This is a genomic window from Pseudomonas saponiphila (assembly GCF_900105185.1).
Classification (GTDB): Bacteria; Pseudomonadota; Gammaproteobacteria; order Pseudomonadales; family Pseudomonadaceae; genus Aquipseudomonas; species Aquipseudomonas saponiphila.
In genome coordinates this window covers 1268776-1379841 of sequence record NZ_FNTJ01000001.1, presented here as the reverse complement: position 1 = coordinate 1379841, position 111066 = coordinate 1268776, and the positions used below count along the sequence as shown (strand labels likewise).

Below are 111066 nucleotides of genomic sequence, written 5' to 3'. Positions count from 1 at the left end.
AGACGCTCCTGAGCCTGGCTCGACATTTCCACAGTGGCCAGCCGCTCGGCTTGCAAGGACAGGGCCGTCATCGGCGAACGCAACTCATGGGCTGCGTCGGCAACAAAACGTCGCTGCACGTCCATGGAGCGAGTCACCCGCGCCAGCAGTCGATTGATCGCCAGCACAAACGGGCGGACCTCCGTCGGCAAATGCCCTTCATCGATCGGATGCAGTTCCTGCTCGCCTCGCTGATCAATCTCCGCGGCCAAGACCTCGATCGGACGAAACAACGTGCGCACCAGATTGGCCAGCACCAGCAACAGCACGGGGAACAGAAACAAGAACGGAAGCAGGCTGCGCGCGGCACTCTCGCGTGCCTCTTTGTCCCGGGCGCCCATTTCCTGAGCCACGGCGATGCGCTGCCCCTGCGCGGTGGTCTTGACCAGTACCCGGAACGGCTCGTCCCCCACCGTCTGCGTCGACCAGCCATCGGCGAGCGTGGTCGGCAAGGGCAAAGGCGAGCTGTTGTCATCATCCCCGGCCGCCCTGGCGCCATCGGCCAGGTACTGTATGACCACTCTGGACTCCTCGTTGTCGCCTTCGATCGGCTGTTCATGCTCGGAGTAACTCAGGGTCATCTGCTGGCGCTCGAACAAGGCCGCAACCTGGCGCAGGGTGTTGTCCTGCATTTCCCGAGCCTCGTCGAATGCCGTAACAAAGGCGAAGACCGCCGCCAGCAGGGCAACGATCAGGATCGCCGTCGACAACACAATGGACAGGCGGAGCTGGACCGACTCGCTCAGACGTTTTTTGAAACCATCCATCCCATACCCCTGACGTTCTTGATCACCTGGCTTCCCAGCTTGCGGCGCAAGGCGTGGATCAGAAACTCCACCGCGTTGCTTTCCACTTCGTCCCCCCAACCATAGATGCGGTCCTCGAGTTCACTGCGCGAGAGAATCGCTCCGGGCCGGATCAACAGCGCCTGCAACAGGGCAAACTCCCGGTTCGACAGCTGCACATCAGCCTGCTGCGCGGTACTCGCCTGCTTCGAGACAGGGTCCAGCGACACCACGCCATTGCTCAACAGCGGCGCCGCACTTCCGCCCTTGCGGCGCATGACCGCACGCATGCGCGCCAACAGCTCGGCCATGGCAAAGGGCTTGGATAGGTAGTCATCCGCACCGCCGTCGAGGCCGCGCAAACGCTCATCCAGGCTGTCGCGGGCAGTGATGATCAGCAGCGGCACCGGGTTACCACCGCGTCGCAGGGTGTCGAGCACTTGCAGCCCGTCCTTGCCCGGCAATCCCAGATCCAGCAGCACCTGGTCATAATGCTGGGTGTCCAGAGCGGCGAGAGCGCTGCCCCCATTGCGCACCCAATCGACGGCATGGCCCGCGTCCTTGAGGGCCCCGACAATGGCCTCGCCGATCATGACATCGTCTTCCACCAGCAAGATCCGCATAGCACCTCCACAATGAATGAAGCGCGGCATCCCCCGGAGGGATACCGCGCCCAGCGTGCATCACCTTGGTCGGCAATCACGCGGCCTGTTACACACAGCGGCGCCCCGACCTCGCGGCAGATGGCCTCATTGCTTGCCCTGCAACGAGTTGAACGTCTTGAGCAGCTCATCCATGGCCAGTTTGCAGTCGGCCTGCCGTGGACTGCCGGCACGCAACGCGTCGAGTGCGCGATCGATCGCCTTGTCCAGCACGTGCCAGTCAGCGGCGGCACGGGGTTTCAATCCCGCTTCGGCGCTATCCCAGGAGAGCTCCAGATCCTTGATCCGGCTCTTGGCTGCGCTCAGATCGTTCTTGTCCACCAAGGTCGCCACCTCGGCACTGATGCCTTGGAATGCCGACAGATCCCCCAGCTTCGATACCGTGCCCTGGCCGGCCACAACCTGAGCTGACGCTGAGGACTTTTGTTCATCACCGGTCTTGGAGCATCCGGCGGCGCTCCCCAGCAGGACGATAGCGGAGAGGATCACGAGCTTACGAGTAGCAGAATGGAAAAGAGCCATCATTGATTCCTTGATTGAAAATGAGCGAATCACTCGGTAACACGCTGGCGATCAGCCACGCCGATCTGCGCAACAGTCACCAGCAGGAAAATCACGCAAAGGAAGATTCCGCTGGTCCAGGTCGCCCCCAGACCAAGGCCGCCGTATGTCTTGGCCTGAGTCAGAAGGTCGCCCAAGGAGGCGCCGAAAGGGCGCGTAAGGATGTAGGCGATCCAGAATGTCAGTACCGCATTGCCCCCCAATCGCCAGGCGGCAAAGGTCACGCCAATCAGTGCGGCAAAGATCACCACCCCCAGGGTGAACCCCAATCCCAGCGCCTCGGTGGCCAGATCACCGGCGGCGGTCCCCAGGGCAAAGGTGCACAGCACCGTCGCCCAGTAGAACAATTCGCGCCGAGGAGTCACGATCTGCCGGATCGAAAGACTGCGCTCAACGCCGTACCAGACAGCCAGGTTGGTCGCCAACAACAGTGCGAACAACGCCGTGCTGAGATACAGACTGACGCCCAACTGGTCGGTCAGCACATCGGTGACCTGGGTCCCGACAATGCTCACCAGCACCACGCTCAACCAGTAGACCCACGGCGTGTAGGCCCGGGTACGCAACTGCGTGAACAATGCCAGCGCCAGTAACAGCGCCATGCCGATGCTGGTCACCCCCTGCCCCAGGCCGGCATCGACAGCCAGATAATCGGCACAGGTTTCCCCGACCGTGGTGGACATGATCTTGATCACCCAGAAGGACAGCGTCACTTCGGGCACCTTGTTCAGCCAATTGGCCTGGATCAATGGCTTCATCTAGCACCTCTTCCTAACTGCGCCTGAATTGGCGCGGGACAGAGGTTACGAAGAAAAACTTAGCTGAAACTGAGCGGGCGTTGACGCGTCGGCCATGCCTCGGGAAATGCCCATCCGCCGTCCTTCCCAAGCATTTCGCGGGCTGTAGCAAAGCCAATGCTTGCACGGCTCGGTGGGCGCTCAGTGCATAGAGAGTTTTTTTTTACAATTAATAGCATTTTGAACTTTCTACGCTAACGTCAGATAACGAAACAGTTATCTGGGATCAGCAAGGAAAGGCCTATTTCAGAGTGCTCTGACGAATGATTCGTGGCGCCCGACTGTCCCGGCTGACCCTCCCAGCCAATCAAGGAAGCAGTAAATGAACAGTGATTGCTTGCAGATGCTCAGGCGAGTGACATGGACACTCATTTTCGCGGCTTTACCCACAGGAGTGACCCTGGCGGCAGCGAACAATTGTGCTGGGCTGGAACCACTACCGGCAGTGCTTGAAGTCAGCGAGGGCATGCAGACAGCCATACGCTCTCCCGTGGCCATCACCCGGCTGGCAGTGGGTGATCCGAAAATCGTCGACGTACACCTCAACGGCAATGATTCCTACTTGCTGACCGGCATTGCGCCCGGCGCCACCAGCTTGATGGTCTGGAGCGCCTGTTCCAGTTCGCCACGGCAAAGTATGGTCTTCGTCCAGGGCAAAGCCGCCCAGTCGCTGCTGGGCTCGCAGCTCCCCCCCTCTGAAAGCCCCTTGCTGCCCAGCCAGGTGCAGACCGACATCCGCTTTGTCGAAGTCAGCCGAACCAAGCTGAAAGAAGCCAGCACCTCGATCTTCGGCAAGAGCGGCAACTTTCTGTTTGGCTCGCCCGGATCGGTTCCCGGCGTCACAGTGACGCCCGGGCAGGTCGGCAACCTGGCACCCAATATCCCGCTGAATAATGGCAGCTTCAATATCGGCATTGGCGGCGGCAATGTGCTGGGGGTTATCAACGCACTTGAGGGCAGCGGCTTCGCCTATACCCTGGCTCGCCCCAGCCTTGTGGCCCTGAGCGGGCAGAGTGCGAGTTTCCTGGCCGGTGGCGAGGTGCCGATCCCGGTGCCAAGTTCGGGCAGCAACAACATTTCCATCGAATACAAGGAGTTCGGTATCCGCCTGACCCTGACCCCCACGGTCATCGGCAGCAACCGCATCGCCCTGAAAGTGGCGCCGGAAGTCAGCGAACTCGATTACAACAACGGCGTGATCATCTCCAGCACCCGAGTACCGGCACTGATCGTGCGGCGAACCGACACCAGCATTTCCCTGGCTGACGGCGAGAGTTTCGTGATCAGCGGCCTGATCAGCACCAACAACAGCTCCAACGTGCGCAAGCTGCCGGGCCTGGGCAACATTCCCATCATCGGCGCGTTCTTTCGCAACTCCACGATCAATCGTGAAGAGAAGGAACTGCTGATGGTGGTTACCCCCCATCTGGTGCAACCACTGGCCGCCAATGCCCAGTTGCCTTCACTACCGGGCGAGCCGTTGCGCAACTACGATCCGAACTGGTTCCGCATGTACTTCCTGGAAGACGGCGACTTTGATCGGCGCAGTGGACTATCACAATGAACCAGCACCTTGCCTCCTCCCAGGTGATGAAGTTGAGCAGTCCGGGGCTTGGCAGGCCGTGCCTGGAAGTCATGACCCGAGCATCGAGCGCTTTTCGGGAGCGGAAAATGAAAACCATGATAGTGGCGATAGGGCTGGCGATGCTCAGTGGCTGCGCCTCATCTGGAGGCGCATCCTGGTCGTCGCTGAGCGCTCCGCCAGAATGCGCCAAGATCAACTCCGACCAGGAATTGTCACTCAGCCTGGCAGACGAAATGATCAACAGCGGCAAACTGCATGCTGGCCTGGCCAACCTGCAACGCCTGCCCGATGACCTTCCGGCAGTGCGCCTGCGCAAGGCCAAGATCTACCGCCTGCTGGGACAACGCGAAGCCGAGCCACTGTACCGCAGCCTGCTCAGTGGTTGCCTGGCGGCAGAAGGCGAACATGGCCTGGGACAACTGGCTGCGGGGCGCGGCGATAACGAACAGGCGCTGGTGTACCTGCAACGCGCAGCCCGGCTTTCTCCCACTGACGAGAAGATCCGCAACGACCTGGGCGTGGTCTACCTCAATCAGCGACGCCTGAAAGAAGCCCGTTTCGAGTTCATCACCGCCATGGAGCTCAAGCAGTCGGATCAATTGGCGGCCCTGAATCTGGTGACCTTGCTGATCTATCAAGGGAACTGGAAACAAGCCTCGGAAGTGGTCAGCCGTGTCGGCCTGAGTCCGGGGCAAGTCACCGAAGCCAAGGCCCGCGCAGAAAAACTCAGGACCACGGCGCCCAATGATCGGGTAGCGACCGCCGGTGATCCGGCGCGACCCGAAGCCCCCCCCTCGACAACGCAGAGGTAGTGATGAAACACAACATGCTCAGTTGCCTGGGCCTCTTGCTGCTTCCCCTCGCGGCTCAGGCCATTCAACCCGGTCCATCCTCCCCACAGCAGCACATAACCGAAACCTGGTTGCAATTGCAGAACCGCAATCAGGTGGCGTCGAACACCCCGCAACCGGCGACCCCCGGTGAACGGGAGTTGAGCCTGCAACGCTGGATGGAGAGCTACAAACACGCGATCCCCGAGTACTACAAGGAATACTCGGGCAAGGGGAAATAAACCGTTACTGTCAGCGACCCGCCTCAAGCTCGGCGGCCATCGTTCGAGCCGACCTCCTGCACCTGCCCCATCCGCTGATGGAGCAGGCTGGCAGGCATCTACCGCGCCTCGCGTCCTTCATAACTTCCCGAAGACCTTGAATACGCCAATGATTGCCGGACCTATGGCCACCAGGAAAAAGCTCGGCCACAGGCAGAAAATCAGTGGAAAGATCAACTTGGTCCCGACTTTTGCAGCCTTTTCCTCCGCCAGCTGAGTACGCCGGTCGCGAAACTCCTCGGCATAGATCCGCAAGGTAGTCCCCACGCTCGTACCAAAGCGGATGCTCTGCGCCAGCAGGCTCACCAGGCCCCGAATGTCCTCCAGCCCGGTCCGATCCGCCAGGCGCTTGAGGGCTTCGGTGCTGGGAATACCGGCACGGATTTCAGAGTTGACCAGCGCCAGCTCCAGGGCCAGATCCGGTTGGCTGACGGCCATTTCCTCGGACACCCGCTCGATGGCCTGGGGCAAGGCCAGGCCGGACTCGACACAGACCACCATCAAATCAAGCGCATCCGGAAAGGCCACCAGCAAGCGGGTCGTGCGCGCCTGCCGCCGCGCACTGACATAGATCGCCGGAGCCAACCAGCCGATACCGGCCGCCAGAACCAGCAGGAAGATCCCCAGGAGCAGCGACAGCTTCGGAATCAGCGGCAGCACCAGGACCACCAGGCCCAGCATGAGCAACGGCGACAGCAAGCGCAGGGCCCAGTACATCTGCACCGCCGCAGGCGAGCGATACCCGGCGTGTATCAGCAGGGTCCGGGTCGCGGAGACCTGGTCCTGCTCTTGCGCTACAAAACGCTGGCCGACCTGTTCAAGCATCAACTGCAGGTTGCTCGGTGCCTCCCGGGTCACCGCGCCATGGCCACGCTTGATCAGCAACAGGCGACGCTGCACCGGGTCTTGCAGCCCCATCACCAGCAGCACCAGGGTCGCCACCGCGAACACCACGCTCAAGCCGATGGCCGCGGAGAACAGCAGGCGCGCGAGTGCTTCGTTGCCCACCACGCGATTGATCAGACTCAATAGATAATCCATGACCTCACCCCCTGCGAACGCCGATGTTCAAACCTGAATCCGGATGATTTTGCGTATCCAGAAAATGCCGATCAGCATCGCGATGAACGCCCCGATGACCAGCTTCTGGCCCAGCGGCTCCTGGAACAGCAAAGGTAGATAAGTCGGGCTCGAGAAGACGATCGCCGCCGCCAGTACGAAGGGCATCGACACCAGTATCCAGCCCGACATGCGCCCTTCGGCCGAGAGCGTCCGGACCTTGCGCTGAAAGCGAAAGCGCCCGCGGATCAGGCTGCTCAGGCGCTCCAGCACTTCCGTCAGATTGCCCCCCGTTTCACGGTGGATCAGCACAGTGGTCACCAGCATCATCACCGTCATGCTCGGCATGCGCTCCAGCAGGCCAAGCATCGCCCGGCGCACGTCATTGCCGTAGTTGATGTCGGAAAACGTCAGGCCGAATTCATGCGCGACCGGGCCCTTGTGCTCATCGGCGACCAGTTGCAGGGTTTCATTGAACGGGTGTCCGGCGCGCAGCGCCCGGCACACGGCATCCAGTGCATCCGGCAAGCCTTCTTCGAATTCGGCAAAACGCTTGCTGCGGTCGCGGGAGATCTTCAGCACCGGCAACCAGAACACCGCCATCGCCACCGGCAGCGCCACCCACCAGATTTGCAGAAGCACCCACAACAGCAAACCCACGGCACTCCCCAGCACCACACCGAGCAACAGCACCCGATAGGCACGGTACTCGTGACCGGACTGCTCGATCATCTGTGCCAGGCTTTCCATCACGGGCAATTGCTCCAGGCGAGCCTCCAGCGGTGACAGGCGACGCAAGTATTTCTGCCGCAGTATCGACTGCATGTTCGGCAGGTTGCTCGCGCGCTCCAGCAGATTGAGCCGGCCGCGAATACGCTTGCGCACCTTGCTCGCCTCACCGAACACCGGTATGACCAAGCCCTGGCTGAGAAGAAACATGGCGGTAAACACCATGCCGAGAAACGCTAGGATAAATTCGCTGGGGATCTGACTCATGGCTGGTCCTCCATCCATTCCGGCCGGAACAGGCTCAGCGGCAATTCAATGCCACGCTTGGCCAGCACGTTGCGAAACGCCGGCACCATTCCGGTGGGACGGAACTCGCCGACAACCTCGCCCTTCTCACCGATGCCACTGCGCACAAAGCTGAAGATCTCGGTCATGGTGATGATTTCACCCTCCATGCCGTTGATCTCCTGCACGCTGACCAGGCGCCGCGTACCGTCTTCCTGGCGCTCCAACTGGATCACCACACCTATGGCCGAGGCGATCTGCTGGCGCATGGCCTTGATCGGGAACGTCGCCCCCGTCATCGAAACCATGTTCTCGATCCGCCCCAGGGCATCACGCGCGGTGTTGGCGTGAATGGTGGTCAGCGACCCATCGTGTCCGGTGTTCATCGCGGTCAACATGTCCAGCGCTTCGGCACCCCGTACCTCACCGATCACGATGCGGTCCGGGCGCATCCGCAGGCTGTTGCGCACCAGTTCCCGCTGGCTCACCTCACCACGGCCCTCAATGTTCGATGGGCGGGTTTCCAGGCGCACCACATGGGGTTGCTGCAACTGCAGCTCGGCCGAGTCCTCGATGGTGACAATCCGCTCGTTATGCGGGATGAAGCTGGACAACACATTGAGCATGGTGGTCTTGCCACTGCCGGTCCCGCCGGAAATCAGCACATTGAGCCGACCACGGACGATGGCCTTGAGCATCAGCGCGATGGCCGGCGTCAGGGTGCCCATCTGCACCAGGCTCTCGGTATTGAGCAGGTCCACGGCAAAGCGGCGGATGGACATGCTCGGCCCGTCGATGGCCAGCGGCGGAATGATCGCGTTGACCCGCGAACCGTCCTTCAGGCGCGCGTCCACCAGGGGCGAAGACTCATCAATGCGCCGCCCCAGGCTGGAAACGATGCGATCGATGATGTTCAGCAGATGATGATCGTCACGAAAGTGCACATCGGTCCTCTGCAACTTGCCGAAGCGCTCCACGTACACCGAGGCATGGCCGTTGACCAGGATGTCGGACACCGTATGGTCGGCCAGCAGCGGCTCCAATGGCCCAAGCCCCAGCACCTCATCGGTGATCTGCTTGATGATCAGCTGACGGCTGCTGGCACTGACCGGCGCCGAGTGCTCGTCGAGCAGCCGCAGGCTGAGCTCGCGGATCTGCCGCCCGGCGTCGGCCGGTTCCAGCGTATCCAGCAAGGACAGGTCCATGACCTTGAGCAACTGCTGGTAGATCTTCTCCCGCCACTCGGTCTCCATCGAACTGAGTTTGGTCCGGGTCTCGTAGAGCACATCGGGCACGCTGGCTTCCCAGGCCATGAGCACGCTGACACAGTCCTCACTGCTGATGGCTGCGGCTGGCCCATCTGCCGGGGCTGGCTTGCTGGATTGCTGACGCAGGCGATTTCGAAAGTCGCTGAGCATGGCTTACCCTCCGAACAGACGGCTGAAAGTACGTTTGAGCAGACCCTGCTCCTCGGCCTGGATACCGATCAGGCGCTGACTCAAGTCGCGCAGGGCCGCGGTGATGCCGGCACGCGGCGCGTGCAGCTCCAGCGGCACGCCGGTGTTCTGGCTCTCGCCCACCACCGCATAGTCGTTGGGCAGTTTGTGCAGATCGGTGCAGCGCAATGCCTCGCCAATGTCCTTGAGGCTGACGGCCGAGGACTTGTCGTAGCGATTGACCACCACCTGCAGACGGTTGTTCTGCACCCCCAGGTCGTCGCGCAGAATGCGCAGCAGGTGGGTGCCGTCCTTCAGGTGGCTGAGACTCTGCTGCAGCACGATGAAGACGTGATCGGCATGCTCCAGGGTGATGCCGGTGAGATGGTCGATCTGCCTCGGCAGATCCACCACCACCCAGTCATAGGTGCTGCGCGCCAGGCGCAACAAGCCTTCGAGCTGTTCAATGCGGATGTCCTGAGCCAGGAACAGTTCCCCGGTACGCCCCCCCAGCACATGCAGGGTGGGGCTGAAATGGCTGCAATAGCCGCGCAAGGCAATACCATCCAGGCTCTCGACCTGTTGCAGCACCTCCACATGACTGTGGGTCGGCATGACATCAAAACAGTGGGTCACGCTGCCAAACTGCAGGTCCAGGTCCAGCAGCAGGGTTCGGCCACCCCGCTCGCTGAGCTGATGGGCCAGATTGCAGGCCAGCATGGAAGCGCCCGATCCGCCCTTGGCATTCATCACCGCAATCAACTTGCCCCCTGCCCCCTGTTCCGCATGGGCCTCCATCACCATGCGGCCCAGCGCCGCCTGCAACTCCTCGGCGGCGACCGGCTCCGGCAGAAAGTCACGGGCACCGGCCTGCATCGCCAGGCGCATGCCTTCACGCTCGTCCAGCGGGCCACAGACCAGAAGTGGCGGACGCTCCTTCACCGGATGCTGCAACAGCGCCGCCAGCTCCTCGCGCCACAGGTGGCTGACCCTCAACAACAGGAAGTCCGGCATCTGCTCCAACCCATACAACGGATCGGTATGACCATTGCTCACCAGGCGCGTACTGACCTGCAGGCCGGGCAGCTTCGAGCTCAGGGCTTTCAGATGACTCAAGGCCGACGCATCTCGCCCACTGATCAGCAGGCGCATGCCGGATCTGTCAGCCGCGGGGGTGGCGGGGGCTGCTCGGGTACTTAGCATGGTGTGATCTCCGGATTGACCGTCGCATCAGGCTGTCGACCCAGGCTTTCGCGCGGCACGGTGGACTTGAACATCGGCAAAATGAACGCCCCGCCAAACCCGGGGATCAGCAGGTTGAAACTGAAATTCGACACCTCCAGCCGGACATAGCGGATGGCGATAAAACCGGTGCTGCTGGTGAGGTCGTTGGGGTTGGCGACCACCGCGCCGTTTGCATCCAGGTAGACCAGTTTCAGATTGGCGCTGGTGAGGCTGGCGATCAGGCTGCTGGCGCCGGTATTGGTCGCCGAGTTGAACATCGCCCGCCGCAGAATGACCGGGTCCTTGATATCGCACACCGCCGCCAGGCGAGCGCCGCGGCGTACCGTTTCATTAAGGGTGTTGACGGTGAAATACAGCCGGCCGACCTCCAGGGCGCCGAACAGCAGGGTGAACAGCACCAGGCTGGCGATGGCAAATTCGACGATATACACCCCACGCATGTGCCGGACGTTCATCACAAGGCCCTCATCACGATAGTCGAGGTCAACGCCAGGCCCAGCGGCACGCTGCTGCCATAGAGAGCAGGCAGCGCGCTGCCGATCACCGGCACGAAGGTGTAGTTGATGCTGACCTGGACATGGTCGGTCCCGACCGTGCTGACCTGCACATTGCCGGTCGTCAGGCCGGAAACCACGGGGGGGTAGCCATTGGGATTGGCGGGGACGCCGTAAACCGCAACATTCTGGGTCTGGGAGATCAGCGAAGAACTCAGGCTGACCGTGCCAAGGGTGCCGTTCCAGGCCTGGGCGGCGGCAAAGCGCCCGGCGTCACGGCTGGCCTGCATCAGGCTGTTGTACTGGAACAACATGCGCCCGAATTCACCGAAGGTCAGCATCAGCAACGCCAGCAGCGGCAGGGTAATTGCCAGCTCCACCATCGCCATGCCGCTCTGGGCGGTCGGCAGTCTGTATCCACTGCGTCTCATCACTCCCTCCTACGAGTCGGTACTCGGCGTCTGGTTGTTGTCGATGTAGGTCTTGTACAACTGGATGATCTGCGGCCCGGAAGTGTTCGCCGGGTTGGGGCCCGGCACGTTGTCGCCTTCGCATTGACTGACGAACTGACCGAAGATCTGCGGATTTCGGAGCACCGTGACCGGCCGTTTCGGTTGATCGTGACCGGTCATTTCGCTAACGCGTGACCGCTCATTTCGGTAGCAACGTGACCGATTTTCCGCCTGTTCCGAAACAGGTGGTCACGGCTTACCGAAATCGCCGGTCACGACTTAGCGAAAGCCTTCCCCTTCGTTGCGCATGACCTGATGCGCCGCCATCCTCGACCGATTTCGGGAGAGGAAGATGGCGGCGCCGCGAGTAGCCATGCGAAACATCAAAGAATGTCTGCGCCTCAAGTTTGAGGCCGGCTTGTCCCACGAGAAGATTGCCCGTGCCTTGCAGCTGTCCAAGGGCGTGGTTAGCAAGTACATCGCGGCGGCGCGGGTGGCCGGGCTGGACTGGCCGGCGCTGGTGGCCATGGACGAGGCCGCGCTGGCGGCCGCCTTGTTTGCACCGACGTCGACGAACAAGCCGCGCGGTGAGCGAGTGCTGCCCGATGTGCTGAGCATCCACCGCGAGTTGCGACGCAAGGGCGTGACCTTGCAGCTGCTGTGGGAGGAATATCTCGCCGCGCATGCGGGCCAGCCGACCTACCGCTACACCCAGTTCGTCGAGCACTACCGGCGCTACGCCCAGACGCTCAAACGTTCGATGCGTCAGCTGCACCGTGCGGGCGAGAAGCTATTCATCGACTATGCCGGGCCGACGCTGCCGGTGGTCGACCCGGCCACCGGCGAAGTGCGCCGGGCGCACATCTTCGTCGCCGCCCTGGGCGCCTCGAATTACACCTATGCCTGCGCGACGCCAGGCGAAACCCAGGTGGACTGGCTGACCTCGCTGGGCCAGGCTCTGACCTACTTTGGCGGCGTGCCGGAAATGGTTGTGCCGGACAATCCGCGCGCCCTGGTCGCCCAGCCGGATCGCTACGAGCCGGGCCTGAACCGGGCCACGCTGGAGTGCGCGCGTCATTACCAGACGGTGATCCTGCCGGCACGGCCACGCAAGCCTCAGGACAAGGCCAAGGCCGAGGTGGCGGTGCAGGTGGTCGAGCGCTGGATCATGGCGCGGCTGCGCCATCGGCAGTTCTTCAGCCTGCATGCGCTTAACCAGGCCATCGCCGAGCTGCTGGAGGATCTGAATCGGCGCCCGTTCAAGCGGCTCGATGGCTGCCGGCGCGACTGGTTCGAGCGCCTGGATCGCCCGGCCTTGCGAGCGCTGCCGGTGCATCCCTACGAGGTCGCCACCTTCAAGCGCTGCAAGGTCAGCATCGACTACCACATCGAGGTCAATGGCAGCTTCTACAGCGTGCCCTCCGCCCTGGCCCGGCAGAACGTGGACGTGCGACTGACGGCACACACCCTGGAAGTGCTGCATGGCAACCGGCGGGTGGCCAGCCACCTGCTGCTGGGGCGACGCGGCGCTTACAGTACCCAGCGCGAGCACATGCCCGCGGCGCACCAGGCGCATCGCGAATGGACGCCACAACGCCTGCTCGACTGGGGCGCGCGGATCGGCCCCTACACGCGCCAACTGATCGATCACCAACTGACCCACAAGCCGCACCCGGAGATGGGCTACCGCGCCTGCCTCGGCCTGCTCTCGCTGGCCCGGCGCTATGGCAATGCACGCCTGGAAGCCGCTGCCGAACGTGCCGTACACCTGCGCGCCTTCACCGGGCGCAGCGTGCGCAACCTGCTCCAGCAAGGCCTGGATCAACAGCCGCTGCCCCAGCGTGCCGCCGAAACGACCTTACCCGGCGACCACGAGAACGTCCGTGGCGCCGACTACTACCAACCCCCGCAACAGGAGCTGTTCGATGATGCCGCAACACACCCTGAATCAACTGCACCAGCTACGCCTGGACGGCATGGCCCGCGCCCTGGAAGAGCAATGGACGCTGCCGGCCAGCCACAGCCTGAGCTTCGATGAACGCCTCGGCCTACTGCTCGACCGCGAACTGGCCTGGCGTGACAACCAGCGCCTGGTACGGCTGCGCAAGAAGGCCAAGCTCAAGTACGCCAACGCCTGCCTGGAAGATCTCGACCGCCGCACCGGACGCGCCCTGGACGAGCGTCTGATCGCCACCCTGGCCAGTGGCGACTGGATCCGCCAGCAGCACAACCTGCTGCTGACCGGCCCGACCGGTGCCGGCAAAACCTGGCTGGCCTGCGCCCTGGGCAACCAGGCCTGCCGCCAGGGCTATAGCACCCTGTACCTGCGCACCCCGCGCCTGCTGGAACAACTGCGCATCGCTCATGGCGACGGCAGCTTCGGCCGTACCCTGCAACAGCTGGCAAAGGTCGACGTCCTGGTGCTGGACGACTGGGCGCTAGCCCCGCTGGAGGAAGGAGCCCGGCATGACCTGCTGGAGGTGATCGACGACCGCGCTGGCAGCCGCTCCACCATCCTGACGAGCCAACTGCCCATCGAGCACTGGCACGGCTGGATCAACGACCCGACCCTGGCCGATGCCATCCTCGACCGCCTGGTGCACAACGCCTACCGACTGACGATGAAAGGCGAGTCGCTGCGCCGAAAAAAAGCCGAGGAACAAGCCGCATCGTGACCGATGCGATTACAATCCAGAACCCGCGCAACCGGGGTGGAAGCACCGGTCACGTATTAGCGAAACGCTCGGTCACGTTCACCGAAATCCGCAAAGATCTGCGCCGAATTGCCCTGTTGCGCCTCGGGCTGCAGCACGAAGTAGCAACCGAAACCGAGCACCGGAATTGACGAGGCGCCGTCGTTCTTGCCCGAGCAGTCGCCGATCACGATCTTCAGGATCCGCCGCTCGAACACGCCGTTGCTCTGGCAACCACCGCCGGTGCCGGCGACACAGCCTGCCGAGGCCTGAACCCAGTTGTTGTAGCCATACAAGGCACCACTGGGCGTGGACAGATTGCCGTTGCTCGAAGTGACCGCTTGCCCGTTGTACTGGATCTGCGCCGGAGAGCCGGTGTAAGTCAGCGACTTGGCGTTGACGGTAGTCACCAGGTCCGGTGGATAATCCGACGCGCTGAGGCCACCGCTGTACTGGTTGAAGCGGGTATTGAGCCCCTGGGCAGATGGCCCCACGGTGTTGCCCGGCTTGGTCAGGACAGTGGAACCCACGCTGTTGCACTGATTGATTCCACCCGCCAGCGCCTGCCTGACCGTATTGCCGCCAGAACCGAAGTCCAGCAGTTGAAAATTCCCCGGGCCGATTGCCGAGTTGTTGTTGGCCGCGGTTTTCAATACCTGCAGATCGCCGAACTTGTAGCCCCAGAACATGCCGGTGGCCGGGTTGTTCTTGCTGGGGTCGCCGCACACCAGCAACGGCGTCAGGTCGCACGGGCTGGTTGGGCTCGGGCCCGCAGTAGCCACGGCCGCCACCGACTTGTTGCCGCCATTGCCCAAGGCCTGGAACACGCCCCAGAAAAAGCTGCTCAAGGGATAGTTGGCTACCGTGACCCGGACATAGGTGGCATTGGCCGGCCCGGGGAAAGAGAAAGGTCCATACACGCTGGAGGCCAGTTCGACCTTGGCGAACCCCGAGGCGTTACCGCCAATGGCCTTGGCCAGCTCCTGGTTGCCGGAAGCATTGGCATTGAGGGTCAAGGTGGCCAACGCGGCGGTCTGGGTCAGGCTTGCGGCACCAGTCACGCCCGGCACCATGCTCAGGGTCTTGGCGCCACTCAATGCCGCCGCGTCCACGGCATTTTGCAGCCGTGTCTTGTTCAGCAGCATATGGCTGCCATCCAGGGCCAGGGCGCCCATCAACAGGAGCGAGGCCATGGCGATCACCACCAGGATGATCATCGCCCCGCGCTGACGGGACGGAAACGCGGTGAGCGGCGGCCGTATACACGATTTCATCTTCAAGCCCTCCCCTTCTCGCTCTGTCCCTGTCCAGCCCGAACCGCCTACAGAGCCTTGATGACATTGACCTCGACACCGCGGATTACCGTGATCCCAGCAGCCTCAGGAGCCGCGCGGCGGTGCACGAGCGGCTTGCTCACTACGGGTGCCGGCGCTTCCTGAACCATGGCCACCGGCTCGACGGGCAGAGGCCGCTTGTTGTTATCCAGCGGATTGCGCAGGGCCAGTTGCAGCTTGCCTGCCGTCATGCCCTTGACCAGCACTTCTGCCTGAACCGGCGTCATCTCCAGGGTCACTGCACGCACGACCACCGGCTGGGTCTTGTCGGTACTGGCGGTCTGGTCCACGGCCAGTACCCGCAGGTCCTCGAGGATGGTCTTGGATTCGGCATTGCCATCGTTGCCAGTCTGGCGAGTGGCCAGGACATCGACCCGATTGCCCGGGAGCAGGAACCCGCCGACGCCGACCACATCGTCCACCCGGACCGATATCGCACGTTTGTCCGGCTCGATCAGCGATGCCAGGGTGCTGCCCCCCAGGTGCTCGGCCAGGCGCGCAGCGCGCAGGATGTCGCCGCGCAGCATGGAGAATGTGGCGATCTTGCCCACCACCTTGTCGGTGGAGTCAAAGGCATCGTCCGGAACCGCATCCTTGGGCATGCGCACCACGCCCACCTGCTGGGCTTCTACCATCTGCCCGAAGGCAATCTCGACAGTGGCCACCACCACGTTGCGCTGGTTGTCGTCGGGACCGACATTGAGCCGTGCATTGAGCCAGTTGTTGGCCATCCATGCCGCGCCCAAGCCCAGGATCAGGGACAAGGCAATGAGGGTGAATGTGCGAGAGCTCATAGGAGTGTCTCCTTATCCAAGAAAGTCGAGCTGGACGAAGTAGTTGCGCCACGCCCACTCCAGCTCCCGGGTCGACAGCGGGCCAGAACCGCCCAGATAGCGCTGACGGTCGAGTGCCATGTTCAACAGATCGCGAGGGTGGCAAGGCACCAAAGGCATGTTTTCTGCGCCATAGAGTTCCTGAAGCACGTAGGCAAGCACCTGGGGGTCGTATGGCACGCCCAGCCGCTCGGTCTCTTGAATCCAGATGCGCCGGTACTCTTCGGGCTTCAGATAACCGAACTGCAGCTTGTAGCCGATGCGCCGCAGAAACGCTTCGTCCGCCAGCTCCAGGGGATTGATGTTGGTGGAGAACACCAGGATCAGGTCGAAGGGCAATTCACAATGCCGCCCACCGCCAAGATTGAGAAAGTCGCGTTTCTCTTCCATGGGCACGATCCAGCGGTTCAACAATTCTGCCGGGGCCATGCGCTGGCGCCCCATGTCGTCAATGATGAACAAGCCGTTGCTGGCCTTGAGCTGCAAGGGCGCCTGGTACTGGCGGGTGAAGGGGTCATAGCGAACGTCCAGCTGCTCCATGGTCAACTCGCCGCCCGTGATGATCAGCGGGCGCTCACAGTGCAACAGCCGGCGGTCGATCCCCTCATTGAGCAACAGGTTGTTCTGCTGTTGATCGTCATCCAGGCGCCGATGCACCTGGGGATCGAAGATCTCGATCACCGCCTCATTGATCGCAATGGCGTGCGGTACCCAGATGGATTCGGAAAACAGCCGGATCAGTCGGCTGCTGACATAGGTCTTGCCGGTGCCCGCGGGCCCGTAAATCATGATGGCGCGCCCGGAGTTCAGGGCAACACCCAGTTGGTCGAGCATGTCCTGAGCCAGCACCATCGCGCCGAAGGAGCGATGCATGTCATGGGCGCTGATCCGGCCATGGTGAATGGTCTGGACCTTGAGCAGGGAGCGATAGGCACTCACCGGAAACGGTGCGGCGCCAATGTAGCCGCTGCGCGCCAGGGCATCGCGAGCGGCAGCACGACCACGCTCCGTCAACCCGTAGCGCAATGTCTGGCCAGGAGCCTGGCCGAGTATCTCGACACGGCGGTCCTTGCGCAGGAAGGTAAGCACCTCTTCCAGTACAGCTCCGGTCAGCGCCAGGCGTTCCACCAGTCGCGACATGTCCAGAACACCAGCGTCGTAAAGATGTTTGCACACCAGATCGCCGAGAAAGTTGTCCGCCAGTCCGGTTTCAAGAATCGTGCATGGCTGTGGGGCCAGCCGCTGCACCGCTTCTCGTTCAGAGGAGGACACACGGCTATTACTCATGGCGTACATAGTGCTCTCCTGAACTAGTGACTGAATGGCAACCAGAAGATGCTGATCAACGTGCCGAGCAACACTGCAATCGAGTAAGGAAATGGCTTGCCTGCCACTTCATCGGCTGCAGGCGCGAAGTAAGCCCTGGCTCTGAGCATCAGCCAGTAACGCCCCACGGTCTGTTGGGCCTGACCACGTACCAGCACTATCAACACGCCACACAAGCCACCGGCAATCAGGCTGAGGAACGCAGCCCACAAGGCACCATGCGGAGTCAGAAAAGTGCCGACCATGGCCATCAGCTTGACGTCTCCGGCAGCCATCCCCCCAAAGACATACATCGGGAGAAACACCGCGAAGCCGATCAACATGCCCAGCAATCCGTTTCCCAACCCGGTTAAACCTGCGGTGTAAGCCTGGCCAACCAGCCCCAGGCATACTCCAAGCAAGATCAGCACGTTGGGAATGCGGTGGCGGCGCAGATCGCCCACCACCGCCACACTCAACAGCCCCAGCAGCACCACCACAGTAATAAAGGGCTCCTTGTCCATGACCGCGATCCTCTGTGGAGTTGGCGCGGCTAGCAGGTCTTGCCTTGGACGGCACAGCCCAGGCTGGTGATGGCTGTTTTCACGTTGGTGCCCAAAGTGATGAACGCGGCGACAGCCCCCAGGGTTATCAACCCGCCGGCCACTGCATATTCCACGATGGTCAGGCCGTCTTCGTCTTTGATGAACTTCAGCACCGAGGTCTTGATCGATTGCAGTTTCATTTTGTTTGCCTCACTCAAGTGATTGACTTCAAGAGCAGTACTTTTCGCACTACCTGGGACAAACCTTAGTCAGGAGGAGATTGAGGGGGTTAGGAGTTTTTTGCTGATCGCTAGGACTTTATTGCAACTAAAACCGAAACAACTAAACCCAGCGCCAACTGCCTGATCAGCCAGTAAAAGTTTGAGTAGGGAACAATTCACAAACAACATGACCACGCATTCTCAGTCATTGAGAAATTGATCCTGATACAACCCTGCCGAGCGAAAACAGCGCTCGCCCCACGGTCACCGAATGGCGCATGGTCCAGAACGAACTAAGCTGGGTTTTGTATATCAGGATTAGATCTTCAGGCAGGCAGCACAGCAGCGATACTGCTGGACAGGGAAGAAAAACTGCGGGCCGGGTCTGACTCGAACAGCGCTTGCCCAGCGCTTTACGGTCACTCGGGATCGAGCAGGATCACAGCCAGGAGCCAGCCATACCGCCTATGCATACTGATCCCTACTACATGCTGGACCTCAGCCTGACGGAGAACGCTCCACGGCGTCCTGCCCCGCTACGCTGGTGGCACAGACGCAATGAACCGCTCCAGTACAGGACTGAGACCCCAGCGCAAGCACTTGGATCAACAGGTCTTGCCCTGTACTGCGCATCCCAGACTGGTAATGGCGGTACTGACGTTGCCGCCCAGGGTTACAAACGCAGCAACGGCCCCAAGGGTTATCAGCCCGCCAGCCACTGCATATTCCACAATGGTCAAGCCATCTTCATCCTTGATGAATGCCGCAACCGAGGTTTTGATCGATTTCAGATTCATCTTGCCACCTCATTTAAGGACTGTACTTCAAGCGGTTAGATGATCCACCGCTTGAAGGAATGCTAGTCAGGGGCAACCGGCAGGGTTAGGAGTTTATTGTCGATAGCTAGGACTTTTTTGCGCTGGTGAATAAGAACAAATATTCCCATGCACCCACCCGGCACAGAATCGAAAGGCTAAGGAGCAACTATGAACACATCTGATCTTCAATACACCGAGACTCGTCTCAGTCATCGTCAAGTGGTGAAAAAGCACTATCCCCGCAGATAGAGGCCGCGTAATAGCTGAAAGGAACAAGGCAATGAAACCAGAGGCGATCAAGAAACCATGCCTGCTATGGTTTGATCTCACTCGCAACCGATCTGCTGAAGAGCTGATCGGGCATTTTCGTTCTGCCTGTGACTGTCACCTGGCCAAGGGAGCCAACGTTTCCGCAATAGATACGCTGCCAATGCCAGACATGATCTGCATGCACTATGACCGCCCCGACATGCCGGGCCTCAACCTGCTGCTGGAGATCAAACGCAGGGTTCCCTCCGTTCCCATCGCCATGTTCACCGTGCAGCACTCAGAGGAGCTTGCCATCTGGGCGATGCGCTCGAGGGTCTGGGAGTACATGGTGTTGCCCCTTACCGGCCCGGAGACCGAGCGTTTCATGCACGCCCTGAGGCAGCTCTGCGAGCTGCGTCGTCACTCTGGCACTAGCAACAAGACGTTGCTGGTCGAGCATGGACCGTCCTTGCCGGACAGCATCCGCTTGACCGCAGAACACCAGAAACATCAGGCCCTGAGCAACGTGCTGCTGTACATCGACCAACACTTTCGCGACAGCGTCGATCAAAAGGAACTGGCCAAGCGCTGCGGCATGACGACATTCCGCTTCAGCCGCCTGTTCAAGGAAGTGAATGGCCTGGGCTTCATGGACTACATACTGAGCAAGCGCATGGATTGCGCCAAGGAGCTCCTGGACAACAGCCAGATGCCCGTCACCAGCAACGGCTATGAGGTCGGTTTCAAGGACCCTTCCTACTTCGCCCGGGCCTTCAAGCAGTTCACCGGTTGCACCCCCAGCGAATACCGCCAGGCACGCCGTACAACGCCCCCACAGGACGAGCCGCAAAACGAGCAACTGTCCCAGGTCATCGATAGCCTTCCAGAGCGCATCGAGCTTTGATACCTTCACGCCCGGGTTTATTGCAGGCAAAAAAAAACCCGGAAATCCTCACTTTCGTGGGCCTTCCAGATTTTCTAAACCGCCAGAATATGGTGGGTCGTGTGGGATTCGAACCTACGACCAATTGGTTAAAAGCCAACTGCTCTACCAACTGAGCTAACGACCCGCTGTGTGGTGGCGCGTATAATACTGATTTCTAACGGGAATTCAACACCCTAAATGAAAAAAATCAAAAATAAGCCGTTGGATCGCTGACACCGGCCGCGTCGAACCCTTCTGCACGCAGGCGGCAGCTGTCGCATTTGCCACATGCACGGCCATGGTCATCCGCCTGATAGCAGGAAACCGTCAGGCCATAATCGACTCCCAACCCCATACCGGCCTTGATGATTTCAGCCTTGCTGAGGTTCTGCAGGGGCGCCTGGATCCGGAAACCCTGCCCTTCGACGCCGGCCTTGGTGGCCAGGTTGGCCATACGCTCGAAGGCTTCGACGAACTCGGGGCGGCAATCTGGATAACCGGAGTAATCCACCGCATTGACGCCGATGAAGATATCCCGCGCTTGCAGCACTTCCGCCCAGCCCAGGGCCAGGGACAGAAACACGGTGTTGCGTGCCGGCACATACGTCACCGGAATTCCCTCACCGGGCGCTTCCGGCACATCGATGGAGCTGTCGGTCAGGGCCGATCCGCCAATGCCATTGAGATTCAGGCCGATCACCTTGTGCTCCACTACGCCCAGGTCCCGCGCCACGCGCTCGGCAGCGTGCAATTCAGCCCGATGGCGCTGGCCATAATCGAAGCTCATGGTGTAGCAGCGGTAGCCTTCGGCGCGGGCCATGGCCACTACGGTGGCCGAGTCCAGTCCACCGGAGAGCAGGATCACTGCACGTTTCTCGGTCGAAGATTGGTTCTGTGCTTGCTCAGTCATTTCAGCGCCCCGGCTCATCATTCCAAAGGTATTTATGCAGCTGCAGTTGCAGTCGCACCGGCAGGTTGTCAGCCACGATCCAGTCGGCCAGATCCCGTGCGCTGAGATCATGGTGGCTGGGCGAGAACAATACTTCGCCGGCACGCCGCTCAAGGCCGTACTGGATCAGTTTGGACACCGCCCAGTCGTAGTCCTCACGGGAACAGATGACAAACTTGACCTGGTCGTTGACCGTCAGCAGCTCGATGTTCTCGTAGCGATTGCGATGCGCTTCCTTGGAACCCGGGGTCTTGAGGTCAAGGACCCGGCTAACGCGCCGATCCACCTCGGAAATATCCAGCGCGCCACTGGTCTCCAGCGAGACTTCATAGCCGGCATCGCACAACTGCTTGAGCAAGGGAATGGCATTAGGTTGCGCCAACGGCTCGCCGCCGGTGACACAGACATAACGCGGACGGAAACCGGCAACCTGCTCCAGCAGGCTGTCGAGGGTACGCTGGGTGCCGCCGCTGAAAGCGTAGGCGCTGTCGCAGTATTGGCAACGCAACGGACATCCGGTCAGGCGCACGAAAACCGTGGGCAGCCCGGCAGTCCGAGTTTCCCCCTGCAACGAGTAGAAAACTTCGGTGATTCTCAATGTGTCTTGCATAGTCGCCACGGGCGTAACAGCTAAACAGGCTGTCCGCCTCCGTCAGGCACTTCAAGGAACCCCGCCATCGCGCAGATCCCAGGAAGCGTGTTTCAAAAAAAGGGGGTGAATTCTAACGAAAAAACCCGCGACAAGCGCGGGTTTCTTGTAACGGTCGCCAACGCGCTTACATGCGTTGCAGGTCCCGTTGCGCCAACTGAGCGGCGGAAGTGCCCGGATACTGGGCCACCACCTGCTGCAGAATGCCTTTGACCCGATCGGTATGGCCCAGGCGACGCTCTACGTCAGCCAGCTTGTACAACGAATCAGGCACCTTGGCGTGCTTGGGATACAGCTGGGAAACCTTGGCGAACGCCTGACCAGCGCCTTGCAAATCGCCCTTGGCCAGGTTCACTTCTCCCAACCAGTACTGGGCATTGCCGGCGTACTGGCTGTTGGGGTACTTGCGCAGGAATGCCGAGAAAGCCTGGCTGGCCTTGTCGAAGTCCTTAGCCTTGATCAGGTCGAAGGCAGCATCGTAATAGAGCTTTTCCTTGGCCGGATCACCTGGTTCGCTGCTGGCCGCTGGTGCTGGAGCAGCAGCTCCGGCTGTGGCACCGGCGGCACTGCTATCGCCACCGGCTGAAGAATTCTCAGGAGACGCGGCAGGTGCAACACCGCTTCCTATGCGCCGATCAAGATCCTGGTAACGCTCCAGGCTCTCTTGCTTCATGCGCGCTACATCGTTTTGCAGAACTTCGATCACACCCTGTTGCCGTGCGATCTGCTCCTGCATTTGCTGCAGTTGCTGGAACAGCTCGCCCTGTGCCGAGACAGGGGTCGAAACCCCTCCCCCGGCATAGGCGCCGTTCGTGCCATAACCCGCTGGCGGATAGCTGCTCCCGCTATTGTTATAGCCGGAGTTGTTATCGACCACAGGAACCGCAGACCACGCCGCTAGCGGCGTGAGACTGAGAGCCAAAATAGTTACAGCACGACGGCACGTTCGCATGACGAATTACTTACGCAGTTCGACGCGACGGTTTTGAGCCCAGGACTGCTCGTCGTGGCCAGTGGCAACTGGACGCTCTTTACCGTAGGAAACCAGCTCCAGCTGAGCAGGGGAAACGCCCTGCAGAACCAGGTAGCGCTGAACGGCTTTCGCACGACGCTCGCCCAGTGCCATGTTGTACTCACGAGTACCACGTTCGTCGGTGTTGCCTTCCAGAACAACGCGAGCGCCGTTTGCTTTCAGGTCTTTGGCGTGAACGTCCAGAGCGCGCATGGCTTCTGGCTTCAGGTCCGAGCTGTCGTATTCGAAGTAGAAGGTGGTGATTGCGCGCAGAGCAGCTTCTTCGCTCAGGGAGCCATCAACAGCACCAGTGTTAGCGCCGTAACCAGCGTTTGGATCAACAGCGCCTTCGCCGGCGTTGTCGCCACCTTTGGAGGAGCAACCTACAGCTACGGCCATGGCCAGAGCCAGCGCAGCAAACTTACCAAACTTCAACATTTCCATCGTGAAACTCCTAATGAACCCCAGTGTGTTAAGTGAAACTTTGTAGCGCCGCGTCAGTTCAGGTAAGGGGACCAGGACGGTTCTCTGACTTCGCCTTGAGCGGTAGGAAGCGGGAGCCTCACACGTCCATTAATGGACACGAGCATCAAGACTCCCCGGCCCTGCTGGCGGGTGGCGTAGATTACCATGGTGCCGTTGGGCGCAACAGTAGCTGACTCATCTAGGTTGGTGTCTGTAAGGATTTTTACGCTACCGCGCTGCAAATCCTGAGCCGCCACCCGGAAGTTGGTGAAACCATCCTGGCGGTGAATCATTACCAGGGTCTTTTCGTCAGCAGAAAGTTTTGGGTTGGCGTTGTAGTTACCAATAAAGGTCACACGCTCGGCGCCACCACCATTGATGTTGCTTTTATAGACCTGCGGCTTGCCGCCACGGTCGGAAGTGAAATAGATGGTGGAACCATCCTTGCCCCAGAACGGCTCGGTATTGATGCCCGGGCCACTGGTAACGCGGCTGATCTGGCGGGACGCCATGTTCATCACATAGATATCCGGGTTGCCATCCTTGGACAGCACGAATGCCAGGCGGGTGCCATCCGGCGACCAGGCAGGAGCACCGTTCAGGCCTTCGAAGTTGGTGATCTGCTCACGACGACCAGTGTCGATGTGTTGCACGAAGATCCGCGGACGCTTCTGTTCGAACGACACATAGGCAATGCGCTTGCCATCGGGTGCAAAGCGCGGCGACAGGATCGGCTCACGGGACTGCAACAGGGTAACCGCCCGAGCACCGTCGTAGTCCGAACGCTGCAGGGTGTAACGGGTGTTGTTCACCGAGAAGCGCTCAGCCGTCACGTACAGCAGGCGAGTCGAGAAAGCGCCCTTGATGCCGGTGAGCTTTTCAAAGGACTGGTCGGAAATGTAGTGCGACATATCCCGCAGTTGATCAACACTGCCCGACACGCTGCCGGTCAGCACTTGCTGCTCGGTAGCGACGTTGAACAGCGCGTATTGCACCTGCAGGCGCCCGCCCGCCGGAACAATGCTGCCGACCATCACGTACTGGGCGCCCAGGGCTTTCCAGTCGCGGAAAATGACTTCACTGGCCTGGGTCGGCAGGCTGATCATGTTCTGCTTGGGGATAGGTGCGTAGTACCCCGAGTTGCGCAGGTCGTCACCGATGATCTGCGCCATGTCGTCCGGCAGCACGCTGCCGCCTTGCCAACCGAATGGCACTACGGCGATGGGAGTTGCCCGGTCACTGCCACTGGTAACCAGAATGTTTTTTTCATCCGCTGCCGCTATCCCTGCCATACAGCAAATAACGACAAGCATTCCTCGAAGAAGGTTTCTCACAAGGCTAGATCCTCAGGTGTGAATGTCATCTTGAATGAACGATAGGGAGCAAAATCCTTCGGACTCAACCCCTGCATTTCTGTCAAACGCCCAATGTTCTTGACTGCCGCTACCGCCGAGGCATCGAACGGACCATCACCACTGGACTTGATCACGCTGACCGTGGTCACCGTGCCATCAGGCAACATGCCGATCCGCAGTTCCACTGTCATACCCTTGCGCGCCGAAGGAGGACGAGCCCAGCCTTCCGCTGCACGGATACGAATCAGGTCATCGAAACTGCCCGCGACACTGTCACCGACCTCATCCGACTTGGTCGCTTCACGCTCCGGCTTGTCGGACAACAAGTCCGCCAGGGCCTGAGCCTTCTTCTCTTCGGCAGATTTACGCGCTGCTTCCTGGGCCTTCTTCTTCGCGGCATCGGCAGCAGCTTTCTTCTTCGCGTCTTCGGCGATCTTTTTCTTCGCCTCTTCAGCTTCAGCTTTCTTCTTCGCGTCTTCCGCGGCTTTCTTCTTCGCGTCTTCGACGATCTTTTTCTTGGCTTCTTCAGCGGCCTTTTTCTTGGCCTCTTCTTCAGCGGCTTTCTTGGCTTCTTCTTCGGCTTTCTTCTTGGCTACATCAGCCAATTGCTTCTCTTCAGCCTTCTTGGCTTCCGCAGCTTTCTTGGCCTCATCAGCCTTCTTCGCCTCGTCAGCTTTCTTGGCCTCATCGGCCTTTTTCGCTTCCGCGGCCTTTTGAGCAGCCTCTTCTTTCTTTTGTTCCGCAGCCTTGATCTCTTCCTGCTCGACCTTCTTCTGCTCCAGTTGCTCGGCCTCGGTCTGACGCGCGGCGGATTTCTTCGCCTCACCCGCAATCTTGTGATTGGTCTGGGTGGTCGCCGGACTCTTGGATTTCAACTGATACAGGGTCGCCTGGACGATCGGCTTGGCCGGGGGCAATTCCGGGGTCATGGCGAAGCTGACAAACAGCATGCCAAACACCAGCACGTGCAGGGCAATCGCCCAGACACTAGGCCAGAAGTAGCTTTCCGAGGCGGACGGCTCTCGCTGTTGGTGCATCAGGGCGCCTCGGTAATCAAGCCAACGTTACCGACTCCGGCTTTCTGCAGGCCGCCCATGGCACCCATCACGGCGCCGTAGTCGACGGATTTATCACCGCGAATGAACACCTGGGTGTGTTTGCCGCCTTCGTTGCCGGCACGGATGATCTTGGTCACCGCGTCGGTCATCTGCGGCAAGGTCATCGCCTTGTCCTGTTGCTTTTCGGTGTCGACTTCACTGCCAAGGTTCCAGTAGTAGGTCTTGTCAGCCTTGATCGAAATGGTCAGTACCTGGGTGTTGTTGTCCTGGGGCAAGGCTTCGCTGGAAACCTTGGGCAGGTCAACTTTAACGCCCTGGTTGAGCATCGGTGCGGTCACCATGAAGATAACCAGCAGTACCAACATCACGTCGATGTAGGGCACCACGTTCATCTCGGCAACCGGCTTGCGTTTGTGGCGAACTCGGGCCATTGGGTCTACCTGCTCACTCTTCGCTGGTGTGCACTTTACGGTGCAGGATCGCCTGGAACTCGTCGGCGAAGGTGTAGTAACGGCTGATCAGCGTCTCGCCACGGGCGGAGAAACGGTTGTAGGCGATCACCGCCGGAATGGCCGCGAACAGGCCGATGGCCGTGGCGATCAGGGCTTCGGCGATACCCGGGGCAACGGTGGCCAGGGTCGCTTGCTGGGCCTGGGCCAAGCCGCGGAAGGAGTTCATGATCCCCCACACGGTACCGAACAGACCGATGTACGGGCTGACCGAACCGACGGTGGCAAGGAACGGCAGGCTCTGCTCGAGCTTCTCTTCCTCACGGGAGATAGCAACGCGCATGGCGCGGGCTACGCCTTCCATGACCGCTTCAGGGTCGACACCCGGTTGCTGGCGCAGACGGGAGAACTCCTTGAAGCCGGCACGGAAGATCTGCTCGACCCCGGAATCCGGGTCCGGGTTGCTGCCTGCCTGACGGTAGAGTTTGGACAGGTCGATGCCGGACCAGAAGCGCTCTTCGAAGCTCTCCAGGGCACGTCGACCGGCGCGCAGCAGGTTGCTGCGCTGAAAGATCATGATCCATGAAGTCACCGATGCGGCAACCAGGGTCAGCATTACCAACTGCACTACAACGCTGGCATTGCTGACCAGGCTCCACATGGAGGAATGGTCGACGACGTTAGCTTCCACGCTTTATCTCCTGCTCTGAGTGTGTACCCGCGCTGCTCTCGTCGACAAAGGCCGTACGCAGAGCGTCTGGAATGGCGCGGGGTTTGAAAGTGTCGGCGCGCACACAGGCCACCAGGAACTGCCCCTCACAGAGCAGCGCATTATCCGCGGCTCGCCTGACCTGCTGAGTGAAGCGCAGGCTGGCCCGGTTCAATTCGGTGACATGGGCACTGACCAGAAGCTCGTCGTCCAGTCGCGCCGGCGCGTGATAACGCGCTTCGCTGGAATGCACGACGAATAACAGGTTCTCCCCTGCCAGCTGCGATTGGGCAAAGCCCAGGTGTCGTAGCCGCTCGGTTCGAGCCCGCTCCATAAACTTAAGGTAATTAACGTAATACACGATGCCGCCGGCATCGGTGTCCTCGTAATAAACGCGACAACGATGTGCGAACGGCTCAAGCCCGTTTTGCGCGCGCATACTCTAGTGCTTACTCCTCAGGTTGCCAATCCGGCCAGGCAACTGTTTTTTCATTCTTGAACGACTTTTCATGCAGTTTGGGCAATGCCAGTCCCTAGGACAGCACAAACCCCGAATAAATCGACAAGCAGCGGGTGATTAATCGTCCACAGCATCGAGGAATTCGTCTACCACAGGCATGTCCCCCAATCGTGACGGAATGTTTAGACCGAAGTGCAGATACGCATGCCGGGTCACTACCCGCCCACGGGGAGTGCGCATGATGTAGCCCTGCTGGATCAGGTACGGCTCCAGCACGTCCTCAATGGTGTGACGCTCTTCGCTGATCGCCGCCGCCAGGCTGTCGACCCCCACCGGACCACCGTCGAACTTCTCGATCATGGTCAGCAACAGACGCCGGTCCTGGTGATCAAAGCCACGTTCGTCGACATCCAGCAGGTTCAGCGCCAAGTCGGCGATCGGCTTGGTGATATGCCCCTTGGCCCGGACTTCGGCGAAATCCCGCACTCGGCGCAACAGGCGGTTGGCGATCCGCGGGGTGCCTCGGGCACGCCGAGCCACTTCGAAGGCGCCTTCCGGATCCAGCGGCAAACCGAGGATCCCGGCGGAACGGCTGACAATGGTCGCCAGGTCCGCCGTGCTGTAGAACTCCAGGCGCTGGACGATGCCGAAGCGGTCGCGCAACGGGTTGGTCAGCATGCCCGCGCGCGTGGTGGCGCCCACCAGGGTGAACGGCGGCAGGTCCAGCTTGATTGAGCGCGCCGCGGGCCCCTCGCCGATCATGATGTCGAGCTGGAAGTCCTCCATGGCCGGGTACAGCACTTCCTCGACGATCGGCGACAGCCGGTGAATCTCGTCGATGAACAGCACGTCATGCGGCTCAAGGTTGGTCAGCAGCGCAGCCAGGTCGCCAGGGCGCTCCAGCACCGGGCCGGAAGTGCTCTTGATCGAGACGCCCATTTCCTCGGCGATGATGTTGGCCAGGGTGGTCTTGCCCAACCCCGGAGGACCAAAGATCAAGGTGTGATCCAGGGACTCGTTGCGCCCACGGGCAGCTTGGATGAACAGCTCCATCTGCTCGCGCACGCTGGGCTGGCCGATGTAGTCGGCCAGGCTGACCGGACGAATCGCCCGGTCCTGGATTTCCTCGCGCTCACGGGGCCCCGTGGCGGCGATCAGACGGTCAGCTTCAATCACTTAAATCATTCCCTTCAGGGCTCGGCGGATCATGTCTTCGCTGCTCAAGCCTTTGTCTTTGATCGCGGATACTGCCTTGCTGGCTTCCTGCGGCTTGTAGCCCAGGGAGATCAGCGCGCTGACCGCATCCGACTCGGCGCTGGCCACCGGCACCGGGGCATCCGGCTGGTTCGGCACCAGGGCGAACATGCTCGGTACGGCTTCCCAGGCCTTGAAGCGATCCTTGAGTTCCACCAGCAGGCGCTCGGCGGTCTTCTTGCCAACCCCCGGCACCTTGGTCAGGGCCGAGGTGTCCTGGGCCTGCACGCAACGCACCAGCTCATCCACCTCAAGGCTGGACATCAGCGCCAGAGCCAACTTGGGACCCACACCATTGAGACGGATCAACTCGCGAAAAAAGTCTCGCTCGCGCTTGCCGGCGAAGCCGTAGAGTAACTGCGCGTCCTCGCGGACGACCAAATGGGTGTGCAAGGTCAGGGGTTCGCCGACCGACGGCAGGCGATACAGGGTGGTCATGGGCACTTCGACTTCGTAGCCCAACCCGTTTACATCGAGAATCAGGTGCGGCGGCTGTTTCTCAGCCAGGGTGCCGCGCAAGCGTCCAATCACGTTTCAGATCCTTAGGCGATGGCCAGCTCGCAGCTGGCGACTCGTTGAGCGAACGCCGGCGCCGACTACCCAGGCGCACAGTGCTCCACTCCTAAAATGACTGCGCTGATGCTATCAGAGACGCAGGCGCCCGCCACGACTGCGTGCCGTTCCCAGACCATGGGGCAACAGGCTGGAGCGGGTGTGGGCATGACAGATGGCGATGGCCAGGGCATCCGAGGCATCGATCTGCGGCTTGGTGGTGAGTTTGAGCAAGTGCATGACCATCATTTGCACCTGGTCCTTGTTGGCACCGCCGGTCCCGGCCACGGCTTGCTTGACCTGAGTCGCCGTATACTCGGCGATCTCCAGGCCTTCCTCGGCCCCAGCGACAATCGCCGCCCCCCGGGCCTGGCCGAGCTTCAGCGCCGAATCGGCATTGCGGGCCATGAACACCTTCTCGATGCCCATGGTCACCGGACCGTAGGTCTGAATCACCTCACGCACACCGCGATAGACAATCTGCAAGCGCTCGGGCAACTCGCCGGCTCCGGTGCGAATACAGCCGGAGGCCACGTACACGCAGCCACGCCCGGTGTCTCGAACCACGCCATAACCGGTAATGCGTGAGCCGGGGTCGATGCCAAGAATAAGAGTCATAAAGCCTGCTGCTTGAGTAGGGAGACCGGCCGACCAGGACCGGAAACGCAAAAAGGCAGAAGCCGGAAGCGCCCTGCCGCACATTTATCGCGACGTGGCACGTCCGGCTTCAAGGGTAGTGCAAACGGATCAGCCGAGCTGCTCGGCTACCGACTCCGGAATATCCGCGTTGGAGTAGACGTTCTGCACATCATCCAGGTCTTCCAGCATGTCGATCAGCTTGAGGACCTTCTCCGCCCCCTCCAGATCCAGCTCGGCACTGGTGGTGGGCAGCATGACGATCTCTGCGTCCGCAGCGGTGAAGCCAGCCGCCTCCAGGGCATTACGCACACCATAGAAACCAGCGAACGAGGTGAACACGTCGATGGAACCGTCTTCGTTGCTCACCACATCGTCGGCATCGGCCTCCATCGCCGCTTCGATCAGCGCATCTTCGTCGACACCTTCGGCGAAAGTGATCTGGCCCTTGCGTTCAAACAGATAGGCCACCGAGCCGTCGGTGCCCAGGTTGCCACCGCACTTGCTGAAGGCATGACGAACCGCAGCCGCGGTGCGATTGCGGTTGTCGGTCATGCATTCGACCATCACCGCCACGCCATTGGGGCCGTAGCCTTCATAGGTCAGCTCGACCACGTCGTCGCTGCCGGCCGCGCCGGTGCCACGAGCGATGGCACGATCAATGATGTCGCGGCTCATGTTGGCGCCCAGGGCCTTGTCCAGGGCCAGGCGCAGACGTGGGTTGGAACCCGGCTCGCCACCGCCCTGACGGGCCGCAACGGTCAGTTCACGAATCCACTTGGTGAAGATCTTGCCTCTCTTGGCATCCTGACGCTCTTTGCGGTGCTTGATGTTCGCCCACTTGGAATGACCTGCCATAACTTGCTCCAAATTCTCTTTGAAACATTGCCCGCGCCACGTGGCGGGCGGGGCAACAAAACTCGACCCATAGAAAAAGCGCACCCGAAGGTGCGCCTTGTCGGGCCGGCTTATTCAGCCTTGGGCTGTTCGCGCAGGCGGATGTGCAGCTCGCGCAGAGCCTTGGCATCCACCAGACCCGGTGCCTGAGTCATGACGCAGGCCGCGCTCTGGGTTTTCGGGAAAGCGATCACTTCACGGATCGACTGGGCGCCGGTCATCAGCATCACCAGACGGTCCAGACCGAAGGCCAGGCCACCGTGCGGTGGTGCGCCGTACTTGAGGGCGTCCAGCAGGAAGCCGAACTTCTCTTCCTGTTCCGCTTCGCTGATGCCCAGCAGGCGGAATACCGCTTGCTGCATTTCCTTGCGGTGGATACGGATCGAACCGCCACCCAGCTCGGTGCCGTTCAGGACCATGTCGTAGGCGCGCGACAGAGCGCTAGCCGGGTTGGCCTCCAGCTCTTCAGGCGAGCATTTGGGCGCGGTGAACGGGTGGTGCAAGGCGGTGAAGCTGCCGTCGTCGTTCTCTTCGAACATCGGGAAGTCGACCACCCACATCGGAGCCCATTCGCAGGTCAGCAGGTTCAGGTCGTGACCGAGCTTGATCCGCAGCGCGCCCAGGGCCTCGCTGACGATCTTGGCCTTGTCGGCACCGAAGAACACGATGTCGCCGTCGACCGCACCCACGCGATCGAGGATCACGTTCAGGTTGGCTTCCGGGATGTTCTTGACGATCGGCGATTGCAGGCCTTCAACGCCCTTGGCGCGCTCGTTGACCTTGATGTAAGCCAGGCCCTTGGCGCCGTAGATGCCGACGAACTTGGTGTAATCGTCGATCTGCTTGCGCGGCATGCTCGCCCCGCCTGGAACGCGCAAGGCGGCGATACGGCATTTCGGATCGTTGGCCGGGCCGCTGAACACCTTGAATTCCACTTCTTTGAGCTGGTCGGCAACGTCCACCAGTTCCAGTGGGTTGCGCAGATCCGGCTTGTCGGAACCGTAGCGACGCATGGCTTCTTCGAAAGTCATGTGCGGGAATTCGCCGAATTCCAGATCCAGCACTTCCTTGAACAGGTTGCGGATCATGCCTTCGGTCAGGCCCATGATGTCTTTTTCGTCGAGGAAGCTGGTTTCGATGTCGATCTGAGTGAACTCAGGCTGACGGTCGGCACGCAGGTCTTCGTCACGGAAACACTTGGCGATCTGGTAGTAGCGATCGAAGCCGGCCACCATCAGCAGCTGCTTGAACAGCTGTGGCGACTGCGGCAAGGCGAAGAAGCTGCCGGCGTGGGTACGGCTTGGCACCAGATAGTCGCGAGCGCCTTCCGGGGTGGCGCGAGTGAGGATCGGGGTTTCCACGTCGAGGAAACCATTTTCGTCCAGGTAGCGGCGGATGCTGGTGGTCATGCGCGAACGCAGGCGCAGCTTTTCGGCCATTTCCGGACGGCGCAGATCGATGAAGCGATAGCGCAGACGGGTTTCTTCACCCACGTCGGAGTATTCGTTGAGCGGGAACGGCGGGGTTTCCGCTTCGTTCAGCACTTCCAGCTCGTAGCCCAGGACTTCGATCATGCCCGAAGCCATGTTGGCGTTGCCGGCACCGGCCGGGCGCAGGCGTACCTTACCGGTGATCTTGACTACGTATTCGCTGCGCACGCGGTCGGCGGCGGCGAAGGTTTCAGCGCGGTCCGGATCGAACACCACCTGGGCCAGACCTTCACGATCACGGATATCGAGGAAGATCACCCCGCCGTGGTCACGACGACGGTGGACCCATCCGCAAAGGGTTACTTCCTGACCTTCCAGGCTTTCGTTCAGTTGGCCGCAATAATGGCTGCGCATCATGGTAGTGGTTTCACTTCTCGTAATTCGAAATTCGATGGAGGCCTTGCGCACCATGAGGTGCCGGATAGTGCAAGAACTCGCGCGTGTCGTTCAACTTAGTCAGCTTTGTCGCCACCGGCCAGGTTCTTCTTGGAGCCGGTCTTGAAGTCGGTTTCATACCAGCCGGTGCCGCTTAGGCGAAATCCGGGCATGGACAGCATCTTTTTCAGTTCAGGTGCCTGGCAGGCAGGGCAGTCGACCAGCGGCGCAGCACTGATCTTTTGAATGGCTTCCAACTGATGACCACAGGAAGCGCACTGGTAATCGTACATGGGCATGGGGGCGTCTCGGCAATCCAGATTACTGCTTGAACTACAGCCAGAGCCCACGCCAAAGCCCGGGCTATCTAGCAAAGAGCGGGATTATATCCATTAAATCGGCCCTGTGCAGCCGTATGACCATATAGATGCCGGAGCTTGTCAAAAGGCGCGAATGGCGTCCGAGACGCCATCGGCCATGAGCGGCTTAACGATTTTCCAGCAGGGAACGCAGCATCCACGCGGTTTTCTCATGCACCTGCATGCGCTGGGTCAGCAGATCCGCCGTTGGCTCGTCGCTGACCTTGTCCAGCAACGGGAAGATGCCACGGGCGGTGCGGGTAACCGCTTCCTGGCCGGCTACCAACTGTTTGATCATTTCCTCTGCGGCCGGCACCCCTTCCTCTTCCTTGATCGAGGACAGTCGCGCATAGATGGAGTAGGCGCCTGGAGCCGGGAAGCCGAGGGCACGAATACGTTCGGCGATCAGGTCTACCGCAAGGGCCAGCTCGTTGTACTGCTCCTCGAACATCAGGTGCAGGGTGCGAAATTGCGGGCCGGTGACATTCCAATGGAAGTTATGGGTTTTCAGGTACAACACGTAGGTGTCCGAAAGCAGACGGGAAAGGCCGTCGACGATGGATTTACGATCTTCTTCGCTGATACCGATATCAATTGTCATGTTTCTCTCCGTTAACGGGATGGACTCACCCAATCATCTGCCGGACCACTCTAGCAAGAGAGCCGTGCTCCTGCCGCCGGGGATCGTCAATCAGCCTGCGGTGGATTGTCCCGCGGCCAGATTCGGGATGCGCCATGCCGAGTTGAGTCAGGTAAGACCGCCGGGAACAACCGACGTTCCAGGGAAAGCCCGCTGCCATATGTCTAGATCGGGCGTTTGCCCGATTGTCCAAATCCAGCCTGGAGCGCCCCACATCTACCCGCGCGAGCCGGACGGTGGCGCTGATTTGAGAAGGCCAGGGCTTTGCTGTTAAATAGAGCCCGTGTCGCTGTTGCCTATTTCTTCGGTCAGCGCGCATAGGCTGACACCGCGTACGTAACCACCGCCTCACCTATTTATTCAGAAGCGAACCGTGCGTGATCAGCTCTTCCTTGTGCTTCCTTCTTAACGTGAGTTAATCAAAATGTTGAAAATCGTCCACCTGCTGACAGGCATTGCAGCTTTGCTGCTGTCTTTGATTCCGAGTCTTAGATCTGACGCGGTTCCCTACCTGCAACAACCCGATGCTATCTATCTGGCCCTGTTCGGCCTGCTCAACCTGATCCTCGCTCCAGTTATCCCCCACTGGAACAAAGGTTCGCGCCATCACCTGCAAAACCTGGTCAGCGCCCTGCTGGTACTGGTTGTCGTCCTGCAAACCCTCACCTTGCTGGCGCCGATGCCGGTGATCGGTGGTCAACCGGCTGTCCTGGTGAGCTTGCTGACCGCACTGGTCGCCGTGGCTCTGCACCTGGGCATCAGCTTTTACAAGTCCTCGCCCGCTGCCTCCGCAGCTCCCAGCTACGACATGAGCAACCGCGATACCGGCACCGTGAAGTGGTTCAACACCTCCAAGGGTTTCGGTTTCATTTCCCGCGACTCCGGCGATGACATCTTCGTGCACTTTCGCGCCATCCGCGGAGAAGGTCACCGCGTATTGGTGGAAGGCCAGCGCGTGGAGTTCTCGGTCATGAACCGCGACAAAGGCCTGCAAGCCGAGGACGTGATCGCTGCGCTGCCACGCCGCTGATCGACACCATAAAAAAACCGCGCTCTGGCGCGGTTTTTTTGTGCAGCAAGAATGCCGCCCCTCCTTTAATAGTGCGGAGGTGGAGCCTCTTCCTCGAAAGACTCGAACTGCCCGACCATTTCTTCCTGACGCTTGAGCAAGGCACTCATCTGCAGTTGCAGGCGCTCCAGCACCTTCTGTTGCGATACCAGCTCATCGCTCAAGGCTTGAATGGTGTCATCCTGAAACGCCAGACGGCTTTCCAGATCAGTAATACGCGCTTCCAGACTCATGGCTCAAACCTCCAGAAAATGGAATTCATCGGTCAGCACCACCCGCAGCCGATTGCGAATCGCCGCGACTTCCTGCGCGGTGTAAGGCTTGGCGGGGTGCTTGCCCCAGACTGGCGCCGGCCAAGCGGCGTCATCCCGCTTACGCACGATCACATGCATGTGCAACTGACTGACCACGTTACCCAAGGTCGCCACATTCAGCTTATCGGCATCGAAGGAGTCCTTGAGCACTTCGGCCAATGCCGTGGTTTCCCGCCATAGCTGCAGTTGGTCGGTGACATCCAGTTGAAACAACTCGCTGATATCTTCACGACGGGGCACAAGGATGAACCAGGGATAGTTCGCGTCGTTGGACAGCAGCAACCGACAGAGGGGGAAATCCCCGATGGGCAATGTGTCTTGTTGCAGCCGTGAATCTAAAGTGAACACTGCATTTACTCCCGCTCAGCTCATTTCAGCCTGGCTCACAGCATCAGTGACACTGACCAGGCGACAGACGCGCAGCATACCTGCGAATGTCCCGGGCTTCATGAGCAAAGCGCTCCCCCCGGACATCGCCCGTTAATCAGCCGGCAAGGAGCCAGCCTCAATGCAGCCCAGATGCCCCGCGACAGTACATTTCTTGATGCCTTGCACCATTTATGCACAAGGCATCACCACCGCCCAGAATATGACTCGTTACACCATCATCGTCGCCGACCATAACCGCACATGACTGTATGAACCCTGCACAGCATTACAAAAGTTTTGCACCGAAATCGCACAGACGGTCTACGCTAAATTCCTCAAGCATCCGCCGTCTACTCACCTTGCAGTGTGAACCGGTAACATTTTGGCGCGCTGTGCGACTTATTGCACAGTGCTGCACCAGGACGGACTTGGCGTCAAGCCAAACAAAAAGACGCTTTGCATGGCGGTTTTATGCGGTTTTTACAGGTCGGCACGCCGCCCGGAAGAAAAAAGGCCAGACAACTTTGGTTTGTGCACGCTTGTTGCATTAGCCCCCGACATCGTCTGCGATGGAGTACCGGAAGTGGCTCGTCACAGACTCATAATAATAGTGGCAAGGCTGCCCGGCGGTGCTTTTTAGAGTGTGTACGTCGGGAGCTGAATTGCTCGTGATGTTCCTTCGAAGAACACGACCTAAGTTGTTGGTTCGGATACAGACTGGCTGCAAAATTGCGACACTGACCGAGCAAATTGCGACAGGGTCGTAAAGAAGCTGAAAGGATAGATAGGCAAGTATCGCCAACATTGTCAGCGTGATATAAGTTTGCGCCGACACAAAAAGAAAGAGCCGCCCAGATAAAAAAACAGGTGGGACGGCAGTACTCTTCTAAAAACCAAAGGAGCAAATCACGATGCGCGTGATGAAGTGGAGCATGATCGCCCTGGCTGTATCAGCAGGCACCTCGCAGTTCGCAATCGCGTCCTCCCAGGACGACGCAAAGGGCTTTATCGAAGATAGCACCCTGACCGCGAAAACCCGTCTCGAGTACATGAACCGTGACTTCAAGAACGGTGCAGGTAACCACAAGCAAGCAGACGGCACCTTCAAAAGCGGCTATCGCCAAGACACCGGCCTGAGTGAACTGCTGCAGTACAGTTCTGGCTTCACTCAAGGCACCGTAGGTGTAGGCGTTGACGCTTTCGCCATGGGCGTGGTCAAGCTGGACGGTGGTGCCGGTCGTTCCGGTAACGGCCTGGCAGCCAACAACAGCCTGGGCGAGCCTGAAAAAGACTCTTCCGCTGTAGGTGGCGCGGTCAAGTTCCGCATCTCCGATACCGTCCTGAAGTACGGCAACCAGATGGTTGCCAGCCCGGTATTCTCCACCGACGACAGCCGTCTGCTGCCTGAAGTCGCCACCGGTACCTTGATCACCAGCAACGAGATCAAAGGCCTGGAGCTGAATGCAGGTCACTTCACCGCACTGCGCTCGCAGACCGGTCAGTACAACGACAGCATCAACGGTCGTAACGGCGACACCGGCCTGAAAAACCCAGGCCTGACCTCTGCCGACTTCGCAGGTGCGACCTACAAGTTCACCGACAACTTCGTCGGCGGCGTGGCAGCGTCCAAGGTTGATGACTACTTCAAGAAGCAGTACATCATGCGGATTTCGGTGAACGTGACCGAGCGTTTCGCTAATACGTGACCGGTGCTTCCACCCCGGTTGCGCGGGTTCTGGATTGTAATCGCATCGGTCACGATGCGGCTTGTTCCTCGGCTTTTTTTCGGCGCAGCGACTCGCCTTTCATCGTCAGTCGGTAGGCGTTGTGCACCAGGCGGTCGAGGATGGCATCGGCCAGGGTCGGGTCGTTGATCCAGCCGTGCCAGTGCTCGATGGGCAGTTGGCTCGTCAGGATGGTGGAGCGGCTGCCAGCGCGGTCGTCGATCACCTCCAGCAGGTCATGCCGGGCTCCTTCCTCCAGCGGGGCTAGCGCCCAGTCGTCCAGCACCAGGACGTCGACCTTTGCCAGCTGTTGCAGGGTACGGCCGAAGCTGCCGTCGCCATGAGCGATGCGCAGTTGTTCCAGCAGGCGCGGGGTGCGCAGGTACAGGGTGCTATAGCCCTGGCGGCAGGCCTGGTTGCCCAGGGCGCAGGCCAGCCAGGTTTTGCCGGCACCGGTCGGGCCGGTCAGCAGCAGGTTGTGCTGCTGGCGGATCCAGTCGCCACTGGCCAGGGTGGCGATCAGACGCTCGTCCAGGGCGCGTCCGGTGCGGCGGTCGAGATCTTCCAGGCAGGCGTTGGCGTACTTGAGCTTGGCCTTCTTGCGCAGCCGTACCAGGCGCTGGTTGTCACGCCAGGCCAGTTCGCGGTCGAGCAGTAGGCCGAGGCGTTCATCGAAGCTCAGGCTGTGGCTGGCCGGCAGCGTCCATTGCTCTTCCAGGGCGCGGGCCATGCCGTCCAGGCGTAGCTGGTGCAGTTGATTCAGGGTGTGTTGCGGCATCATCGAACAGCTCCTGTTGCGGGGGTTGGTAGTAGTCGGCGCCACGGACGTTCTCGTGGTCGCCGGGTAAGGTCGTTTCGGCGGCACGCTGGGGCAGCGGCTGTTGATCCAGGCCTTGCTGGAGCAGGTTGCGCACGCTGCGCCCGGTGAAGGCGCGCAGGTGTACGGCACGTTCGGCAGCGGCTTCCAGGCGTGCATTGCCATAGCGCCGGGCCAGCGAGAGCAGGCCGAGGCAGGCGCGGTAGCCCATCTCCGGGTGCGGCTTGTGGGTCAGTTGGTGATCGATCAGTTGGCGCGTGTAGGGGCCGATCCGCGCGCCCCAGTCGAGCAGGCGTTGTGGCGTCCATTCGCGATGCGCCTGGTGCGCCGCGGGCATGTGCTCGCGCTGGGTACTGTAAGCGCCGCGTCGCCCCAGCAGCAGGTGGCTGGCCACCCGCCGGTTGCCATGCAGCACTTCCAGGGTGTGTGCCGTCAGTCGCACGTCCACGTTCTGCCGGGCCAGGGCGGAGGGCACGCTGTAGAAGCTGCCATTGACCTCGATGTGGTAGTCGATGCTGACCTTGCAGCGCTTGAAGGTGGCGACCTCGTAGGGATGCACCGGCAGCGCTCGCAAGGCCGGGCGATCCAGGCGCTCGAACCAGTCGCGCCGGCAGCCATCGAGCCGCTTGAACGGGCGCCGATTCAGATCCTCCAGCAGCTCGGCGATGGCCTGGTTAAGCGCATGCAGGCTGAAGAACTGCCGATGGCGCAGCCGCGCCATGATCCAGCGCTCGACCACCTGCACCGCCACCTCGGCCTTGGCCTTGTCCTGAGGCTTGCGTGGCCGTGCCGGCAGGATCACCGTCTGGTAATGACGCGCGCACTCCAGCGTGGCCCGGTTCAGGCCCGGCTCGTAGCGATCCGGCTGGGCGACCAGGGCGCGCGGATTGTCCGGCACAACCATTTCCGGCACGCCGCCAAAGTAGGTCAGAGCCTGGCCCAGCGAGGTCAGCCAGTCCACCTGGGTTTCGCCTGGCGTCGCGCAGGCATAGGTGTAATTCGAGGCGCCCAGGGCGGCGACGAAGATGTGCGCCCGGCGCACTTCGCCGGTGGCCGGGTCGACCACCGGCAGCGTCGGCCCGGCATAGTCGATGAATAGCTTCTCGCCCGCACGGTGCAGCTGACGCATCGAACGTTTGAGCGTCTGGGCGTAGCGCCGGTAGTGCTCGACGAACTGGGTGTAGCGGTAGGTCGGCTGGCCCGCATGCGCGGCGAGATATTCCTCCCACAGCAGCTGCAAGGTCACGCCCTTGCGTCGCAACTCGCGGTGGATGCTCAGCACATCGGGCAGCACTCGCTCACCGCGCGGCTTGTTCGTCGACGTCGGTGCAAACAAGGCGGCCGCCAGCGCGGCCTCGTCCATGGCCACCAGCGCCGGCCAGTCCAGCCCGGCCACCCGCGCCGCCGCGATGTACTTGCTAACCACGCCCTTGGACAGCTGCAAGGCACGGGCAATCTTCTCGTGGGACAAGCCGGCCTCAAACTTGAGGCGCAGACATTCTTTGATGTTTCGCATGGCTACTCGCGGCGCCGCCATCTTCCTCTCCCGAAATCGGTCGAGGATGGCGGCGCATCAGGTCATGCGCAACGAAGGGGAAGGCTTTCGCTAAGTCGTGACCGGCGATTTCGGTAAGCCGTGACCACCTGTTTCGGAACAGGCGGAAAATCGGTCACGTTGCTACCGAAATGAGCGGTCACGCGTTAGCGAAATGACCGGTCACGATCAACCGAAACGGCCGGTCACGGTGCTCCGAAATCCGCAACATCAACCTGAACTACACCTTCCCGATCGCCGATAGCCAGTCCCTGAACCTGGACTTCAACGGCTATCGCACCGAAGACGACGGCAAGAAGCTGTACGGCAAGCTGGACAACAAACTGTGGAGCCTGGCAGCTGCTTACAGCATCGGCCCGAACAAGTTCACCATTGCTCACCAGCGCTCCACCGGCGACACCAACTACCTGTACGGTGTGGACGGCAACGGCACCATCTTCGTCGCCAACTCCATCCAGATCTCCGACTTCATCGGTGAAGACGAGCGTTCCTGGCAGGCTCGCTACGACCTGAACATGGCGACCCTCGGCGTCCCTGGCCTGAGCTTCATGGCCCGTTACGTGAAGGGTGACAACATCACCACTTCGTCGAACACCGAAGGCAAGGAAAACGAGTTCAACTTCGAAACCAAATACGTGATGCAAGAAGGTCCAGCCAAGGACCTGTCGTTCCGCCTGCGTAGCGCCGTGTACCGTGCCAACGGTGCGTACAACAAGGACTACACTGCAGACAACAACGACGTTCGTATCATCGTAGAGTACCCACTGAGCATCTTGTAATTTCAATGCCCAGTTGATTGCGCCAACGCGCAACTCAAATAAAAGCCGCCGCCCTGGATCAGGTCGGCGGCTTTTTTGTGCGTGGCAACAATAACTCGTAGATGCAAAACTTAAATAGCAAGCTAACTAAAGAAGTTGCTTGTACTCGTTATGCCCCCGCTTTCGAATGGAACTTGATAGTTGCCAAGGAACCCTGAAAACAAACAAGGGGCTTAAAGCCCCTTGTCTTGACCAGCATTAGTTGACCGAATGGCCAAGTATTGAAAGCACCTTATGACACAGCCGCTTCCTGAACCACACGAATCACGCGCTGCGGAAAGGGAATATCGATTCCCGCCGCCTTCAAGCGATCGCGCGACAGTTCGTTGAACCGGAACATCACGTCCCAGTAATCCGCCGTCTTGACCCAAACCCGCAGAGACAAGGTGATAGCGCTGTCACCCAGGGTGGACACTACTGCCACCGGCGCAGGATCGGCCAGCACGCGCTCGTCTTTCGCCAGCTCCAGCAACACTTCACGAGCCTTCTGCAGGTCGGCGTCGTAGTCCACACCTACGTCGAACACCACCTTGCGAGTGGGTTGACGGTTGTAGTTGGTAATGATGCCGTTGGACAGGTTGCCGTTGGGCACGATCACCGTCTTGTTGTCACCGGTACGCAACACCGTGTGAAAGATCTGAATGCTGTCCACGCTACCGCTGATGCCCTGGGCTTCAATGAAGTCGCCAATACGAAATGGGCGGAACAGCAGGATCAGCACCCCGCCGGCGAAGTTCGCCAGGCTGCCTTGCAAGGCCAGGCCGATGGCCAGACCGGCAGCACCGATCGCGGCGACGAAAGAGGTGGTTTCGACACCAATCATCGAGGCCACGCTGACGATCAGCAGCACTTTGAGAATGATGTTGGCCAGGCTACTGATAAAGCCTTGCAACGCCAGGTCGGCATTACGCAACGCGAGTAATTGACCCACTTTGTGCGTCAACTTGTTGATCAGCCACCAGCCGATGGCCAGGGTGACCACTGCCAGCAGCACCCGGCTACCGTATTCCATGATCATCGGGATCCAGGCTTGGGAAGCCCGGACCAGGTTGTCTACTTCAGCGTTCAAATCCATCTATCTCTCCAGATTCCCCAAGGCGTTGGCATGCATGACTGACCGGCAGAACGACCGGCTCCGCTGGAGCGCAATCGTTTCTGCCATTGCTCCGGCCTCGGACGCCAAAAAGCTCTAGAGGTTCCGGAGACTGAGGGTCAGTCGCGGAAGTTGTTGAACTGCAGCGGCATGCCGAATTCTTTGGCACGCAGGGCGGCGATGGCCTCTTGCAGGTCATCACGCTTCTTGCCAGTGACCCGTACCTGCTCGCCCTGAATGGCGGCCTGCACTTTCAACTTGGCATCCTTGATATGGGCGACGATTTTCTTCGCCAACTCCTTATCGATACCTTCCTTGAGCACTGCTTCCTGCTTCATCACCTTGCCCGAGGCATAGGCGTCCTTGACCTCCAGGCACTGCACGTCGATCTTGCGCTTGACCAGGGCCAGCTTGAGAATTTCGATCATCGCTTCCAGCTGGAATTCAGCTTCCGCGGTCAGGTTGACGGTCAGTTCCTTGTCCTTGAACTCGAAGCTGCCCTTGCCCTTGAGGTCATAGCGGCGATCCAGTTCCTTGACGGCGTTTTCCACCGCGTTGGTGACTTCGTGCTTGTCCAGTTCGGATACCACGTCAAACGACGGCATGTAATCTCTCCAAATAAAAAGGGGCGCTGTTCAAAACATCGAACACGCCCGGCTTGCGGTTAAAATCCGCGCTCATTATAACGGGTCTTTCCCCTCCTTCACCGCGCGCCCTCCCCTGAGCGGCCAAACAGAGCGAAAAGCTGATGTCCACCACCTGGCATGTTCTCGGCGCCGGCAGCCTCGGCACTTTGTGGGCCACCCGCCTGGCCCGCGCCGGCTTGCCGGTGCGCCTGATCCTGCGCAATCAGGCCCGCTTGCAGGCGTATCAAGCGGCGGGCGGCCTGACCCTGGTGGAGCAGGGCCAAAGCAGCCTGCTGGCGATTCCCGGGGAAACCGTCGATAGCACGACGCCCATCAGTCGCCTGTTGTTGGCGTGCAAGGCCTATGACGCCGAAGCAGCGGTGTCCAGCATCGCCCCGCGCCTGATCCAGGACGCCGAGCTGATCCTGCTGCAGAACGGTCTTGGCAGCCAGGACGCCGTGGCCGCACGGGTGCCCCAGGCTCGCTGTATCGCCGCCTCCAGTACCGAAGGGGCCTTTCGCGACGGTGACTGGCGCGTGGTCTTCGCCGGCCATGGCTATACTTGGCTCGGCGACTCCAGCCACCCGACCCCGCCGATCTGGCTCGACGATCTGGTCACCAGCGGCATCCCCCACGAATGGAGCACCCAGATCCTCACCCGCCTGTGGCGCAAACTGGCACTCAACTGCGCGATCAATCCATTGACCGTGCTGCACGACTGCCGCAACGGAGACCTGCAGCTACACCAATGCGAAGTGGCCACTCTCTGCGCCGAACTGAGCGAACTGCTGCACTGCTGCGGACAACCGGCAGCCGCGCAAGACCTGCAACAGGAAGTGCAACGGGTGATCCAAGCCACCGCCGCCAACTACTCCTCCATGCACCAGGACGTGGCCAGTCAACGCCGCACCGAGATCAGCTACCTGCTCGGATATGCCTGCCAGGCGGCCGCCCGTCATCGCTTGCAACTGCCCCATCTGCAACAGTTGCAGCACCGCCTGGTCAGCCACCTGCAACGGCGCGGATTGCCCAGCGCCTGAGCAGCGGCTACGCTGCCCACTTGCTCATTTCCAGCGATATAGCCGATGCCATTGCGCCAGCGTCTCGAAAACCTGCCCGTGGGCCAAAAGCTCCTGGCCGCCCTGCTCGTCTTGCTGACCACCGTACTGCTGGTCGCCAACCTGACCTTTATCAGCGCCGCCTACTGGATCTCTCAGGAAAGCATGGCGCCCCAGGCCCTGCAGACCATTGGCCGACTGGTGTCCAATCCGATCCTGGCAACCCAGGCCCTCAACTCCCCCGAGGACGCACAAAAGCTGCTGGATGAACTCGACAGCTATTCCCCGCTGCGGGCCGCGGCCCTGTATGACGGCAAGGGTGTACGCCTGGCACAGTTGCAACACGGCCAACACCTCAAGCTGCCCGAACGTTACCGCCATGTCGAAGCCTGGCAATTGACCGAGTTTCGCAGCAACCAGGTCATCACCCTGCCACGCCCGGGCCAGGCCCCGGGACATCTGCTGCTGGTCGCCACCAGCGAACTGCCGATGGCGTTCTACACCGGCACCCTGACCGCCAGCCTGGGGATCCTGATATTCAGCGTCCTGCTCTGGCTGATCATCGCCCGCCAGATCAAGCGCCTGATCACCCAGCCGATCCACCAGCTCGAGGAACTGTCGCGCCAAGTGACTCGCGAGGAGAACTACTCATTGCGCGCCTCCCGCGGCAACCACGATGAAATCGGTAGCCTGGCGGAAGCCTTCAACACCATGCTGTCGCGCATCGAAGCACGGGAGCAGCAACTCAAGCGCGCGCGCGACGACTCCCAGGCGGCCTACGATCAGGCGCAGGGTCTGGCCGAAGAAACCCGCCACACCAACCGCAAGCTGGAGCTGGAAGTCCAGGTTCGCAGCAAGATCGAGAAGAAGCTCACCGGTTTTCAGAACTACCTCAACAGCATCATCGACTCCATGCCCTCGGCCCTGATCGCCCTGGACGAGCAACTGTATGTCACCCAGTGGAACCAGGAAGCCAGTGCCCTGTCCGGCACTCGCCTGGACGAAGCCCTGAACCAGCCGATCTTCCTCGCCTTCGAACCGCTCAAGCCGTTTTTGCCGCAACTCAAGGAAACCGTCGAGCAACACACAGTGACCAAGGTCGAACGGGTGACCTGGGTCAAGGATGATGAGGCCCGGCATTACGCCCTGACCTTCTACCCGCTGATGGGCGGCGCCGGCCGCGGCGTGGTGATCCGTATCGACGACATCACCCAGCGCCTGTCCCTGGAAGAGATGATGGTGCAGTCAGAGAAGATGCTCTCGGTGGGTGGCCTGGCTGCCGGCATGGCCCATGAGATCAACAACCCCTTGGGCGCCATCCTGCATAACGTGCAGAACATCCGCCGCCGGCTGTCCCCGGAATTGCCGAAGAACCTCGAACACGCACAACAGCTTGGTGTCGAACTGCAAACCGTCAACCGCTACCTGGAAAGCCGCGAGGTGCCGCAGTTGCTCGATGGCATTCAACAAGCCGGGGCCCGGGCCGCCAAGATCGTCACCCACATGCTCAGTTTCAGCCGCCGCAGCAATCGCCAGATGGCACCCTGCGACCTGCCGGCGCTGATCGATCAGGCGGTGGAAATCGCCAGCAATGACTTCGACCTGGCCATCGGCTTCGACTTCAAGGGGCAGGCGATCATCCGCCAGTTCGACCCGAACCTGGGGCCCGTGCCCGGCACCGCCAACGAACTGGAGCAAGTGCTGCTCAATCTGCTGAAGAACGCCGCCCAGGCCATTCACCAGCGCGAGGACGACAGCGAACCCGGTCGCATCATCCTGCGCACCAAGCTGAATCCGCCCTGGGCGGAAATCCAGGTGGAAGACAACGGCATCGGCATGAGCGAAAGCGTGCGCAAGCGCACCTTCGAGCCCTTCTTCACCACCAAGGAGATCGGCCAGGGCACCGGGCTCGGCCTTTCGGTGTCGTACTTCATCATCACCAACAACCACAAGGGGCAAATGGAAGTGCAATCGACCCGGGGCCAGGGCACCTGCTTCACCTTGCGCCTGCCCCTGGCCAGCAACCAGCCCCCGGTTCAAGAACCTCTAGCACTGGAGAACTAAGCATGGGTTTTCGCTTGTCGAAGATTTACACCCGCACCGGCGACAAAGGCGAAACCGGACTCGGAGACGGCCGCCGAGTCGCCAAGGATCATCCTCGAGTGGAAGCCATCGGTGAAGTCGACAGCTTGAACAGCCAGTTGGGACTGCTTCTGGCCGGCTTGGAGGAGCAGGTTGCTGCCTGTCCTGGCCTCAAGGACATCATCGAGGTGCTAGCTCCCTGCCAGCACCGGTTGTTCGATCTGGGGGGCGAACTGGCCATGCCGGTGTATCAGGCACTCGACGCGGCCGAGGTGGAGCGTCTTGAGGCGGCCATCGATGTTTGGAATGAGGAGCTGGGGCCTCTGGAGAACTTCATCCTGCCCGGCGGTTCGTCGCTGATCGCCCAAGCCCACGTTTGCCGCAGCCTGGCGCGCAGCGCCGAGCGTCGCTGCCAGCACCTGAATGCCGTGGAGCCCTTGCAGGGAGTGGGGCTGGCCTACATCAATCGCCTGTCGGACCTGCTGTTTGTCGCGGCACGGCTGATTGCCAAGCGCCAAGGCATCGCGGAAATCCTCTGGCAGGCCGCCACCAAGCCCACCCCCTCTGCGTAGGAGGCGGCTTGCCGGCGTGAGGATCCAAGAGTCTTGAGCAACGCCTGACGACGCCTTCGCTGGCACGCCAGCTCATAGAGCGCGGCTAGCCAGCGCTGACACCGCGGCGCTCTTCAGTCCTGCGGCCAGAAGGCACGGATTCCGGCAACGCCCTGGGCACCGACGTCCCAGGCTTGCTGACACTCGGCCGGCCCGACACCGCCCAGCAGATACACCGGTCTGTTGAAACCATTGATCAACTGCTGCGCCTGCTGCCAGCCCAGGGGCTGGGCGTCGGGGTGAGTCTGGGTCGGCTGCAACGGTGACAAGGTCACGAAGTCCACATCCATCTGCTGTGCCAGGGACAACTCCTCGGCGTTGTGGCACGAGGCCGCCAGCCAGCGGTCCTTGCCGAACGGGCGCCCGGCGCTGGCGTACTTGCGCAGCTGTGCCGAGGTGATATGCCAACCCGCCGAAGGGAAGTCCCCCAGCCACTCGAAGGGCCCCTTGAGCATCAACTGTGCCTTGCCGGCACACAGTCCCACCGCATCCACCGCCAGATCGCGGTATTGCGGGTCGTAGCCACCGGGAGCACGCAACTGGATCAGCTTGCTGCCCTGGGCAATGGCCTTCTGCATGCCCCGTAGCAACGCCGGGGTTTCCAGACCTTCCGGGGTGATCAGGTACTGGGCCGGCAGACGCGCGGCGGCGACGATCGGCTGATTGGCCGCGGGAAACTCATAGTCGGTCAACTCACGAGGGCTGACCCAGGCCAGGGGCTGGCCTTCGACACCGTGAGGCTCGCCGCTGAATGCCGACACTTCCCAGACATCCAGCAACACTTGTTTATCCGGGTAATCGTGCTGCACCTTGATCAGCGGGCGCGCCGCCTGCACGGCAATTCCCAACTCTTCCTGCAGCTCGCGGGCCAGTGCGGCATTGACCGCTTCGCCGACCTCGACCTTGCCTCCGGGAAACTCCCACAGGCCCCCTTGATGTTGAGTGTCGGCACGCCGGGCAATCAGGATCTTGCCGCTGGCATCCCGGATAACGGCCGCAGCCACATGGACTCGTTTCACCGCGCTGTTTCCTCTGATCAGGCATTGGGCCGAGCCCTTGCGGGCCGGGCACTGGATCTGCGCTTCGCCGGCAAGCCGGCTCCTACAGGGCGGGAGCGGGGTTGCCGGCGAGCTACTTAGGTGCGGTATTCCGCGTTGATCTTCACGTATTCGTGGGACAGATCGGTGGTCCAGATGGTTTCGCTGCAAGCACCACGACCCAGCTCGATGCGGATGGTGATTTCTTCCTGCTGCATCACCGCCGCCCCCTGGGCTTCGGTGTAGCTGGCAGCCCGCGCGCCACGGCTGGCGATGCAGACCTCGCCGAGGAACACATCGATCTTGCTGACGTCCAGGTCCGGCACGCCGGCACGGCCCACGGCCGCGAGGATGCGGCCCCAGTTCGGGTCGGAGGCGAACAGCGCGGTCTTGATCAGCGGCGAGTGCGCCACGGTGTAGCCCACGTCCAGGCATTCCTGGTGAGTAGCGCCGCCGTTGACTTCCACGGTGACGAACTTGGTCGCACCTTCGCCGTCACGGACGATGGCCTGGGCCACTTCCATGCACACCTCGAACACTGCCTGCTTCAGGGCAGCGAACAGCGGCCCCTCGGCCTGGGTGATTTCCGGCAGATTGGCCTGACCGGTGGCGATCAACATGCAGCAGTCGTTGGTGGAGGTATCGCCGTCGATGGTGATGCGGTTGAAGGACTTGTTGGCACCGTCCAGCAACAGGTTCTGCAGCACCTCGCGGGAGACTTTGGCGTCGGTGGCGATGTAGCCAAGCATGGTGGCCATGTTCGGACGGATCATCCCCGCGCCCTTGCTGATACCGGTCACGGTGACGGTCACGCCATCATGCTGGAACTGGCGGCTGGCGCCCTTGGGCAGGGTGTCGGTGGTCATGATCCCGGTGGCCGCGGCCGCCCAGTTATCCACGGACAGGTCATCCAGCGCGGCTTGCAGGGCGCCTTCGATTTTCTCTACCGGCAGCGGCTCGCCGATCACCCCAGTGGAGTACGGCAGCACGGCGCTGGCATCGACTCCGGTCAGCTCAGCCAGCTTGGCGCAAGTACGGGTCGCAGCGGCCAGGCCTGGCTCGCCGGTACCGGCGTTGGCATTGCCGGTATTGGTCAACAGATAGCGCACCGGCCCCTGCACCCGCTGCTTGGCCAGGATCACCGGCGCCGCGCAGAACGCATTGAGGGTGAACACACCGGCCACGGTGGAGCCTTCAACGCAGCGCATGACCACCACATCCTTGCGCCCCGGGCGCTTGATGCCAGCCGAAGCGATACCGAGTTCGAAGCCGGCAACCGGGTGCAACGTAGGCAAAGGACCAAGACCAACAGCCATGAATGCGCTCCTCTTTTCAGGTGTCTGCACCGTCGTCTCAAAAGACGGTGTCGCAAATGGAAAAACGCCGCGACGGCTGGTGCCGTCACGGCGTGGGTGTTTCAGTGTCTGGCGAGGATCTTAGTTGATCTGGCCGTGACAGTGTTTGTACTTCTTGCCCGAACCGCAGTAGCACAGCTCGTTGCGACCCAGCTTCTGCTCATTGCGCACTGGCGCGGTGGCCAGGGCGACGTCCACATCAACCCCTTCTTCCAGGGCTTCAGGCTGATCAAGACCCGGAGCTTCGGCGTGTTCGAACTGCATGCGCTGAGCCAGCGCCTCGGCTTCCTGACGCAGGCGCGCCTCTTCCTCGGCCGGGTCTTCGCGACGCACCTGGACGTGGGACAGTACGCGGATCGAGTCGCGCTTGATGGAGTCCAGCAACTCGGAGAACAGGGTGAAGGACTCGCGCTTGTACTCCTGCTTCGGGTTCTTCTGAGCATAACCGCGCAGGTGGATACCGTGACGCAGGTGATCCATGGTCGACAGGTGGTCTTTCCACAAGTCGTCCAGTACCCGCAGCACGATCTGCTTCTCGAAGGTGCGCAGCGCTTCGGCGCCGGCCTGATCTTCCTTCTCGTTGTATGCGGCGATCAGTTCGTTGAGCAGTTTCTCGCGCAGGGTTTCTTCGTAAAGATGGTCGTCTTCATCAAGCCATTGCTGAATCGGCAGACTGACCCCGAAACCACTCTGGATGGCGTCTTCCAGACCCGCCACATCCCACTGTTCCGGCAGGGATTGCGGTGGAATGTGCGCACTGACGGTGGCGTTGAGCACGTCCTGGCGGAAATCGGCGATGGTTTCGCCAATGTTGTCCGCAGCCAACAAGGTGTTGCGCATGTGATAGATCACTTTACGCTGCTCGTTGTTGACGTCGTCAAACTCCAGCAATTGCTTGCGGATGTCGAAGTTGCGGCCTTCAACCTTGCGCTGGGCCTTCTCGATGGCGTTGGTCACCATGCGGTGCTCGATCGCTTCACCGGACTGCATGCCCAGAGCCTTCATGAAGTTCTTCACCCGATCAGAGGCGAAGATGCGCATCAGGCTGTCTTCCAGGGACAGGTAGAAGCGGCTGGAGCCGGCGTCACCCTGACGACCGGCACGGCCACGCAGTTGGTTGTCGATACGACGCGATTCGTGGCGTTCGGAAGCGATCACCTGCAGGCCACCGGACTCCAACACTTGCTGGTGACGCTTCTGCCAGTCGGCCTTGATCTGGGCGATCTGCTCAGGGGTCGGGTTTTCCAGGGAAGCGACTTCCACTTCCCAGTTGCCGCCCAACAGGATGTCGGTACCACGACCGGCCATGTTGGTCGCGATGGTCAGTGCTCCCGGGCGACCGGCCTGGGCGATGATTTCCGCTTCCTTCTCGTGGAACTTGGCGTTCAGAACCTTGTGTTCGATGCCTTCCTTTTGCAGCAGGTTGGACATGTGCTCGGAGGTTTCGATGGTCGCGGTACCTACCAGCACCGGACGCCCCTGAGCCACGCACTCCTTGATGTCGTTGATGATCGCGGCGTACTTCTCGTCCGCGGTCAGGAACACCAGGTCGTTGTAGTCTTTACGGGCCAGCGGCTTGTTCGGTGGAATCACCATCACCTGCAGGCCGTAGATCTGATGGAATTCGAAAGCTTCGGTGTCAGCGGTACCGGTCATGCCGGACAGCTTGGTGTAGAGACGGAAGTAGTTCTGGAAAGTGGTCGATGCCAGGGTCTGGCTCTCGGCCTGGATGTTGAGGTTTTCCTTGGCCTCGATGGCCTGGTGCAGGCCTTCGGACAGACGACGACCCGGCATGGTACGGCCGGTGTGTTCGTCCACCAGAACCACTTGGCCATCCTGAACGATGTACTCGACGTTGCGGTTGAACAGCTTGTGCGCACGCAGACCGGCATAGACGTGCGTCAGCAAGCCCAGGTTGTGCGCCGAATACAGGCTTTCGCCTTCCGCCAGCAGGCCGACCTGAGTCAGCATCTCTTCGATGAACTGGTGACCGGCTTCGTTGAGCTCGACCTGACGGGTCTTCTCGTCGACGGTGAAGTGACCGGCCTTGGTGACCTGGCCTTCCACTTCCTCGATGTGCTGTTCCAGACGCGGGATCAGCTTGTTGATTTCGGTGTACAGGCGGGAACTGTCTTCAGCCTGACCGGAAATGATCAACGGGGTACGCGCTTCGTCGATCAGGATCGAGTCGACTTCGTCGATCACGGCAAAATTGAGCTCGCGCTGGAACTTGTCTTCCATGCTGAAAGCCATGTTGTCGCGCAGGTAGTCGAAACCGAATTCGTTGTTGGTGCCGTAGGTGATATCGGCGGCGTAGGCGGCACGCTTCTCTTCAGGCGGCTGGAACGGCGTGACCACGCCGACAGTCAGGCCGAGGAATTCGTACAGCGGGCGCATCCAGTTGGCGTCACGGCGAGCCAGGTAGTCGTTCACCGTCACTACGTGTACGCCCTTGCCGGACAGTGCGTTGAGGTAGACGCCCAGGGTTGCCACCAGGGTCTTGCCTTCACCGGTGCGCATTTCGGCGATTTTGCCTTCATGCAAGGTCATGCCACCGATCAACTGCACGTCGAAGTGACGCATTCCCATGACGCGCTTGCCGGCTTCACGGGCGACCGCGAAGGCTTCGGGAAGCAGTTTGTCGAGGGTTTCACCCTTGGCGATACGAGCCTTGAACTCGGCGGTCTTGGCACGCAATTGATCGTCCGAAAGGGCCACCATTTGCTCTTCGAAGGCATTGACGATCTGTACCGTCTTGAGCATGCGTTTGACTTCACGCTCGTTCTTGCTTCCAAAAAGTTTCTTTAACAAAGGCGCAAACATATCGGCAGGATCTTCCACACATAGGGTTGGAGGGCGGCCCCGTGAGTCGCCCGAGCAGCCCTCATGGCCGCATGCGAACGAGCATTCTACCCGGAAACGATGGTGAGGAAAGTGGCGTTATTCCACGATGCTGGCACAGCGCTGTGACGGGGCTCACCTAAAATAAGGGCTTTTTGCCGAACTTCAAGCCCATTCCCCCCTGAAGTTAATGATTACGATCAGCAAAGGGCGAGAAAGTCGTCAGAGTACGAAAAAGCGATGAGCCCGGCGGCCCGGGCGGTTTCTGCTACCATGGCGCCTCTGTAACTTCAGGTGTCTGATCATGGCATTTCGCCCCCTTACGGCACGCGCGCCCGCCGTTCTTCTTCGCGAAGCCAAGCCTCTGAAAGCCATACTCGGCCACGCTCAGCGCTTGGCGCACCTGCAGCGCCTGCTGGAGAGCCAGTTGCAACCGGCGGCTCGCGAACACTGCCATGTCGCCTCATGGCGCGACGGCAGCCTGTTGCTGATCGTCACCGACGGTCACTGGGCCACGCGCCTGCGCTATCAACAAAAGCGCCTGCAGCGCCAGTTGCAGGCCTTCAACGAGTTCAGCAACCTGACGCGCATTCTGTTCAAGGTTCAGCCGCCCACAGTCCAACAGGGCGCGGTGGGGCACACCATGGATCTGTCGAACAATGCCGCCGAAACCATCCAAGCCACCGCCGAAGGCATAAGCGATCCCAACCTGCGCGCCGCCCTGGAGCGCCTGGCCAGCCACGCCAAGCCACGCCAAGCCACGCGGCTGACCCGGACGCCAGGCCTCAGCGCCGCTTGCTGCCGCCCAGCAACGAGCCCATCAGCCCCCTGACCAATTGCCGCCCCAACTGATTGGCCGCCTGACGCATGGCCGACTTCAAGGCCTGCCCGGCCGCGGTGCCGAGAAACTCACCAGCGCGATCCGCCAGACTCGGCTCCTGCTCTCCCGGCTTGTCTGCCGTTGCGGACTCCTCGGGCGCCAGATTCTTGCGCCCCATGAGCACTTCATAAGCCGACTCACGATCGATCGGCTGGTCATAACGCCCCTGCAGCGGCGAGCTGGCAATCAAGGCCTGGCGCTCGTCGGCGGTCAGCGGCCCGATCCGTGATTGCGGCGGCGCCACCAGCACACGCTGGACCACTTCCGGAGTTCCCTTGTCCTGCAGGGTGCCCACCAACGCCTCGCCGATGCCCAGCTCGGTCAGCACCGACAGCGCGTCAAACGCCGGATTGGGACGAAAACCATCGGCCACCGCACGCAACGACTTCTGCTCCTTGGCGGTGAAGGCCCGCAAGCCGTGTTGAATCCGCAGGCCCAACTGCGCCAGCACATCGTCCGGCAAATCCCCGGGCGACTGAGTCACGAAATACACCCCCACGCCTTTGGAACGAATCAGCCGCACCACCTGCTCCAGGCGGTCCTGCAGCGCCTTGGGTGTACCGGAAAACAACAAGTGTGCCTCGTCAAAAAACAGCGCAAGCAGAGGTTTTTCCCCATCCCCGCGCTCCGGCAGTTGCTCGAACAGTTCGGCCAGCAGCCATAAAAGGAAGGTGGCATAGACCTTCGGTGCTTCATGCACCAGACGACTGGCATCCAGCAGGTGAATGCGCCCGCGACCATCGGCAGCCGGTTGCAGGATGTCATTGAGTTGCAGCGCCGGCTCGCCGAACAACGCCTCTGCGCCCTGCTGCTCCAAGATTGCCAAACGCCGTAACAACGCCTGGCTGGAGCCGCTGGTCATCAGCGCGGCATCGTCTCCCAACAACTGCGGATTGTCCCTGAGGTGATTGAGCAGCGCCTTCAGATCCTTCAGGTCCAGCAGCAACAGCCCCTCACGGTCGGCCACCTTGAATGCCGCATACAGCGCCGACTGCTGGCTGTCGGTCAGTTCCAGCAAGCTTCCCAGCAACAGCGGCCCCATTTCGCTCAACGTGGTACGCAGGGGATGACCGGATTGCCCCTGGATATCCCACAGCGTTACTGGATAAGCCTGAGGCCGATGCTTGAGCCACGGCATCTCGGCAATTCGCGCGGCGACCTTGCCTTGGGGATCCCCCGCGGCGCCCAGCCCGCACAGGTCGCCCTTGATATCCGCAGCGAACACCGCGACCCCGGCGTCACTGAACGCTTCTGCCAGGCGCTGCAGGGTCACGGTCTTGCCGGTACCGGTAGCGCCGGCCACCAGCCCGTGGCGGTTGGCCAGGCGCATGGCCTGGGCGACCGGCTGGCCACCGAGATCGGCACCGATAATCAGTTGCAAAGAGTCAGGCATTTTGTCACCTCAGGTTAATCTTTGGCCTTAAACGGTCGATATGAAAAATGATGGATCAGAAGTATCTGAAATAAAGGTCAGGTAATTCCTTTGGGATAGACGGAGATATCAGCTTACTTACTACACCGCCCTTTTCACGCGCTTTTCCAACCCGATGCCCTGGACTCAAAGACCTTAGCGGACTCCCCAAGCCATGAACAAAAATCTGCGCTTCAGCCACAAGATCCTGCTTGCCGCCTCGCTGATCGTCATAGCTGCCTTTGCACTATTCACGCTCTACAACGATTACCTGCAACGCAACGCCATTCGCAATAATCTGGACAACTATCTTCAGGAAATGGGCGACGTCACGGCAAAAAATATTCAGACCTGGCTTGCCGGCCGCGCCTTGCTGATCGAAAACATCTCCCAGTCGGTGGCCCTCAACCCCGATCCGACCAATGTCAGCAACCTGCTGGAACAGAAGTCGGTGAGCTCGACCTTCATGGGGGCTTACCTGGGCAACAAGGACGGCACCTTCATCATCCGCCCGGACAGCAAGATGCCGGACGGCTACGACCCGCGCGCGCGTCCCTGGTACAAGAGCGCCGAGAGCAGCAACGGCTCGGCCCTGACCGAACCCTATATCGACCTGGCTTCCGGCCAGCTGGTCATTTCCATCGTCGACAGCGTAATCAAGGCTGGCCAGCGCATAGGCGTGGTCGGCGGCGACCTGAGCCTGCAAGTCATTGCCGACAGCATCAACGCTCTGGACTTCGACGGCATGGGCTATGCGTTCCTGATCAGCGCCGACGGCAAGATCCTGGTGCACCCGGACAAGAACCTGGTGATGAAGACGCTCAAGGACGTCTATCCCCAGGACACCCCGCGCATCAGCAATGAACTCAGCGAGATCAGCGTCGACGGCAAAACCCGCATCGTCACCTTCACCCCGATCAAGGGCCTGTCTTCGGTGAACTGGTACATCGGTCTGTCGGTGGACAAGGACAAGGCATTCGCCATGCTCAGCGAGTTCCGCACCTCGGCCCTGATCGCCACCCTGACCGCCGTGGCCCTGACCATTGCCCTGCTGGGCCTGCTGATCCGCCTGCTGATGCAGCCCTTGCATGTGATGACCCGGGCGATGCAGGACATCGCCGACGGCGAAGGCGACCTGACCCGCCGCCTGAAGATCCACAACCAGGACGAATTCGGCATTCTCGGCACTGCCTTCAACCGTTTCGTCGAACGCATCCACGGTTCGATCCGCGAGGTCTCCTCGGCCACCGAGCACGTCAACGAAGTGGCCCTGCGGGTGGTCAGCGCCTCCAATTCGTCGATGCTCAATTCCGATGAACAGGCCAGCCGCACCAACAGCGTCGCCGCCGCCATCAATCAACTGGGGGCCGCGGCCCAGGAAATCGCCCGCAATGCCGCCCAGGCCTCACAACAGGCCAGCGACGCTCGCAACCTGGCCGAAGACGGCCAGCAAGTGGTGGATCGCAGCATCCAGGCGATGAACCAGCTGTCGGAGATGATCAGTGCCTCCAGCAGCAACATCGAAACCCTCAACAGCAAGACTGTGAACATCGGGCAGATTCTCGAAGTCATCACCAGCATTTCCCAGCAGACCAACCTGCTGGCGCTCAACGCTGCCATCGAAGCGGCCCGTGCCGGCGAGGCCGGCCGTGGATTCGCCGTAGTGGCCGATGAAGTACGCAACCTGGCGCACCGCACCCAAGAATCGGCCCAGCAAGTGCAAACCATGATCGAGGAGTTGCAAGTGGGCGCCCGGGAATCGGTCAGCACCATGAGCAACAGTCAGCGCCACAGCCAGGACAGCGTGGAGATCGCCAACCAGGCCGGGGAGCGGCTGAGCAGCGTGACCCAGCGCATTGGCGAGATCGACGGCATGAACCAGTCGGTGGCCACCGCCACGGAAGAACAGACCTCGGTGGTCGAATCCATCAACATGGACATCACCGAAATCAACACGCTGAATCAGGAAGGCGTTGAAAACCTGCAGGCGACCCTGCGGGCCTGCTCGGATCTGGAACAGCAATCGGCGCGCTTGAAGCACCTGGTAGGCAGCTTCAGGATTTGACGAAGGGCCTCAGGGCCCTTTCACCGGCAAATCGACGCCTACGGACGCAGGTAGCGAGGGCTCCTGCTGCAACTGCTCCCACAATTGGGCGGCACCGGGAAACTCGGTGCCGTCTTCAGCATCCAGCTCATCCGGGTCATAACGGCTCAGGCAGCCCTCGCCGAGGGTGGCGGGGGCCTTGGAAGTGGCTTTATCCAGTGGATCGGTCATCGGGCTGAGCTCTCGATGTGAACAACCAGGACCGGGAGCTTGAACCCGGCTCCTGGTTTTTTTTCGATCAGAACACCACGGTCTTGTTGCCGTGCACCAGCACCCGGTCTTCCAGGTGGTAGCGCAGGCCGCGGGCCAGGACCATCTTCTCCACATCACGACCGAAACGCACCATGTCCTCGATGCTGTCGCTGTGGCTGACCCGCACCACGTCCTGCTCGATGATCGGACCGGCGTCCAGCTCTTCGGTGACGTAGTGGCAAGTGGCGCCAATCAGCTTCACCCCACGCAGGGACGCCTGGTGGTAAGGCTTGGCGCCGACGAAGGACGGCAGGAAGCTGTGGTGGATGTTGATCACCTTGTGCGCATATTCGCGGCACAGCTCAGGCGGCAGGATCTGCATGTAGCGCGCCAGCACCACCACCTCGGCATCGTGCTGCTTGACCAGACGCGACACCTCGGCAAACGCCGGCTCCTTGTCCTGAGGATTGACCGGCACATGGTAGTAAGGAATGCCATGCCACTCGACCATGCTGCGCAGGTCGTCGTGGTTGGAGATCACACAGGCGATTTCGCAATCGAGCTCATCGCTGTGCCAGCGGTGCAACAGATCCGCCAGGCAATGGGACTCGCGGCTGGCCATCAGCACGACGCGCTTTTTCTCGGCGGTATCGGTGATGCGCCAGTCCATCGAGAACTCTTCGGCGATCGGCGCAAAGGCCTGGCGAAAAGCCTCCAGGCCAAAAGGCAGGGAGTCGGCACGAATCTCGTGACGCATGAAGAACCAGCCACTGAGATTGTCCGAGTGGTGGCTCGCTTCGGTGATCCAACCGTTATGGGAGGCCAGAAAGTTACTGACTTTGGCAACGATGCCAACGCGGTCAGGGCAAGAAATCACCAACCGAAAGGTGCGCATGAGGGGAAAACTCCAGAACTTCGCAAAGGCCGCCATTCTAGCCATTACGCGACAAAACTGCAGTATTCATTGCGCCGCAAGCCCGGATTAGATTGGCAACAGCGCCCTGATTGAGTCTTATCGAGCACCACTGCAAGCACTGCCGCAGACACTTGCCAATAGCGCCAAACTAATTTTCGTATAGCGCAATCGAGTCCTTCGATCTATTAAATAGCGAAATGACTTTTGCGCCTAAACACACTAAGAGCGACGAATAAAGCAGCGTTATTATGTTTACTTGCACAAACTCCCTGACTATTATTGCGACACTGTCACCCAGTCACTCAGCGCTCAATAAGGTAGTCCTCATGTCCCTGATCAACGAATACCGTGCTACAGAAGAAGCCATTAAAGAACTGCAAGCACGTTTGAAGAACCTGTCCCAGGACGACAAACTGAAAACCGAACTGGAATTCGAAGGCAAACTGCGCAGCCTGATGGGCGAGTACTCCAAGTCCCTGCGCGACATCATTGCCCTGCTGGATCCGGAGTCGAAAGTTAAAGCGCCTCGCGCTGCTGTAAAAACCACTGGCACCAAGCGTGCCCGCAAAGTTAAACAGTACAAGAACCCGCACAACGGTGAAGTCATCGAAACCAAAGGCGGCAACCACAAGACTCTGAAAGAGTGGAAAGCCAAGTGGGGCGGCGACGTGGTCGAAGGCTGGGCAACCCTGCTGGGCTAAGTCTCGCCAGTGAGCGCCCGGGCCTTACCGCCGCAATGAAAAAACGCCAGCATGCTGGCGTTTTTTTATGTCCGGGCTTAATGCCCAAGGGGCTGGCTCCGCTCTCAAAGAGCCAGGCGCCCGCTCAGGTCCTGAACATGGGCCTGCCATTCATCCAGCACCTGACGTTGCCGGGGATCTGCACTTAACAACGATTGTTCAAGCCCCTGGGCAAAACTTTCCAGGGTATTGGGCGCGCCGAGTTTCGGCTCTAGCAAACGCTGGCGGCAAAATGCCCGCCAACGCTCTTGCTCGGCTTCATCCAATGTTTCCGGAAAGTTGCGAGCGCGGTAGCGAAAGAGCAATTCCGGCAAGCGCTCATCATCAAAGGGCCACTGTTGCCGAGCCAAATGCAGCGGATCGGCTTCACGTACTTGCTCACACAATCGCCGGTCGCGATCGCCAATAAAGCCGTCGTACAACTGTTGCTCCGGATCCTCGCTGGCCGCGAACTCATCGGGAGCATAAATCAGCGAAAGTTTATCCCGCCAAACTTCCTGAGTTTCCGTCAAAAGCCCGGCCCGGCGCTGGTACTGCTCCATATCCAAGTGCAATCGCTGTTGATCCTCGCCCCGCAAGACATTCAAGGGCGCCACTACCGGGCAGCGATTGATATGGATGAGTTTCAACGGCACCGGCAACTCGCCGTCCGCCAGATCATCACGCCGGGTATATAAACGCTGGCGCAAGGTTTCAGCGTCCAGGTCCAGCAATCCCTGAGGATCCAGATGCAAGTCACAGACAATCAGCGCATTGCGATTGCGCGGATGCCAGGCCAGGGGCAACACCACGCCGAGGTAGTGGCGCGCAGCGGAAAAGCGCCCGGAAATATGCACCAGAGGCTGCAACAGGCGAATCTGATCCATCACCCGCTGTTTGCTGCGCAGCTGGAACAGCCAGTCATAGAGCTTGGGTTGCCGGTCACGAATCAATCGCGCCAGGGCTATGGTCGCTCGAACATCGGACAGCGCATCGTGGGCCTGGCCATGATCGATGCCGTTGGCCGCGGTCAGCCGTTCCAGCCTGAGGGTCACCTGCCCTTGCTCCTCGGGCCAGACGATGCCTTCGGGACGCAAGGCATAGGCGGTGCGCACCACATCGATCAGATCCCAGCGACTGTTGCCGCCCTGCCACTCGCGGGCATAGGGATCGAAGAAATTGCGATACAGGCTGTAGCGGGTCACCTCATCGTCAAAGCGCAGGGTGTTGTAGCCCACGCCACAGGTGCCCGGGCGCGCCAACTGGGCGTGCACCCGGGTCATGAAGTCCGCCTCGCTCAAGCCCTGGGCCGCCAGGCGACCGGGGGTGATGCCGGTGATCATGCAGGCCGCCGGGTGCGGCAGGATGTCGTCGCTGGGCTGGCAATAGAGGTTGACCGGCTCGTCGATCTCGTTGAGCGCCAGGTCGGTGCGAATACCGGCCACTTGCAACGGGCGATCGCAGCGCGGATTGATGCCGGTGGTTTCGTAGTCGTACCAAAAGAGGGAAGTCACGGCCTGTTCCTGAACTGAAAGACCGCCGCAGTCTAGGCGCTCAAGCGTCACCAGGGCCAGCCGCGTGAACGGGCGGCGAGCAGAGCAGCGTGCTGAAATCGTAGTTAATGATGTCGTTTGCCCCTCGGACACTGCTAGCATCTGCGCTGGATTTTTCTCTACCAGGCCAAGCCTCTAAGTTGCCCATGCTTGAGACGACAGCAACGCCAAGGAACGCATCGCTGCACCCGCCACTGGATACGCGGTATCAGGTCGAAACCCCCGAGGGTATCGATCTGCCGCTGCGACCGGCGGGGTTGCTGGTGCGTACCCTGGCGTTTGCCCTCGACCTGGGCATTCGCGGGCTGGTGTTGGGCCTGCTGTTCATCGTGCTGGGCTTTTTCGGCGAGATCGGCATCGGCCTCGGCTCGATCCTGCTGTTCCTGATCAGCTGGTGGTACATGGTGCTGTTCGAGGTGCTGAACCAGGGCCGCTCGCCCGGCAAGCAGCTGATGGGACTGCGCGTGGTTCAGGACGATGGCACGCCCATTGGCTGGAGCGCCTCCCTGACCCGCAACCTGCTGCGCTTTGCCGACATGTTGCCGTTCGGCTACTTCCTCGGCGCCATCAGTTGCCTGCAGCATCCAACCTTCAAGCGCCTCGGCGACCTGGCCGCCGGCACCCTGGTGATCTACCGCGAGCAATCCCTGAGCCGACCGCAACTGCCCGACGCCACGCCCCGCTCCGCGCCCTTCGCCCTGAGCCTGAATGAACAGCGGGCGATCCTCGGCTTTGCCGAACGCCAGGGCCAGCTGTCCGCCGAACGAACCCGGGAACTGGCAGGCATCCTCGCGCAACCGCTGCACCTGCCCGCAGCCCAGGCGACAGCCGAACTTAATGGCATAGCCCGCGGCTTTCTGGGATCCACATGAAACAGAGCCTTTTCGAAAGCCGCCACCAGGCGCAATGGCAGCAGTTCGAGCAACTGCTCGAGCAGCTTGAGCGGGGTCGCACCCGGGGCGAAGACTGCCAGACCTTCGTCCAGGACTACCGCCGCCTGTGCCAGCACCTGGCCCTGGCCCAGGAACGCGGCTACAGCAGTTACCTGATCGATCCATTGCAGCAACTGGCGTTGCGCGGCCACCAGCAACTGTACCGGCAGCGCACCGCCATCAGCGCCAATGTCCTGGGTTTCATACTGGCCGGCTTTCCACGCCTGGTGCGCCAGGAATGGCGCCTGGTTCTGATCGCCAGCCTGCTGTTCTTCGGCAGCCTGCTGGGTATCGGCCTGTTGGTGTACCTCTACCCCGAACTGGTCTACAGCCTGGTGAGCGCGCAGCAGGTATCGGAAATGCAGAGCATGTACGACCCCAGCGGCGCACGCCTGGGACGGGTCGCCGAGCGCGCCTCCAGCGAAGACTGGGTGATGTTCGGCTACTACATCATGCACAACATCGGCATCGCCTTTCAGACCTTCGCCAGCGGTCTGCTGTTTGGCCTGGGCAGTGTGTTCTTCCTGTTGTTCAACGGCCTGATGATCGGCGCCATCGCCGGCCACCTGACCCAGATCGGCTTCGGCCAGACCTTCTGGCCCTTCGTCATCGGCCATGGTGCCTTCGAACTGAGCGCCATTGCCCTGTCCGGTGCGGCCGGGCTGAAGCTGGGCTGGGCGCTGATCGCCCCCGGGCGCCTGAGGCGCGGCGACGCGCTGTTGCAGGCCGCGCGGATCAGCGTGCAACTGATCTACGGGGTGATTGTGTTTCTGCTGATCGCTGCCTTTATAGAAGCCTACTGGTCCTCCATGACCTGGCCCGCGGCCTGGATCAAATACAGCGTCGGCGCCGGCCTGTGGGGCCTGATGCTGGCGTACCTGACCCTGGCCGGACGAGCACCCCATGCGCCTGAGTGATGCCAGTGTGGTGATCCGCCCCCGCACGACCTGGGAAGCCATGGACCTGGGCGTGCTCCTGAGCCAGCGCCACCGGCGCTTGCTGATGACCAGCTGGGCCATCGTCAGCCTGCCGGTGTTCGCCCTGCTGAGCCTGCTGCTGTGGCAGTCGCCCTCCCTGGCGGTGCTGTTGTTCTGGTGGCTCAAGCCAGCCTTCGAGCCCTTGCCGCTATTTATCCTGTCCAAGGCTTTGTTCGGTGAAACCCCGAGCCTCGGCCAGGCCCTGCGCCAGTGGCCGCGCCTGCTCAAATCGCAATTGCTGGCCAGCCTGACCTGGCGCCGCTTCAGCCTGAGCCGCAGCTTCGTCCTGCCGGTGGTACAACTGGAAGGCCTCGGCGGCGAGGCCCGGCAGCAGCGCCTGGGCGTGCTGTTGCAACGCAACGCCGGGGCTGCGCGCTGGCTGACGCTGATCGGCATGCACCTGGAGGGCGCCTTGTGGATCGGCCTGCTGGTGCTGTTCTACCTGCTGTTGCCACAACAGGTCGAGCTGGACTGGAACTGGCAGAGCCTGGTCGTCGCCGCCCAGCAGGACTGGCTGTGGCTGGAACACCTGACTAACGCCTTCTACGCCCTGGTGCTGGTGATCTGGGAGCCGATCTACGTGGCCTGCGGCTTCAGCCTGTACCTCAATCGCCGCACCGAGCTCGAGGCCTGGGACATCGAGCTGGTGTTTCGCCGCCTGCGTCAGCGCCTGAGCGGCGTGGCGGCGCTGCTGCTGGTGAGCGGCCTGCTGCTGGCGATGCCGGGCCAGGCGCCGTGGGCGGCCAACCCCAACAGTTCCGTGGCCGGCCCCGAAGCGCCCCGGTTGTTGCAGCAACCCCTGACCAGCAAGGCGGCGAAGGACAGCATCCAGGGCATCCTGGATAAACCGCCGTTCAAGAATCAGGAATCGGTCACCCGCTACCGCTTCGGCGAAGAGCAGACCGCGAAAAAGGACGCCAAGGGCAAGCCTCCGGGCTGGCTCAAGAGTCTGCTGGACAACCTCGACCAGAATCGCTTCGGCAACTTCGCCAAGGGCCTGGAAATCCTCCTCTGGGGCTTGCTGCTCAGTGCTCTGGGCTGGTTGCTGTGGCGCTACCGCGACTGGCTGCGGGCCTTTGTCAGCCGCCGTCCGCTGCCGCGCAAAAAACGCCCGGCGGCGATCCCCCAGCAACTGTTCGGCCTGGACGTCAGCAGCCAATCCCTGCCCGCCGATGTCGCCGCCCACGCCCAGGAACTGTGGGCCAGCCAGCCTCGGGAAGCACTGGGTCTGTTGTATCGGGCCTTGCTCTGCCGCTTGCTGGAGGACTTTCAACTGCCTCTGAGCGTGGCCGACACCGAAGGTCAGGTGCTGGAACGGATCAAGGCGCTGCAGCAACCGTCCCTGGAAGCCTTCAGCCGCGAATTGACCACCCACTGGCAGAACATGGCCTACGGTCATCGCGTGCCCGGCGCCGACCTGCAAGCACAACTGTGTGATGGCTGGCGCAGCCTGTTCGGTCCGGGAGCCTGCGCATGAAACGCTACCTGTGGGGCGGCCTGGCGCTGTTGCTGATCCTGGTACTGGGCGCTGCCGGCTACTCCCTGTACCACCACGCCACGCCCTATCAGGAACTGGTCGATCACGGCCCGTCTCCCGAGGCCCGGGCCAATCCCTATCTGGCTGCCGAGATGTTTTTGCGCGAGCGCGGCCTCAAGGTCGACCATGCCAACAGCCTGGAAGTACTGGCCAGCCTCAAGCCGGTCGGCAACAGCCTGTTGCTGCTCGGCGAGCGTTCCAACATGAGTCCGCGCCAGGTCGATCAGGTGCTGGACTGGGCCCGTGCCGGCGGCCGGCTGATCTTTGTCGCCGAAGCCCTGTGGGACGAAGACACCGAGCAAAGCGGCGATTTGCTGCTGGACCGGGTGCAGATCCATCAGCAGCTCAGCGAGGATCAGGAGCCGCCGGTACAACAGGATGCCGACGAGGCCTTTCCGAAGCTGACCAAGATCTACCTGGAAGACGAACAGGCCCCGGCCTACGTCGGCTTCGATACCGCCTTTGATCTGTCCGACCCGGACAACCTGGCCCAGTCCTGGGCCAACAGCGCCACGGCCACCCACATGGTCCAGCTCGATTATGGCCAGGGCTCGGTCACCGTACTGACCGATGCCGACATCTGGAAAACCCCGAGTATCGGTCTGTACGACAACGCCTGGCTGCTGTGGTACCTGAATACCGATACGGCGGTGACCCTGCTGTTCAACACCGACCACCCGAGCCTGTGGCAATTGCTCTGGCGCTATTTTCCCCAGGCGCTGGTAGCCCTGGCACTGTTGATCGGCCTGTGGCTGTGGCAGGCCGGCAGCCGCCAGGGTCCGTTGCAGGCACCGGCTCCCAAGGCCCGGCGTCAACTGCGCGAACACCTGCGGGCCAGCGCCGACTTTCTCCTGCGCCATGGCGGCCAGGCGCCATTGCTGCAGGCGCTGCACCTGGATATCCGGCGTCGGGCGCGCCGCCGCCATCCGGGCTTCGAGCAATTGCCCACTGAAGCCCAGTGGGAGGTCCTCGCCCTGCTCAGCCGACAGCCTGTCAGCACGGTGCAACAGGCCCTGCAACCCTTGTCCGGGCAGCGCCTTTCCAGCGCTGATTTCAGCCACCAGGTCGCCCACCTGCAAACACTCAGGAATGCCCTATGAGCGAACAACCCGTCGAATCCCAAGACACCTCCGAGGCTCCACCGCCCCAGGAGCATGCCGTCCAGCAGCGCCAGCGCGCCAGCCAGCTGGCCCAGGCCGTACGCCAAGAACTGCAGAAAGTGCTGATTGGCCAGACAGCGGTGATCGATGACGTGCTGACCGCCCTGATCGCCGGCGGCCACGTGTTGCTCGAAGGTGTTCCTGGCCTCGGCAAGACCCTGCTGGTGCGGGCCCTGGCCCGTTGTTTCGGCGGTGACTTCGCGCGGATCCAGTTCACCCCGGACCTGATGCCCAGCGATGTCACCGGCCACGCGGTGTACGACCTGCAGAGCGAACAGTTCAAGCTGCGCAAGGGGCCGCTGTTCACCAACCTGCTGCTGGCGGACGAGATCAACCGCGCCCCGGCCAAGACCCAGGCCGCCCTGCTGGAAGCCATGCAGGAACGCCAGGTCACCCTGGAAGGCCGAGCCCTGCCCATTGCCCAGCCGTTCATGGTCCTGGCCACCCAGAACCCCATCGAACAGGAAGGTACCTACCCACTGCCGGAAGCCGAGCTGGACCGTTTCATGCTCAAACTGCGCATGGACTACCCGGATGCCGACGAAGAGCTGGAGATGGTCCGCCAGGTCGCGCGTTCGACCCGCGCCGACATGCTCGATGTACAGCCCCTGCGCACGGTGCTCCAGGCCAAGGACGTGCTGGCCCTGCAGCGCATCGCCAGTGACCTGCCTCTGGACGATCAGGTGCTCGACTATGCCGTGCGACTGGCCCGGGCCACCCGCAGCTGGCCGGGCCTGAGCCTCGGCGCCGGGCCCCGGGCCTCGATTGCCCTGGTCCGCGGTGCTCGGGCCCGGGCCTTGTTGCGTGGCGGCGAATTCGTGGTTCCGGATGACATCAAGGGCTGCGCCATGGCCGTGCTGCGCCACCGGGTGCGGATCGCCCCGGAGCTGGATATCGAAGGGCTGTCGGTGGAGCAGGTGCTCAAGCAGATGCTCGAACAGATCCCGGCTCCGCGCTTGTGAGCCGTACAGCACGATGAAACCGACCCGTCTGTTGCTCATCTGGCTGGGTACTCTGACCGGCCTGGACCTGCTCCTGGGCGCCATGCGCGCGCTGGGCATCCAGGCCATGCCGCGCCTGGACTCGATCGCCTGGGGACTGTTGCTGGCGCTGGTGCTGCTGGCCCTGCTCGATGCCCTGCGCCTGTCGCGCCTGGCCTCGCCCGAGGTCCGGCGCCAGTTGCCCGGCAGCCTGCCCCTGGGGCGCTGGAGCGACGTGCAGTTGGAGATCCGCCATCCCTACGGTCAGGCGCTGCACGTGCAACTGTTCGATCATCCGCCTCAGGGCCTGAGCTTCGAGCATCTGCCGCAATCCGTCAGCCTGGAGCCCGGCCAGGTCAGCAAGGTCGGCTACAGCGTGCGGCCGCTGCAACGGGGGCATTTCGACTTCGACCAGTGTGAGGTGGCGCTGCCCAGCCCTCTGGGCCTGTGGAGCGCCAGGCGTTTGCTCAAGGTGCATGGCAGCACCCGGGTCTATCCGGACTTCGCGCGCCTGTACGGTGCGCAATTGCTGGCGGTGGACAACTGGCTCAGCCAGCTCGGGGTGCGCCAGTTGCAACGTCGGGGGCTGGGCCTGGAGTTCAATCAGCTGCGGGAGTTTCGCGAGGGCGACAGCCTGCGGCAGATCGACTGGAAAGCTACCGCCCGCCAACGCACGCCCATCGCCCGGGAGTATCAGGACGAACGCGACCAGCAGATCATTTTCATGCTCGACTGCGGACGCCGCATGCGCAGCCAGGACGACGAACTGGCGCATTTCGACCATGCCCTCAACGCCAGCCTGCTGCTCAGTTACGTGGCCCTGCGCCAGGGAGATGCCGTAGGCCTGTACGCCTTCGCCGGGGAGCGCTCGCGCTACGTGGCGCCGATCAAGGGGCAGGCCCATCTGAATGTGCTGCTCAACGGCGTCTACGATCTGCACACCAGCCAGCGTCCCGCCGACTACCAGGCCGCCGCCAGCGAGCTGCTGGCACGGCAGAAGCGTCGGGCCCTGGTGGTGCTGGTCACCAATCTGCGGGACGAAGACGATGAGGAACTGCTGACCGCGGTCAAGCGCATCGGTCGCCAGCATCGGGTGCTGGTGGCCAGCCTGCGCGAGGAAGTGCTCGACCAACTGCGCCAGAACCCGGTGCAGACCTTGCCCGAAGCGCTGCTCTACAGCTCGGCAGTGAATTACCTGAACGGTCGCGCCGAACTTCACGAACGACTGAGCGCACACGGCATCGCCCTGCTCGACGCTCGCCCTGGAGAGCTTGGCGCGGATCTGGTCAGCCGTTATCTGAGCTGGAAGAAGGCCGGTAGCCTGTAGCGGCAATCGGGCCTGTCAGGCCGATGTCTGCAAGGGGTGAAAGCTGAAGTAGTGCCGTAGGGCCTGCTGCAGTTCGGCGAAGCCGTCGTTCGCTCGCAACAGGCTGAAGCCGCTGTCGTACTGGTGTGGGGTCAGGTCCTCGCGGCACCACAGGCACCAGGCGCTGAAGTCGATGAACTGCAGTTGTCCATCACCGCCGGGGACTTTGATCCGCAACTCGAACGCGGCGCCGATCAGCATCGGCAACGAGCTGATCAGCATCAGCCCGTCTGCGGAGATGTTGCCCAGGAAACCGACAGGCTTGTCGGTAAACCGATTGAAGACTCTCAAGTAGGACGGCAGTTGATGCCGCTCGATCCGCGGTTCAGTGAACATGCTGGGTATCGCTATGAAAGGCCATTAAGCATGACCGCACTAGTGCATCGGAACGGACCTGCAAGAGCGGCTCGTTCGCCCGGATTCGAGGTGCGAGGAAAATCGTCTGGAGGATTTCAACGCCACCGCCCAGGCAGGAACCGGGCAGTGTTCGAACAACCTGTACAAATGTTAGCTCAAGCGCGAGGGGCAATTACACTGCCCCGAAGCGCTGTGACTTACAACGCAGTGCGACGAACTTGCGCTGCACCGTTTGCCGGGTAGTGACCCAGTTGCTGCAAGGTGTCCAGGCGCGCACGAGCGCGGTAGGCGTACTCGCTGCTGGGGTACTGGGTAATGATGAACTGATAAGTCTGCGCTGCATCGACGAACAACTTCTGCCGCTCCAGGCATTGCCCGCGCAGCATCGATACTTCCGGCTGGATATAGCGCCGCGCACGGCTGTCACGGTCGACCTGGCTCAACTCGAGCATCACGCTCTCGCAATTGCCGCGGTCATAGGCGCGATAGGCGTTGTTCAAATGATGGTTCATGGACCAGCGGGTGCAGCCGACAACACTGACGGCCAGGATAGCAATGAGTACGAATCGCATGGGGTATCTCCTGTCTTGTGCAGTGTATCGACTCATCGGCAAAAATCTTCAAGGTTGTTGCGCTAAACAAACAAAGCATTAAGTAGTGCAAACGAACAATGACTACAACTTCGGAGCATAGTAGCCTCTCGTTGCGCTTGAACTCAGGAGTCCGTGCATGTCCGTTCGTCGTACCAAAATCGTTGCCACCCTTGGCCCGGCCAGTAACTCGCCGGAAGTTCTCGAACAGTTGATTCTTGCAGGCCTGGATGTCGCCCGCCTGAACTTCTCCCACGGCACGCCGGACGAGCACAAGGCTCGCGCCCAACTGGTCCGCGACCTGGCAGCCAAGCACGGCCGCTTCGTGGCCATCCTCGGCGACCTGCAAGGCCCGAAGATCCGTATCGCCAAATTTGCCAACAAGCGCATTGAACTGAAGATCGGTGACAAGTTCACCTTCTCCACCGTGCACCCGCTGACCGAGGGCACCCAGGACATCGTCGGCATCGACTACCCGGACCTGGTCAAGGATTGCGGCGTCAATGACGAACTGCTGCTGGACGATGGCCGCGTGGTAATGCGCGTGGAAACCGCCACCGCCACCGAGCTGCACTGCGTGGTGACCGTCGGTGGCCCGCTGTCCGACCACAAAGGCATCAACCGTCGTGGTGGCGGCCTGACCGCTCCAGCCCTGACCGAAAAAGACAAGGCCGACATCAAGCTCGCCGCCGAAATGCAGGTCGACTACCTGGCCGTGTCCTTCCCACGTGACGCCGCTGATATGGAATACGCGCGCAAACTGCGTGACGAATCCGGTGGCACCGCCTGGCTGGTGGCGAAGATCGAACGCGCCGAAGCCGTGGCCGACGACGAAACCCTCGACGGCCTGATCAACGCCAGCGACGCGGTGATGGTGGCCCGTGGCGACCTGGGCGTGGAAATCGGCGACGCCGAGCTGGTGGGCATCCAGAAGAAAATCATTCTTCACGCCCGTCGCCACAACAAGGCAGTGATCGTCGCGACCCAGATGATGGAGTCGATGATCCAGAACCCGATGCCGACCCGCGCCGAAGTGTCCGACGTGGCCAACGCCGTGCTCGACTACACCGATGCGGTGATGCTCTCGGCGGAAAGCGCCGCCGGCGCCTACCCACTGGAAGCGGTGCAGGCCATGGCGCGGATCTGTGTCGGTGCGGAAAAGCACCCCACCAGCAAGACCTCCAGCCACCGCATGGGCAAGGTGTTCGAAAGCTGCGACCAGAGCATCGCCCTGGCCGCCATGTACACCGCCAACCACTTCCCCGGCGTCAAGGCGATCATCGCTCTGACCGAAAGTGGCTACACCCCGTTGATCATGTCGCGTATCCGTTCTTCGGTGCCGATCTACGCCTACTCCCCGCACCGTGAAACCCAGGCCCGCGCGGCCATGTTCCGGGGCGTCTACACCATCCCGTTCGACCCGGCCTCCCTGCCGCCCGAGCAGGTCAGCCAGGCGGCGATCGATGAGCTGCTCAAGCGCGGCGTAGTGGAGAAAGGCGACTGGGTGATCCTCACCAAGGGCGACAGCTACCACACCACCGGTGGCACCAACGGCATGAAGATCCTGCACGTCGGCGACCCGATGGTCTGAGTACCGACCCGCAGCACAAAAAGCCCCGGCGCCGAAAACGCCGGGGCTTTTTCATCTCCGCAGGGAACAGATGTCGCCGTCCTCAAGCCTTGGCGAGAAACCCGGACAACGCGGCAATCGCTTCCGGCGACTGCAGGCGCCGAGTGAATTCCACCCCTTCCTGCTCGATGACCTGGCGCAATAGCTCAAGGTCCGGCGCCCGCATCAGACGCTTGCTGACCTGCACCGCGTCGGGCGCCAGCTGACTGAAACGCAAGGCCGCTTCCCGGGCCTTGGCCAAGGTCGCTGCGCCATCGCCCAAAGCCGCGGTGGCAATGCCCCAGGCTGCAGCCTGTTCACCACTGAAGCCTTCGCCGAGCAGCAGCAACTCGGCGGCCTTGGCCCGCCCCAGCAGGCGCGGCAGGATAAGGCTCGAACCGAACTCCGGACACAGCCCAAGGTTGACGAACGGCATGCGCAAGCGCGCGTCACGACTGACATAGACCAGATCGCAATGCAGCAGCAAGGTGGTACCAATGCCCACCGCCGCCCCCGCGACCGCAGCCACCACCGGCTTGCGGCAATCGAGCAGGTTGCGCATGAACTGGAACACCGGGCTGTCGAGGTCCTTGGGGGGCTGCTCCAGGAAGTCGGCGATGTCGTTGCCGGCGGTAAAGCATTCGCTGCTGCCGCAGATCAGCAAGGCATTGATTTGCGGATCGGCGTCCGCCTCGGCCAGGGCTTGGGCCAGGCGACTGTACATGGCACGAGTCAGGGCGTTTTTCTTGTCGGGGCGGTTCAAGCGCAGGGTCAGCAGCCCACCTTCGCGGTGCAGCTCGATGGCATCGGTCATGGAGATCTCGCTTTGGAAAAGTCAGCGCTCAACCACGGGGCAGGAACACATCGGCCAGCAGTTGATTGCGCGGCAACCCCGCCAGGTACAGACGCCGGGCAAAGGCTTCGACGCTGTCGGGGTGCCCGCAGAGTAAGGCCAGGGTTTGCCGTGAAACAAGCCGCAGTTGCGCCAAAGCCGCCGTCAGCTCAGCCCCCTGCCACAGCTCGACACTCAGTTGCGGGCGGTTCGCCGCCAGCGCAGCCAAGGGTTTGGCCAGGTAATGCTCGGAACTGTCATGGGCCAGGTGAATGAGACGGATAGGGCCTTGGTGATCCTGCCGCAAGGCCTCGCGCAAAATGCCAAACAGTGGCGCCAGCCCGGTGCCCGCCGCCAACAGCCAGAGGGGCCGTTGCTGCCAGTCCGGGTCGTAGTGCAAGGCGCCACCGCGCAACTCGCCCAACGAGAGGGTATCGCCCACCTGCAGCTGGCGCGCCGCATCGCTGAATTGCCCCGGGTGCCGGCAGTCCAGGTGAAACTCCAGAAAGCGATCTTCTTCCGGCAGGCTGGCCAGGGAGTATGGCCGGGCTACCTGAGTGGCCGTCCACAACACCAGATGCTGGCCGGCGCGGTAACGCAACGGCCGCTCAGGTTGCAGGCGCAGACGCAGGACCGAGGGAGACAGCCAGTCCAGCCCGATCACCCTGGCCGGCTGGCCATCGCGCTGCGGATCGAACGTCTCGACCTGCAGATCCTCCACCACCTGGCACTGACAGGCCAGGCGCCAGCCGCGACGGCGCTGCTCATCGCTCAGGGCATCCGGCCGACTGTCGCTGGGCAGTCCCTGGACACACTGCACCAGGCACGCGTGACAACTGCCGGCGCGGCAGCTGTAGGGCACCGCCACACCGGCCTGGTTCAAGGCATCCAGCAGATTGCTGGCCGGCGCCACCGACCAGCGCCGGCTACCGACGGTCAATTCAGGCATCGAGGTTTTCCCAGGCCGCCGAGCAACGATTGCGACCATCGCGCTTGGCCCGGTACAGCGCCTGGTCGGCCCGTTGCAGCGCCATGTCCAGGTCATCGCCGGCCTGCAGCAGGGTCATCCCCGCGGACAGGCTCAGGTCACGCACATTCAAGCCCACCAGTTGCACCTCCATGAAGGCCAGGCGCAGCCGTTCACAGCAGGAGGTCAGGCGCTCGGCATCACACTCGGGCAGCAGGACCACGAACTCCTCACCGCCGTAGCGTGCCAGTACATCGCCGTCCCGCAGGCAGGCGCTGGCCACCCCGGCGAACGCCTGCAACACCTGATCCCCCGCCGCATGACCGTGCAGATCGTTGATGCGCTTGAAATGATCCAGATCGATCAGCGCCAACCCATGCACCTGCTCCTGGTCCATGGCCTGCAGTTCACGGCTGGCGTTGCGCAGGAAGTGCCGGCGGTTAAACAGGCCGGTGAGTTCGTCGGTGGCCACCAAGTCCTCCAGTTGCCGCATCATTCCCCGCAGCGTGTCCTGGTGGGCCTGCAAGGCAAAACGCCGCTGCCGCATGCGTGAGCGCGAAGCTTGCACATAGGCGGCGTACAGGCACATCCACACCAGCATCACCAGCAACACACAGACTTGCAGCGCCGCCAGTTGCGGGTCCTCGAGGACAAAACGAAAACCGTCCCACAGATTGACCCCGGCAAAGCAGAAGAAGATCAGCGCCGCGCAGCGCAGGTAGGCACGCCGGGACAAATGAAACAGACCGAACAGCAGCGGCAGGATATAGAACACCAGGAAAGCGCTGCGGGCCTGATCCAGATGGGCAATCAGCCAGGTCTGCCAGGCAATGCCCAACACCACCTGGACCTCGGTCAGGCTGGGGTCGGCAAAGCGCAGGTTGCGCCCACTGGTGAAGACCCAGTACAGCACCCCCTGGCTGGCCACCACCAATGCGCTGCCCAACAGTGCACTGCTGATGGAGGCGCGATAGTGCCCCGTAAGAACCGCCAGCCAGAACAGCAGCAGGATCAGTCCGTACGTGCCAGCGGCAATGCTGAAGCGCTTGAACAACAAGCTCTGGATGGCGTTATGGGTCAATCGTCGATTCACCGTGAGAAAGGAGGCTTAAAGAGTGTCCTACCCTGCAGGCCAGTTGCCACTTTAGTGCTGCGCCCTGCAAATGACTATCCAAATTTTAAGCCGTGTCCTGCGGTTTCGCCGCCGATCCAGGCAAGAACAGTGCCCATCCGATAGGCGACTTTCGTTTGCCCGGCTGGCGGGTGTGCCGGGCCCCCAGGCGCGGTATACTGCCGCGCCTTTTTAGCGTCGCGCCAGTTGTCTGTCCGGCGTGCCTTCGAAGGTGCCTGCAACCGACCGATGTACCCCGCTGCAGCCACCTTATTAAATGTTCCCGTCTTTTAGAGGAGCGCGACTCATGACCGTGATCAAGCAAGACGACCTGATTCAGAGCGTTGCCGACGCCCTGCAGTTCATTTCCTACTACCACCCCGTGGACTTCATCCAGGCGATGCACGAGGCCTACCTGCGCGAAGAATCGCCGGCCGCCCGTGATTCCATGGCGCAGATCCTGATCAACTCGCGCATGTGCGCCACCGGCCACCGGCCGATCTGCCAGGACACCGGCATCGTCACCGTGTTCGTTCGCGTGGGCATGGACGTGCGCTGGGACGGCGCCACCATGAGCCTGGACGACATGATCAACGAAGGCGTGCGTCGCGCCTACAACCTGCCGGAAAACGTCCTGCGCGCCTCCATCCTCGCCGACCCGGCAGGTGCCCGGAAGAACACCAAGGACAACACCCCAGCGGTCATTCACTACTCCATCGTCCCGGGCAACACCGTGGAAGTGGACGTGGCGGCCAAGGGCGGCGGCTCCGAGAACAAATCGAAGATGGCCATGCTCAACCCGTCCGACTCGATCGTCGACTGGGTCCTGAAGACCGTGCCGACCATGGGTGCTGGCTGGTGCCCACCGGGCATGCTGGGCATCGGCATCGGCGGCACCGCCGAGAAAGCCGCGGTGATGGCCAAGGAAGTGTTGATGGAATCCATCGACATCCACGAGCTCAAGGCTCGCGGCCCGTCCAACCGCATCGAAGAAATGCGCCTGGAGCTGTTCGAGAAGGTCAACCAGCTGGGCATCGGCGCCCAGGGCCTGGGCGGCCTGACCACCGTGCTCGACGTGAAGATCATGGACTACCCGACCCACGCCGCGTCCCTGCCGGTGTGCATGATCCCCAACTGCGCCGCCACCCGCCACGCGCACTTCGTGCTCGACGGTTCGGGCCCGGCCGCACTGGAGGCACCGCCTCTGGACGCCTACCCGGAAATCGTCTGGGAAGCCGGTCCGTCGGCGCGTCGGGTCAACCTCGACACCCTGACCCCGGAAGAAGTACAGAGCTGGAAACCGGGCGAAACCGTGCTGCTCAACGGCAAGATGCTCACCGGCCGCGACGCTGCGCACAAGCGCATGGTCGAGATGCTGAACAAGGGCGAAACCCTGCCGGTGGATCTGAAAGGCCGCTTCATCTACTACGTCGGCCCGGTTGATCCGGTAGGCGACGAAGTGGTGGGCCCGGCCGGTCCGACCACCGCCACGCGGATGGACAAGTTCACCCGGCAGATCCTCGAGCAGACCGGCCTGCTGGGCATGATCGGCAAGTCCGAGCGTGGCCCGACCGCGATCGAGGCGATCAAGGACAGCAAGGCCGTGTACCTGATGGCCGTCGGCGGCGCCGCCTACCTGGTGGCCCAGGCGATCAAGAAGTCCAAGGTCCTGGCCTTTGCCGAACTGGGCATGGAAGCGATCTACGAGTTCGAGGTCAAGGACATGCCGGTCACTGTCGCCGTGGACAGCAAAGGCGAGTCGGTGCACATCACCGGTCCTGCCATCTGGCAGAAAAAGATCAGTGACAGCCTGGCGGTAGAAGTGCAGTAAGCCCTTCTCCGGTTTGGCCAAAGCGGCGGCGCTGTTGAGACAACGGCCCGCCGCTTTTTTTATGCCGCGCCCTTTCGCGACACTGTCGGCGATCAACGTTACACCCGGCGCTCATGCTATCGTTCCCGCCCCCATTGCAGCCTGCCCCGACTCATGGCCCAGATCTCTCGCCCTCTACGCTTGACGTTCTACATCCTGGTGATTCTCGCCGGCACCGTAATCAGCGCCGGCCTGGCCATGCGCCACGCCGAGCGCCTGGCACTGGTGGAAGAGGCGGCTCGCGCCAACGAGCAGTTGGGACTCTACGCCAACTCCCTGCACACCCTGATCGAGCGCTATCGCGCGCTGCCGGCGGTGCTGGCCCTGGACCCGGAACTGCGTGCGGCGCTGCAGGGGCCGGTCACGGCACAGACCCAGGATGAGCTGAACCGCAAGCTGGAAAAGATCAACGGCGCCGCCCGCTCCTCGACCCTGGAGTTGCTCAACCATGAAGGCCTGGCGGTGGCCGCCAGCAACTGGCAGTTGCCCAGCAGCTACGTGGGCCACAACTACGGTTTCCGCCCCTACTTCAAGCAGACCCGCAGCCAGGGCAGCGGACGCTTCTACGCGGTGGGCGTGACCAGCGGGATTCCCGGGTATTTCCTCTCCAGCGCGGTCAAGGCCGACAACGATGACTTCCTCGGGGCCATGGTGGTCAAGCTGGAGTTTCCCGAGCTGGAACACGAATGGAGCCAGGGCAATGACACCCTCCTGGTCAGCGACTCGCGAGGCATCATCTTTATCGCCAACCAGCCCGGCTGGCGCTATCGGCAGTTGCAGCCGCTGTCCGAAAACGATCTGGCGGACATCCGGCTGACCCGCCAGTACGACAAGCAACCCCTGACCCCGCTGCAACACACGGCCCTGCAACGGTTCGATGCCAACAGCAGCCTGGCCCGGGTCGACGGCCCCGACGGTGTCGCCAATTACCTGTGGGAATCCCTGCCGCTGAGCGCCGAAGGCTGGACCCTGCACCTGCTGCGCAAACCGGCGAGCGTCTTCGAGGAAAGCCGCAACGCCGGCCTCGCCGCCGCCGGCGCCTGGCTGACCCTGGTGTTCCTGCTGCTGTTCTTGAGCCAGCGCTGGCGCCTGGGGAAAATCCGCCAGCGCAATCGCCAGGAGCTGGAACAACTGGTGGAAGAACGCACCCGGGACCTGCGCACCGCCCAGGAAGGCCTGGTGCAATCGGCCAAGCTGGCAGCCCTGGGGCAGATGTCCGCGGCCCTGGCCCATGAAATCAACCAGCCCCTGACCGCCCAGCGCATGCAACTGGCCACGCTGCGGCTGCTGCTGGAACACGGCCGGGTGGATGAAGCCTACAAGGCCCTGCGGCCCCTGGACGACATGCTGACGCGCATGGCCGCCCTCACCAGTCATCTCAAGACCTTTGCCCGCAAGAGCCCCAGCGGCCTGCGCGAACGCCTGGATCTGGACGCGGTGGTGGACCAGTCGCTGCATCTGCTGGAAACCCGGCTGCGCGGCGAAAACATCCAGGTCGAGCTGCACCTGACCCGCCCGGCCTGGGTACGCGGCGATGCCATCCGCCTGGAGCAGGTGCTGATCAACCTGCTGCGCAACGCACTCGACGCCATGCAGGACAAGCCCGAAAAACACCTGCAGATCAGCCTCGAAGCCGAGGACCAGCTGTGGCAACTGCGGGTGGCCGACAACGGCGGCGGGATCGCCGAAGAACACCTGCTGAGTGTGTTCGACCCGTTCTTCACCACCAAGCCGGTGGGCGATGGCCTGGGCCTGGGCCTGGCGGTGTCCTACGCCATCGTCCATGAACTGGGGGGCCGCTTGAGCGCCGCCAACCGCGATCAGGGCGCCGTGTTCACCCTGAGCCTGCCCATCGACCTGGAGGCCCATATCCAATGCTGAACTCGGTGATGGTGGTGGATGACGAAGCCAGTATCCGCAGCGCCGTCGAGCAGTGGCTGAGCCTCTCGGGGTTCAGCGTCCAGCTGTTCAGCCGTGGCGAGGACTGCCTGGCGCACCTGCCGAAGAACTTTCCCGGGGTGATCCTCAGCGACGTGCGCATGCCCGGTATCAGTGGCCTGGAACTGCTGACCCAGGTCCAGCGCCTGGACCCTGACCTGCCGATCATCCTGCTCACCGGCCACGGTGATGTACCCATGGCGGTGGAGGCCATGCGCGACGGCGCCTATGACTTCCTGGAAAAACCCTTCAGCCCCGATACCCTGCTCAGCAGCCTGCGCCGGGCCCTGGACAAGCGCCGCCTGGTGCTGGAGAACCGCCATCTGCACCAGCAGGCCGACAGCCGGGCCAAGCTCGACGCCACCTTGCTCGGCGCGTCCCGGGCCCTGCAGACCCTGCGCCGCCAAGTGCTGGACCTGGCCGCCCTGCCGGTGAACGTGCTGATCCGCGGCGAAACCGGCAGTGGCAAGGAACTGGTTGCCCGTTGCCTGCATGATTTCGGCCCCCGGGCCGGCAAACCCTTCGTGGCCCTGAACTGCGCGGCGATCCCCGAGCAGCTGTTCGAAGCCGAACTGTTCGGCCATGAAAGCGGTGCCTTCACCGGCGCCCAGGGCAAGCGCATCGGCAAGCTGGAATACGCCGACGGCGGCACGTTGTTTCTCGACGAGATCGAAAGCATGCCCCTGGCCCAGCAGGTCAAGCTGCTGCGGGTGTTGCAGGAACAGAAGCTGGAACGCCTGGGGGCCAACCAGAGCATCAAGGTCGACCTGCGGGTGATCGCCGCCACCAAGCCCGACCTGCTAGAGGAAGCCCGAGCCGGACGTTTCCGCGAAGACCTGGCCTATCGCCTGACCGTGGCCGAACTGCGCCTGCCGCCCTTGCGCGAGCGTCGCGAAGACATTCCACAGCTCTACGAGCACTTCGCCCGGGCCGCCGCCGAGCGCCTGGGGCGCAGCGTCGCGCCCTTGAACGGTCCGCAGTTGAGTCGCCTGCTCAGCCATGACTGGCCGGGCAACGTGCGCGAACTGGCCAACGCCGCCGAGCGTCAGGTGCTGGGCCTCGGTGAGCCGCAGGCCGACGTCCTCGAAGCCGGCCCCTCCCTGGCCGCGCAGCAGGAAGCTTTCGAGGCCCAATGCCTGCGCGCCGCCCTGACCCGCCACAAGGGCGAGATCAAGGCCGTACTCAACGAACTGCAACTGCCACGCCGGACCCTGAATGAAAAAATGCAGCGTCACGGCCTGACCCGGGAAATGTTCCTCAAAGACGAATAACCCCCGCCTGTAGGAGCCGGCTTGCCGGCGAACAGGCCCACAAGCCAGGTGCAGCCCCACCCGCAAACGGCACGCCTGCCGAACGCGCCTCCCAGGGGCCACGTTCATTTCGGCAATTTCCCGCCTACCCGACAGGCCTCCATAGGCGGATTTCCGCTCATCACCACCGATCAAACCCCTCTATTCCGGGCATTTCACCCTTGGCACAGGTCCTGCTACAGCCCCTGCAGGCTGCGCTTGCGCGCGCTCCACAAAAACAATGAATAGAAGGATCCGTCATGGATATCTCTAATACCCTGCCTGCTGGGTCGGCGGCTGCGCCCGCCACAGAAAAGACCACCGCCAGCCGTCTGAAATCGATCTTCAGCGGCTCCGTGGGCAACATGGTCGAGTGGTACGACTGGTACGTCTACGCCGCTTTCTCGCTGTACTTCGCCAAGGTCTTCTTCCCCAAGGGCGACACCACCGCGCAACTGTTGAACACCGCAGCGATCTTCGCCGTGGGCTTCCTGATGCGCCCGATCGGTGGCTGGCTGATGGGCCTGTACGCCGACCGCAAAGGCCGCAAGGCCGCGTTGATGGCGTCGGTGCTGCTGATGTGCTTCGGCTCGCTGATCATCGCCCTGACCCCGGGTTACGAAACCATCGGCGTCGGCGCCCCGATCCTGCTGGTGCTGGCGCGCCTGATGCAGGGCCTGTCGGTAGGCGGTGAATACGGCACCTCGGCCACCTACCTCAGCGAGATGGCGACCAAGGAACGTCGCGGCTTCTTCTCCAGCTTCCAGTACGTGACCCTGATCTCCGGCCAGCTCATCGCCCTGGGGGTACTGATCGTGCTGCAGAACATCCTGACCACCGAGGAGCTGCAATCCTGGGGCTGGCGGATTCCGTTCGGCATCGGCGCCCTGTGTGCCGTGGTAGCGCTGTACCTGCGTCGCGGCATGGAAGAAACCGAGTCCTTCACCAAGAAGAAGGAAAAGCCGAAAGAAAGCCTGATGCGCACCCTGCTGCGTCATCCCAAGGAGTTGATGACCGTGGTCGGCCTGACCATGGGCGGCACCCTGGCCTTCTACACCTACACCACCTACATGCAGAAATACCTGGTGAACACCGTCGGCATGAGCATCTCCGACTCCACCACCATTTCTGCCGCCACGTTGTTCCTGTTCATGTGCCTGCAGCCGGTGATCGGTGCGCTCTCGGACAAGGTCGGCCGGCGGCCGATCCTGATCGCCTTCGGCATCCTCGGCACCCTGTTCACCGTGCCGATCCTCACCACCCTGCACACCATCCAGACCTGGTGGGGCGCGTTCTTCCTGATCATGGCGGCGCTGATCATCGTCAGCGGCTATACCTCGATCAACGCGGTCGTGAAGGCCGAGCTGTTCCCCACGGAAATCCGCGCCCTGGGCGTGGGCCTGCCCTATGCACTGACCGTGTCGATCTTCGGCGGCACCGCCGAATACATCGCCCTGTGGTTCAAGAGCATCGGCATGGAAACCGGCTACTACTGGTACGTCACCGCCTGCATCGCCTGTTCGCTGCTGGTCTACGCCACCATGAAAGACACTCGCAAGCATTCACGGATCGAGACCGACTGAAAACAACAGCGCCCGGGTGCAAGGCCCGGGCGCTTTTTCGCGTTTTGTGGGGAAGCTTTCGCCGGCAAGCCGGCTCCTACAAAGGCTGGACAGATCAGGACAGTTCGGCAGCGCCTTGGCGCGCGTAGCGGTTCTGCGCCCAGGATGCGCCGACGATCATCACCAGCAGAATCCCCGCCAGTACCGCCGACGAGCCGATGGTGCCGAAATCCAGGCCGCCCTTTTCATGGGACTTGGTGAGGAAGTCGCCCAGGGTCGCGCCGAACGGCCGGGTCAGCACGAAGGCCACCCAGAACAGCAACACCGACGAGAGCCTGGTGCAGTACTTGAGCAGGACCACCACGGCAATGGTCGAGCCGATCAGCAACGCCCCGCCGGCAAAGCCCAGCCCCGAATCGTCCGCCAGGTAATCGCCCAGTGCGGTGCCCAGGGTGTTGGAAAACAGGATCGCCATCCAATAGAACAGCTCGCCGCGAAAGGTCTGGATCTTGTTGACGTTCAGCGAATCGCCACTCAGGCGCCAGGCGGCGAAGATCGCCAGCAGAATCCCGATCAGGATCAGCGAACCACTGGCATAGCCCAGGCCCAGGGTACGGTCCATGAAGTCCGACATGGTGGTGCCGGCGGTGCTGGTGGAGAGAATCACGATCCAGTACAGCACCGGGTTGTAGGTCTTGGACCACAGCTGGGTGATCAGGGTCAGCAGGAATACGCTGATCAGGATCATCGAGCTGATGGCGTATCCGACATTCAGGGTCATCGACAGCAGGTCACCGGCGGTTTCCCCCAAGGTTGTCGCGCAGATTTTCATGACCCAGAAGGCCAGGGTGATCTGGGGAAGTTTGTTCATTGATCAAGGAGCTCCAAGGGTCGCATTCGAAATGGCCTGTCGTGGATTGCAGACCTGCGCGAAGGCTGAAGGCTCGGGGGTGAAAAATAGGTCGGGGCCGAATGAAAAAACCGTTGATGGTTTCTTTTAATCCTTTCCTGCCCGTGGACTGAGCCATTAACGATCAGTTAATGCCGATTTCTTAGTCTGCTACTGAATCCAAGTTGCGACTTGGTCCGTATCTGTAGTGAGGCCTGAATGCGCTGATCGGCGGTGAGTGACGCCCCTACACGCATCGATAAATTCGATTTTAATAAGCATTTATTTGCGCTTTTTAATCAAATTTACCGGAGTAGGATTCACATCAAGCCCAACGCAAACACCTCAACGAACCCGGAGACACTGCCATGAAAACCAAACTGATCCTCGCCCTGACCCTGTCGGTACTGGCTGCCAACACCTTCGCAGCCGATGGCTACGACCGCACTGGTTCCGCCACCCTCGCTGCCGATGGTTACGACCGCACTGGTTCCGCCACCTTCGCTGCCGATGGTTACGACCGCACCGGTTCCGCCACCCTCGCTGAAGACGGCTACGACCGCACCGGTTCCGCCACCTTCGCTGAAGACGGCTACGATCGCACCGGTTCCGCCACCTTCGCTGCCGATGGTTACGATCGCACTGGTTCCGCCACCCTCGCTGAAGACGGCTACGACCGCACCGGTTCCGCCACCTTCGCTGCCGATGGTTACGACCGCACCGGTTCCGCCACCCTCGCTGAAGACGGCTACGACCGCACCGGTTCCGCCACCTTCGCTGCCGATGGCTACGACCGTACCGGTTCCGCCACCATCAGTTGATCGATTCACCTGACATCACAGCCCGGCTTCGGCCGGGCTTAGTCTTTTGTGCTGCGCAAAGATCCTCCATCAGCGGTCCGAGCCGGGGGTTGGAACGCTGGAATTCGAGCAGTGCTCACTGCACTATGGCGCCCTTCACTCGCCCCACAGCAGGAACCTTGAGCCATGTCCGACGATATCCACTTCTACCAACCCGCCCTGGGCCATGGTCTGCCCCATGACCCGTTCAATGCCATCGTCGGCCCGCGTCCCATCGGCTGGATCTCCTCCCAGGATGCACAAGGCCGGCTGAACCTAGCGCCCTACAGCTTCTTCAATGCCTTCAACTACATTCCGCCGATCATCGGGTTCTCCAGCGTCGGGCGCAAAGACAGCCTGAACAACATCGAGGCCACCGGTGAATTCGCCTGGAACCTGGCCACCCGGCCACTGGCCGAGCAGATGAACCAGAGCTGCGCCGCGGTTGCCCCCGAGGTCGACGAGTTCGCCCTGTCCGGCCTGACGCCCGTGGCGTCGAAGGTCATCAGTGTGCCGCGGGTAGCCGAGAGCCCGGTGTCCTTCGAGTGCAAGGTCACCCAGATCATTCAATTGCAGCGGGCGGACAAGGAGCTGGTGCCAAGCTGGCTGATCCTCGGCGAGGTGGTCGCCGTGCACATCGCCAAGTGGCTGCTCAAGGACGGGATTTACGACACCGCCGCGGCAGAGCCGATTCTGCGCGGCGGCGGGCCGGCGGATTACTTCCAGCTGGGGCCGGAAGCATTGTTCAAGATGCACCGCCCGGGGGCGGTCAAGTAGCGCGGCGAATCAGTCGGCTTTCCAGCTCAATTCGCCGTCCTGATCGACGTCGGCCAACTGTTCGAGTTGTTGCGCGGCAGCCTGGTCGGCGTCATGGGCGGTCTTGAACTTCTGCTGATCCAGGACCTTGTGAAAACGCGGGGCGCCCGATGCTCCGAGGGCTTTGACGGCGATGGCGGCGCTGTATCCGCCCTCCCCGGGAACCACAGCGGAAACAGCTTCGTAGTGTGCAAACTCTTTGCGTGCCATGTTGCAAGTCCTGGCCAATGAAAAGTCGGCCATTCTAAACCTTCAACTGGCCAGCTTGTGCAGCGGTGCATGCTGCAGTTGGGCGTATTCGCCATGGGCTTGCAGCGCCGACACCGTGCTGAAGGTATGAAAATCCAGGCTGTTGACCACCAGCTCCTGCACCAGCTCGGTAAAGATCGCCATGGCCGGAGAGCTGAAATAGGCGGTCATCGCCTGCTGGCTGCTCCAGAAGCCTGATACCAGCCACAGGTCGGCATCGCACTGCGAATGCTGCAGGGCAAAGTGCAGGCAACCGCTGGCCTGGCGCGAGGGCTCGATCAGGCTGCTCAAGCGTGCGCCCAGTTCCTTGGAGCGCCCGGCCCGAGCTCGGACAAAGACCATGTGACTGAGCGGAATATGCGTGGACATGTACGACCCTCCCAGGGTGTTGTCGAGGCAGCCAGGGACGGGCTGCGACAGGATCAACGATACGGGGCGGGCCCTTTCGCGCGTTAGTCGATTTCTGCTGTTGATTTGCCCAATCCTGCGACAAGCAGCTTCCTGCATCGCTTGGGCGGCGGAAGGGGGCAAAAGCGTTACACCGGTGTTTCAAGCAAGTGACGCGCCCGAGCGTCGGCGCATTTTGCCTATCGCGCGGGCAAGCAGCAGGATCAGGCAAGTTTTACGCAGGATTCGCCTACCCGCGACTCTTGCACAAATTTAAGCTGTGCCGACTGCAAACACCCCGAGGCGCCCCATGTCATCACTGGATACCCTGCCGCCGCCCCTGGCTCCGGAGATGGAGCGCCAGCGCGTGGAACTGGCCGCGATCATCGCGCGCAACACCGTCGAAGACGGCAGCTACGCCACCGCCATCGACTCGCTGTTCGTCTCGCGCCACAGCAGCTCCCATCACTTCGGCTCGGTGTTGGCACAACCGGCGCTATGCATCATGGCCCAGGGCCGCAAGGAAGTGCGCCTGGCCGATGAAAGCTACAACTACGACCCGCTCAATTACCTGGTGGTCTCGGTTTCCGTGCCACTGAGCGGCAAGGTGGCAATCGTCTCGCCGCAGGAGCCGATCCTGGCCCTGCGCCTGGACATCGACCCCGGCGAAATCAATGCGCTGATCGCCGACGCCGGCCCCCTGGGCGTACCCACCCGCCCCACCGGGCGCGGCCTGTACGTGGAACGTCTGGACCCGGCGATGCTCGACGCGGTGCTGCGCCTGACCCGCCTGCTGGACACCCCGAAAGACATCGCCATGCTCGCGCCCCTGGTGCGCCGGGAGATTCTCTATCGCCTGCTGCGCAGTCCCCAGGGCCACCGCCTGTATGAGATTGCCACCGCCAACAGCCAGGGCCACCGGGTCAACCAGGCCATCAAGTGGCTCAACGGCAATTTCGTCCACCCGTTGCGCATCGATGACCTGGCCCGGGAAGTCAACCTGAGCGTCTCGACCCTGCACCATCGCTTCAAGGCCATGACCGCCATGAGCCCGTTGCAGTACCAGAAACAGCTGCGCCTGCAGGAAGCCCGGCGCCTGATGCTGGCCGAAGGGTTGGAGGCTTCGGCGGCGGGTTATCGGGTCGGCTATGAAAGCCCGTCGCAGTTCAGCCGCGAGTACAGTCGGCTGTTCGGCGCGCCGCCATTGCGGGACATGGCGCGCCTGCGGGTTGGCGGGTAACCCGGGTTCGCCGGCAGCCGGCTCCTACAGGGCGCGGATGACGTGTTTGAGCTCCTGGAAGGCTTGCAAGCCCCAGGGGCCCAGTTCGCGGCCGATGCTGCTCTGCTTGTAGCCGCCCCAGGCAGTCTGGGGAAAGATCACCTGGGGCGCGTTGATCCACACCAGGCCGGCCTGCAGGGCATTGGCGACCCGTTCGGCATTGTCCAGGTCCGCCCCCACCACACTGGCCACTAGGCCAAACTCGCTGTCATTGGCCAGCGCGACCGCCTCTTGTTCACTGCTGAAACTGCGCACACACAGCACCGGGCCGAAGATCTCTTCGCGCCACAGGGCGCTGTCCAGCGACACTTCGGTGAACACCGTGGGCTGGATGAAAAAACCCTGGGTCAATCCCGCCGGACGGCCGCCGCCACACACCAGCCTGGCGCCGACATTCAAGCCGCGCTCGATGTGCGCCAGCACGCGCCGGTATTGCGCCTGATTGACCAGGGGTCCCATGGCCACCTCCGGGTCGCACGGGTCGCCAACCCGAATAGCCTCGGCCCGGGCCTTGAGCCGCAAGAGGAAATCATCGGCCAGCTCGTCGGCGACCAACACCCGGCTGGTGGCCGAGCACATCTGCCCGGCATTGAAGAAGCCGCCGCCACAGGCCAGCTCTACCGCCAGGTCCAGGTCGGCATCGGCCAGCACCAGCAGCGATGACTTGCCGCCCAGTTCCAGGCTCACGCCCTTGACGGTTTCTGCCGCCCGCTGCATGACCTGGACCCCCACTGCGTTGCTGCCGGTGAACGAGATCTTCGCTACTCGCGGGTCCGCCGCCAAGGGTGCGCCCACCGCCAGGCCGGTGCCGCACACCAGATTGAACACGCCATCGGGCAATCCGCTGTCGGCAATGATCGCCGCCAGCTCCAGCTCCGCCAGCGGGGTCACTTCCGAAGGCTTGAGCACCACGCAACAGCCCGCCGCCAGAGCGGGCGCGAGCTTCCAGGCGGTGGTGACCATGGGAAAGTTCCACGGCACGATCAACCCGACCACGCCACAGGGCTCGCGTCGCAAGCGGGCGCCGAAGTCGGCGCTGGGCAGCGCCACCTCGGCGTCTTGAGCTTGATCCTGGCCCTCGGCCAGCCCGGCGTAATAGTCAAAGGTGGCAATCACATCGTCCACGTCCATCGCGGCTTCGAACTGCGGCTTGCCGTTGTTGCTCGACTGCAAGTGCATCAGGCGCTCACGGCGCTCGGCCACGCCACGGGCAATCCTGCGCAGCACCACGGCGCGCTCGGCACCGCTGCTGTGCGACCAGCGCGCAAAACTTCTGGTGGCAGCCCGCAGGGCCTGATCCACGGCCTCGGCACCGCCCCCCGCCACCTGCGCCAACGAGGCCTCGGTAACGGGGCTGATGACCTGCAACAGCGCGTCGCCCGCGGACCATTGGCCGTCGATGTACAGCCCGTTCAACGCCGCTTGCGCGCTCATGCCGAGACTCCCTGGGTCCAGCGCTTCTGGTCGATTTCAATCAGGGTCGGGCCCTGGCGATCCACCGCCATGCGCAACGCGGCACGCAGTTGCTCGGCGGTGTCGATACGCTCGGCAGCGCACCCCAGGCCCTGGGCCACGGCGATGAAATCCGGAGTGTAGATGTCGACGCCTACCGGTTCGATGGCGCGGTTGACCATGTATTTCTTGATCTCTTCATAGCCCTGGTTATTCCACAGCAGGACGATGACCGGGGTCCGCGCCTCCACCGCGCAGGCCAGTTCCGCAAGGGTGAACTGCAAGCCTCCGTCGCCGATCAGGCAGGCCACCGGCCGGCGCTGGCTGGGCTGCGCGCCGCCGCCGAGCCAGGCGCCAATCGCCGCCGGCAAGGCATAACCCAGGGTGCCGTAGCCGGTGGAAGCGTTGAACCAGCGCCGCGGCTGCTCGGGATTGAAGGTCAGGTTGCCGCTGTACACCGGCTGGGTGGAATCGCCCACCACGACGATCTCCGGCAACTCCTCGAGCACGGTTTCCAGCAACCGGGTCTGGGCTCGGGTCGGAGCATCCCAGAGGCGCTCAAGTTCGCTGCGCAGGGCCGCTGCCCGAACCGAGCCCCAGTCGGCGTCCCGGGTACTCAAGGGCTGTAGGGACAATTCTGCCAGCAGCGCTTGGGCGGCCATCTGCGCATCGGCCACCAGTGCCACTTTCGGCGGGTAGTTGCGCACGGTCTGATCGGGGTCGATATCGATGCGCAGCAAGGCGCCGGGAATTTCAAAGCCACCGGCGAAGGTCACGTCGTAGTCGGTTTCCGCCAGTTCGGTGCCGATGGCCAGCACCACGTCGGCCTCTGCCACCAGGGCCCGGGTCGCCACCAGCGACTGGGTGGAGCCGATCAGCAGCGGGTGCGCCGACGGCAGCAGGCCCTTGGCGTTGATGGTCAAGGCCACCGGCGCCTGCAGCAACTCGGCCAGCAGGGTCAGGGATTGCGCCGCCTCGATGGCACCGCCGCCGGCGAGTATCAGCGGGCGCTTGGCGTTGGCCAGCATCTGGCTCATGTGCGCGACAGCCGCTGGAGCGGCCCCGGCACGGGCGATCTGCACCGGCTCGCTGGCCAGCAGGTGATCGGCGGGTTGTACCAGTACATCCAGGGGAATCTCGATGTGCACCGGCCGGGGACGCCCGGCCTGGAACAGGGCAAAGGCCCGGGCCAGCACCGCCGGCAGCTCATCGGCGCTCATCAGGGTATGGGAAAACGCCGCCACGCCACCCACCAGCGCACTCTGGTTGGGCAACTCGTGCAGCTTGCCGCGCCCGCCACCCAGCTGGCTGCGGGTCTGCACGCTGGAGATCACCAGCATGGGGATCGAGTCGGCGTAGGCCTGGCCCATGGCCGTGGTGATGTTGGTCATGCCGGGACCGGTGATGATGAAACACACGCCGGGCTTGCCACTGGTGCGGGCGTAGCCATCGGCCATGAAACCGGCCCCCTGTTCGTGCCGCGGGGTGACGTGATTGATCGGCGAACGGGCCAGGCCGCGGTACAGCTCGACCGTATGCACCCCCGGAATGCCGAACACCTGTTCGACGCCATAGCCCTCGAGTAACTTGACCAGCACTTCACCGCACGTCGCCATCTCATCGCCCTTCTTATTGATTGGGTACCCGGCGGGCGCTACTGCCGGGCGCCGGGAGAGGGCTATTGGAACGGCGCGCCGGTAGCCGCAACAATGGATAAAAAGTCATACTAGCCATGTCCCCACGTCATGCCTTGGCTCCCCATGAAACGCCTGCCTCCCCTGCCCGCCCTGCATACCTTTCTGGTCACCGCCCAGTGCTTCAACTTCACCCGCGCCGCCGAGCAGTTGCACATCACGCAAGGCGCCGTGAGCCGGCAGATCGCCGGGCTGGAAAGTCACCTGGGTTATCCGCTGTTCCAGCGTCAGGCTCGCGGCCTGAGCCTGACGGCCGAGGGTCAGGAATGGCTGCCGCGGGTGCAGCAGGTGTTCGAATTGATCAATGGCGCGGTGGACGAGATCGGCGGGCGCAATCGCCACCTGCGCCTCAAGGCTCCGACCTGCGTGATGCGCTGGCTGCTGCCGCGCTTGTTGCAGTGGCAGAAGGAACGCCCCGAGGTGCCGGTGCAACTGACCACGACCATTGCCCACGGGGTGGATTTCGGCCGCGAGCCGTTTGACGCGGCGGTGATGTATGGCGCGCCGCCGCCCCCGACCCTGGGCTCGCGGCACCTGTTCAATGAACAGCTGACCCCGGTCTGCTCGCGGCCGCTGCTGGAGGGCGCGGTGCCACTCAAAAGCCCCGCCGACCTGCAACAGCACCTGCTGTTGCACCCATCCCACGACCAACGGGACTGGCAGACCTGGCTCAAGGCCGCGGGCACGCCGCTGGACACACTGGGCAAGGGCCAGCACTTCGAAACCCTGGACCTGGCCATGTCGGTGGCGTCCCAGGGCACAGGCGTGGCGATTGGCGATTGGGCGCTGATTGGCGACGACCTGAGTGCCGGGCGGCTGGTCATGCCCTTTGAATTGAAGGTGCCCACGGGGCAGGCGTATTACCTGGTGTACCCGGAGCGCCCGGGCCCTTCGGCGGCCTTGCAGGAACTGCTGGACTGGCTGGTGGAGCAGGCCCGACAGCGCTGAACGAGAAAAACCTGATGCCGGTAGACAGCAAAAAGGCCCGCGAGGGGCCTCCAGCTTTTGCCGCAATACTCCGCTAGCCGCCTACAACTGGCGGCTAGCGGGGCAATCGGCGGTTGATCAGTAACCGACAGTGAAGCGCTGGCGGCGATGAGCCGGTTTTTCCACCTCATCGAGCATGGCAATCGCGTAGTCGGCAAAGCTGATCCAGCTGCGGCCTTCGGCGCTGACCAGCAGATCGTCCTGGCCCAGGCGGAAGTGCCCGGTACGCTCACCTTCGACGAATTCCGCCGACGGCGAGAGGAAGGTCCAGTCCAGCTCCTGCTCCTGCTCCTTGCGCAAGGTGTCCAGGTACACGCCACCGGCGCTGGCCTCGGCCTTGTATTCCTCCGGGAAGCCCGGGCTGTCGATGACCTTGATGCCGCCGGGCAGCAGCAGCGAACCGGCCCCGCCGACCACCAGCAGACGCTTGACCCCGGCCTTTTTCACCGGGTCGATGATCGCGCTGGCCGGGATGGTGGAAAAATGCGCGGCACTGATCACCACGTCGTGACCGGCCACTGCCGCCTGCAGCGCAGCACTGTCGGCCACATCCACTTCGCGGGTGACCACACCGGCACGCTGGCCGATCTTCGCCGTGTTGCGAGCGATGGCGGTGACGCTATGGCCGCGACGCAGGGCTTCTTCCAGCAGTTGGCTACCGGCACGGCCGGTGGCGCCAATGATTGCGATGTTGCTCATGATGTGTCTCCAGTTGGCTAAGAGAGTACAGAGGCATCCGCTCCCGAAAGGGAGCGGGTCAAACCGGTTTCACCACTTCATTTCGCCCTTGGCGACCTTGGCGCTCAGCTCCAGGGAGCTGTCTTCGCCCAGGTCCGGGTAACGCTTTTTCATGGCCGCGATCAGCTCGGCGGAATCCTTGGCCTTGGTGGTTTCCTCGTCGAAGGCCTTGATGTAGTCCGCGGTGAAGTGCACCGGGGCCAGGGTCCGCGCGCTGTCACCCAGGAAGTGCCCAGGGATCACGGTCTTGGGCTGCAAGCCCTCGATGGTCTTCAGGGTGCTCAGCCAGTCCGCATGGGATTGCGGAGTCTGAGTATCGGCCATCCACACGTGGATGTTTTCCGCGACCACCACACCACCGACAACGGCCTTGATCGAAGGAATCCAGACAAAGCTGCGGTCCGGTTGCTTGCCGTCCAGGCCGATAACGTCGAGTTTCTGCCCTTCCAGGGTCAGGCTGTGGCCCTTGAGCACGCCCGGCACTATGGTCTTGGCCGGCACGTCAGCGCCCATTTTCGGGCCCCAGAACGCCAGCTTGCCGTCCACCGTGGCCTTGATGTGATCCACGGTCGGCTGCGAAGCCACGACCTTGGCGTCGGGGAAGGCGGCGGTCAGGGTGTCGAGGCCGAAGTAGTAGTCCGGGTCACCGTGGCTGATGTAGATGGTGGTCAGGTGTTTGCCGCTGGCGCGAATCTTCTCCACCAGCTGCTGGGCCTGGGACTTGCCGAACTGGGCATCCACCAGGATCGCGTCCTTCTTGCCGCTGACCAGCACCGAAGTCACCGGGAAGATGGCATTGGCGCCCGGGTTGTAGACATCCAGCTTCAGGCTGGGCTCGGCGGCTGCGGCATGGGCGGCGAAACCCAGGGTGGCGGTGGCCAGCAGCAGGCGTTTGAATGAGGTGAATCCGATCATGAAGGCAGCTCCGGCATCAGTGGACTGGGTGAGAAGTGGACAAAGCTTAGTTGCCAGACTCGTTACAAAAAATGCGATGCTTGAACATAGTTTGTTTCTGAAAGCGGGCAAATCATGGATCGTCTCCAAGCAATGCGGGTCTTCGTCACCGTCGTCGACCTGGGCAGCCAGTCGGCTGCCGCCGACCACCTGGACCTGTCGCGTCCCGTGGTTTCACGTTATCTGGCGGAACTGGAAGACTGGGTCGGTGCCCGGTTGATGCACCGCACCACGCGCAAGCTGAGCCTGACCGCCGCCGGTGGCGAGATCCTGCCCCGCTGCCGACAGATGCTGGAGCTGTCCCACGACATGCAGGCGGCGGTCGGCGAGCCTGACGACGCGCCCCGCGGGCTGCTGCGCATCAGCGTCAGTACCTCGTTCGGCCAATCGCAACTGGCCGATGCCATGGCCGACTACGTCAAACGCTATCCGGGCGTGAGCATCGACCTGCAGATGCTCGACCGCACGGTGAACCTGGTGGATGAGCGCATCGACCTGGCCATTCGCACCAGCAATGACCTGGACCCGAACCTGATCGCCCGCCGCCTGACCGTCTGCCGCTCGGTGATCTGCGCGTCCCCGGCCTATCTGCGCGAACACCCGGCGCCGCAACGGGTGGAAGAGTTGAGCCGGCACAACTGCCTGACCCACTCCTACTTCGGCAAGAGCCTGTGGCATTTCGAACAGGACGGCGAGCAGGTGTCAGTGCCGGTACAGGGCAACATCAGCGCCAACGAAGCCAGCACCCTGCTGCGCGCCACCATGGCCGGCGCCGGTATCGCCATGCTCCCCAGCTATCAGGCCGGGGAGCACATCAAGCGCGCGGAGCTGGTGCGCCTGCTGCCCCATGCCGAACCGCGCAAGATGAACATGTACGCGGTCTACGCCTCGCGCAAACACATGCCCGCCACCCTGCGCAGCATGCTGGACTTCCTGGTCTTGAGATTCCCCCAGGAACCGCTCTGGGACGTGGGGCTTTAGCCATGCAATCGATCGGCTGAATACCTCGCCAATCAGACCGGCCAGCGGTCTGGCAGGCACCGGCAACTGACCTATGCTGATAACAGTACCCCCTAAAATCACGGGGGTATTGCTTCAGAGGTCTTCGCCATGAACGTCAAGACAAGAAGGTACCTGGCCATCTTCATGACCTGCACCGTGACTCTGGCGCTGTACGGTACCGCGGCCTATCGCGTCGAGCAGGCCCGCATGCAGCCGCGCAACTATGCCAGTTGCAACCTGGAACGCTGCATCCCCCACAACGCCACCCTGAACGCCCTCAGGTGAGCGGCGGGGCCAGGTCGTCTCCGGCCTGATCGGCCTTGAGCCGATCACGGAACACCTTGGGCGAGATGCCTTCGCGGCGGCGGAACAGCCGGGTGAAGTTGGTGGGATCGGAAAACCCCAGCTCATCGGAGATCTCGTAGATGGTCATCCCGGTGTAGGTCAGCAGGCGCTTGGCTTCCAGCAACTGGCGCTGGTGGATGATCTGCAGCGCCGGTTGCCCGGCCAGCTCACGACAGGTGCCATTGAGGTGCGACACCGAGATGCCGAGTTTCTGCGCCAGATCCTCGACCTTCAGATGCTCGCGGTAGTGGGCCTCGACCAACTGGATGAAGCCGTTGAAATATTCCCGGGCGCGCTGCGGACGCTGACTGGCGCTGCTGCACTGCAGAGCGCGGCGCCCGACCCAGACCACTATCGTGCTCACCAGCGCATGCATGAGCATTTCCCGGGCAGGTTGCTGTCCCTGGTATTCGTTCTGCAGGGCGGCGAACTGGACGTTCAGGTAGTGCGCATCCTCCCCGGCCGGATAGCTGCCCGACTTCGCCAGGGCGGTTGCCGAGGGCCCCAGTTGAGCTTGCAAATGGCTGACCAACGGCGCGGCCAGGGTCACGACAAAGCCCTCGATGTCTTCGGAAAAACGAAAGCCGTGCACCGACAGCGGCGGCAACACCTGGACCAGCGGCTCGTCCAGCAGCCTGTGCTGGCCTTCGACCTGCAATTGCGCCTGCCCGCGACTGATAAACAGCAACTGGCAGAGGTCGGCGTGTCGATGGGGTTTTATTTCCCAATGGTGCTCGCGACTGCGCTGGCTGATGGGTTCGCAATGAAGCAGGTCCGGGGTGGGCCAGCCCAGGCTTTCACCATAGAGTTTGAACACGGGAATGGGCGCAAGGGCAGGCTTGTTCATCACTACAGTCCAGGCCTCAGAGTAACGGGGGGACATTTGCACCGATGGGCGAAATGCTCGGGGTAACTGCCAGGTTGCACCGATCAGTTGACAGGTTCACCCAGGAAAAATGCAAGCACCGCAAACACCAACGAACGTTCGTACAGTCAAGGTTCAGGCGGCCGGCACAGGGCCAACACTATACAGAATGCGTCCCATTACCCGGCATCAGCAAGTACCACAAAGCTTTTCCGAAACCTCGCGGCCGAGACTGTCTGACGCGATACCCCGAGTTGAAAAAACCTGCATGAAAATCACCGGGGACCTGGCTTGCCGAGCTATCCGATAGCTCCCTATCGAGTACACTGACGCCTATCCCCGCCGGCTGTGCCGCACCGGGTCAATTACCGCCCGCAGGTTCTTTCGTGACTCATTTCCAACAACCCGTCCCGACCAAACCGGCCATCCGCAGCGTGCTGATCGCCCTGATGCTGGCGATCTTTCTCGGCGCCCTGGACCAGACCATCGTCGCTGTCTCCATGCCGGCGATTTCCGCCCAATTCAAGGATGTCAGCCTGCTGGCCTGGGTCATCTCCGGCTACATGGTGGCGATGACCGTGGCCGTGCCGATCTACGGCAAGCTCGGCGATCTCTATGGCCGGCGACGGCTGATGCTGTTCGGCATGGGCCTGTTCACCCTGGCTTCGCTGTTTTGCGGCCTGGCGCAGAACATGGAGCAACTGGTGCTGGCGCGGATCTTCCAGGGCATCGGTGCCGGCGGCATGATCTCGGTAAGTCAGGCGATCATCGGCGACATAGTCCCGCCCCGGGAGCGCGGTCGCTACCAGGGCTACTTCAGCAGCATGTACGCGGTGGCCAGCGTCGCCGGCCCGGTACTGGGCGGCTACATGACTGAGTTTCTCTCCTGGCGCTGGGTGTTTCTGATCAACCTGCCCCTGGGCCTGGGCGCCTGGTGGGTGGCCCATCGCACCCTGGTCGGGCTGCCGGTGCCCCAGCGCAAACCGATCATCGACTACCTCGGCACCGTGCTGCTGATCATCGGCCTCAGCGCCCTGCTGCTGGGCATCACCCAGGTGGGCCAGGGCCACTCCTGGCGCAGTGCCGAGGTGCTCGACCTGCTGGCCCTCGCCGTCATCGTCCTGGCCCTGTTCGTCTGGCATGAACGGCGGGCTCGGGAACCCCTGCTGCCAATGCACCTGTTCGCCAACCGCAATGCGCTGCTGTGCTGGTGCACGATCTTCTTCACCAGCTTCCAGGCCATCTCGCTGATTGTGCTGATGCCGCTGCGCTTCCAGAGCATCACCGGGGCCGGAGCCGACAGCGCCGCCCTGCATCTGCTGCCCTTGGCCATGGGCCTGCCCATGGGCGCCTACTGCGCCGGCCGCCTGACCTCAGTGACCGGCCGCTATAAACCCATGATCTTAGGTGGTGCGCTGCTGATGCCGGTGGCGATTCTCGGCATGGCCCTGGTGCCGCCCCAGGCGCTGCTGCCGAGCAGCCTGTGCATGTTGCTCTGCGGAATCGCCAGCGGCATGCAGTTCCCCACCTCCCTGGTGGGCAGCCAGAATTCGGTGGAGCAGCGGGACATCGGCGTCGCCACCAGCACCACCAACCTGTTTCGCGCCCTGGGCGGTGCGGTGGGCGTGGCGCTGATGTCGGCGCTGCTGCTGGCCTTGCTGCAAGACTCCAGCCTGGCCCATTTAAGCGGCGCCGGGCTGATGGGCGAGGGCTCATCCGGCAACGCCCTGCTGGAAGGTCTGAATGCCGCCCCCGGCCCCGCGCGGGAGGCCTTGCGCAGCGAACTGCTGCTGACCTTCCGGCATCTGCTGCTGGTCAGCGCCGGGGTTTCCCTGCTGGGTCTGGCGGCGGCCATTGCCATGCCCAACCGGCTGTTGCGCGGGCGTGAAGACAAGGCCTGAGGGATCACCCGCAGCCAGCCGCCAGAGCAAAGCGGCTGGCGGCCCGGAACCGCGACTCAGGGGCTGTAGTACCCCACCGCCACCAGCAACCGGCCCACCTTGCGCAGAAAGGCGTGCTTGTCTTCGACCTTGCCGGTCACCGGATTCTTCCAGCGGTACTGGTATTCCCCCTGGTCCTGGCGAGCCATGAGCGCCAGGATCGGTTCCCCCACCGGCTTGCCCTCGGGATCCCTGACCTTGGCGAAATCGGTGTTGAGCAGCCGCAGGTTGGTGCCGTGGGCCAGATAGCGCCGGCTGTCGAGGTCGACCACGAACACATACAAATCGTCTTCGAGAAACCCGCCCCGCAGATCATTGATGGCTTTGAGGGTGCCCGCGCGATCGCGTTCCAAGGCCGTGGCCGCCCGCTCCAGCAAGGCCTTGGCCTGGTCGGCCGAGGCCCGTGGCAGGTAGTACCCCACCGCCAGGATGCGCTCGCCGATACGCTGGAAATACACATGCTTGCGCTCGATCTTGCCGTCGGCCCAGTTCTGCCAGCGGTATTCGGCCTGCTGGATGCCATTGGCCTCGGGAATCTTCAGCGCGTCCTTGAACGCCTTGCGCAGGTCCGGCCCCAGTACCTCGGAGACATCACGGCCAATCAGCGCCGACGAAGGGCCACCGCTGGCCAGCATCACGCCCCGGGTATCGACCACGAACACATAGCGATCACGATCGACGAACTCACCCTGACGACTGAACGCCGCGAACGCCTTGTCACCCTGGTCGTGGTAATGGCGCAGGGCCTTTTCCAGCAACGCGCGGGCCGCCACTCCATCATCGGCCGCCGGTACCGCCGCCTGCAGCGATCCGATGCATAGGCACAACAGCCATCCCAGCCAGGTAGTTTTCCTCACTCGCCTCATCGCTCGCTCCTCGTTCACGTTGGCGTGTGAAGAGCGTAGACGGCGGCAGGATATGGTCGAGTATTCAGCAAACCCTGGCTGGCCCTCCCCGACGCCACGGGCAACGGGAGGGCTGAGCCTTCAAGGGCGGTTGTTGATCTGCTGCTGCAGGTTCTGAATCTGGCTTTGCAGGGTATTGATGTTGCGGGTGACCTGACCACGGAAGGCATCGAACTCGGCAGTACTGGCGCCGTTCTGCGCGGCGGCGGGACGATTGTCCTGTTCACTCTTGAGCACCACCAGCTCCTGCTCCAGGCGCTCGATGGCGGCGCTCGGGTTGCCCTGTTTTTTCAGCGCAGCCAGATCGGCATTCAGACTCTTGAGCTGGGCATCGAGCTTGCCGGCATCGCCCTGGGCGCCCTTGAGGCTCGCCAGCTCAGCACTCAGGGCTTTTACCTGGGCCTGCAACTGGCTGTTGGCCGCCTGCTGTTCGCTGGTCTGGGCACTCATCTGTGCCAGGCGCTTGTCCAGGTCGGTAGCCTGGCCCGCCACCCCCTGCTGCTGTCGGCTCTGGTCCTGCAAGCGGTTTTCCAACTGCTTGATCTGCAGTTTCAACGCTTCGCTGTCAGTGGTGACATTGGTCTGGCTGGCCACCACCTTGCCGGAAATGTCCTGCAAGCGGCCGGCGGCCTCTTCGCTGATCCTGGCGAAGCTTTCCTGGGTCGCCACCAGTTGCTGCTCCATCAACGAGATCTGCTGGAAGCTCCACCAGGCCAGACCGATGAAGGCAAAGAACAGCGCACCGACCAGTGCCCACAAAGGACCAGTGCTGGGACTCTTGACCTTGACCACCGGGGTGCTGCGCGAATGCACGGTGGTGCGTTCGCGGGCAGCATGGGTGGTGGGGAAGACATCGTCGTCGAGGGGATCGGCGCGCAGACTTGGAACGTCATCGAAGTCATCGTGTGCATCGTTACGCATGGGGCAACCTTTATGGACCGCGGTGATGGCTGAGTGCGGCGAGTATAAACCGCTAATCAGCCCGGCCAATGGACCGGACCGGGCAAACAGGGTTCAGTCTTTGATTTCAGCTTATGTCCTGAGCCTTCCACCAGGTGCAGAACTCATCCAGGGCGGCCCAAAGACTGACCTTGGGCTCATACCCCAGATAATGCCGGGCACGACTGATGTCCAGGGTGAAGTTCTTGTCCATGACCTGCATGCCCAGGCGCGACAGCGTGGGCTCCGGGCGCCCGGGCCAGAGTTTGCAGAACCCCTCGTTGAGCGCCGCGACGCTGTAGGCCAGGCCAAAGGAGCGATAGCGGGTGACTTGCGGCACCTGCATCTGGCGCATCACGTAGTTGACCACGTCCCACAGCGGCACCGGCGCGCCGTTGCTGATGTTGTAGACCTTGCCCAGGGCCGAGCCGCCGACCTGCAGGCTGCTGAACAGGGCCTCGTTAAGGTTGTGCACGCTGGTGAAGTCGACCTTGTTCAGGCCATTGCCGACGATGGCCAGGCGACCTTTGCGCTGCATCTTCAACAGCCGCGGAAAGATACTCATGTCGCCGGCACCCGTGACAAAGCGCGGGCGCAAGGCAATCACCTCCAGGCCGAACTCCTGGGCGCCGAAGACCTTCTGCTCGGCCAGGTACTTGGTGGCCGCATACGGGTGCTTGAAGCGCTTGGGCACCTGTTCCTCGGTCAGCCCCAGATGATCGCGACCATCAAAATAGACCGACGGCGAAGACAGGTGCACCAGGCGTTGCACCCGCTGTTTGAGGCAGGCTTCGACCACGTTCTCGGTGACCAGCACATTGCCCAGGTGGAAGTCCTGATAGCGCCCCCACAGGCCCACGGCACCGGCGCAATGCACCACGGTATCAACGTCGCGGCACAACTCGCGGACCAGATCGGCATCGCTCAAGTCGCCCGGGATGAACTGCGCGCCACGGCGCACCAGATGCTCCACCGCTTCGGCACGCCGGCCATTGACCCGCACCTCCAGGCCCTGCTCAAGGGCAAAGCGAGCAAAGCGCCCGCCGATAAAGCCGCTTGCGCCGGTAACCAGAATCTTCATGAAATCTTCCTAAGAAAGCAGTGACGAGCCCGGAGCTACAGGCTGCAAGTTAAAAATCAGTGCGCAAGCTGTCTACTTGCGGCTTGTCGCTTGACGCTTATGGCTGCTCCCAGGGCACCAGCCATTGCGCAGATAGACGGGCCAGGTGCTCGGTCAACAACCCGAGCAGTTGCCCGCCGTTGCGCCAATGATGCCAGTACAACGGCACATCGATGGGTTTATCCGGCAAAAGCTCCACCAGCGAACCGCGCTGCAGTTGCTCGCGAACCTGCAGCTCGGGCACCAGGCCCCAGCCTAGACCGGCTTCGGTGAGGCGGATGAACCCCTCGGATGACGGGCACAGATGATGCTCGAAACCGCCGTTGACGCCCAGGGAAGCGAGGTAGCGATGCTGCAGGAAGTCGTCGGGACCGAACACCAGCGCCGGGGTCCGGGCCAGTTGCTCGGCACGCACGCCCAGGGGAAAGTGCCGGGCAATAAATGCCGGGCTGGCCAGGGCCCGGTAGCGCATGGCCCCCAGCAGCAGGCTGCGGGCACCCGCCACTGGACGCTCGCTGGCGCAGACACAGGCGGCCACTTCCCCGGCCCGCATGCGCTTGAGGCCCACGGTCTGGTCCTCCACCACCAGGTCCAGCAGCAGGTGCTGCTCGGCGCAGAAGTCCCCCACGGCCTGGGCCCACCAGGTGGCCAGGCTGTCGGCGTTGAGGGCAATGCGCAAGCGCTCCGGTAACCCTTCTTCATCCAGGGTCGGCACCAGGCTTTGCAGGTCCCGCTCCAGCAGACGCACTTGCTGCACATGGTTGAGCAGGCGCCGGCCGATTTCCGTGGGCGCCGGCGGTGTCGCCCGCACCAGCACCGGCTGCCCGACCCGGGCCTCCAGCAGCTTGATGCGCTGGGAAATCGCCGACTGCGACAGCCCCAGCACCTGGGCCGCCCGCTCGAAACCTGCCTGTTCGATCACCGCAGCCAGGGCAGAAAGCAGCTTGTAGTCGAACATCATTTTTCCTAATGAGTGATCAGCAATATTGGTTTTTCTTATACGGCATGCAACCGGAAAATAGCCAGCCTCAAGCCTCGGTAATACCTCTTAGTTCAAGGATTTTTGTTCATGGCCGGTGAAACTTCCCTCACAACCCTGCTGCGCAGCATGAGCCCGCAGCTCAACGACGGCGAATACGTGTTCTGTAGCCTCGCTGACCACAGCCTGCTGCAGGGCGCCGAGGTGCTGGGCAGCTTTCGCGAACAGGAAGGCCTGACGGTGATCATCCAGCGGCAGGAGGCCGAACGCCTGGGACTGGTCTTCGATTATGTCGCCGCCTGGATCACCCTCAATGTGCATTCGGCACTCGAAGCGGTGGGCCTGACCGCCGCCTTTGCCGGCGCTCTGGGCCGGGCCGGGATCAGTTGCAACGTGATCGCCGGCTACTACCACGATCACCTGTTTGTCGGCCAGGCCGATGCCCGGCGGGCCATGCAGGTGCTGCAGCAACTGGCCGCCGGCGAGGAGCAGTAATCATGTGGCAAAGCTATGTCAACGGCCTGTTGGTGGCCGCCGGCCTGATCATGGCCATCGGTACGCAAAACGCTTTCGTCCTGGCCCAGAGTCTGCGCCGTGAGCACCACCTGCCGGTAGCGGCACTGTGCGTCACCTGCGATGCCCTGCTGGTGGCCGCCGGCGTATTCGGCCTAGCCACGGTGCTCGCCCAGAGCCCGATGCTGCTGGCCGTGGCGCGCTGGGGCGGCGCGGCGTTCCTGATCTGGTATGGGGCCCAGGCGCTGCGCCGGGCCTGCGCCAGGCAAAGCCTGCAGCAGGGCGAAGGCCAGACTGCGCGCTCCCTGCGGGCAGTGATGCTCAGCGCCCTGGCGGTAACCCTGCTCAACCCCCACGTGTACCTGGACACCGTGCTGCTGATCGGCTCGCTGGGGGCTCAGCAGACCGAACCGGGCGCCTATGTGGTCGGCGCTGCCAGCGCTTCGCTGCTGTGGTTCTTCACCCTGGCCCTGGGTGCTGCCTGGCTGGCTCCCTGGCTCGCCCGACCGAGCACCTGGAGGGTGCTCGACCTGCTGGTAGCGGTGATGATGTTCAGCGTGGCGTTGCAATTGATCAGCGCTGCATGACTTATTGCAAAAGGCTCTGGAACCTCTATCCCACACAGTTGTTGCGTGGTTAAGCCGCACCCCCGGTGCTATGATCCGATCCCTGCGCCGCAAAGAGTACAAACTCCCCGGCGCATGTCCGGCCGCCCGTGATCGGCCTTGCGCTCACCGCAACTGACCTGATTAGGAGAATCATCATGGCTTTCGAATTGCCGCCGCTGCCTTATGCACACGACGCCCTGCAGCCGCACATTTCCAAGGAAACCCTGGAATACCACCACGACAAGCACCACAACACCTATGTCGTGAACCTGAACAACCTGGTGCCAGGCACCGAGTTCGAAGGCAAGACTCTGGAAGAGATCGTCAAAACCTCTTCGGGCGGCATTTTCAACAACGCAGCCCAGGTCTGGAACCACACTTTCTACTGGAACTGCCTGGCGCCAAACGCCGGCGGCCAACCAACCGGCGCCCTGGCTGATGCCATCAACGCGGCATTCGGTTCGTTCGACAAGTTCAAAGAAGAATTCACCAAGACTTCGGTTGGCACTTTCGGTTCCGGCTGGGGCTGGCTGGTGAAAAAAGCCGACGGTTCCCTGGCCCTGGCCAGCACCATCGGCGCCGGCAACCCGCTGACCAGCGGCGACACCCCGCTGCTGACCTGCGACGTCTGGGAACACGCCTACTACATCGACTACCGCAACGTTCGTCCCAAGTACGTCGAAGCGTTCTGGAACCTGGTCAACTGGAAATTCGTGGCTGAGCAGTTCGAAGGCAAGAACTTCGTCGCTTAAGTCCGTTTGCAGTACAAAAAACCCGGCCTGGCCGGGTTTTTTTTGCCTCTGACAAAGCTGGCATCTTGTCCCGCCCAGCCGAGACGCTAAGATTAATCTGATGCAAAAAACAACGCCGCCCCTCAAGTTGCAAGGCGTCGCTACCGACACACTATCCACAGCTGGCGCAATCCTGAATCTGATCACCCGGGCCCGGCCCGCAGACGTCCTGTTTTCGGCGCTGATGTCACTTTGACGGCTATCACGGGATTGCCAATACTCATGGCAACTTGACGCTACACGCACGGAACAAGGAATAGCCCTTTGAAGCTGGAACTCAAAAACAGCTTGTCGGTGAAGTTGCTCCGGGTTGTGCTGCTGTCGGCACTCATCGTCGGCGTGGTTCTGAGCTGCGCCCAGATCGTCTTCGACGCCTACAAGACCCGGCAGGCGGTCGCTAACGATGCCCAGCGCATTCTCGACATGTTTCGCGACCCATCGACACAGGCTGTCTACAGCCTGGATCGGGAAATGGGCATGCAAGTCATTGAAGGCCTGTTCCAGGATGACGCGGTGCGCATGGCCTCCATTGGCCACCCCAACGAAACCATGCTGGCGGAGAAAACCCGCGAACTGCAGCATTCCCCCAGTCGCTGGCTGACGGATCTGATCCTTGGCCAGGAACGTACCTTCACCACCCAACTGGTTGGCCGTGGGCCCTACAGCGAGTATTACGGCGACCTGAGCATTACCCTGGACACCGCCACCTATGGCCAGGATTTCATCATCAGTTCGGTGATCATCTTTGTCTCAGGAGTACTGCGCGCCCTGGCCATGGGCCTGGTGCTGTATCTGGTCTATCACTGGTTGCTGACCAAGCCGCTGTCACGAATCATCGAGCACCTGACCAACATCAATCCCGACCGCCCCAGTGAACACCAGTTGCCCCTGCTCAAGGGCCACGAAAAGAACGAGCTGGGCATCTGGATCAACACCGCCAACCAGTTGCTGGCCTCCATCGAGCGCAACACCCATTTGCGCCACGAAGCGGAAAACAGCCTGTTGCGCATGGCCCAATACGACTTCCTCACCGGCCTGCCCAATCGCCAGCAACTGCAACAGCAACTGGACAAGATCCTGGTGGACGCCGGCCGCCTGCAACGCAGGGTCGCCGTGCTCTGTGTCGGTCTGGACGACTTCAAGGGCATCAATGAACAGTTCAGTTACCAGACCGGCGACCAATTGCTGCTGGCCCTGGCCGACCGCCTGCGGGGTCACAGCGGCCGTCTCGGCGCCCTGGCACGTTTGGGCGGCGACCAGTTCGCCCTGGTCCAGGCCGATATCGAACAGCCCTATGAAGCGGCGGAACTGGCACAAAGCATCCTCGACGACCTGGAAGCCACCTTTGCTCTGGATCATCAGGAAATCCGCCTGCGCGCCACCATTGGCATCACCCTGTTCCCGGAAGACGGCGACAGCACGGAAAAACTCCTTCAGAAAGCCGAACAGACCATGACCCTGGCCAAGAGCCGCTCACGCAACCGTTATCAGTTCTACATCGCCAGCGTCGACAGCGAGATGCGCCGGCGCCGGGAACTGGAAAAGGACCTGCGCGAGGCCCTGGTCCGGGAACAGTTCTTTCTGGTCTATCAGCCGCAGATCAGCTATCGCGACCATCGGGTAGTGGGGGTCGAGGCCCTGATCCGCTGGCAGCACCCCGAGCACGGCATGGTGCCGCCGGACCTGTTCATCCCCCTGGCGGAACAGAACGGCACCATCATCGCCATCGGTGAATGGGTGCTGGACCAGGCCTGTCGCCAACTGCGGGAATGGCACGACATGGGCTTCACCGACCTGCGCATGGCAGTCAACCTGTCCACGGTGCAACTGCACCACGCCGAACTGCCGCGGGTGGTCAACAACCTGCTGCAGATCTACCGCCTGCCGCCCCGCAGCCTGGAACTGGAAGTGACCGAAACCGGCCTGATGGAAGACATCAGCACCGCCGCCCAGCACCTGCTGAGCCTGCGCCGCTCCGGGGCGCTGATCGCCATCGATGACTTCGGCACCGGCTATTCGTCCCTGAGCTACCTAAAAAGCCTGCCCCTGGACAAGATCAAGATCGACAAGAGCTTCGTGCAGGACCTGCTGGATGACGACGACGATGCCACCATCGTGCGCGCCATCATCCAACTGGGCAAAAGCCTGGGCATGCAAGTGATTGCCGAAGGCGTGGAAACCGCCGAACAGGAGGCCTACATCATCTCCGAAGGCTGTCATGAAGGTCAGGGCTACCACTACAGCAAACCCCTGCCAGCCCGGGAGTTGAGTGCCTACCTGAAACAGGCGCAGCGCAGTAACGCGGCCATCCTCTGAACAGGGCATTGCGCCGGTCCCCGGGCTGACGCAATCCCGCGCTGAATAAGAAATATTTACAGGCACGACCCTTTACACATAATGCAAATCTTTCGCATTATGTCGCAGTTTTGCGCGCCCCACGCGCCGTCCACTCCCCCTCTCGAAGCAGGATGTTCGCCATGATTCGTATGCCTCTGGCTACCGCCAGTCTGTTGGCCATCGCTATTTCCCTCGCCGGCTGTGGCGAAGGCAAAGACGACAAGGCTGCCGCTCAAGCGCCGACCCCGGCTGCCAGCACCGCCACCCCGGCCAACGACGCCGCCGGCAAGGTCGACGAAGCCGCAGCCAAGGCCGTGGTCGCGCATTACGCCGACATGGTTTTTGCCGTCTACAGCGATGCCGAATCCACCGCGAAAACCCTGCAGAGCGCCATCGATGCCTTCCTCGCCAAGCCCAACGACGAAACCCTGAAGGCCGCCAAGGCCGCCTGGGTGGCTGCTCGCGTGCCTTACCTGCAGAGCGAAGTGTTCCGCTTCGGCAACACCATCATTGATGACTGGGAAGGCCAGGTGAACGCCTGGCCGCTGGACGAAGGCCTGATCGACTACGTCGACAAGAGCTATGAACACGCCCTGGGCAACCCCGGCGCCACCGCCAACATCATCGCCAACACCCAGATCCAGGTCGGCGAAGACAAGATCGACGTGAAGGACATCACCCCGGAAACCCTGGCCAGCCTGAACGAGCTGGGCGGTGCCGAGGCCAACGTCGCCACCGGTTACCACGCCATCGAATTCCTGCTTTGGGGCCAGGACCTGAACGGCACCGGTCCCGGCGCCGGCGCGCGTCCGGCGTCCGACTATCTGGAAGGCGCAGGTGCTACCGGCGGCCACAACGATCGTCGTCGCGCCTATCTGAAAGCCGTGACCCAACTGCTGGTCAACGACCTGGAAGAAATGGTCGGCAACTGGAAACCGGACGTGGCCGACAACTACCGCGCCACCCTGGAAGCGGAACCGGCCGAAACCGGCCTGCGCAAGATGCTCTTCGGCATGGGCAGCTTGTCCCTGGGCGAATTGGCCGGCGAGCGGATGAAAGTGTCCCTGGAAGCCAACTCGCCTGAAGACGAACAGGACTGCTTCAGCGACAACACCCACAATTCGCACTTCTACGACGCCAAGGGCATCCGCAACGTCTACCTGGGCGAATACACCCGTGTCGACGGCACCAAGATGACCGGCGCCAGCCTGTCGTCCCTGGTGGCCAAGGCCGACCCCGCAGCCGACGCCGCCCTGAAAGCCGATCTGGCCGCTACCGAAGCCAAGATCCAGATCATGGTCGACCACGCCAACAAGGGTGAGCACTACGACCAACTGATCGCCGCAGGCAACGAGTCCGGCAACCAGATCGTGCGCGACGCCATCGCCGCCCTGGTCAAGCAGACCGGTTCGATCGAACAGGCCGCCGGCAAACTGGGCATCAGCGACCTGAACCCGGACAACGCCGATCACGAGTTCTGATCAGCGCCGCATGAGCCAAAAAGGCGACCTTCGGGTCGCCTTTTTTGTCGCAGCGAGACTGCAGCGCCTTGGGTGAGCCGTCCCTCGGCAAGCTTGTCCTGCGTCAAACCAAACGATAATTCCTCTTATTCAAACTTCAGCAGCCTGTTAGACTTTGCGCCCTTGTTTTGCTCGTCTTGCAGGATGTCCGATGCCTTCGTCGCAGCTTCGCTGGTTCGCTCTGATCATGGCCCTGGGCCTGAGTGCCTGCGATGACGCTCCACGCTTTACCCGGGCCGAACCCGGTGAAGCCCGCGCCGGCGGCGCCACCACGGTCAACAAGGCGGATCGCAACGCGTTTTCCCTGCCCTCGGCCAATCTGCCGGCCACCCGACGCCTGGACTTCAGCGTGGGCAACAGTTTCTTTCGCAACCCCTGGGTCATCGCCCCCTCCACCACCACCGCCCGCGACGGCCTGGGCCCGCTGTTCAACACCAATGCCTGCCAGAACTGCCACATCAAGGACGGCCGCGGCCATCCGCCCGCGCCGGATGCCCTGAACGCGGTGTCCATGCTGGTGCGCCTGTCGATCCCGGATGCCCCGGCCTACGCCAAGGTCATCGAACAGCTCGGCGTGGTGCCCGAACCGGTATACGGCGGCCAGTTGCAGGACATGGCGATTCCCGGCGTCGCTCCCGAAGGCCGGGTCCGGGTCGATTACGACAGCGTGCCGGTACGGTTCAAGGACGGCACCCAGGTGGAGCTGCGCAAGCCCAGGCTGCAGATCACCGACCTGGGTTACGGCCCGATGCACCCCGAGACGCAGTTCTCCGCCCGAGTGGCGCCGCCGATGATCGGCCTGGGGCTGCTGGAAGCCATTCCCGAAGCGGCGATCCTCGCCAACGCCCAACCAGCTGCCGGCAACCGGGCCATCGCCGGGCGCCCCAACTGGGTCTGGGATGACGCCCAGCAAAAGACCGTGCTCGGGCGCTTTGGCTGGAAAGCCGGACAACCCAATCTCAATCAACAAAATGTTCATGCGTTTTCCGGCGACATGGGCCTGACCACGAGTCTGCGGCCCTTCGACGACTGCACCGAGGCGCAAACCGCGTGCAAGCAGGCGCCCAACGGCAACGGCCCGGACGGCGAGCCGGAGGTCAGTGACAACATCCTGCGCCTGGTGCTGTTCTATACCCGCAACCTGGCGGTACCGGCGCGCCGCGACGTCGACTCGCCCCAGGTCCTGGCCGGCAAGAGCCTGTTCTTCCAGGCCGGTTGCCAGTCCTGCCACACCCCGAGTTTCACCACGGCAGCCGATGCCGCCGAACCCGAATTGGCCAACCAGGTCATACGCCCCTATAGCGACCTGCTGCTGCATGACATGGGTGAAGGCCTGGCCGACCAGCGCACGGAGTTCAAGGCCAGTGGCCGCGACTGGCGCACCGCCCCCCTGTGGGGCATTGGCCTGACTGAAACCGTCAGTGGCCACACCCAGTTCCTGCATGACGGCCGTGCCCGCAACCTGATGGAAGCAGTGCTCTGGCATGGCGGCGAGGCCGAAGGCGCGAAGCAACAGGTGCTCGCGTTCAACGCCGAGCAGCGCGCCGCGCTGCTGGCCTTCCTGAATTCTCTATAACGCTCGACTCAACCGTTTTTCCACAATAAAGGGAGCCCGAACATGTTCCGCCCCAAACTGCTGTTCACCAGCCTGGCTGCACTCGCTCTGGGCGCCTGCGCCCCCCAGGATCCACAAGCCGTGACCTCGGCGGCCATCGCCAAGCAGGTCATCCTGCCGACCTACAGCCGCTGGGTCGATGCCGACCGCCAGCTGGCCATCAGCGCCCTGGCGTTCTGTGAAGGCAAGCAAAGCCTGGACACCGCCCGTGCCGATTTCCTCCACGCGCAGAAGGCCTGGGCCGAGCTGCAGCCGCTGCTGATCGGTCCGCTGGCCGAAGGCAACCGCTCCTGGCAGGTGCAGTTCTGGCCGGACAAGAAGAATCTGGTGGGCCGTCAGGTCGAGCAACTGGTCAGCGCCACCCCGCAGATCGATGCCGCGGCCCTGGCTGCGGATTTCGGTGAACGTGACCGAGCGTTTCGCTAATACGTGACCGGTGCTTCCACCCCGGTTGCGCGGGTTCTGGATTGTAATCGCATCGGTCACGATGCGGCTTGTTCCTCGGCTTTTTTTCGGCGCAGCGACTCGCCTTTCATCGTCAGTCGGTAGGCGTTGTGCACCAGGCGGTCGAGGATGGCATCGGCCAGGGTCGGGTCGTTGATCCAGCCGTGCCAGTGCTCGATGGGCAGTTGGCTCGTCAGGATGGTGGAGCGGCTGCCAGCGCGGTCGTCGATCACCTCCAGCAGGTCATGCCGGGCTCCTTCCTCCAGCGGGGCTAGCGCCCAGTCGTCCAGCACCAGGACGTCGACCTTTGCCAGCTGTTGCAGGGTACGGCCGAAGCTGCCGTCGCCATGAGCGATGCGCAGTTGTTCCAGCAGGCGCGGGGTGCGCAGGTACAGGGTGCTATAGCCCTGGCGGCAGGCCTGGTTGCCCAGGGCGCAGGCCAGCCAGGTTTTGCCGGCACCGGTCGGGCCGGTCAGCAGCAGGTTGTGCTGCTGGCGGATCCAGTCGCCACTGGCCAGGGTGGCGATCAGACGCTCGTCCAGGGCGCGTCCGGTGCGGCGGTCGAGATCTTCCAGGCAGGCGTTGGCGTACTTGAGCTTGGCCTTCTTGCGCAGCCGTACCAGGCGCTGGTTGTCACGCCAGGCCAGTTCGCGGTCGAGCAGTAGGCCGAGGCGTTCATCGAAGCTCAGGCTGTGGCTGGCCGGCAGCGTCCATTGCTCTTCCAGGGCGCGGGCCATGCCGTCCAGGCGTAGCTGGTGCAGTTGATTCAGGGTGTGTTGCGGCATCATCGAACAGCTCCTGTTGCGGGGGTTGGTAGTAGTCGGCGCCACGGACGTTCTCGTGGTCGCCGGGTAAGGTCGTTTCGGCGGCACGCTGGGGCAGCGGCTGTTGATCCAGGCCTTGCTGGAGCAGGTTGCGCACGCTGCGCCCGGTGAAGGCGCGCAGGTGTACGGCACGTTCGGCAGCGGCTTCCAGGCGTGCATTGCCATAGCGCCGGGCCAGCGAGAGCAGGCCGAGGCAGGCGCGGTAGCCCATCTCCGGGTGCGGCTTGTGGGTCAGTTGGTGATCGATCAGTTGGCGCGTGTAGGGGCCGATCCGCGCGCCCCAGTCGAGCAGGCGTTGTGGCGTCCATTCGCGATGCGCCTGGTGCGCCGCGGGCATGTGCTCGCGCTGGGTACTGTAAGCGCCGCGTCGCCCCAGCAGCAGGTGGCTGGCCACCCGCCGGTTGCCATGCAGCACTTCCAGGGTGTGTGCCGTCAGTCGCACGTCCACGTTCTGCCGGGCCAGGGCGGAGGGCACGCTGTAGAAGCTGCCATTGACCTCGATGTGGTAGTCGATGCTGACCTTGCAGCGCTTGAAGGTGGCGACCTCGTAGGGATGCACCGGCAGCGCTCGCAAGGCCGGGCGATCCAGGCGCTCGAACCAGTCGCGCCGGCAGCCATCGAGCCGCTTGAACGGGCGCCGATTCAGATCCTCCAGCAGCTCGGCGATGGCCTGGTTAAGCGCATGCAGGCTGAAGAACTGCCGATGGCGCAGCCGCGCCATGATCCAGCGCTCGACCACCTGCACCGCCACCTCGGCCTTGGCCTTGTCCTGAGGCTTGCGTGGCCGTGCCGGCAGGATCACCGTCTGGTAATGACGCGCGCACTCCAGCGTGGCCCGGTTCAGGCCCGGCTCGTAGCGATCCGGCTGGGCGACCAGGGCGCGCGGATTGTCCGGCACAACCATTTCCGGCACGCCGCCAAAGTAGGTCAGAGCCTGGCCCAGCGAGGTCAGCCAGTCCACCTGGGTTTCGCCTGGCGTCGCGCAGGCATAGGTGTAATTCGAGGCGCCCAGGGCGGCGACGAAGATGTGCGCCCGGCGCACTTCGCCGGTGGCCGGGTCGACCACCGGCAGCGTCGGCCCGGCATAGTCGATGAATAGCTTCTCGCCCGCACGGTGCAGCTGACGCATCGAACGTTTGAGCGTCTGGGCGTAGCGCCGGTAGTGCTCGACGAACTGGGTGTAGCGGTAGGTCGGCTGGCCCGCATGCGCGGCGAGATATTCCTCCCACAGCAGCTGCAAGGTCACGCCCTTGCGTCGCAACTCGCGGTGGATGCTCAGCACATCGGGCAGCACTCGCTCACCGCGCGGCTTGTTCGTCGACGTCGGTGCAAACAAGGCGGCCGCCAGCGCGGCCTCGTCCATGGCCACCAGCGCCGGCCAGTCCAGCCCGGCCACCCGCGCCGCCGCGATGTACTTGCTAACCACGCCCTTGGACAGCTGCAAGGCACGGGCAATCTTCTCGTGGGACAAGCCGGCCTCAAACTTGAGGCGCAGACATTCTTTGATGTTTCGCATGGCTACTCGCGGCGCCGCCATCTTCCTCTCCCGAAATCGGTCGAGGATGGCGGCGCATCAGGTCATGCGCAACGAAGGGGAAGGCTTTCGCTAAGTCGTGACCGGCGATTTCGGTAAGCCGTGACCACCTGTTTCGGAACAGGCGGAAAATCGGTCACGTTGCTACCGAAATGAGCGGTCACGCGTTAGCGAAATGACCGGTCACGATCAACCGAAACGGCCGGTCACGGTGCTCCGAAATCCGCACCTGGCCAAGTCCAGCGTGGTGGTACAAGGCCTGTCGGCCTACGAATACATCCTCTTCGACAGCAAGATCGACATGGCCGACAGCGCGCAGAAAGCCCGCTACTGCCCGCTGCTGACCGCCATCGGTGAACGCCAGAAACAACTGGCCGAAGAGATCCTGTCGAGTTGGAACACCAACGACGGCATGCTCGCGCAGATGAGCAAGTTCCCCAACCAGCGCTACGCCGACTCCCACGAGGCCATCGCCGACCTGCTGCGGGTTCAGGTCACCGCCCTGGATACCCTGAAGAAGAAACTCGGCACGCCGATGGGCCGCCAGACCAAGGGCATCCCCCAGCCGTTCCAAGCCGACGCCTGGCGTAGCCAATCGTCCCTGCAGGGCCTGGAAGCCAGCCTCAGCGCCGCCCAGACCGTCTGGGCCGGGGTCGACAACAAGGGCCTGCGGGGCCTGCTACCTGCCGAGCAGAAGCCATTGGCCGACAAGATCGACGCCGCCTACGCCGCCTCGCTGAAACTCTTTGCCAGCACCCAGCGCTCGCTCACTGAAATGCTCAATGACGACGCCGGGCGCCAGCAACTCAACGATCTGTACGACAGCCTCAACGTGGTCCACCGCTTGCACGAAGGCGAACTGGCCAAGGCGCTGGGCATCCAACTGGGCTTCAACGCCAACGACGGTGACTGATGATGCTGCGACGTCAGGCTTTGGCACTGGGCAGCCTGCTGCTCAGTGCGGTGACCTTGGGTGGCTGGACGCTGTTCAAGCAAAAGGACAAGCAGCCACTGCTGCTGTCGGCCAGGGACGATGGTGACGGCAAGCACTACGCCGTCGGTTATCAGCTGGACGGTAAACAGGTGTTTGCCACCCAGGTCGGCCAGCGTTGCCATGACATCATCAACCACCCACAACTGCCGATCGCGCTGTTCGTGGCCCGGCGTCCGGGCACCGAGAGCTACCTGATCGACCTGCGGGACGGCACCCTGCTGCAAACCCTGAGTTCGCAGCCCGACCGGCATTTCTACGGCCACGCGGTGATCCACAAGGACGGCCAGTGGCTGTACGCCACCGAGAACGACACCCGTGATCCGGGGCGCGGCCTGCTGGGGGTCTACCGTTTTGAAGGCGAACGCCTGGTGCACAGCGGCGAGTTGTCCACCCATGGCATCGGCCCGCACCAGGTGTCCTGGATGCCCGACGGCGAAACCCTGGTGGTGGCCAACGGTGGTATCCGCACCGAGGCCGAAAGCCGGGTGGAGATGAACCTCGACGCCATGGAGCCGAGCCTGGTGCTGATGCAGCGTGATGGCACCCTGCTGAGCAAGGAAACCCTGGCCCAGCAGATGAACAGCGTGCGCCACATGGGCATCGCCAGCGACGGCACGATTGTCACCGGTCAGCAATTCATGGGCGCCGCCCACGAATCCTCGGAGCTGCTGGCGATCAAGCGCCCGGGCCAGCCCTTTGCGCCTTTCCCGGTCCCCGAACAGCAGCTGCAGGCCATGGGGCACTACACCGCCAGCGTCGCCGTGCACAGCGACCTGCGACTGGTGGCCCTGACCGCCCCGAGGGGCAATCGCTTCTTCATCTGGGATCTGGACACTGGCGCGGTGCGGGTCGATGCGCCTCTGCCGGACTGCGCCGGGGTCGGCGCCGTGGCCGATGGCTTCGTGGTGACCTCGGGCCAAGGCCGCTGCCGCTTCTATGACTGTCGTCAGCAGCAGATTGTGGCAAAGCCCCTGGAACTGCCTGCCGGGCTCTGGGACAACCATTTGCATCTGGTCTGAAAAGCCCCCGCGGGCCGGCACCAAAGCCTGAGCCCCAGACAAGCCAAAGGCCTCGCATGGCGAGGCCTTTGGCTGGGCAGGAGAAGATCTTCAGCTCTGGGGTTTCAAGCCCTGGCTCATGCCGAACATGAACAACAGCAGGTCATGATCGGGCCGGGCGGCGGTTGTCGATTTGGCAACCCGCGGCAAAGGGCAATGTTCCCCTTGAACGGCACTGAGCACCTGCGTTCGCGGCTGCTCCCAGACAACCAGGGCCAAGGAAGCAACTGCCAAGGCTCCTGCCAGGAAAACACCTCGTGCAATTTCTAGCTTCATAGCTATAAACCTTTGATGGGGCTGCCAAACGCCGTTTTGTAAAAGTAGTAGAGCTTTTGCCAATCCGTGTCGTTCCACGACGAATGGCGGCGCAGTTGCTTGAGGTCGTGGGCGGCTGCTCGCTGGCTGCTCAAACGCTGCCGGCACTTCTCGAAATCCAGCAAGGCGATCTGTGGCCGGGCCTGCTCGCCCTCGCCCACCACCCGCACGAAAATATGCTTGGCGTACAGGCAGCCATGCTGCCAGCGCCCCTTGTGCATGCGCGCCAGGGTCCCCGCCAGTGCCTCCAGCAACCGCTCATGGAACGCTTCACCATGGCGCTCACGCTCACCGGCGGCGTACCAGTTGTCGATTTCAACATAGCCATCGAGCGCCGCCGTCACCAGCAAGGCTTGCCAGCGATTCTGCGGATCGCGCCGAGCGCCGCAGAACACCAGTTCCGGAACCCCCACATCGAGCAGCCGCAGGCCTTGCAACGCGGCGAGTTCACGCAAGACGGTCGGTCGCCCGAAAGGATGCAGCACGCTGCGATAGGTGTGTCCGATCTGTCGCTTGGCATAGAGCAGACGGCCGCTGCTGCTCACAATGCGCTGTACCCCGCTTTCACCGCCTCGACGCTGATTGGGTTCCTCGACCCATTCACCTTGCCTGTTCCAGAAATCATCGAAGCGATCCGAGGGTGCAACATCCATTTGCGAAGCAGACTCAACAGCCATCCGTTACCTCTTGCGTAATACGTACACTCGCCACATGGCGTAGAGCGGAACAAAATCCAGGTGCTCCTGGACACGAAAACCGGCTTGCCTGAACTCTTTTTCGACGGTGGCGGCCGGTAACACGAAGCGATTCTGGTAAGCCTCTGGCCCCGATTCGGACAAACGCTTGCGCTCCAGGCGCTTGCGTTTCCAGGCCTTGAAATTGCCATCAACCCACAGCGAGATAATCACGCTGTCGCGGGTCACTCGTTGAAACTCCCGTAACAGCGCCATACGATGCTCGGCCTGGCCCACATGGTGCAACAGCCGCATGGAAAAAATGCAGTCCACGGCGTTGTCCGGCAAATCGATGGCAAAGGCGGACGTTTGCAAAGGCCGTACCCGACTCACCACGTCGGCGGGCTGGGCCGCCATGGCGGTGCTCAGCATAGCCGAAGAATTGTCCGCGCCAATGATGACCCGGTTGGCCTTCTGCGCCAGCAACGGCCAGAAGCGCCCCGCACCACAGGGCAGGTCCAGCACCAGCCCGGGCTCGCCAGCAGCGGCCAGGGCCGCGCGGGCCAGGTGTTCATCACGCCAATGGGACAAACGACGGGCCAGGCCATCCTGATGTTTCTGCAGGTATTCCTGGGCGTGTTGGGCATCGTACTTGTCGGAAAATTCCAGCTTGATCGGCTTGGCCATCATCAAGGTCTCCTGTAGCTGATGACGCCACCTTAAGCAGCGGCATGTCAGCGACAGGTCATCCCGGTGTGAAAACTTCGTACCGTCCGACGGGAAGATATTTCAGGTTTTTACAGGCTGCCGGCAATGGCCTAGGGCCACAGAGGAACAAAAAACGACAAGTGACAGGCCCTGCATGGCAGGGCCGGATCAGGAAATTCAGCTATTGGCTGGTTGCAGCCGCACGTGAAAACGACAGCCATTGGGGATCATGGTGGTGAGGCTGACGCTCCAGCCCTGGTTCTCACAGATGCGTTGAACCAGGGACAACCCCAAGCCCAAGCCTTCACCACGCTTTTCATCGCCGCGCACGAAGGGCTGGAACATCGCCTCGCGCTTCTCTTCGGGAATGCCCACCCCACTGTCTTCCACCACAAACCCACCCGGCTCAAGGCTCAGGCGAATAAAGCCCTGCTCGGTGTAGTGCAAGGCGTTGCGCAGAAGATTGCCCATCACCGCATGCAGGAAGGTGGCGTTATAGCGATTGTCGCCGGGCTGCCCGGGCTCGAAGATCAACTCGATGCCTTTGCCCTCGATGGACTCGCGCCACAAGCCGATCAAATCGGTGGCCGCTTGCGTCAGGGTCAGTTGCGGCGACATACCGGCGTCTTCTCGCTGGGCACGCGCGAGCATCAGGAAGGTCTGCACCAGCTCGCGCATCTCCTCGCAGGCCCGGGCAATCCGTTCCACCTGAGCCCGTCCGCGCTGGTCCAGCCCGGGGTTTTCCAGGAGCAGCTCACAGGAGGTGGCCAACACCATCAACGGCGTGCGCAATTCATGGCTGACGTCACTGGTGAACAGCCGTTCGCGACTCAAGGCCTGACGCAAGCGCCCCAGGGTGGCGTCGAAGGCGATGGCCAATTCGCCCACCTCATCCGCGGCATAATCCGGCGCCAACGGCGGCGCCAGCCCCAGTAACTGATCACGATGCCGTACCTGGCGGGCCAGACGCACCACAGGCGCCATCACCCGGCGCGCCAGGATCCAGCCCAGGAACACCGCCAGCGCCAGGCTCAGGACAAACCCCACCAGTACCACGGC

Annotated in this window: 105 protein-coding genes, 1 tRNA gene and 7 pseudogenes (2 of these 113 cut by a window edge); 43 read left to right on the top strand and 70 right to left on the bottom strand. The window is 62.2% G+C overall.

Going from position 1 to position 111066, the window contains the following annotated elements:
* From BLV47_RS06630 to BLV47_RS06615, 4 genes are all read right to left on the bottom strand, one after another.
* On the bottom strand, window positions 1-806 hold the 5' portion of the coding sequence (locus BLV47_RS06630) for an ATP-binding protein (protein ID WP_092311291.1). 565 nt of this gene lie to the left of the window's left edge; only the first 806 of its 1371 coding nucleotides appear in the window; its start codon is at window positions 804-806; its stop codon lies beyond the left edge, outside the window.
* On the bottom strand, window positions 782-1447 hold the full coding sequence (locus tag BLV47_RS06625) for a response regulator (RefSeq protein WP_092311288.1): 666 nt from the start codon (window positions 1445-1447) through the stop codon (window positions 782-784). The genes BLV47_RS06630 and BLV47_RS06625 overlap by 25 nt, the downstream gene beginning before the upstream one ends.
* 126 nt (window positions 1448-1573) lie before the next feature.
* The gene (locus BLV47_RS06620; RefSeq protein WP_092311285.1) at window positions 1574-2008 is read right to left on the bottom strand and encodes a hypothetical protein; all 435 of its coding nucleotides are present in this window, start codon (window positions 2006-2008) and stop codon (window positions 1574-1576) included.
* 29 nt (window positions 2009-2037) lie between these two features.
* Window positions 2038-2805, bottom strand: coding sequence for a COG4705 family protein (locus tag BLV47_RS06615; RefSeq protein WP_092311282.1), 768 nt, complete (start codon window positions 2803-2805; stop codon window positions 2038-2040).
* 361 nt (window positions 2806-3166) lie between these two features.
* Here BLV47_RS06615 and BLV47_RS06610 point away from each other — a divergent pair, with 361 nt between their 5' ends.
* From BLV47_RS06610 to BLV47_RS06600, 3 genes are all read left to right on the top strand, one after another.
* A complete protein-coding gene (locus BLV47_RS06610; protein WP_092311279.1) occupies window positions 3167-4408 on the top strand; it encodes a type II and III secretion system protein family protein in 1242 nt (413 codons plus the stop codon).
* A gap of 107 nt (window positions 4409-4515) precedes the next feature.
* On the top strand, window positions 4516-5241 hold the full coding sequence (locus tag BLV47_RS06605) for a tetratricopeptide repeat protein (RefSeq protein ID WP_092311276.1): 726 nt from the start codon (window positions 4516-4518) through the stop codon (window positions 5239-5241).
* Window positions 5242-5243: 2 nt separating this feature from the next.
* Complete coding sequence (locus BLV47_RS06600) at window positions 5244-5501, top strand: DUF3613 domain-containing protein (protein ID WP_092311273.1); 258 nt, start codon at window positions 5244-5246, stop codon at window positions 5499-5501.
* A 117-nt stretch (window positions 5502-5618) separates the two neighbouring features.
* Here BLV47_RS06600 and BLV47_RS06595 read toward each other — a convergent pair whose 3' ends face one another.
* From BLV47_RS06595 to BLV47_RS06565, 7 genes and pseudogenes are all read right to left on the bottom strand, one after another.
* Entirely contained in the window at window positions 5619-6581 is a 963-nt protein-coding gene (locus tag BLV47_RS06595) for a type II secretion system F family protein (protein ID WP_092311270.1), read from the bottom strand.
* Between the two features lie 27 nt (window positions 6582-6608).
* Complete coding sequence (locus BLV47_RS06590) at window positions 6609-7595, bottom strand: type II secretion system F family protein (protein ID WP_092311267.1); 987 nt, start codon at window positions 7593-7595, stop codon at window positions 6609-6611.
* Complete coding sequence (locus tag BLV47_RS06585; protein WP_060840710.1) at window positions 7592-9031, bottom strand: TadA family conjugal transfer-associated ATPase; 1440 nt, start codon at window positions 9029-9031, stop codon at window positions 7592-7594. The genes BLV47_RS06590 and BLV47_RS06585 overlap by 4 nt, the downstream gene beginning before the upstream one ends.
* Window positions 9032-9034: 3 nt before the next feature.
* Window positions 9035-10252 (bottom strand): AAA family ATPase, encoded by a 1218-nt coding sequence (locus tag BLV47_RS06580; protein WP_092311264.1) that lies wholly within the window; start codon window positions 10250-10252, stop codon window positions 9035-9037.
* Window positions 10246-10749 (bottom strand): TadE/TadG family type IV pilus assembly protein, encoded by a 504-nt coding sequence (locus BLV47_RS06575; protein WP_092311262.1) that lies wholly within the window; start codon window positions 10747-10749, stop codon window positions 10246-10248. The genes BLV47_RS06580 and BLV47_RS06575 overlap by 7 nt, the downstream gene beginning before the upstream one ends.
* The gene (locus BLV47_RS06570) at window positions 10749-11219 is read right to left on the bottom strand and encodes a TadE/TadG family type IV pilus assembly protein (protein ID WP_092311260.1); all 471 of its coding nucleotides are present in this window, start codon (window positions 11217-11219) and stop codon (window positions 10749-10751) included. The genes BLV47_RS06575 and BLV47_RS06570 overlap by 1 nt, the downstream gene beginning before the upstream one ends.
* Before the next feature lie 9 nt (window positions 11220-11228).
* Window positions 11229-11369, bottom strand: a pseudogene (locus BLV47_RS06565) (pilus assembly protein); the annotation flags it as partial.
* A gap of 223 nt (window positions 11370-11592) precedes the next feature.
* Between BLV47_RS06565 and istA (BLV47_RS06560) the strand changes: the two are divergent.
* Window positions 11593-13278 (top strand): IS21 family transposase, encoded by a 1686-nt coding sequence (gene istA, locus BLV47_RS06560; RefSeq protein WP_062838241.1) that lies wholly within the window; start codon window positions 11593-11595, stop codon window positions 13276-13278.
* A complete protein-coding gene (istB, locus tag BLV47_RS06555) occupies window positions 13166-13915 on the top strand; it encodes an IS21-like element IS1474 family helper ATPase IstB (protein WP_062838242.1) in 750 nt (249 codons plus the stop codon). The genes istA (BLV47_RS06560) and istB (BLV47_RS06555) overlap by 113 nt, the downstream gene beginning before the upstream one ends.
* Before the next feature lie 56 nt (window positions 13916-13971).
* On the opposite strand, the gene BLV47_RS06550 is transcribed toward istB (BLV47_RS06555), so the two are convergent.
* The 6 genes from BLV47_RS06550 to BLV47_RS06525 form a co-directional block, all read right to left on the bottom strand.
* The gene (locus tag BLV47_RS06550; protein WP_092311254.1) at window positions 13972-15207 is read right to left on the bottom strand and encodes a TadE/TadG family type IV pilus assembly protein; all 1236 of its coding nucleotides are present in this window, start codon (window positions 15205-15207) and stop codon (window positions 13972-13974) included.
* Window positions 15208-15254: 47 nt separating this feature from the next.
* Window positions 15255-16061, bottom strand: coding sequence for a Flp pilus assembly protein CpaB (cpaB, locus tag BLV47_RS06545; RefSeq protein ID WP_092311251.1), 807 nt, complete (start codon window positions 16059-16061; stop codon window positions 15255-15257).
* Window positions 16062-16073: 12 nt separating this feature from the next.
* Complete coding sequence (locus BLV47_RS06540) at window positions 16074-17396, bottom strand: P-loop NTPase family protein (protein WP_092311248.1); 1323 nt, start codon at window positions 17394-17396, stop codon at window positions 16074-16076.
* Window positions 17397-17410: 14 nt separating this feature from the next.
* Window positions 17411-17929 (bottom strand): A24 family peptidase, encoded by a 519-nt coding sequence (locus BLV47_RS06535; protein WP_092311245.1) that lies wholly within the window; start codon window positions 17927-17929, stop codon window positions 17411-17413.
* A 29-nt stretch (window positions 17930-17958) separates the two neighbouring features.
* Window positions 17959-18150: a Flp family type IVb pilin gene (locus BLV47_RS06530; protein ID WP_016967360.1), complete on the bottom strand. Its 192-nt coding sequence runs from the start codon at window positions 18148-18150 to the stop codon at window positions 17959-17961.
* A 626-nt stretch (window positions 18151-18776) separates the two neighbouring features.
* Window positions 18777-18968 carry a Flp family type IVb pilin gene (locus BLV47_RS06525; protein ID WP_092311242.1) on the bottom strand — a complete coding sequence of 64 codons (192 nt, stop codon included), beginning with the start codon at window positions 18966-18968 and terminating at the stop codon, window positions 18777-18779.
* A 301-nt stretch (window positions 18969-19269) separates the two neighbouring features.
* Here BLV47_RS06525 and BLV47_RS06520 point away from each other — a divergent pair, with 301 nt between their 5' ends.
* Complete coding sequence (locus tag BLV47_RS06520; protein WP_092311239.1) at window positions 19270-20142, top strand: helix-turn-helix transcriptional regulator; 873 nt, start codon at window positions 19270-19272, stop codon at window positions 20140-20142.
* A gap of 90 nt (window positions 20143-20232) precedes the next feature.
* On the opposite strand, the gene BLV47_RS06515 is transcribed toward BLV47_RS06520, so the two are convergent.
* From BLV47_RS06515 to BLV47_RS06435, 17 genes are all read right to left on the bottom strand, one after another.
* Window positions 20233-20308, bottom strand: a tRNA-Lys gene (locus BLV47_RS06515).
* A gap of 63 nt (window positions 20309-20371) precedes the next feature.
* On the bottom strand, window positions 20372-21073 hold the full coding sequence (gene queC / locus BLV47_RS06510; protein WP_092311236.1) for a 7-cyano-7-deazaguanine synthase QueC: 702 nt from the start codon (window positions 21071-21073) through the stop codon (window positions 20372-20374).
* 1 nt (window position 21074) lies between these two features.
* Window positions 21075-21722 carry a 7-carboxy-7-deazaguanine synthase QueE gene (gene queE, locus BLV47_RS06505; protein WP_092311233.1) on the bottom strand — a complete coding sequence of 216 codons (648 nt, stop codon included), beginning with the start codon at window positions 21720-21722 and terminating at the stop codon, window positions 21075-21077.
* Window positions 21723-21888: 166 nt separating this feature from the next.
* A complete protein-coding gene (gene ybgF / locus BLV47_RS06500) occupies window positions 21889-22713 on the bottom strand; it encodes a tol-pal system protein YbgF (protein WP_092311230.1) in 825 nt (274 codons plus the stop codon).
* A gap of 6 nt (window positions 22714-22719) precedes the next feature.
* Window positions 22720-23217 (bottom strand): peptidoglycan-associated lipoprotein Pal, encoded by a 498-nt coding sequence (gene pal / locus BLV47_RS06495; RefSeq protein WP_003227510.1) that lies wholly within the window; start codon window positions 23215-23217, stop codon window positions 22720-22722.
* 53 nt (window positions 23218-23270) lie between these two features.
* Window positions 23271-24551 (bottom strand): Tol-Pal system beta propeller repeat protein TolB, encoded by a 1281-nt coding sequence (gene tolB / locus BLV47_RS06490; protein ID WP_015636767.1) that lies wholly within the window; start codon window positions 24549-24551, stop codon window positions 23271-23273.
* A gap of 17 nt (window positions 24552-24568) precedes the next feature.
* A complete protein-coding gene (gene tolA, locus BLV47_RS06485) occupies window positions 24569-25630 on the bottom strand; it encodes a cell envelope integrity protein TolA (RefSeq protein WP_016963210.1) in 1062 nt (353 codons plus the stop codon).
* Window positions 25630-26082: a protein TolR gene (gene tolR, locus BLV47_RS06480; protein ID WP_011063015.1), complete on the bottom strand. Its 453-nt coding sequence runs from the start codon at window positions 26080-26082 to the stop codon at window positions 25630-25632. The genes tolA and tolR overlap by 1 nt, the downstream gene beginning before the upstream one ends.
* A 13-nt stretch (window positions 26083-26095) precedes the next feature.
* Window positions 26096-26791: a protein TolQ gene (gene tolQ, locus BLV47_RS06475; RefSeq protein ID WP_092311227.1), complete on the bottom strand. Its 696-nt coding sequence runs from the start codon at window positions 26789-26791 to the stop codon at window positions 26096-26098.
* A complete protein-coding gene (gene ybgC, locus BLV47_RS06470) occupies window positions 26781-27248 on the bottom strand; it encodes a tol-pal system-associated acyl-CoA thioesterase (protein WP_092311224.1) in 468 nt (155 codons plus the stop codon). The genes tolQ and ybgC overlap by 11 nt, the downstream gene beginning before the upstream one ends.
* A 138-nt stretch (window positions 27249-27386) precedes the next feature.
* The gene (gene ruvB / locus BLV47_RS06465) at window positions 27387-28445 is read right to left on the bottom strand and encodes a Holliday junction branch migration DNA helicase RuvB (RefSeq protein WP_060840722.1); all 1059 of its coding nucleotides are present in this window, start codon (window positions 28443-28445) and stop codon (window positions 27387-27389) included.
* The gene (ruvA, locus tag BLV47_RS06460; protein ID WP_092311221.1) at window positions 28446-29054 is read right to left on the bottom strand and encodes a Holliday junction branch migration protein RuvA; all 609 of its coding nucleotides are present in this window, start codon (window positions 29052-29054) and stop codon (window positions 28446-28448) included.
* Window positions 29055-29168: 114 nt separating this feature from the next.
* The gene (gene ruvC, locus BLV47_RS06455) at window positions 29169-29693 is read right to left on the bottom strand and encodes a crossover junction endodeoxyribonuclease RuvC (protein ID WP_092311218.1); all 525 of its coding nucleotides are present in this window, start codon (window positions 29691-29693) and stop codon (window positions 29169-29171) included.
* A gap of 129 nt (window positions 29694-29822) precedes the next feature.
* The gene (locus BLV47_RS06450) at window positions 29823-30569 is read right to left on the bottom strand and encodes a YebC/PmpR family DNA-binding transcriptional regulator (protein ID WP_092311215.1); all 747 of its coding nucleotides are present in this window, start codon (window positions 30567-30569) and stop codon (window positions 29823-29825) included.
* Between the two features lie 110 nt (window positions 30570-30679).
* The gene (gene aspS, locus BLV47_RS06445) at window positions 30680-32455 is read right to left on the bottom strand and encodes an aspartate--tRNA ligase (RefSeq protein ID WP_092311212.1); all 1776 of its coding nucleotides are present in this window, start codon (window positions 32453-32455) and stop codon (window positions 30680-30682) included.
* A gap of 95 nt (window positions 32456-32550) precedes the next feature.
* Window positions 32551-32772 carry an FmdB family zinc ribbon protein gene (locus BLV47_RS06440; protein WP_010457489.1) on the bottom strand — a complete coding sequence of 74 codons (222 nt, stop codon included), beginning with the start codon at window positions 32770-32772 and terminating at the stop codon, window positions 32551-32553.
* A 187-nt stretch (window positions 32773-32959) separates the two neighbouring features.
* Complete coding sequence (locus BLV47_RS06435; protein WP_016963217.1) at window positions 32960-33433, bottom strand: Dps family protein; 474 nt, start codon at window positions 33431-33433, stop codon at window positions 32960-32962.
* Window positions 33434-33896: 463 nt separating this feature from the next.
* On the opposite strand from BLV47_RS06435, the gene BLV47_RS36700 reads away from it, so the two are divergent.
* Entirely contained in the window at window positions 33897-34502 is a 606-nt protein-coding gene (locus BLV47_RS36700; RefSeq protein WP_092311209.1) for a cold-shock protein, read from the top strand.
* A 65-nt stretch (window positions 34503-34567) separates the two neighbouring features.
* Here the strand turns inward: BLV47_RS36700 and BLV47_RS06425 are convergent, their stop codons facing one another.
* Window positions 34568-34774, bottom strand: coding sequence for a SlyX family protein (locus BLV47_RS06425; RefSeq protein WP_092311206.1), 207 nt, complete (start codon window positions 34772-34774; stop codon window positions 34568-34570).
* A 3-nt stretch (window positions 34775-34777) separates the two neighbouring features.
* Window positions 34778-35203, bottom strand: a complete 426-nt coding sequence (locus tag BLV47_RS06420; protein ID WP_092311203.1) for an HIT domain-containing protein — start codon at window positions 35201-35203, stop codon at window positions 34778-34780.
* A 932-nt stretch (window positions 35204-36135) separates the two neighbouring features.
* Between BLV47_RS06420 and BLV47_RS06415 the strand changes: the two are divergent.
* Window positions 36136-36885 (top strand): annotated as a pseudogene (locus BLV47_RS06415) (OprD family outer membrane porin); the annotation flags it as partial.
* Between the two features lie 94 nt (window positions 36886-36979).
* Here the strand turns inward: BLV47_RS06415 and istB (BLV47_RS06410) are convergent.
* The gene (gene istB, locus BLV47_RS06410) at window positions 36980-37729 is read right to left on the bottom strand and encodes an IS21-like element IS1474 family helper ATPase IstB (RefSeq protein ID WP_062838242.1); all 750 of its coding nucleotides are present in this window, start codon (window positions 37727-37729) and stop codon (window positions 36980-36982) included.
* Window positions 37617-39302, bottom strand: coding sequence for an IS21 family transposase (gene istA, locus BLV47_RS06405; protein WP_062838241.1), 1686 nt, complete (start codon window positions 39300-39302; stop codon window positions 37617-37619). Before istA (BLV47_RS06405) ends, istB (BLV47_RS06410) begins: the two co-directional genes overlap by 113 nt.
* A 227-nt stretch (window positions 39303-39529) precedes the next feature.
* Between istA (BLV47_RS06405) and BLV47_RS06400 the strand changes: the two are divergent.
* Window positions 39530-40099 (top strand): annotated as a pseudogene (locus tag BLV47_RS06400) (OprD family outer membrane porin); the annotation flags it as partial.
* 271 nt (window positions 40100-40370) lie between these two features.
* Here the strand turns inward: BLV47_RS06400 and BLV47_RS06395 are convergent.
* Together BLV47_RS06395 and BLV47_RS06390 are read right to left on the bottom strand one after the other, a co-directional pair.
* Window positions 40371-41213 (bottom strand): mechanosensitive ion channel family protein, encoded by an 843-nt coding sequence (locus tag BLV47_RS06395; RefSeq protein ID WP_092311200.1) that lies wholly within the window; start codon window positions 41211-41213, stop codon window positions 40371-40373.
* 137 nt (window positions 41214-41350) lie between these two features.
* The gene (locus tag BLV47_RS06390) at window positions 41351-41836 is read right to left on the bottom strand and encodes a YajQ family cyclic di-GMP-binding protein (protein WP_011063029.1); all 486 of its coding nucleotides are present in this window, start codon (window positions 41834-41836) and stop codon (window positions 41351-41353) included.
* Window positions 41837-41979: 143 nt separating this feature from the next.
* On the opposite strand from BLV47_RS06390, the gene BLV47_RS06385 reads away from it, so the two are divergent.
* Genes BLV47_RS06385 through BLV47_RS06375 form a run of 3 tightly spaced genes read left to right on the top strand, consistent with a single transcriptional unit; the run spans window position 41980 to window position 45569 of the window.
* On the top strand, window positions 41980-42897 hold the full coding sequence (locus tag BLV47_RS06385) for a putative 2-dehydropantoate 2-reductase (protein ID WP_092311197.1): 918 nt from the start codon (window positions 41980-41982) through the stop codon (window positions 42895-42897).
* A gap of 45 nt (window positions 42898-42942) precedes the next feature.
* Complete coding sequence (locus BLV47_RS06380; RefSeq protein WP_092311194.1) at window positions 42943-44979, top strand: sensor histidine kinase; 2037 nt, start codon at window positions 42943-42945, stop codon at window positions 44977-44979.
* Window positions 44980-44981: 2 nt separating this feature from the next.
* On the top strand, window positions 44982-45569 hold the full coding sequence (locus BLV47_RS06375) for a cob(I)yrinic acid a,c-diamide adenosyltransferase (RefSeq protein ID WP_092311191.1): 588 nt from the start codon (window positions 44982-44984) through the stop codon (window positions 45567-45569).
* Between the two features lie 113 nt (window positions 45570-45682).
* Here the strand turns inward: BLV47_RS06375 and BLV47_RS06370 are convergent, their stop codons facing one another.
* The 3 genes from BLV47_RS06370 to secA all read right to left on the bottom strand — a co-directional run bounded on the left by BLV47_RS06370 (window position 45683) and on the right by secA (window position 50823).
* Complete coding sequence (locus BLV47_RS06370) at window positions 45683-46627, bottom strand: Nudix family hydrolase (protein ID WP_092311188.1); 945 nt, start codon at window positions 46625-46627, stop codon at window positions 45683-45685.
* 116 nt (window positions 46628-46743) lie between these two features.
* Entirely contained in the window at window positions 46744-47961 is a 1218-nt protein-coding gene (gene argJ / locus BLV47_RS06365) for a bifunctional glutamate N-acetyltransferase/amino-acid acetyltransferase ArgJ (protein WP_092311185.1), read from the bottom strand.
* Between the two features lie 120 nt (window positions 47962-48081).
* Window positions 48082-50823 (bottom strand): preprotein translocase subunit SecA, encoded by a 2742-nt coding sequence (gene secA, locus BLV47_RS06360; protein ID WP_092311182.1) that lies wholly within the window; start codon window positions 50821-50823, stop codon window positions 48082-48084.
* A gap of 322 nt (window positions 50824-51145) precedes the next feature.
* Here secA and BLV47_RS06355 point away from each other — a divergent pair.
* Window positions 51146-51595: pseudogene (locus tag BLV47_RS06355) on the top strand (DUF721 domain-containing protein); the annotation flags it as partial.
* Between the two features lie 31 nt (window positions 51596-51626).
* Here BLV47_RS06355 and BLV47_RS06350 read toward each other — a convergent pair.
* On the bottom strand, window positions 51627-53114 hold the full coding sequence (locus BLV47_RS06350; RefSeq protein WP_092311179.1) for a helicase HerA-like domain-containing protein: 1488 nt from the start codon (window positions 53112-53114) through the stop codon (window positions 51627-51629).
* 193 nt (window positions 53115-53307) lie between these two features.
* Between BLV47_RS06350 and BLV47_RS36910 the strand changes: the two are divergent.
* Window positions 53308-54339 (top strand): annotated as a pseudogene (locus BLV47_RS36910) (HAMP domain-containing protein); the annotation flags it as partial.
* A gap of 93 nt (window positions 54340-54432) precedes the next feature.
* On the top strand, window positions 54433-55197 hold the full coding sequence (locus tag BLV47_RS36905; RefSeq protein ID WP_371920245.1) for a methyl-accepting chemotaxis protein: 765 nt from the start codon (window positions 54433-54435) through the stop codon (window positions 55195-55197).
* A 9-nt stretch (window positions 55198-55206) separates the two neighbouring features.
* Here the strand turns inward: BLV47_RS36905 and BLV47_RS06340 are convergent, their stop codons facing one another.
* Together BLV47_RS06340 and purU are read right to left on the bottom strand one after the other, a co-directional pair.
* A complete protein-coding gene (locus BLV47_RS06340; protein ID WP_092311173.1) occupies window positions 55207-55407 on the bottom strand; it encodes a hypothetical protein in 201 nt (66 codons plus the stop codon).
* Window positions 55408-55474: 67 nt separating this feature from the next.
* The gene (purU, locus tag BLV47_RS06335) at window positions 55475-56323 is read right to left on the bottom strand and encodes a formyltetrahydrofolate deformylase (protein ID WP_047305937.1); all 849 of its coding nucleotides are present in this window, start codon (window positions 56321-56323) and stop codon (window positions 55475-55477) included.
* Between the two features lie 347 nt (window positions 56324-56670).
* Between purU and mvaT the strand changes: the two genes are divergently transcribed.
* Complete coding sequence (mvaT, locus tag BLV47_RS06330) at window positions 56671-57045, top strand: histone-like nucleoid-structuring protein MvaT (RefSeq protein WP_060840742.1); 375 nt, start codon at window positions 56671-56673, stop codon at window positions 57043-57045.
* A gap of 104 nt (window positions 57046-57149) precedes the next feature.
* On the opposite strand, the gene sbcB is transcribed toward mvaT, so the two are convergent.
* Entirely contained in the window at window positions 57150-58577 is a 1428-nt protein-coding gene (gene sbcB, locus BLV47_RS06325) for an exodeoxyribonuclease I (RefSeq protein WP_092311170.1), read from the bottom strand.
* Between the two features lie 185 nt (window positions 58578-58762).
* Here sbcB and BLV47_RS06320 point away from each other — a divergent pair, with 185 nt between their 5' ends.
* Genes BLV47_RS06320 through BLV47_RS06295 form a run of 6 tightly spaced genes read left to right on the top strand, consistent with a single transcriptional unit; the run spans window position 58763 to window position 65529 of the window.
* Window positions 58763-59488 (top strand): RDD family protein, encoded by a 726-nt coding sequence (locus tag BLV47_RS06320; protein ID WP_092311167.1) that lies wholly within the window; start codon window positions 58763-58765, stop codon window positions 59486-59488.
* Entirely contained in the window at window positions 59485-60465 is a 981-nt protein-coding gene (locus BLV47_RS06315) for a stage II sporulation protein M (RefSeq protein ID WP_092311164.1), read from the top strand. The genes BLV47_RS06320 and BLV47_RS06315 overlap by 4 nt, the downstream gene beginning before the upstream one ends.
* Complete coding sequence (locus BLV47_RS06310) at window positions 60452-62002, top strand: DUF4129 domain-containing protein (protein WP_092311161.1); 1551 nt, start codon at window positions 60452-60454, stop codon at window positions 62000-62002. The genes BLV47_RS06315 and BLV47_RS06310 overlap by 14 nt, the downstream gene beginning before the upstream one ends.
* Window positions 61999-63162, top strand: a complete 1164-nt coding sequence (locus tag BLV47_RS06305; RefSeq protein WP_092311158.1) for a DUF4350 domain-containing protein — start codon at window positions 61999-62001, stop codon at window positions 63160-63162. The genes BLV47_RS06310 and BLV47_RS06305 overlap by 4 nt, the downstream gene beginning before the upstream one ends.
* Entirely contained in the window at window positions 63159-64184 is a 1026-nt protein-coding gene (locus BLV47_RS06300; RefSeq protein ID WP_092311155.1) for an AAA family ATPase, read from the top strand. The genes BLV47_RS06305 and BLV47_RS06300 overlap by 4 nt, the downstream gene beginning before the upstream one ends.
* A 13-nt stretch (window positions 64185-64197) precedes the next feature.
* Window positions 64198-65529 (top strand): DUF58 domain-containing protein, encoded by a 1332-nt coding sequence (locus tag BLV47_RS06295; RefSeq protein ID WP_092311152.1) that lies wholly within the window; start codon window positions 64198-64200, stop codon window positions 65527-65529.
* Window positions 65530-65544: 15 nt separating this feature from the next.
* On the opposite strand, the gene BLV47_RS06290 is transcribed toward BLV47_RS06295, so the two are convergent.
* Window positions 65545-65904 (bottom strand): PilZ domain-containing protein, encoded by a 360-nt coding sequence (locus BLV47_RS06290; protein WP_092311149.1) that lies wholly within the window; start codon window positions 65902-65904, stop codon window positions 65545-65547.
* A 218-nt stretch (window positions 65905-66122) separates the two neighbouring features.
* Window positions 66123-66497: a tol-pal system YbgF family protein gene (locus BLV47_RS06285; RefSeq protein ID WP_060840750.1), complete on the bottom strand. Its 375-nt coding sequence runs from the start codon at window positions 66495-66497 to the stop codon at window positions 66123-66125.
* A gap of 157 nt (window positions 66498-66654) precedes the next feature.
* On the opposite strand from BLV47_RS06285, the gene pyk reads away from it, so the two are divergent.
* Complete coding sequence (gene pyk, locus BLV47_RS06280) at window positions 66655-68106, top strand: pyruvate kinase (RefSeq protein ID WP_092311146.1); 1452 nt, start codon at window positions 66655-66657, stop codon at window positions 68104-68106.
* Between the two features lie 82 nt (window positions 68107-68188).
* Here the strand turns inward: pyk and BLV47_RS06275 are convergent, their stop codons facing one another.
* Genes BLV47_RS06275 through BLV47_RS06265 form a run of 3 tightly spaced genes read right to left on the bottom strand, consistent with a single transcriptional unit; the run spans window position 68189 to window position 71004 of the window.
* The gene (locus BLV47_RS06275) at window positions 68189-68938 is read right to left on the bottom strand and encodes an enoyl-CoA hydratase-related protein (protein ID WP_092311143.1); all 750 of its coding nucleotides are present in this window, start codon (window positions 68936-68938) and stop codon (window positions 68189-68191) included.
* A 28-nt stretch (window positions 68939-68966) separates the two neighbouring features.
* Complete coding sequence (locus BLV47_RS06270) at window positions 68967-69905, bottom strand: iron-sulfur-binding ferredoxin reductase (RefSeq protein WP_092311140.1); 939 nt, start codon at window positions 69903-69905, stop codon at window positions 68967-68969.
* Window positions 69898-71004 carry a GGDEF domain-containing protein gene (locus tag BLV47_RS06265; protein WP_092311137.1) on the bottom strand — a complete coding sequence of 369 codons (1107 nt, stop codon included), beginning with the start codon at window positions 71002-71004 and terminating at the stop codon, window positions 69898-69900. Before BLV47_RS06265 ends, BLV47_RS06270 begins: the two co-directional genes overlap by 8 nt.
* Window positions 71005-71341: 337 nt before the next feature.
* On the opposite strand from BLV47_RS06265, the gene BLV47_RS06260 reads away from it, so the two are divergent.
* The 4 genes from BLV47_RS06260 to BLV47_RS06245 all read left to right on the top strand — a co-directional run bounded on the left by BLV47_RS06260 (window position 71342) and on the right by BLV47_RS06245 (window position 77714).
* Complete coding sequence (locus BLV47_RS06260; protein ID WP_016963246.1) at window positions 71342-72865, top strand: fumarate hydratase; 1524 nt, start codon at window positions 71342-71344, stop codon at window positions 72863-72865.
* A 153-nt stretch (window positions 72866-73018) separates the two neighbouring features.
* Window positions 73019-74785, top strand: coding sequence for an ATP-binding protein (locus BLV47_RS06255; protein WP_092311134.1), 1767 nt, complete (start codon window positions 73019-73021; stop codon window positions 74783-74785).
* Window positions 74779-76113, top strand: coding sequence for a sigma-54-dependent transcriptional regulator (locus BLV47_RS06250; RefSeq protein ID WP_092311131.1), 1335 nt, complete (start codon window positions 74779-74781; stop codon window positions 76111-76113). Before BLV47_RS06255 ends, BLV47_RS06250 begins: the two co-directional genes overlap by 7 nt.
* Before the next feature lie 278 nt (window positions 76114-76391).
* Window positions 76392-77714, top strand: coding sequence for an MFS transporter (locus tag BLV47_RS06245; protein WP_092311128.1), 1323 nt, complete (start codon window positions 76392-76394; stop codon window positions 77712-77714).
* A gap of 94 nt (window positions 77715-77808) precedes the next feature.
* Here BLV47_RS06245 and BLV47_RS06240 read toward each other — a convergent pair whose 3' ends face one another.
* Entirely contained in the window at window positions 77809-78564 is a 756-nt protein-coding gene (locus tag BLV47_RS06240) for a COG4705 family protein (protein ID WP_092311125.1), read from the bottom strand.
* Window positions 78565-78950: 386 nt separating this feature from the next.
* On the opposite strand from BLV47_RS06240, the gene BLV47_RS06235 reads away from it, so the two are divergent.
* Both BLV47_RS06235 and BLV47_RS06230 read left to right on the top strand, forming a co-directional pair.
* Window positions 78951-79403, top strand: a complete 453-nt coding sequence (locus BLV47_RS06235) for a heme utilization protein (RefSeq protein ID WP_092311122.1) — start codon at window positions 78951-78953, stop codon at window positions 79401-79403.
* A gap of 165 nt (window positions 79404-79568) precedes the next feature.
* Complete coding sequence (locus BLV47_RS06230) at window positions 79569-80198, top strand: flavin reductase family protein (protein WP_092311119.1); 630 nt, start codon at window positions 79569-79571, stop codon at window positions 80196-80198.
* Window positions 80199-80207: 9 nt separating this feature from the next.
* Here the strand turns inward: BLV47_RS06230 and BLV47_RS06225 are convergent, their stop codons facing one another.
* Both BLV47_RS06225 and BLV47_RS06220 read right to left on the bottom strand, forming a co-directional pair.
* A complete protein-coding gene (locus BLV47_RS06225) occupies window positions 80208-80480 on the bottom strand; it encodes a hypothetical protein (protein WP_092311116.1) in 273 nt (90 codons plus the stop codon).
* A gap of 9 nt (window positions 80481-80489) precedes the next feature.
* The gene (locus BLV47_RS06220; RefSeq protein ID WP_092311113.1) at window positions 80490-80855 is read right to left on the bottom strand and encodes a putative quinol monooxygenase; all 366 of its coding nucleotides are present in this window, start codon (window positions 80853-80855) and stop codon (window positions 80490-80492) included.
* A 328-nt stretch (window positions 80856-81183) separates the two neighbouring features.
* Between BLV47_RS06220 and BLV47_RS06215 the strand changes: the two genes are divergently transcribed.
* A complete protein-coding gene (locus BLV47_RS06215; protein WP_092311110.1) occupies window positions 81184-82113 on the top strand; it encodes an AraC family transcriptional regulator in 930 nt (309 codons plus the stop codon).
* A 24-nt stretch (window positions 82114-82137) separates the two neighbouring features.
* Here the strand turns inward: BLV47_RS06215 and BLV47_RS06210 are convergent, their stop codons facing one another.
* A complete protein-coding gene (locus BLV47_RS06210; RefSeq protein WP_092311107.1) occupies window positions 82138-83586 on the bottom strand; it encodes an aldehyde dehydrogenase family protein in 1449 nt (482 codons plus the stop codon).
* Window positions 83583-85220, bottom strand: a complete 1638-nt coding sequence (locus BLV47_RS06205; protein WP_092311104.1) for a 5-guanidino-2-oxopentanoate decarboxylase — start codon at window positions 85218-85220, stop codon at window positions 83583-83585. Before BLV47_RS06205 ends, BLV47_RS06210 begins: the two co-directional genes overlap by 4 nt.
* 144 nt (window positions 85221-85364) lie before the next feature.
* Here BLV47_RS06205 and BLV47_RS06200 point away from each other — a divergent pair, with 144 nt between their 5' ends.
* The gene (locus tag BLV47_RS06200; RefSeq protein WP_092317073.1) at window positions 85365-86246 is read left to right on the top strand and encodes a LysR substrate-binding domain-containing protein; all 882 of its coding nucleotides are present in this window, start codon (window positions 85365-85367) and stop codon (window positions 86244-86246) included.
* A 117-nt stretch (window positions 86247-86363) separates the two neighbouring features.
* Here the strand turns inward: BLV47_RS06200 and BLV47_RS06195 are convergent, their stop codons facing one another.
* Together BLV47_RS06195 and BLV47_RS06190 are read right to left on the bottom strand one after the other, a co-directional pair.
* A complete protein-coding gene (locus tag BLV47_RS06195) occupies window positions 86364-86984 on the bottom strand; it encodes an NAD(P)-dependent oxidoreductase (RefSeq protein WP_092311101.1) in 621 nt (206 codons plus the stop codon).
* 69 nt (window positions 86985-87053) lie between these two features.
* Window positions 87054-87938 (bottom strand): MBL fold metallo-hydrolase, encoded by an 885-nt coding sequence (locus BLV47_RS06190; RefSeq protein WP_092311098.1) that lies wholly within the window; start codon window positions 87936-87938, stop codon window positions 87054-87056.
* 114 nt (window positions 87939-88052) lie between these two features.
* Here BLV47_RS06190 and BLV47_RS06185 point away from each other — a divergent pair, with 114 nt between their 5' ends.
* Window positions 88053-88958, top strand: a complete 906-nt coding sequence (locus BLV47_RS06185; protein WP_092311095.1) for a LysR family transcriptional regulator — start codon at window positions 88053-88055, stop codon at window positions 88956-88958.
* A 129-nt stretch (window positions 88959-89087) separates the two neighbouring features.
* Window positions 89088-89264 carry a hypothetical protein gene (locus BLV47_RS36080; RefSeq protein ID WP_016968420.1) on the top strand — a complete coding sequence of 59 codons (177 nt, stop codon included), beginning with the start codon at window positions 89088-89090 and terminating at the stop codon, window positions 89262-89264.
* On the opposite strand, the gene BLV47_RS06180 is transcribed toward BLV47_RS36080, so the two are convergent.
* Window positions 89257-90171 carry a helix-turn-helix domain-containing protein gene (locus tag BLV47_RS06180; protein ID WP_092311092.1) on the bottom strand — a complete coding sequence of 305 codons (915 nt, stop codon included), beginning with the start codon at window positions 90169-90171 and terminating at the stop codon, window positions 89257-89259. The two genes, BLV47_RS36080 and BLV47_RS06180, sit on opposite strands and share 8 nt — an antisense overlap.
* Before the next feature lie 404 nt (window positions 90172-90575).
* On the opposite strand from BLV47_RS06180, the gene BLV47_RS06175 reads away from it, so the two are divergent.
* Entirely contained in the window at window positions 90576-92090 is a 1515-nt protein-coding gene (locus BLV47_RS06175; RefSeq protein WP_092311089.1) for an MDR family MFS transporter, read from the top strand.
* 56 nt (window positions 92091-92146) lie between these two features.
* Here BLV47_RS06175 and BLV47_RS06170 read toward each other — a convergent pair whose 3' ends face one another.
* The 4 genes from BLV47_RS06170 to BLV47_RS06155 all read right to left on the bottom strand — a co-directional run bounded on the left by BLV47_RS06170 (window position 92147) and on the right by BLV47_RS06155 (window position 96051).
* A complete protein-coding gene (locus BLV47_RS06170) occupies window positions 92147-92995 on the bottom strand; it encodes a cache domain-containing protein (protein ID WP_092311086.1) in 849 nt (282 codons plus the stop codon).
* A 120-nt stretch (window positions 92996-93115) separates the two neighbouring features.
* On the bottom strand, window positions 93116-93955 hold the full coding sequence (locus BLV47_RS06165; RefSeq protein WP_092311083.1) for an ATPase: 840 nt from the start codon (window positions 93953-93955) through the stop codon (window positions 93116-93118).
* 106 nt (window positions 93956-94061) lie between these two features.
* Window positions 94062-95054, bottom strand: a complete 993-nt coding sequence (locus BLV47_RS06160; protein WP_092311080.1) for an NAD-dependent epimerase/dehydratase family protein — start codon at window positions 95052-95054, stop codon at window positions 94062-94064.
* A 97-nt stretch (window positions 95055-95151) separates the two neighbouring features.
* Window positions 95152-96051, bottom strand: a complete 900-nt coding sequence (locus BLV47_RS06155; protein WP_092311077.1) for a LysR family transcriptional regulator ArgP — start codon at window positions 96049-96051, stop codon at window positions 95152-95154.
* Between the two features lie 111 nt (window positions 96052-96162).
* Between BLV47_RS06155 and BLV47_RS06150 the strand changes: the two genes are divergently transcribed.
* From BLV47_RS06150 to BLV47_RS06120, 7 genes and pseudogenes are all read left to right on the top strand, one after another.
* Window positions 96163-96567, top strand: coding sequence for an ACT domain-containing protein (locus tag BLV47_RS06150; RefSeq protein ID WP_092311074.1), 405 nt, complete (start codon window positions 96163-96165; stop codon window positions 96565-96567).
* A gap of 2 nt (window positions 96568-96569) precedes the next feature.
* A complete protein-coding gene (locus BLV47_RS06145; protein ID WP_092311070.1) occupies window positions 96570-97172 on the top strand; it encodes a LysE/ArgO family amino acid transporter in 603 nt (200 codons plus the stop codon).
* A 176-nt stretch (window positions 97173-97348) separates the two neighbouring features.
* The gene (locus tag BLV47_RS06140; RefSeq protein WP_016966196.1) at window positions 97349-97945 is read left to right on the top strand and encodes a superoxide dismutase; all 597 of its coding nucleotides are present in this window, start codon (window positions 97349-97351) and stop codon (window positions 97943-97945) included.
* A gap of 303 nt (window positions 97946-98248) precedes the next feature.
* Entirely contained in the window at window positions 98249-100300 is a 2052-nt protein-coding gene (locus BLV47_RS06135) for a putative bifunctional diguanylate cyclase/phosphodiesterase (protein ID WP_092311067.1), read from the top strand.
* Window positions 100301-100461: 161 nt separating this feature from the next.
* Window positions 100462-101802 (top strand): imelysin family protein, encoded by a 1341-nt coding sequence (locus BLV47_RS06130; protein ID WP_092317070.1) that lies wholly within the window; start codon window positions 100462-100464, stop codon window positions 101800-101802.
* Between the two features lie 190 nt (window positions 101803-101992).
* Entirely contained in the window at window positions 101993-103417 is a 1425-nt protein-coding gene (locus BLV47_RS06125) for a di-heme oxidoreductase family protein (protein ID WP_092311064.1), read from the top strand.
* Between the two features lie 42 nt (window positions 103418-103459).
* Window positions 103460-103846 (top strand): annotated as a pseudogene (locus BLV47_RS06120) (imelysin family protein); the annotation flags it as partial.
* Between the two features lie 92 nt (window positions 103847-103938).
* On the opposite strand, the gene istB (BLV47_RS06115) reads toward BLV47_RS06120, so the two are convergent.
* Both istB (BLV47_RS06115) and istA (BLV47_RS06110) read right to left on the bottom strand, forming a co-directional pair.
* A complete protein-coding gene (gene istB, locus BLV47_RS06115) occupies window positions 103939-104688 on the bottom strand; it encodes an IS21-like element IS1474 family helper ATPase IstB (protein WP_062838242.1) in 750 nt (249 codons plus the stop codon).
* Entirely contained in the window at window positions 104576-106261 is a 1686-nt protein-coding gene (istA, locus tag BLV47_RS06110) for an IS21 family transposase (RefSeq protein ID WP_062838241.1), read from the bottom strand. The genes istB (BLV47_RS06115) and istA (BLV47_RS06110) overlap by 113 nt, the downstream gene beginning before the upstream one ends.
* A gap of 226 nt (window positions 106262-106487) precedes the next feature.
* Here istA (BLV47_RS06110) and BLV47_RS06105 point away from each other — a divergent pair.
* Together BLV47_RS06105 and BLV47_RS06100 are read left to right on the top strand one after the other, a co-directional pair.
* Window positions 106488-107171: pseudogene (locus tag BLV47_RS06105) on the top strand (imelysin family protein); the annotation flags it as partial.
* A 2-nt stretch (window positions 107172-107173) separates the two neighbouring features.
* Window positions 107174-108271 carry a DUF1513 domain-containing protein gene (locus tag BLV47_RS06100; protein WP_092317067.1) on the top strand — a complete coding sequence of 366 codons (1098 nt, stop codon included), beginning with the start codon at window positions 107174-107176 and terminating at the stop codon, window positions 108269-108271.
* Between the two features lie 90 nt (window positions 108272-108361).
* On the opposite strand, the gene BLV47_RS06095 is transcribed toward BLV47_RS06100, so the two are convergent.
* From BLV47_RS06095 to BLV47_RS06080, 4 genes are all read right to left on the bottom strand, one after another.
* Entirely contained in the window at window positions 108362-108586 is a 225-nt protein-coding gene (locus BLV47_RS06095) for a hypothetical protein (RefSeq protein ID WP_092311061.1), read from the bottom strand.
* Window positions 108587-108588: 2 nt separating this feature from the next.
* Entirely contained in the window at window positions 108589-109302 is a 714-nt protein-coding gene (locus tag BLV47_RS06090) for a lipopolysaccharide kinase InaA family protein (protein WP_092311058.1), read from the bottom strand.
* Between the two features lie 3 nt (window positions 109303-109305).
* Entirely contained in the window at window positions 109306-109986 is a 681-nt protein-coding gene (locus BLV47_RS06085; RefSeq protein ID WP_092317064.1) for a class I SAM-dependent methyltransferase, read from the bottom strand.
* A gap of 198 nt (window positions 109987-110184) precedes the next feature.
* Window positions 110185-111066, bottom strand: the 3' portion of a protein-coding gene (locus BLV47_RS06080; RefSeq protein WP_092311055.1) for a sensor histidine kinase. Its footprint extends 399 nt past the window's final position; only the last 882 of its 1281 coding nucleotides appear in the window; its start codon lies beyond the right edge, outside the window; its stop codon occupies window positions 110185-110187.

What these genes read in the sequence shown, in the direction of transcription:
- BLV47_RS06625 (WP_092311288.1), bottom strand. Translation starts at nt 1,447, where the DNA reads ATGCGGATCTTGCTGGTGGAAGACGATGTCATGATCGGCGAGGCCATT.
- BLV47_RS06620 (WP_092311285.1), bottom strand. Translation starts at nt 2,008, where the DNA reads ATGGCTCTTTTCCATTCTGCTACTCGTAAGCTCGTGATCCTCTCCGCT.
- BLV47_RS06615 (WP_092311282.1), bottom strand. Translation starts at nt 2,805, where the DNA reads ATGAAGCCATTGATCCAGGCCAATTGGCTGAACAAGGTGCCCGAAGTG.
- BLV47_RS06610 (WP_092311279.1), top strand. Translation starts at nt 3,167, where the DNA reads ATGAACAGTGATTGCTTGCAGATGCTCAGGCGAGTGACATGGACACTC.
- BLV47_RS06605 (WP_092311276.1), top strand. Translation starts at nt 4,516, where the DNA reads ATGAAAACCATGATAGTGGCGATAGGGCTGGCGATGCTCAGTGGCTGC.
- BLV47_RS06600 (WP_092311273.1), top strand. Translation starts at nt 5,244, where the DNA reads ATGAAACACAACATGCTCAGTTGCCTGGGCCTCTTGCTGCTTCCCCTC.
- BLV47_RS06595 (WP_092311270.1), bottom strand. Translation starts at nt 6,581, where the DNA reads ATGGATTATCTATTGAGTCTGATCAATCGCGTGGTGGGCAACGAAGCA.
- BLV47_RS06590 (WP_092311267.1), bottom strand. Translation starts at nt 7,595, where the DNA reads ATGAGTCAGATCCCCAGCGAATTTATCCTAGCGTTTCTCGGCATGGTG.
- BLV47_RS06585 (WP_060840710.1), bottom strand. Translation starts at nt 9,031, where the DNA reads ATGCTCAGCGACTTTCGAAATCGCCTGCGTCAGCAATCCAGCAAGCCA.
- BLV47_RS06580 (WP_092311264.1), bottom strand. Translation starts at nt 10,252, where the DNA reads ATGCTAAGTACCCGAGCAGCCCCCGCCACCCCCGCGGCTGACAGATCC.
- BLV47_RS06575 (WP_092311262.1), bottom strand. Translation starts at nt 10,749, where the DNA reads ATGAACGTCCGGCACATGCGTGGGGTGTATATCGTCGAATTTGCCATC.
- BLV47_RS06570 (WP_092311260.1), bottom strand. Translation starts at nt 11,219, where the DNA reads ATGAGACGCAGTGGATACAGACTGCCGACCGCCCAGAGCGGCATGGCG.
- istA (WP_062838241.1), top strand. Translation starts at nt 11,593, where the DNA reads ATGGCGGCGCCGCGAGTAGCCATGCGAAACATCAAAGAATGTCTGCGC.
- istB (WP_062838242.1), top strand. Translation starts at nt 13,166, where the DNA reads ATGATGCCGCAACACACCCTGAATCAACTGCACCAGCTACGCCTGGAC.
- BLV47_RS06550 (WP_092311254.1), bottom strand. Translation starts at nt 15,207, where the DNA reads ATGAAATCGTGTATACGGCCGCCGCTCACCGCGTTTCCGTCCCGTCAG.
- cpaB (WP_092311251.1), bottom strand. Translation starts at nt 16,061, where the DNA reads ATGAGCTCTCGCACATTCACCCTCATTGCCTTGTCCCTGATCCTGGGC.
- BLV47_RS06540 (WP_092311248.1), bottom strand. Translation starts at nt 17,396, where the DNA reads ATGTACGCCATGAGTAATAGCCGTGTGTCCTCCTCTGAACGAGAAGCG.
- BLV47_RS06535 (WP_092311245.1), bottom strand. Translation starts at nt 17,929, where the DNA reads ATGGACAAGGAGCCCTTTATTACTGTGGTGGTGCTGCTGGGGCTGTTG.
- BLV47_RS06530 (WP_016967360.1), bottom strand. Translation starts at nt 18,150, where the DNA reads ATGAAACTGCAATCGATCAAGACCTCGGTGCTGAAGTTCATCAAAGAC.
- BLV47_RS06525 (WP_092311242.1), bottom strand. Translation starts at nt 18,968, where the DNA reads ATGAATCTGAAATCGATCAAAACCTCGGTTGCGGCATTCATCAAGGAT.
- BLV47_RS06520 (WP_092311239.1), top strand. Translation starts at nt 19,270, where the DNA reads ATGAAACCAGAGGCGATCAAGAAACCATGCCTGCTATGGTTTGATCTC.
- queC (WP_092311236.1), bottom strand. Translation starts at nt 21,073, where the DNA reads ATGACTGAGCAAGCACAGAACCAATCTTCGACCGAGAAACGTGCAGTG.
- queE (WP_092311233.1), bottom strand. Translation starts at nt 21,722, where the DNA reads ATGCAAGACACATTGAGAATCACCGAAGTTTTCTACTCGTTGCAGGGG.
- ybgF (WP_092311230.1), bottom strand. Translation starts at nt 22,713, where the DNA reads ATGCGAACGTGCCGTCGTGCTGTAACTATTTTGGCTCTCAGTCTCACG.
- pal (WP_003227510.1), bottom strand. Translation starts at nt 23,217, where the DNA reads ATGGAAATGTTGAAGTTTGGTAAGTTTGCTGCGCTGGCTCTGGCCATG.
- tolB (WP_015636767.1), bottom strand. Translation starts at nt 24,551, where the DNA reads ATGCTTGTCGTTATTTGCTGTATGGCAGGGATAGCGGCAGCGGATGAA.
- tolA (WP_016963210.1), bottom strand. Translation starts at nt 25,630, where the DNA reads ATGCACCAACAGCGAGAGCCGTCCGCCTCGGAAAGCTACTTCTGGCCT.
- tolR (WP_011063015.1), bottom strand. Translation starts at nt 26,082, where the DNA reads ATGGCCCGAGTTCGCCACAAACGCAAGCCGGTTGCCGAGATGAACGTG.
- ybgC (WP_092311224.1), bottom strand. Translation starts at nt 27,248, where the DNA reads ATGCGCGCGCAAAACGGGCTTGAGCCGTTCGCACATCGTTGTCGCGTT.
- ruvC (WP_092311218.1), bottom strand. Translation starts at nt 29,693, where the DNA reads ATGACTCTTATTCTTGGCATCGACCCCGGCTCACGCATTACCGGTTAT.
- BLV47_RS06450 (WP_092311215.1), bottom strand. Translation starts at nt 30,569, where the DNA reads ATGGCAGGTCATTCCAAGTGGGCGAACATCAAGCACCGCAAAGAGCGT.
- aspS (WP_092311212.1), bottom strand. Translation starts at nt 32,455, where the DNA reads ATGATGCGCAGCCATTATTGCGGCCAACTGAACGAAAGCCTGGAAGGT.
- BLV47_RS06440 (WP_010457489.1), bottom strand. Translation starts at nt 32,772, where the DNA reads ATGCCCATGTACGATTACCAGTGCGCTTCCTGTGGTCATCAGTTGGAA.
- BLV47_RS06435 (WP_016963217.1), bottom strand. Translation starts at nt 33,433, where the DNA reads ATGACAATTGATATCGGTATCAGCGAAGAAGATCGTAAATCCATCGTC.
- BLV47_RS36700 (WP_092311209.1), top strand. Translation starts at nt 33,897, where the DNA reads ATGTTGAAAATCGTCCACCTGCTGACAGGCATTGCAGCTTTGCTGCTG.
- BLV47_RS06425 (WP_092311206.1), bottom strand. Translation starts at nt 34,774, where the DNA reads ATGAGTCTGGAAGCGCGTATTACTGATCTGGAAAGCCGTCTGGCGTTT.
- istB (WP_062838242.1), bottom strand. Translation starts at nt 37,729, where the DNA reads ATGATGCCGCAACACACCCTGAATCAACTGCACCAGCTACGCCTGGAC.
- istA (WP_062838241.1), bottom strand. Translation starts at nt 39,302, where the DNA reads ATGGCGGCGCCGCGAGTAGCCATGCGAAACATCAAAGAATGTCTGCGC.
- BLV47_RS06395 (WP_092311200.1), bottom strand. Translation starts at nt 41,213, where the DNA reads ATGGATTTGAACGCTGAAGTAGACAACCTGGTCCGGGCTTCCCAAGCC.
- BLV47_RS06390 (WP_011063029.1), bottom strand. Translation starts at nt 41,836, where the DNA reads ATGCCGTCGTTTGACGTGGTATCCGAACTGGACAAGCACGAAGTCACC.
- BLV47_RS06385 (WP_092311197.1), top strand. Translation starts at nt 41,980, where the DNA reads ATGTCCACCACCTGGCATGTTCTCGGCGCCGGCAGCCTCGGCACTTTG.
- BLV47_RS06380 (WP_092311194.1), top strand. Translation starts at nt 42,943, where the DNA reads ATGCCATTGCGCCAGCGTCTCGAAAACCTGCCCGTGGGCCAAAAGCTC.
- BLV47_RS06375 (WP_092311191.1), top strand. Translation starts at nt 44,982, where the DNA reads ATGGGTTTTCGCTTGTCGAAGATTTACACCCGCACCGGCGACAAAGGC.
- argJ (WP_092311185.1), bottom strand. Translation starts at nt 47,961, where the DNA reads ATGGCTGTTGGTCTTGGTCCTTTGCCTACGTTGCACCCGGTTGCCGGC.
- secA (WP_092311182.1), bottom strand. Translation starts at nt 50,823, where the DNA reads ATGTTTGCGCCTTTGTTAAAGAAACTTTTTGGAAGCAAGAACGAGCGT.
- BLV47_RS06350 (WP_092311179.1), bottom strand. Translation starts at nt 53,114, where the DNA reads ATGCCTGACTCTTTGCAACTGATTATCGGTGCCGATCTCGGTGGCCAG.
- BLV47_RS36905 (WP_371920245.1), top strand. Translation starts at nt 54,433, where the DNA reads ATGCTCAATTCCGATGAACAGGCCAGCCGCACCAACAGCGTCGCCGCC.
- BLV47_RS06340 (WP_092311173.1), bottom strand. Translation starts at nt 55,407, where the DNA reads ATGACCGATCCACTGGATAAAGCCACTTCCAAGGCCCCCGCCACCCTC.
- purU (WP_047305937.1), bottom strand. Translation starts at nt 56,323, where the DNA reads ATGCGCACCTTTCGGTTGGTGATTTCTTGCCCTGACCGCGTTGGCATC.
- mvaT (WP_060840742.1), top strand. Translation starts at nt 56,671, where the DNA reads ATGTCCCTGATCAACGAATACCGTGCTACAGAAGAAGCCATTAAAGAA.
- BLV47_RS06320 (WP_092311167.1), top strand. Translation starts at nt 58,763, where the DNA reads ATGCTTGAGACGACAGCAACGCCAAGGAACGCATCGCTGCACCCGCCA.
- BLV47_RS06315 (WP_092311164.1), top strand. Translation starts at nt 59,485, where the DNA reads ATGAAACAGAGCCTTTTCGAAAGCCGCCACCAGGCGCAATGGCAGCAG.
- BLV47_RS06310 (WP_092311161.1), top strand. Translation starts at nt 60,452, where the DNA reads ATGCGCCTGAGTGATGCCAGTGTGGTGATCCGCCCCCGCACGACCTGG.
- BLV47_RS06305 (WP_092311158.1), top strand. Translation starts at nt 61,999, where the DNA reads ATGAAACGCTACCTGTGGGGCGGCCTGGCGCTGTTGCTGATCCTGGTA.
- BLV47_RS06300 (WP_092311155.1), top strand. Translation starts at nt 63,159, where the DNA reads ATGAGCGAACAACCCGTCGAATCCCAAGACACCTCCGAGGCTCCACCG.
- BLV47_RS06295 (WP_092311152.1), top strand. Translation starts at nt 64,198, where the DNA reads ATGAAACCGACCCGTCTGTTGCTCATCTGGCTGGGTACTCTGACCGGC.
- BLV47_RS06290 (WP_092311149.1), bottom strand. Translation starts at nt 65,904, where the DNA reads ATGTTCACTGAACCGCGGATCGAGCGGCATCAACTGCCGTCCTACTTG.
- BLV47_RS06285 (WP_060840750.1), bottom strand. Translation starts at nt 66,497, where the DNA reads ATGCGATTCGTACTCATTGCTATCCTGGCCGTCAGTGTTGTCGGCTGC.
- pyk (WP_092311146.1), top strand. Translation starts at nt 66,655, where the DNA reads ATGTCCGTTCGTCGTACCAAAATCGTTGCCACCCTTGGCCCGGCCAGT.
- BLV47_RS06275 (WP_092311143.1), bottom strand. Translation starts at nt 68,938, where the DNA reads ATGACCGATGCCATCGAGCTGCACCGCGAAGGTGGGCTGCTGACCCTG.
- BLV47_RS06270 (WP_092311140.1), bottom strand. Translation starts at nt 69,905, where the DNA reads ATGCCTGAATTGACCGTCGGTAGCCGGCGCTGGTCGGTGGCGCCGGCC.
- BLV47_RS06260 (WP_016963246.1), top strand. Translation starts at nt 71,342, where the DNA reads ATGACCGTGATCAAGCAAGACGACCTGATTCAGAGCGTTGCCGACGCC.
- BLV47_RS06255 (WP_092311134.1), top strand. Translation starts at nt 73,019, where the DNA reads ATGGCCCAGATCTCTCGCCCTCTACGCTTGACGTTCTACATCCTGGTG.
- BLV47_RS06250 (WP_092311131.1), top strand. Translation starts at nt 74,779, where the DNA reads ATGCTGAACTCGGTGATGGTGGTGGATGACGAAGCCAGTATCCGCAGC.
- BLV47_RS06245 (WP_092311128.1), top strand. Translation starts at nt 76,392, where the DNA reads ATGGATATCTCTAATACCCTGCCTGCTGGGTCGGCGGCTGCGCCCGCC.
- BLV47_RS06240 (WP_092311125.1), bottom strand. Translation starts at nt 78,564, where the DNA reads ATGAACAAACTTCCCCAGATCACCCTGGCCTTCTGGGTCATGAAAATC.
- BLV47_RS06235 (WP_092311122.1), top strand. Translation starts at nt 78,951, where the DNA reads ATGAAAACCAAACTGATCCTCGCCCTGACCCTGTCGGTACTGGCTGCC.
- BLV47_RS06230 (WP_092311119.1), top strand. Translation starts at nt 79,569, where the DNA reads ATGTCCGACGATATCCACTTCTACCAACCCGCCCTGGGCCATGGTCTG.
- BLV47_RS06225 (WP_092311116.1), bottom strand. Translation starts at nt 80,480, where the DNA reads ATGGCCGACTTTTCATTGGCCAGGACTTGCAACATGGCACGCAAAGAG.
- BLV47_RS06220 (WP_092311113.1), bottom strand. Translation starts at nt 80,855, where the DNA reads ATGTCCACGCATATTCCGCTCAGTCACATGGTCTTTGTCCGAGCTCGG.
- BLV47_RS06215 (WP_092311110.1), top strand. Translation starts at nt 81,184, where the DNA reads ATGTCATCACTGGATACCCTGCCGCCGCCCCTGGCTCCGGAGATGGAG.
- BLV47_RS06210 (WP_092311107.1), bottom strand. Translation starts at nt 83,586, where the DNA reads ATGAGCGCGCAAGCGGCGTTGAACGGGCTGTACATCGACGGCCAATGG.
- BLV47_RS06205 (WP_092311104.1), bottom strand. Translation starts at nt 85,220, where the DNA reads ATGGCGACGTGCGGTGAAGTGCTGGTCAAGTTACTCGAGGGCTATGGC.
- BLV47_RS06200 (WP_092317073.1), top strand. Translation starts at nt 85,365, where the DNA reads ATGAAACGCCTGCCTCCCCTGCCCGCCCTGCATACCTTTCTGGTCACC.
- BLV47_RS06195 (WP_092311101.1), bottom strand. Translation starts at nt 86,984, where the DNA reads ATGAGCAACATCGCAATCATTGGCGCCACCGGCCGTGCCGGTAGCCAA.
- BLV47_RS06190 (WP_092311098.1), bottom strand. Translation starts at nt 87,938, where the DNA reads ATGATCGGATTCACCTCATTCAAACGCCTGCTGCTGGCCACCGCCACC.
- BLV47_RS06185 (WP_092311095.1), top strand. Translation starts at nt 88,053, where the DNA reads ATGGATCGTCTCCAAGCAATGCGGGTCTTCGTCACCGTCGTCGACCTG.
- BLV47_RS36080 (WP_016968420.1), top strand. Translation starts at nt 89,088, where the DNA reads ATGAACGTCAAGACAAGAAGGTACCTGGCCATCTTCATGACCTGCACC.
- BLV47_RS06180 (WP_092311092.1), bottom strand. Translation starts at nt 90,171, where the DNA reads ATGAACAAGCCTGCCCTTGCGCCCATTCCCGTGTTCAAACTCTATGGT.
- BLV47_RS06170 (WP_092311086.1), bottom strand. Translation starts at nt 92,995, where the DNA reads ATGAGGCGAGTGAGGAAAACTACCTGGCTGGGATGGCTGTTGTGCCTA.
- BLV47_RS06165 (WP_092311083.1), bottom strand. Translation starts at nt 93,955, where the DNA reads ATGCGTAACGATGCACACGATGACTTCGATGACGTTCCAAGTCTGCGC.
- BLV47_RS06160 (WP_092311080.1), bottom strand. Translation starts at nt 95,054, where the DNA reads ATGAAGATTCTGGTTACCGGCGCAAGCGGCTTTATCGGCGGGCGCTTT.
- BLV47_RS06155 (WP_092311077.1), bottom strand. Translation starts at nt 96,051, where the DNA reads ATGTTCGACTACAAGCTGCTTTCTGCCCTGGCTGCGGTGATCGAACAG.
- BLV47_RS06150 (WP_092311074.1), top strand. Translation starts at nt 96,163, where the DNA reads ATGGCCGGTGAAACTTCCCTCACAACCCTGCTGCGCAGCATGAGCCCG.
- BLV47_RS06145 (WP_092311070.1), top strand. Translation starts at nt 96,570, where the DNA reads ATGTGGCAAAGCTATGTCAACGGCCTGTTGGTGGCCGCCGGCCTGATC.
- BLV47_RS06140 (WP_016966196.1), top strand. Translation starts at nt 97,349, where the DNA reads ATGGCTTTCGAATTGCCGCCGCTGCCTTATGCACACGACGCCCTGCAG.
- BLV47_RS06130 (WP_092317070.1), top strand. Translation starts at nt 100,462, where the DNA reads ATGATTCGTATGCCTCTGGCTACCGCCAGTCTGTTGGCCATCGCTATT.
- BLV47_RS06125 (WP_092311064.1), top strand. Translation starts at nt 101,993, where the DNA reads ATGCCTTCGTCGCAGCTTCGCTGGTTCGCTCTGATCATGGCCCTGGGC.
- istB (WP_062838242.1), bottom strand. Translation starts at nt 104,688, where the DNA reads ATGATGCCGCAACACACCCTGAATCAACTGCACCAGCTACGCCTGGAC.
- istA (WP_062838241.1), bottom strand. Translation starts at nt 106,261, where the DNA reads ATGGCGGCGCCGCGAGTAGCCATGCGAAACATCAAAGAATGTCTGCGC.
- BLV47_RS06100 (WP_092317067.1), top strand. Translation starts at nt 107,174, where the DNA reads ATGCTGCGACGTCAGGCTTTGGCACTGGGCAGCCTGCTGCTCAGTGCG.
- BLV47_RS06095 (WP_092311061.1), bottom strand. Translation starts at nt 108,586, where the DNA reads ATGAAGCTAGAAATTGCACGAGGTGTTTTCCTGGCAGGAGCCTTGGCA.
- BLV47_RS06090 (WP_092311058.1), bottom strand. Translation starts at nt 109,302, where the DNA reads ATGGCTGTTGAGTCTGCTTCGCAAATGGATGTTGCACCCTCGGATCGC.
- BLV47_RS06085 (WP_092317064.1), bottom strand. Translation starts at nt 109,986, where the DNA reads ATGGCCAAGCCGATCAAGCTGGAATTTTCCGACAAGTACGATGCCCAA.